Source organism: Fangia hongkongensis FSC776 = DSM 21703 (genome assembly GCF_000379445.1).
Taxonomy (GTDB): Bacteria; Pseudomonadota; Gammaproteobacteria; order Francisellales; family Francisellaceae; genus Fangia; species Fangia hongkongensis.
On sequence record NZ_KB902273.1, the window covers coordinates 57,672 to 155,932 of the forward strand.

The following is a 98,261-nucleotide window of genomic DNA, read 5'->3' on the forward strand; positions in this document are numbered from 1 at the left end:
AAGAAGAATAGCCTGTACCAAAATCATCAATAGAAATACCAAACCCAAGCGCTCTTAGCTTATCAATGGTTTTTTTAATTAATTGATGGTTTTCCATCGCTGTGGTTTCTGTTAGCTCAATGTGAATTTGAAATGCCTCTAGTTGATACTCATCAAGCGCTTTTTCCAACATATTAATAAATCCATCGTGCATTAAATCCAGCACTGAGAAATTAATAGCAACAGGCGGTGGCTTTTTATCATTATCAAGCCATAAGCGTATGGTTTGGCACACAAACTTCAATACCAGTTTACTAATTGATAGAATATGCCCTGAGTTCTCTGCAATCGAAATAAACTCATCCGGTGGGATATGTGCTTTTAGCATCGAGCTATCCCAACGAATAAGTGCTTCTAAATACGCTACTTCATGGGTATTTAAGTCAATAATCGGCTGATAGACCATATAAAACTCTTCAGCCTTAATTGCTAAAGACAATGCTGCCTCAACATCATGGAAGCGCTTTTGTGCATCATCAATGTCTTTTGCATAAAAATTAAACTGATTTTTGCCTCGCTCCTTGGCCTGATAAAGCGCAAGGTCCGCATGTTTCATAATCTCAGCAAATGACATCTCCATTCGATAGTCATAGGCTGCTACCCCCATACTAACTGTAACATGAATCTGCTTCCCTGAGAGTAAATAATCATCCGAAAGTGTCTGAATAATTCTTCTTGCAACAGAAGCGGTTGCAGCAATAGAATCTGGGTCAGTTAACATGATTGCAAACTCATCCCCACCTAAGCGCGCATAAACATCCATGCCTCTCAAGGTTTTTTGCAACCGATTTGCAACCTCTTTTAATAATAAATCACCGACATCATGACCATAAGTATCATTAATGCGCTTAAAATCATCAATATCCAACAATCCAACGTGAAAGCTCTTTTTCAAGCGTTTTGCCCGTGAAATTTGCTTATGAAGTGCATCCTCAAAGTACATCCTATTTGGAATTTGTGTTAAAAAATCATAGTATGATGCCTTTTTCAAAGCTTCAATCGCACGCTCACTTGTCTGAATAGCTGCTGTTTCAGAAATTTCTAAAAAGCCTCCTTCTGTTTCAGGCGCATAAACTGCTTCAATATTTTTTGTTTGCAAATTTTTAAAAAACTGGCGATATTTACGCTCCGAAGTTAACAGTTTAACAAAGGCATCGTGGCGTTTAATCACTTGAAATAGAATAAATTTTAGAATCTCTTTATTTAAATATTTATCATCCAAATAAAGTGATAGCCCTGCATTATAAAGTGCTTGCACCTCATCTTTCGAGATACACTCTTTCACAACTAATAATAAAACGGGAACATGTACCGTGTTTTCAATGTATGATTGTAATGTTCCAAGTGAAAAAGCTGACAGCTCATCAAAACAAAATAAAACGGCACTTGTGCTATTAGCAATCAAATGTCCCATTTCATCAAATGTCTCTGCAAAGTAGCTTTCAAATTGATAAGTGTCTGTTCGAGCTAAGGCTTGCTGCAACTTTTTACGGCAATTTGCCTGATCATAGATCAAAATTTCAAAGGTTTCACTTTCTTTAATCTTTTTCTTATTCGCCATAATGTGTATCCAGTCTTGTCATTAGCACATCGCTACACACAAATTCAAATACCAACATAAAATCTCCATGTAGATTATCAGAGATAACTCTATAAGTTAAAAACACCTCCCAAACCTCCGCCTTTCTTTCACCTTTAGCATATTTTTTAACGTCTTTTTGCAGTTTATGATGGTTAAATGCTTGATTTTCAAGCTTGCTCAATACAGGTGTTTCCGCCAACGAGGAAAGCTTTAGTCTCTTTGTAAGCGCAAAAAGAAAATTGCCAATAAAAATGCTTGCTACCTCCTCAAGGGAAGATTTTGCCAGTGGAGAGAGGGGAGCTTTTAACTCTGGTTTATGAAGCAACTTAGCTGCAAGATTACAAGCTAATGCTTCATCTAACATAAAAAAAGCCTGCCCTTTAAGCTCACCTGTTATTTTCGATTGCATTAAATATAATAAACTAGATGACATATCACGCTCAACTTTCTGCACAGAACTTACATCCAAGGTAACAAGTTGGCCAATAAGACAAGAAAGCTCCTGTGCTACATGATAAGATGCATCACGCACCATCACCATCAAATAACTATGGTCTATTTCATGCATTTCCCCCTCCTTTTCCTACTTCAAGCAGATGACAAATTACTTGTAAAAATGCCTTTTTTTGGTAGGGTTTTTGCAAAAATGCAATCTGTCTATCTTTTAAAAGTGTCTCCATTTCATCAGTTTTGTCATAACCACTTAACAGTAAAATAGGTAGATTTTTTTTAGATTGATGTATTTTTTCTATCACTTCAAGACCTGATAGCTCTGGCATCATAAAATCCGTAATCACAAGATCAATGCTGTTTTTATTAAGTTCAAACGCCTCCATCAGCGCTTTGCCCGTTTTAGCATGTAATATGTTAACCTCAGGCACAGCTTTATTTAGGATATCTGTTGACAAATCTAGTAGTAATTTTTCATCATCAGCAATCAGCACAGTTTTAAGTTTAGCAAGGGGAGTCAAATCTACTTTATCACTTATACTCTCATCTGCTATCTCTACTTTAGCAGGAAGGTAAATATGAAATAAAGTTCCCACACCTGGCTCAGAATAAACACGAATTTCTCCTTGATGGTTTTTAATGATTCCATACACCATGGATAACCCAAGACCTGTACCTTTTCCTACTTCTTTTGTTGTATAAAAAGGCTCAAACATTTTTTGGATCACCTCTTTAGACATCCCAATACCGCTATCGCTAATGCTAATATCAATATAAGCGCCAATAGACAACATCGTATTTACCTGACAAAAGCTCTCATCAGCATAGATATTGCTTGTAGTAAATTGCAGATGTCCACCCTCTGGCATCGCATCTTTCGCATTTACCGCAATATTCATCAACACTTGTGAAATTTGCCCGCTATCTCCTTCAATTGGCCATAAGTCCTCTTGTAGTTTGCAATCAATCTTAATATTTTTATTCAGCACACTTTTTAGAATTAACAAGGTCTCCTCAATCATCGTATTGGCATTTAATACACTGCGTTCATACTGGCCTTTTCGCGCAAAACCAAGAAGCTGTTTTGTTAAACCTGAAGCTTTTTGTGATGAAGATGAAATCGCTTGAACATGTTTTAAAAGCTTTTCATCTTTGAGCTTTAACAACAAAAGATCCGCATGTCCCATAATACCCATAAGAAGATTATTAAAATCATGTGCAACCCCACCTGCAAGCTTACCAATGGACTCTAGCTTTTGTGCCTGCATCAGCTGCTCTTTGGTTTCTTTAAGCTCACTGATATCCTGCGCAGCGCAAATAATAGCAGGGCTAAGGGTGCTTTTGTTTATGGTTGTGCAAGTGAAAAGAACTGAAATATGCTTTTTATCTTTGCTGATAAGCTCAGTTTCAATTGTATGATCTTCAGTACTTAACAGCACTTCTTGTATCTTATCTTTTTGTGTGCCCGCATCTAGTAAACTAAAGATATTTTCACCCACAAGCTCCGTTTCAGAAAAGTTAAGTTTATTGAGCGCCGTTTGATTAATCATCGTCATATTGAGCTCTTTATCAAGCACAAATAAAAAGCTATTCACACTAGAGAAAATGGCTTCCAAAAACTGCTGAGAGCTTAATAATTTCTCTTGTGCTTTCTCAAGTTCAGCGGTCCTTGCTTTAACACGCATATCAAGTGTTTCATTGAGCTTTCTAAGCTCATTTTGTGTATGTTTTTCTGATTTAGCATATCTCTGTAACACCCAAAAAATCACAAACCAAATAAGGATCAGTACAATAAGTCCAATTATCATAATGCTAAGCATCAAATGAAACTGCGACTCTATCTTATCTTGTTTATCCTTTGCTATTGATTGAATTTGGTTTAAAAGCTCCTCCATTCCATCAGCATAAATACGCTTTTGTTTTTGATATTCAGTGCTAAATAAGATTGCTTTGGCTTCATTTAAATTATTATTTTTAACCAATGAAAATGCTTCATTTTCCATTGAAATAAGTGCTTGGTTGGCCTTATCTGTTTCTGAAATAGACTCTTTATCTTTATCTTTATCTTTATCTTTATCTTTATCTTTATCTTTATAAGCTTGCTCTAGCACATAAGATGCCTTTGAAAGCGCACTATCTAACTTTGTTTCATATTCCCTATAACGAGCTTCCCAACTTAAATCTCCAGTAAATGCAGCCATTCTTGCTGAATTGGTCAACACCTCATCATAGGCTAAAATTTCACCTCTTAAGGCAATCAAATCCAAACCTTCTGACTTTCGCTCATTAATACTCTGAATCCATGATAAATAACTATTCATTGATTGGGAATATTCTGCTGAGTGTAAAAGATTAAAGGCCTTAGTTTTATCTCCCTTTTGGGCTAAGTTAATAATTTCATCATACTGCATTAAAGCATGCTTCAGTGCGACTAAAGCCCCTTTTCCTTGTACATATAAATAACGCTCTTTGTTAAATTCTCTTAATAATGCTTCATTCTCTTGAATGAGTTTATTTTTGTATTTTTCAAAACGTAGCTTCCACTTCTCCTCTCCACTTGCTACATAAAGCAAACTAGAGAGATAAACCACTTCATTAAAGTGCTCACTTGCAGAGAGCTTATTTTCAATAGCAGTTTGCTTAGATAAATCCTCTAAATGGTGGCCTTGTTCATCATAGAAATATAATATAAAGCCTAAAAAAGCAATGATCGTTAATAGCACACCAAATAGCAAGCTTCCATAAGATAGCGGCTTTAAACGCCGATTGTAGTTCATATTGCCTCCCTTTGAAAAGCATTTGCCTTTGTAAGCAGCTTTTTGCTATCAATCACTAATGCAAATTCACCAGAGTGCACCATGCTGACACCCGAAAATACACTCGTGTTGACGATAAGCTTATGAAGTGGCTTTACAAGCACTTCGTTAATTGTTAAACACTGCTCTACTACAATTCCAATAAATTGATTATTTATCTTTATAATAACAATAGACCAAAACATCCCATCTTGCTTCCGAGGCATTGAAAATAGATCGCAAAGCAGTAAAAGCGGGATGAATAAGACATCATATTTTGCATAGTATTGATCACCTTTTTTGACAATATCTGTAATGGGAATTTTAGCCAGCTGCCAGATATCTCTAGCAGGAAAAAAATAATATTGATGATTTTGTTTAACCATCAGTACTTTTAACAATGCCATTGTTGTCGGTAAAGTTAAAATAAATTGACAAAATTGACCTTTTTTAAATGCAATTGTCACATTCCCTGCAATAGATTGTATGCTACTTTTGACAATGCCAAGCCCAACACCTCTGCCATGCACTTCATCCACTTTCTCTGCTGTACTCATACGATCAAATAAATGATCAATGAGCTCTTTTTCTGTCAATTTTTCTGTATTTTTGTGGTATTTAGCCTTAAGTTTTTGGATATCAATTCCTTGCCCATCATCAATCACAGCGACTTTTACAGCATCTTGATCATAATATGCTTTAAGTGTGATGAGACCTACTTTATTTTTACCTTGAGATACTCTAGTCTCTGGAGGCTCTATCCCATGAGCAATGGCATTTCTCACAAGATGAACTAAGCATTCACTAATGACATCAAAAAGCATATGATCCACCCGAACCTCACCACCAATAAGCTCAAGCTCAATCTCTTTATTGTATAATTTTGCAAGTTCTCTCACTGTACGCTTAAATGGCAAAAAGACCTCTATAAGCGGCCTCATTCTAAGCTGAAATACACTCTCTCGTAATCTCTTTGCTAAGCCTAGGGTTTCCAAAGAGCCTACATCAGCTTGCAAATTAGCTGAAACACCCTCACTTTCAAGCATGACAAAAAGCTTCTGTGACAGTGCAAGAATGCTATCTAAATCCTTTAGTGAGATAGTAATCTCTTTATGAGAGTCACGTTCTTTTAGCGATTTATTTAAAAGATAATCTCTTGCCTGATCCAGCTTATCGCTATCTTGGCTATCGATTATCTCTAAAAACTGCTTTACATATATTGGTTCTTTTTCATCTCTAATAAGTGATAAATCTTCTTGGAAAAAATCACAAATCAACAGCAGTTTCTCGATTAAAAAGGAGGATGGTAGTTTTTTTGGCTCAAGATTATTAAGATCATCTTCAATCTTGTGAAAGGCTTTTTCAATTGCACGATAGCCCATCATGCTTGAGATACCTTTTAACGTATGAGCATGATGAAATAGCTTATTAATAATATTAGCATCAAATTTTTCCTCAAGCGAAAGTACCAAAGACTCAAATGCACTAATATGCGCCTTTGACTCACGAAGATAGTCTTCTTTATATTTTCGCTGATCGATCATAAACTAAGAGAGATACTTAGTGATTTTTCTCATCACCACCGTTGATTCAAAAGGCTTGATTAAATAATCAGTTGCCCCCTTCTCTCGACACTCTTCAACGATATCTTCCTGACCAATGGAGCTAATCATGATCACAGGGATATCTTCATTATCTTCTCTTACTTTCTCCAAAATAGAAATGCCTGCTAAAATCTCCCCGGGGAAAATAATATCCAAAAGGATCATATCTGGTTGCCCTTCGCGGTACTGAGCGAGTGCTTCACCTGCATTTTCAGCCTCAATTAGGTCATAATTATCACTTAAAATATCACTTAGCACTTTTCTCATAAAAAGAGAGTCATCCACAATGAGAATCTTCCTTTTTTTTGTCATTTTAAATACTCCTTCTTACTTAACACTTGATACAACAAATATTTATCGCTTGAATTAAGTTAATTCTACTCACTTTTCTTATTCTCTTTTCACTTGAAGCGCTTTTAATAGCCTCTCAAGGTTTATTAACTTTATCTTTGTTCTTTGATGGGTGATATATCCATCAATATATTGATGCGCATTAGCAGTGCCATTTCTCCCTTTCTCTGAAGATAAAGAAGAAACATTTATCACTTGTAGCACTTTATCAACGGTAAATGCATAGTATTCATCTGATAGTAAATAAACCAAAGCGTAGTTATTTGGATTTATATTACTATCACGCTTTAATATAAGCTGATAAAGATCAACAACCAAAAGCGCCTCGCCTCTTAACTCAGAAAGCCCAAGAACATAACGCTCGACAAGAGGAATCTTCATCACAAAAGGCAAAGGCATTATCTCTAAAACACGCTTGCTATCTAAGGCAAAAATCTCACTACCTAAACGAAAGATAATTGCTGACAGCTCTTTTTTATTCTCAAAGCCTTTAGCGCGTTTTGTTTGTTTTTCCACGTTCACCTCTATCTTCTTTTAATAGCTCCTGACCGTGATCAGCATTCTCCTTCGCCACCTTATCAATACGCACCATCTCCGTCGCAATGGCTTGTGTGCCTTTTCGTTGTAATTTAATCTCTTTTACCAGTAGTTTTACTTCTTCTGAGACAACTTTTGTATTTTCCGCGGCAAGCTTCACTCGCTTTGAAATATCTTGAGCCACTTTGCCTATCGCATTAGCAGAAGCCTTTGAGCTTTCAGAGAGCTTCCTGACCTCTTCAGCAATCACAGAGAAACCTCGACCAGCCTCACCGGCTCTTGCCGCCTCAATTGCTGCGTTTAGTGCAAGTATATTAGTCTTTTCAGCAATACTCGTTAGGGTATCGACAATATCTGAAATCTTCTCTGTCGCCACATCGGCAGCTTTGGCACTTTTTGCAGTAGAGATTGCCTTCGTGGAAGCAAGTGTAGTTGCGCTAAGCACTCGCTCAAAGCGCACAACCATTTCATCAATTAAAATGAGGGATTTTTCACTGCGTTTAAGCTGTTCTTTAGCACCGGTTGCAAGCAGGCTGGCAAGTCCCTCTAAATGTGTATTTGCTTTTTTCAGTGCAGTAATATCCCTTGCTGCGGCAAATGCACCAATTACTTTCCCTGATTGGTCTCGATACAATGAGGCATTATATATCACCTCTGTCATCTCACCATGCACGCTTTTAATGATTAATGGAAAGTCTTTAATATTCCCTTTTTCAAATACATGACGATAAGCACTTTGTGCTTTTTTAGGCTCGGTAAAATAAAGGGCAAAATTGCTCCCAATCAAATCCTCTCGTGCAACGCCTGTAACTTTTACCATTGCCTGATTGGTATCTGTGATCTTGCCCTGTGGATTGATGGTTAGAAGTGGGTCTAAAGAAGCTTCAATCAAAGAGCGGGCATAATCAGAGCTGTAAAAATATTCCTCTTTCCCACTTAGCTTATCAGTTTTGCCTGATGTAGATTTGGGTGAGTTAATTACAGCCTTTGATTGATCCGATCTAGGTGATTTTCGGTTCATTATTTACCCTGTTACATTGCAATGAATTTTAGATATCTATAAACATAGCACTGCAAGTGGGTTTCTTCCATTTTCTGTGCTATTCGTATCCTCTCATTTGACAACCAGCAGCTTCATTAATAAGATAAACGCATCAATTTACGGGTATTTGAGGGATGATATGCACTTTTTTTCTAAACACTTACATGAGGTGAATGAGAGTTATTTTCAACATCTAAAAGAAGCTGCTTACTGTGGCGGATTAATGATTATTGCAGGTATTGCCTGTACAATTCATGCTATTTTTCCATTTTTATTACAAAAAACTGCCTCTAAAATCCTACAGAAATTACAAACACGCTTTACCAAAAGAAACCGCTTGGATGAGGTATAAAATAATAATCAGCACATTAATCTACTTCAACAAATCGATAACCAACACCTGATTCTGTTGTAATGAGTGGCGCCTTTGTACAAGCTGCCAGCTTTTTACGAAGCTGACCAATGTAAACACGCAAATACTGCACTTCATCAGAGAAGTACTCGCCCCATATAAGCTTTAATAAATGCCTTTGTGTTACAAGCTTCCCTGCATGTTGAACCAACTGGGAAAGTAATAAAAACTCTTTTTTAGACAGATGAATCATCTCATTGTCAATATGAACCCCATGATTGGCAATATCAACCGTCATATTAGCAAATTGATAAATGGTATGTTGATTTATCAATCCCTCTCCCCCAACATGTGCCAGTGAACGCTTTATTCTCGCAACCAGCTCCGGCATATCAAAGGGCTTTTTCACATAATCATTTGCGCCACTTTCAAGTGCTTTAACCACCTCATCTGTATCTGACCTTGCTGAAACAACAATTAGCGGCGTTTGATAGTTTTTACGTAAGTTTTGCAGCCAATTTTGACCATCTTGATCTGGCAATCCTAAATCAAGAATTACAAGATCTGGCTTATACGTTTCAAACATTTGTGTAGCATGTTTTGCATCAACAGCGTCTTCAACATCAAAGCCAAGTACCAGTAATGTTTTTTTGACAAATTTTCTAATTTGTGGCTCATCATCAATTAGTAAGATTTTGTTATTCATGATTTATCCAATTTATTATTCATCGGTAGCAGCACATTAAAAGCAGCACCTTGATTAGCCCCATCACTTTTTGCACTTATCTCACCATTATGCGCTTCAATTATACCTTTACAAATGGCAAGCCCTAGCCCATTGCCCTGTGTATAGCTGTCTTTTTTTTCTATTCGATAAAACACATTAAATACACTTTCCAAGTCTTCTTTTTGAATGCCAACACCTTCATCTTTGACCTGAAAAACACAATGCGTTTCTGTCGTATTCACTGAAACTGTAATTTGTTTTTGTGGATTATCTGAAAATTTAACGGCATTATCGATTAAGTTTAAAAGCACTTGCTGTAATAACATATTATCACATTCTATCATAACGTTTTTTGTCATGGCAAAATTGAATCTCTGTGATTTATATCTTCTCTTAGCGATTATTTCAAGCTCATTAATAAATGCCTCTGTAGAAGTGGCTTTTTTATTCAATACTAATGCTTGTGATTCCAGTTTTAACATCTGCATAATATTATCGATATACCTATCCAAACGCTTGGATTCATCATAGGCAACTGTGAGCATTTCCTCTTTATCTTTCTGGTTAAACATATCTTTGTATTGAATCACACTACTTAGTGAGCCCATAATCGACGCAAGTGGTGTTTTAAAGTCATGCGAAACTGAAGAGAGCATTGATTTTTGTAATTTTTGCTGCTCCGCCAGTGTTTTAAGCTTCTGCTCTTCTGTTTCTAAAAATCGCTTTAACAAAAGCTGCGACACTTGAGAAAACATTGGTTTTATCACCGTATATTGTGATAAAAACCGCTCTTTTTCTTGTTTTATTCTAAGGTGAACCGCAATAATGCCCAACAGTCGCCCTTCAATTAAAAGTGGCTCAAAATACCATGTTAATGCTGAAAAAGTATTGGTTGTTGCACCACAAATGCTCTTGTGTTGCCAGCACCACCTTGCTGCAATCAGCTCTTTTTGATTGAAGTTTGGATGCTGAGGAAAACTCGCTGCATCAAATGTTTCATTACTGGCATTAATAAACACAAAATCATAATTAAAATAACGCTCAAGCTCACTTAAAATCACCTCACGAAAATCTTTATCTGTATTTATTTTTGATAATTGTTTTGAGAAATCATACAGCATAGACAAGCTTTTTTCTCTTTCTCTTAACGCCAATAGTGACATCCTTGAGCTGACTGTCAGCTGGCTAATAATCAAAGCAACAATAATAAAAACACAAAAAGTAACAATTTGTGTAAAAGTGTCAATCGTAAAGTAGAAATTTGGCGTTAAGTACATATACATGTACATCACAAACCCAATAATGGACGATGCAACCGATGCCCGTAATCCATAGAGATAAGCACAAAGCATCAGGACTAACAAAAAAGATAATGATTGAGCCGGCAAGCCCAAAAAACTCATTAAAAAATAAATAAAGGTTCCAGAAAAAAAGGTCAATATGGAAGCATAAATAATTGCCTTAATACCTTTTTTGCCTCTACGCGTTTTCCACTTTTTCCTCCCTTTTATTTTGTTAATTTTTTTCTCTGTTGTAATGACATGAATTTGTTTTTTACTGTTGTCACGAATAACATCATAAACAACAGAACCAAATAGGATATCCATCCATTTAGGGCGTTTTGATTTGCCAATAATAATATCGCTGACACCGTGCTCATCAGCATATTGCAAAATACTTTTAGACAATCTGGCACCTGAAATATGTTCAATATCATAACCAAGTGTATTTGCCAGAACCTTATAGCGTCTGATTTCTCTTAAGGCTGTGCGTGAAAACCGCTTTTTAGGTTTATGGATAAAGACAGCTAATAGCCTCGCCCCCGTTGATTGTGCTAACTGTTTTCCCCTTCTTAGTAAGAGCGGGGTTGATTCACTATAACCACAACACACTAAAACAGAGGGAGAGCTGATCACAATGTTACGATTATGATAAAGCTTTTTATAATGGCGTATATCTTCACCAACATGATTTGCAGCAAGACGAAAAGTATAATCACGGAGGATGCTTAAATTGGTGTATTGAAAGTAGCGTGATAGTGCGCGATTTGCCATCTCTTGCACATAAATTTTTCCTTGCTCAAGCCGTTTGATCAACTCCTCTGGCGTCACATCAACAACCACAAGCTCATCAGCTGATTGAATAAAACTATCTGGAATGGTTTCATTCACCCTTGCCTGAGTAATCTGAGCCACTTCATAGGACAAACTGGCAATATGCTGAATATTCACTGCGGTATAAACATCGATACCAACATCTAAAATCTCTTCAATATCCAAATAGCGTTTTTTATTTCTTGCATGCGTCAAATTGCTATGCGCCAACTCATCAATAATCACAATCTCAGGCTTTCTTTTTTTGATTTGATCTACACCAAGTTCAAAAAATGCTCGTCCTTTGTGTTGAACCTCTTTAAGTGGAATACTCTCTAATAAATGAGATAACGCCAAAGTGTCTTTACGACCATGCGTCACTGCAACGCCAATAACAATATCTTTTCCTTCATTTTTGAGTGTGTGAGCACTATTTAACATCGCATAGGTTTTGCCAACCCCAGGCGCAGAACCAAGAAAAATCTTTAGTTTGCCACGTTCAGTTTGATGCGTTTTATTTGCCAAATGTAATAATGCATCTACTTTTTGCTTTCGATTCATACTCATAGACGACAAGGTTACCTTTTTATCATCATGTTATATACCAACTCAGGCATTAATATAATCAAGCATAGCAAGGATGTCTTTAAAATAACGCTATCACCGACTATTTTAGCTTTGTTGTATAAGCGCTTGTAAGGCAAGATTCAACTTCAGTACATTCACTGTTGGCGGATTAAAAAAATGATAATCTGTATGTGTATCAATAAGTTTCATCACTTTTTTAACAGGAATATGGTGAAAAGTTGCAATATAATCAGCTTGATATCTGGCACTATTAAGTGAGATATCTGGATCAATGCCACTACCGGAGGCAAATACCATATCCTCAGGAATACTTTTTTTACCATAGGTTGCCTGAAGCATTTTAATTCTTTCTTTCACGGCACTTAGCTCTTTAGGGTTATTGACAGCGAACGCTGTTCCGCCTGTTGCCAATGGATTATAGTTATTTGCTGAAGGCCTTGATTGAAATAATCCCGCTGGCATTGCCTGAGAGATTAATAAAGAGCCAATAGGCTTCCCATTTTCCATCACCATTGACCCAGTTGTTTGGTTTTTTGCAACAAGATAACCTGCGCCTAACATTAAAAAAGGATAGGCTAAACCAAGAAGAAGTGTAAAAAACACCATCGACACAAAAGATTGGTATACAACTCGCATAATAAACTCCTAGGAAACAAGGCCAATGGCAGTGATAATTAAATCAATTAACTTAATTCCAACAAATGGAACTAAAAGCCCACCTAGACCATAAATCAATAAATTTTTTCTAAGCAGTGCTTGAGCAGATAAAGCTACATTTTTCACCCCCACTAATGCCATTGGTATCAAAAAAATGATAATAATAGCATTAAAAATAACTGCGGATAATATGGCACTTTCAGGAGAATGTAATCCCATAATATTAAGCGCACCAAGCGATGGAAATGCACTAACAAAAAGTGCAGGGATAATCGCAAAGTATTTGGCAACATCATTGGTAATACTAAAGGTGGTTAGTGCGCCTCTTGTAACCAGAATCTGCTTACCAATTTTCACAATATCAATCACTTTTTTCGGGTCTGAGTCCAAATCGACCATGTTCCCTGCCTCTCTTGCAGCAGAGGTCCCTGTCGCCATAGCAACCCCTACATCTGCTTGTGCTAAAGCTGGAGCATCATTTGTCCCATCTCCACACATAGCAACCGTTTTTCCTTCATTTTGGCATTTTTTAATGTAAGCTAATTTCTCTTCAGGGGAGGCCTGAGCCACAAAATCATCCACACCAGCCTCAGCAGAAATAGCCGCAGCAGTTAAAGGGTTATCCCCTGTAATCATCACTGTCTTAATGCCCATTTTTCTAAGCTCATCAAAGCGCTTTTTAATCCCAGGCTTAATGACATCTTTTAGATAAACCAACCCCAAAAGTTGATTATTTTGGCAAACAGCAAGTGGCGTTCCACCTTGCTCTGAAATACGCTCAACCACTAATTTAAATCCAGATAGGATCTGTGAGTCAATTTTACCTGCTAAGTGCTTTTCAATCGCACTGACGGCACCTTTTCTAACAGAAATTTCACCATGATCAATACCACTCATTCTTGTATATGCTGAAAATGGGATAACTTTGGCATCAGATAAATTGACCTCACTGATATCAAAGGCAAATTGCTTTTCTGCCAATTTAACAATGGATTTGCCTTCAGGCGTTTCATCTGATAAAGAAGACAGCCATGCAGCATAAGCGAGCGTTTTTGCCTCCACACTACTGACTGGCAGAAACTCTGTTGCAAAGCGATTTCCTAAAGTAATTGTCCCTGTTTTATCCAATAATAGTGTATCAATATTCCCGGCAGCCTCAACTGCTCGCCCAGAAAGTGCAACAATGTTCGCTTTTAATAACCGATCCATGCCTGAGATCCCAATCGCCGATAATAAACCTGCAATTGTAGTTGGAATCAAAGTCACAAATAATGCAATTAATACAACAATTGACAAACTCACACCATGAAAAAGCGACATTCCATAAAGTGAGCATACTGCAAAGATGAAAATTAAGGTTAAGCCTGATAATAAGATACTTAATGCGATTTCATTCGGTGTTTTTAAGCGTTTAGCATTCTCGACTAATGAGATCATCTTATCTAAAAAGCTCTCACCTGGATTTGAGCTCACTCGCACTTTGATTTCATCTGAGATCACTTTGGTCCCTGCAGTGACTGCTGAGTTATCAGAACCAGCTTCTTTAACCACCGGCTCTGATTCACCTGTAATCGCAGATTCATCAATGGTTGCCATGCCTTCGATGACATCCCCATCAGCTGGCATAAAATCACCTGTTTTAACAAACACAATATCACCAACTCGTAATAACTCAGCTCCAATTTCTTCTATAGTATCACCATTAATCCACCGTGCTTTTAATTGTGATTTAGTTGCCTTTAAGCTCTCAGCCTGCGCCTTACCTTTCCCCTCAGCAATACTCTCGGCAAAGTTAGCAAATAAAATCGTAAACCAAAGCCAAATAACAACCTGAAGCGTAAAGGCGATTTGTCCTCCTGTAAAGCTATCTTCAATCAAATAAACTGTGCACAAAAGTGTGACAATTAACACGCAAAACATCACGGGGTTTTTAATCATCACCCTTGGGTTACACTTCATAAACGCCTGCTTCATTGCAGGCAGCATTAACTCTTTTGACAATAAAGACATTGTTTGTTTCTTTGACATCTCTGTCCCCTTATAGCGCTGTGGCTAACATTAAATGATCTAGGATTGGACCAATTGCCAGCGCTGGAAATATTGTCAGCCCGCCAACAATTAAAATGGTAAATATCACAAGTGCACCAAACACAACGCTCGTGGTCGCTAAAGAAGTATAACTTGAACCCTCTGAGGCACGTTTTTTCATTACCAGTGAGCCAGATAACATAATCACGGCAAAAATGGTAACAAAACGCCCCAAGAGCATAGCAATGCCTAAGGTTACATTTAAAAATGGTGTATTGGCATTTAGCCCTGCAAATGCACTGCCATTATTATTCGCTGCGGAAATATAGGCATATAAAATTTCACTGAAACCATGAGCGCCTGAATTAGTAAGTGATGCTTTTATATCAGGGTAAACAAAGGCGATTGCAGAGAACATCAACACACAACAAGGTGAAATCAATAATGTCAACATAACCCATTTCATTTCAGTGCCTTGAATACGTTTACCTAAAAAACTTGGAATGCGCCCAATCATTAATGAAGCAATAAACACACTTAGCATCATAAACATTAAAAAGCCATATAATCCAGCCCCAATACCGCCAAAAATCACCTCACCCAGCGCCATATTAATCATAGCCATCATACCGCCAATTGGAGTGTAACTATCAATAACGCTGTTTACGCCACCATCAGAGGCTGCGGTAGACACTGTGTTATAAAGGGTCGAATGAAAAATACCAAATCGAACCTCTTTGCCTTCCATATTTGCCAAATGATGTGTTTGACCATACATATCAGTCAAAGTATGTGCACCATAAAAATTTGGCCCATGAAGTTCTGCCATCGTCATGATGCTAAGAGACACAATAAATAGCACCAGCATAACAACAAAGATAAACCAGCCTTGTTTGGCATTATTGACATATTTACCAAATGTATATGTTAGTGCCACTGGAATCGCAAAAATGCTGATCACTTGCAAGAAGTTTGTTAAAATCGTTGGGTTCTCATATGGATGCGCTGAGTTTGCATTAAAAAAACCACCACCATTTGTGCCTAGCGATTTAATTGCCTCTTGTGAGGCAATAGGACCTTGCGGAATAATCTGCTCTGTTCCGGCTAAAGTATGAATGTGAAAATATGCCAAAATATTTTGTGGCACCCCTTGGAAAATATAAATAAGCGCAATAACAATACAAAATGGCAACAACAGCCAAAATATTGCCTTTGAAATATCATACCAAAAATTACCAATTGTCTTTTCATGATAACGACTAATTCCACGAATAAGGGCAATAACAACAGCAATGCCAACTGCGGCAGAGACAAAGTTTTGCACAGCAAGTGCTGCCATTTGTGCAAAGTAACTTACCCCTGTTTCACCTGCATAACTTTGCCAATTGGTATTGGTTACAAAGCTTGCTGCCGTATTAAAGGCTTGATCCCATGACATATTTGCAATTCCAGCAGGATTAAGTGGTAAAACACCTTGAAAAATCAATATCAAATAGACAAAGGCAAAAGATGCTAAGGAAAATAACAAAAGCGCCGATAGATACGCCTTTGGTGTTTGTTCTTTTGTTAGATTAACGTGCAAAGATTTTGCAAACAAATACTCTAATGGCTTGGCAAAATAATCAAGCCATGTTTTCTCATTATGATACACCTTATAAATGTAGGCACCTAAAGGCTTTCTAATCACTAATAGCACTAAAATAAACAGTGCAAATAAAATAAAGTTACTATACATAATGTGCTCCTAAAACTTCTCAGGAAACACAAGCACAATAATCATATAAACAGCTAAAAAAGCCATTACAATACCAGAGAAAATCGTCATTTATACACTCCCAATTTTGATTATCACACTGTGAATATGTTTATTTTTTAATACAGTGTTAACAAGTGAGATATTGTATTGGGTAAGCGTATAAAAATTCGATATGGTTTTTCAGGTAAAAAATAAAAATTTTATAAAATTATGAAGAGCTCCCCCTATTTGCAAGCGTCTTTATACCAGCAAATAGTCATTTTTATTTTCAAGGCGCGCTTATCCGGAATATCCACTACTGCAACACCACGCTTTATGTTATATTATGGGCAACTTAAATAGCTTTAAATACCAACATGTCTGATAAGATTGACAACGAAGAGTTTGATAGATTCAAACGATTGTGGAAAAAACACGGCGCAAAAGTGCTCGGCATTGTATGTATTATCTTTATCGCCATTATTGCACTACAGTATTGGAATAAGCGTACACTTGAGAACAACCTTGAAGCGGCTAATCTCTATCAAAATCTCGCTGTTGTGATAGAAAGCTCACCAAATAATACCTCAGCGATTACTGCACAAGCAAATAACATCATTAACCTTTATCCTGAAAGTATTTACAGTGATTTTGCACGCTTTATTTTAGCAAAAAACATGATATCTGATAATAAACTTTCTCAGGCTGAGACAGTACTTGCTAAGATTATTACAGATAGCAAAAACAAGAGCTTGGCAGCAATTGCATCGGTGCGTTTAGCAAGAATTCAAATTTCACAAAACAATCCTACAGCTGCCGTTGTGACCCTTAATAATATCAAACTCGCTGGTTTTGAGCTATCCAAAGAGATGATTTTGGGTAATGCTTATTTTGCCTTAAAACAATATGCTGATGCAAAAGTAGCTTGGGAAAAAGCGCTAAAACATGCTGATAAACCAGAGCTAAAAAACATCAATACCTTATTAAAAATGAAACTTGATTCTTTAAATGTATATTTAGCTAATCATAGTGATAAACAGCATTCACAGGAAAAATAATGAAAAAATTTCTCTTTGGTTTTATTTTACCGATTACAGTCACTTTGCTGATTGCTGGCTGTGGGAACAAAAGTAATGCTATTCCGCCAAAGCCACTTGTTGATTTCACCCCGACTGTCCATGCTGAGTACATTTGGGATAGAAATATTGGTAGCGGAACCGATGGAACACTTGATGTCAAACTTGCGCCAAATGTTGATGGCAATGTTATTTATACCTCAAGCTATGATGGTTATATCAGTGCAGTCAATGCACAAACAGGTGAAAATATCTGGTATACCAATACACACCTTAAACTGACTTCATCTCCTGCCATCAGTGGTGATTTTATCGTTGCCGGTTCCTTACATGCGAAATTGATTGCCTTAAATAAAGACAATGGAAAAGTACTATGGACAACCGATATTCCAAGTAGCCTCTTTGCCAAGCCAACCATAGCTGATAACACGATCTATTTACAAACCCATGATGGCAGTATTAGTGCTTATGATCTTAAAACTGGCAAACAAAAATGGAACGAATCAACATCAACACCTGATTTAATGCTTGTTGGTAACAGCTCCCCTGTTGTATTTAAAGGACTTGTGCTTGCTGGCACTTCCTCTGGCAGCCTATGGGGCTTTAATCAAGACACTGGTGCAAAACAATGGGATAACCCAATTGCATTGCCACAAAGTGGCTCACAAGCACAACAAATGGTGGATATTAATGCCACACCACTGATATCAGGAGCTTCCTTATATATAGCCACTTTCCAAGGAAACTTAATGAGTTTTGACACGCAAATGGGCGTGGTTAACTGGCAGAAAAAAGCCTCAGTATTTAACAACTTTGCTATTGATAACAAAGCATTATTTGTTACAGATGCCAGTGGAGATGTCACGGCTTATGCACTTAAAACTGGTGATATTTTATGGAAAAAAGACATCCTTGAAGGCAGAAAGACTTCTGCACCTTTGTATTATCAAGGAAAAGTATTTGTCGGTGACTATGAGGGCTATGTACATATCTTTGATGCAAGTACGGGTAAATATTTAGGTCGCGTTGATATTGGCGGTGATGGCATTCGTGCACAGCCTGCTATTAGCGATGGGAATATTATCGTACAAACAAACGATGGAACATTAGCGGCGATTAAACTATAGAATACTTTGATGTCAAATAAGCTTAAAGCAATTGCTACTCCCTCTTTATTTATCTTGGTGCTGATGATATCAGTCGGACCCTTTGGTGATACGATTTATGCGCCTTCCCTACCCAGTATTGCCAAGGCATTTAATACTGCTTATCACAATGTTCAACTGACGATTACCTTTTATCTATTTGGCTATGCCGTCAGTCAAATTCTCTATGGTCCTTTTTCAGATCGCTATGGCCGAAAACCTATTATGGTAATCGGTGCAGTTGCCTTTTTATTAGGCTCTATTATTTGTTTAATTAGCACAGATATTACGATACTTATTGCTGGGCGTTTTATTCAAGGCTTTGGCGCCTGTGCAGGTGCTGTTATCTCAAGTGCTGCTGTGCGTGATGCCTTCTCTCATAAAGAGCAAGGAAAAGTCTTTGCAAAGATGAACACCGCCTTTGCAATTGCACCAGGAGTTGGTGCGATTGTTGGTACATTTATTACCTGGCAAATGAACTTTAGCATTTTATTTGCTTTGGCAATTATTCTACTGATTGCAGTGATTATTTTATTTCCTGAAACCCTAAAGAAAAAAAATAAAGGCGCCACACGTCCTAGAAAGCTGATCAGTAACTATTTCTCACTCTTTAGAACACAAGGATATTTTGTCTATCTTTGTATTTTAGGCTTAAGCATAGGAATGGTGTATAGTTGCCTAGTTGAAGCACCGGCGCTTGTTATTGATACTTTGCATTTATCCAAACCTTGGTTTATTGTCATCGCTGCTGGCATCGTATTGGCATTTATGGTTGGCTCGCTTATCTGCACAATGTTATGCCATCGCTTAAAGCAAAACTCCATTTTACTGGTTGGCATGGTCATTAGTTTAATTGGTAGTCTACTGCTGCTTATTTTTATGTCATTAGAGATTGTAAATTTAATTAGCCTACTTATCCCTGTCGTGATAGTTTTTACTGGTATTGCGTTTGTAATTCCCATTGCGACCGCACAAGCACTTGCCCCCTTTGAAATGACAGCAGGATCGGCCTCTGCCATGATGGGATTTTTTCAAATGGGAATGGCCTCAGCGATTACAGCCATTGTAACAGCATTACCTCTTAGAGACACCATGACTCTTCCTGTTAGCTTCAGCTTACTGTCATTGGTGAGTATTATTATTTTAGCAAGCTATGTCATTAAACATAAAAGAAAATCGCCTGCAATTTAGTGCTTTAATTCAAAAGAATTAAATCAAAAAAAACCTATTACTAAATGACTTTTTATCACTAAATAAGCAATTAAAGACGAATAGGACTGACAACATATTGACTTTTTGTTGTGTCATCCTTAATCAACAAACTCATCGCTGGCGTATCAAAGTATAGATCAACCTTCTCTGAATCCAATACACTCATGCTATCAAGAAGATACCCTACATTAAAACCAATTTCCATTGCTTGATCGTTATACTGCACTTCAATTTGGTCTTGTGCTTCTTCGTGCTCAGGATTGTTAGCTGAAAAAACAAGCTTATTATGATCCAAATTCAATCTAACTCCGCGGTATTTTTCATTTGATAAAATTGAAGTTCGCATAAGGGCTAGTTTCATTTCCAAACGATTTGCAATTAGAACACGATTGTTATTTTGTGGTATAACACGCGTATAATCAGGGTAGCGCCCATCGATTAATTTGGAGGTAAATTGATAGTTTGGTAATACCAATTTGAAGTAATTTTTACCAATTTGGATTTCAGCTTCTACATCCTCTTGGGCTGAAATGATTTTCTGCAGCTCAGAGATCGCTTTTCTTGGCACAATCATTTGAACTGAGTCTAAATAAGTATCCTCTATTGTTAGCTCAGAGCTTGCCATTCTGTGGCCATCTGTTGCAATGGCTCTGAATGTTTCACCTTGCACTTCCCATAGCATGCCATTTAGAAAATATCTCACATCATTATTTGCCATGGCAAATTGTACACGCTTAATCACCTGAGTTAAGGATAATAACGGCACTTTAAACATTGATTTCGCGCTATCTTCCTTCATAGCAGGAAAGGCACTAGGTGTTTGTGTTGCTAAACTAAATTTGCTTAAATTCGAACGAACAAGCGCCCTTGTCTCACTCTCTTGAGAAATTTCAATTACTGCGCCATCAGGCATATTTCTAATAATATCCATCAACTTTCTTGCAGGCAGTGTAATTTTTCCCCCTTCAGAGGCAGCATTTAGCTCAACTTTTGCCACAATTTCGGTATCTAGATCTGATGCTTTGATCACAAGCGCATTATCAACTATTTCAAATAAGATAAAGCTTAAAATCGGCATTGTGTGCTTCTTATCAGCAATCGCCACAGCTGAGTGTAAAGGCTTTAGGATGTTTTCTTTAGAAAAAGTACACTTAAACATTTTTATTTTCTCTTAACTTTCTTAAATTTAGTGTGCAAGCTTGCGCGATAAGGTCTGATAATCATCCTTAAGATCAACATTACTAGCAACTAACTTCTTAATTGTTCTCACAGCATGTAGCACTGTAGTATGATCTCTACCACCAAAAAATCCACCAATTTCAGGCAATGAGTGATTGGTAAACTCTTTTGCCAACGCCATGGCAACTTGTCTTGGTCTTGCAACATCGCGGCTTTTTTGTTTTGATAATAAATCTGTAATTTTTATTTTATAATAATCAGCAACAACTCGCTGAATATTATCTATTTTCACAATTTTTTCTTGTATTGAAATCACATCTTTCAAACACTCATAAGCAAGCTTCTCATCGATTGATTTCTTATTAAACTGTGCGTAGTTTAAAACCCGACGAAGCGCACCTTCCAACTCTCTGACATTTGAACGAATATGTTTTGCCATAAAAAGCGCCACATTTTGATCGATTGGCCTGCCAAATTGTGTTGATTTATGTAATAAAATAGCGCTTCTTGTTTCTAAATCAGGAATATCTATTGTAACAGTTAAACCATAGCCAAAACGTGATACCAAGCGTTCCTCTAATTTAGGAATTTCTTTGGGATATTTATCACAAGATAAAACAACCTGTTTACCATTTTCAAGTAGCGTGTTAAAGGTATGGAAAAACTCCTCTTGTGAGCCTGACTTTCCTGCTATAAATTGAATATCATCAACCAAAAGAACATCAACAGAGCGATAAAAATTTTGAAATTCATCACCTGAATGCAATCTTACTGCATCAACATAATCTTTAACAAATCGCTCAGAGGTAACATAGAGCACCTTTGCATTTGGCGTATTATGGAGCACATAATTACCAATAGCATGCATTAAATGTGTTTTCCCTAATCCACTTCCTCCGTAGATAAAAAGCGGATTATACGCCAACCCTGGATTGACAGATACTTGCATAGCCGCAGCTCTTGCAACTTCATTGGCTTTTCCAACTACAAAATTATCAAAACTATACTCTTTCTTTAAAGGAGAGCCAAAATCAACATTTTTTCTTCCCTTTGGTAAAGCAAGCGCCTCATCAAAACCATGAAGCTCATTCGACATCCCAATAAGATCCATTTCAACTTCTTGAACATCCTGATAATCATTTGAAGATTGTTGCTGTGCTGTGGATACTATTTTATTACGCGATGCGGTTTGTGTGAATAAATCTGTTTGTGGACCAACCGTTGACAATGAAATCGGTGTTGATTTTGATTCCTTGTTTAAATTATCCACAGATAATTTATCTGTATTAATACTTAACTCATTGGATATGGAAAAATCCACAATTAAATTGTCATTTTTTTTCACTTTTTTAAGAGTATCCACAATTTTGTGTCTATACTTTGATTTTATCCACCCCAAAAAATATTGATTGGGGGCATAGACTGTGAATAAACTTCCTTGATCACTAACTTTTAAAGGTGAAATCCAAATACGAAACTCTTGTTCTGAAACGATGCTTCTTAAATGATCTAAACATTGCTGCCAAAAATTCATCTCTCTCATTTCCCTCTAAAAATCAAGTAGTTACGCGACTTTGCGGACATTTATCACGATTCTCAAGATCAAGTTTAACCATATGCTGACTGATTATATCAGGGGTTTTTCAACATGCAATGACCCTGATAGTAAATCTGTGGATAACTATGTGTATAACTATGTGGACACTATGTTAATTTAGTTGTTGATAACTTTGTTTACAACCTTGTTCACAAGTATGTTAATAAAAATGTGAATAAAAATTTCAATTTATTTTCTCATACTTATCCACAGATATTCCACAAGTTATACACATCTTAACTCACAAACTTATACACATCTGAAACCTTTATTTCATAAGTTTTTCTTATTATTTACCCACAGGATAACGCAAACTAATAACAAAAATATCAAGAAAAAATAAATTTCTTTATCTTTATAAACTTCACTCCTTTTAAAAGATATGTGTGTATAAAATATAAATTAAACAGGGAAAAATTATTTCTCAAAAAATCCTGTATAATTTATCCATAAGATAACGATGAATGATAAAGTAATGTGGATAAAACCTGTGTTTGTTAGAGAGATTCAACAAAAGAGCTTTGTTTGGGTAGGATTGTTCAGAGGGAGTATTGGTTATGCTTGAAATGGTTGATGCCAAAATGGAGTATCTTGTAATGGAGTACTTGATTTTGCAAAGTCTCTTTTTGGCATTCGTTTTGCTTCATAAGCAAGGCGACCTGATATAATGGCCAAAGAAAACGCCTCAGCCATTTTTTGTGGATCATCTGACAAAGCGACCGCGCTATTTAAAATAATCCCATCTACCCCTATTTCCATCGCTTTAACAGCATCTGATGGGGTGCCAATACCAGCATCAACAATAATGCTTGTATCAGAAAAGCGATTAACCAGTAATGCCAATGCTTGCGGATTGACGATGCCTTGACCACTTCCAATGTAAGAAGCATAGGGCATAATAACCCTACAACCCAAGGTGATTAGTTTCTTACAGATAATTAAATCATCGTTGCAATAAGGCAACACTTGAAACCCCTCTTTTAAAAGCGTTTCAGTGGCTTTTAGTAGCTCTAAACTATCAGGCTGTAAAGTATAATCATCACCAATCACTTCAAGCTTAATCAAATTTGTATTAAAGATCTCCCTTGCTGCTCTTGCAATCGTAATAGCTTCATCAGCATTACGACAGCCTGCAGTATTTGGTAGAACTTTAAGTTGATGTGATTTAATAGCATCCCAAAAAAAATTATTCTTCCCAGCATTTAACTCACGCTTTAACGATACCGTAACCATATCAACTTTTGAAGCTTCTATTGCTTGTAACATAAGCTCCATCGTTGGATAAAGGGCTGTACCTAAAATCATTCGACTTCTAAGTAAACTGCCATAAATATCTATCCCCATTTGAATATTAACCTCCTTGCATTGGTGTTAAAATTTCAATAATATCCCCTTCTTTTAATTGATATTCATGATATTTATGCTTAGAGATAATATCTTGGTTAACAGCAATTGCGGCATAACCAAGCTGAATATTTAAGTTATCAAGATATTGTGTGATGGTGGTATTGTCATCTAAATTGGTCTTTTCACCATTAATGGTCACTTCGATCATATTGTTTTCTCCAGTATATGATTGGTTATCACTTGTTTACATAAAACGGGGGATAGTAAATATCCATGGCGGTAAAATCCATTGATAGAAATTATATTATCATGAATTATACTTTTAGGCATACCGGTGTTAAAAGTTGGTCTCACCTGAGCATATGTTTTAACAACACGCGCTTCTAAGAATTGATGAGAAATAACACTTAAAGCACTTAAAAGATCCATCATGCTTTTGAGCGAAATATCAGAATAGTCATCATTTTGGATAATGCTTGCCCCAATATAATAATGATGATTTTTTCTTGGCACGATATAAAGTGGATAACGTGGATGGCAAAGTCTTATAACATTTTGTATATGAACATTTGGTGCATGAATCAAAAGTGCTTCTCCCCTGATACCATAAAGATTAGGTAGATTTTCCTTCGCGCCCATTCCTCGAGTATCGATAACCCAATCATATTGTTGTTTTAATGTATTAATTTCTGCGGAGCAAATATCTCGATTGGTGTAAATTCTCACTTTTTCTTTTGCCATGGCAAAAAAATCGCAGCTTTGTTTAAAGAATAAATCGGTATCAACATATCCTTCACCATCGACTTCAATATAGTGATTTAAAAGGTTATAGTTAAAGGCATTTTTATCAATTTCTTCACGACAAAGCTCCTTTTCTTTTAGAAGCGTGTGATTAATATCAAACCCATAGATCTTTTGTTTAAACGCATTAAACTCATTTTTGTCATATTGGTGTGCCAAAACCCATGTTTTAGATAAAGAAAAAATCTTTTCTTGCAATAATTGATTGAAACACGACCAGATAGGAATGCTTTTTTGACCTAGATGATACAGATCAATATTATTCTCTATTAGCTCACAGATTGGGGCAACCATGCCTGCTGCGGCATGGCCACAACTTGTGTTACCATTAAAATCATTCGATTTTTCATAAAAATCTAATGAGATATTGTTGATCTCAGTTAGTAGCGTCAATCCCATTACTCTACCAACAAGACCACTGCCAATAATTGCGATTTTCATGTTATGGCTCGCTATGATAAATCTCGCTGCCCTTTTGAATAAAGTCGTGACTTTTCTCCTGCATACCAGTACTTAAGGCTTGATCAACTGACAGTGCGTTTTTATCAGCATATTCACGTACCTCTTGAGTGATTTTCATAGAGCAAAACTTAGGGCCACACATCGAGCAAAAGTGTGCAAGTTTATGACCTTCTTTTGGCAAGGTTTGATCGTGAAACTCCTGTGCTTTTTGTGGATCTAAGCTTAAGTTAAATTGATCTTGCCAACGAAACTCAAAACGTGCTTTTGACAGAGCATTGTCACGGATTTGTGCACCTGGAAACCCTTTTGCTAAATCGGCTGCATGAGCTGCTAGCTTATAAGTGACAATCCCTTCGCGGACATCTTCTTTATCAGGAAGCCCTAAGTGCTCTTTAGGTGTAACATAGCAAAGCATAGAAGTCCCATACCAACCAATTTGAGCGGCACCAATGGCTGAAGTGATATGATCATAGCCAGGCGCTGTATCGGTTACAAGTGGACCTAATGTGTAAAAAGGAGCTTCAAAACAATCATGAAGCTCTTTATCCATATTCTCTTTGATCATTTGCATCGGAACATGTCCTGGGCCTTCAATCATTACCTGAACATCGTGCTCCCATGCTCTTTTTGTCAACTCGCCTAAGGTTTCAAGCTCTGCAAATTGTGCTTTATCATTTGCATCTAATATGGAACCCGGTCTCAAGCCATCTCCTAATGAAAAAGAAACATCATAGGCTTTCATAATCTCACAAATCTCATCAAAATGCGTATATAAGAAGCTCTCTTTATGATGAGCGATACACCATTTGGCAATAATCGAGCCACCACGAGAGACGATGCCTGTGAGCCTATTGGCAGTAAGGTGAATGTACTTTAATAACACCCCTGCATGAATGGTAAAATAGCTGACGCCTTGCTCTGCTTGTTCTATTAATGTATCTCTATAGACTTCCCAAGAGAGCTTTTCAGCGCGACCATCGACTTTTTCCAAAGCTTGATAAATAGGAACAGTGCCAATTGGAACTGGAGCATTTCGAATAATCCATTCACGCGTTTGATGAATATGCTTACCGGTTGATAAATCCATTACCGTATCAGCCCCCCATCTTGTGGCAATAACCATTTTCTCAACTTCCTCTGCAATCGATGAGCTCACTGCTGATGTACCAATATTGGCATTGATTTTAACAGAGAAATTGCGACCAATAATCATCGGTTCCATTTCTGGATGATTAATATTACTTGGAATAATCGCACGACCACTGGCAATTTCATCACGAACAAACTCTGGTGTAATGATTTGAGGAATATTTGCACCAAAACTATTTCCAGCATGTTGTTTCAGTAAAACAGGGTCGTTTAAATGTTGATTGGCTTTTTTGATGTTTTCACGCTCTGCAACATAAATCATCTCTTTTGTGATGATTCCTTTTTTAGCATAATGCATTTGCGTGATATTGTGATCTTCTTTTGCCTTTAGTGGGTTTGTACGCTTTGGAAATTTTTTACCTTGTTGTGACTGTGTATAATGCGCACTAAAACCATCAAGCTCTATAATATCATCATTATTTTTAATCCAGCGGTTTCTAAGCTTTGGTAAGCCTGAAGTTAAATCATGCTGATAGTTTTCATCAGTATAAGGTCCCGATGTATCATATACAGCAATAGCAGGATTATTGATGTAACCTTGCTCTGTATAAGTTTGCGTTTGTTTGATATGGCGAAAAGGAATCTGCATGTCATCTTGTTGATGGTAGATTTTTTCAGAAGCTTGGTAGGGTGTTTGTAACTCAGAAGAGAGTTCAATATTCTCTTTTGGCGCTTGTGACATAAATAAATCCTCATTTGATTATGTTACACGCAAGAAGAAGGCAAAAAACAGTTTTTGTGATAAATGACAACTTCCTACGCTAGTATTAACTAGATCAGGTACAAAGGGTTGCTTTCGCTCTCAGCCGTATCACATTATAAGTGTTAGCGGCACCCCTGTTGCAAGTAAACTCTTACAATTTACTTCCAGCACATAATAGCGTAAAAATAGGCTGATCGGAAATAGAAAATCGAAAAGCTTGTTTTCTTTTGCAATAAATCTACATAAATGATATTTTTGTAGGTTGAGGTGGTGTGGATATTGAAACTTTTAATATCAGTTTTTAGATTGTTTTCTGTGTTGTATACACAGAAGCAGATAACCATTTTTGACATTAAATCTCAAAGTAAATAACAGGTTGTATAGTCAATATTGAATGTATACCACTCGCGAATCATTTTGCGGGTGGTATATAGTGTCAGTGATCTTTGCAAAGCTGGATCTATTCTATGAGTGAACTTTTTAGAAGACAGGAGAGATATGAAAATAGATTTAAATTGTGATATGGGAGAGCATTTTGGTGTGTATCGTATTGATGTTAATGAAGATGAGATTATGTCTAAAATAAGCTCAATTAATATTGCTTGTGGTTTTCATGCGGGAGATCCACATATTATGCATCAAACATTAGATAAGGCAATTAAGTACAATTTAAACATAGGCGCTCATCCCGGATTACCTGATTTATTAGGGTTTGGTCGAAGAAAAATGGCAATTACTGAAAAAGAAGCCTATGATTTTACGCTTTATCAGATTGGTGCACTTTTTGGTTTTGTCATGGCAAAAAAAACAAAACTTTCTCATGTTAAACCTCATGGTGCTTTATATAATATGGCTGCTGTAGATAGTAAAATTGCAACAGGCATTGCTAATGCAGTATATGACTTTGATCCTAATCTAACCTTATTTGCCTTAAGCGGTAGTGAATTGGCTAAAGCTGGAAATGCACTTGGATTAAAAGTTGCCAATGAAGTTTTTGCTGATCGCACCTATCAGGAAGATGGAACGCTCACACCACGTTCACAAAAAAACTGTTTTGTTGAGTCCGATGAAAAAGCTGTATCACAAGTATTATCAATGATTCAGCAATCAAAAGTAATGACAGTAACTGGAAAAGAAATAGAGATAAAAGCAGATACCGTTTGCATTCATGGGGACGGTGCTCATGCGCTTGAGTTTGTTCAAGCGCTGAATCAATCACTACTGCAATCATCGATTGAAATTGCAGCAATTAGTTAATGATTCAACTTGGTTATTTGTAAGCTAAGTGTTCTAAGATAAGCAAGTAATATTTGCTTTATAAATAAGGTTTTATGGCTGAAATATAAGAAAGTTAAAGCTGGAGGGGATATGAGTGAGTTAGTACTAGATCGAGCAAGTGACAAAAAGTCAAAAATTAGAAGTTTAATTGGCGCTGCCTTTTTAATGGCAACCTCAGCAATTGGGCCTGGATTTTTAACACAAACCACGGTATTTACCCAAAAGCTTCAAGCTTCTTTGGCTTTTGTTATCGCGATGTCGATTATTATTGATATTATTGTTCAGCTGAATATCTGGCGCATCATTGCAGTGACAGAAAGGCGGGCACAAGATATTGCAAATATGGTTGTGCCCGGTTTAGGATATGTTATATCAGCATTAATTGTGCTAGGTGGTTTTGTTTTTAACATCGGAAATATTGCTGGAGCTGGACTTGGTATACATATTTTATTTCCACAAATCCCGATTGTTGTCGGTGCCCTGATTAGTGCAATTATTGCCGTTTTTATTTTTGTTAGTAAAGATGCATCCAAGCTTATGGATTATTTTATCCTAGTATTAGGAACAATATTAATTCTTTTGATGCTTTATGTTGCTTATCAATCATCTCCCCCTGTTGTATCTGCATTAAAAGCGGTTGTTTTACCTGAATCAATTAGTTTTATGGCGATTGTAACACTTGTTGGCGGTACGGTTGGTGGATATATTACCTACGCTGGAGGACACCGATTATTAGATGTTGGTGTAAAGGGGAAAAGTGCAATAAAAGTCATTAATAAAAGTGCTATTTCAGCAATTAGCATTGCTTCAGTCATACGTGTTTTATTGTTTTTAGCGGCGCTTGGTGTCATCTCTCAAGGCGTTAATTTAAATCCCTCGGATCCAGCGGGCTCTGTTTTTTCGTATGCTGCAGGAGCGATTGGATATAAGTTTTTTGGTTTTGTGCTATGGGCTGCTTCTATTTCTTCGGTTATCGGCGCTGCATATACATCTACCTCATTTGTACAAACCTTTCATCCATGGTGCGAGCGCTATAAAAACACATTAATCATTGCTTTTATTGTCATCTCAACCTTGATTTTTGCATCGATCGGTAAGCCTGTAACAGTGTTGATACTAGCTGGTGCTGTTAATGGTATGATTTTACCTTTAACGCTATTTGTCATGTTGTTAGCAGTGTATAAAAAATCAATAAGGTCACACTATCGACACCCTGTTTGGTTAACAGTAACAGGTCTTTTGGTTGTGATTGTGATGGCTTATATGAGTATTGCGGTTATTGGCAATTTAAGTGGAAGCCTATTTTAGTTTTGTGTTGATTGAATAATAGAGAAAATAAAATGAGAGAGTTTTCAATTTGTAGTCTGTCGGATCAAAGCCTTTTGATTCAGTTGGCTGATGAGATATCAAAAGAGGGCAATACCAAAGTACAGGCAGTGTATCAATACCTCAAAAATAATCCGATAGAAGGTATTAGAAGTATTACACCGGCATTTAGCACGGTGAGCATTCAATATGATGTTTTTGCTGTTAAAAAGCATGCAAAATCGCTTTCAGCTTATGCTTATTTGTACAATAAAATTGAGCATATTTTAGATCAAATTGAAATTAAAACTAAGGAAAACAAAGGCAAAATAATTGAAGTGCCAGTTTGCTACGATGAAGAGTTTGCGCTTGATTTAAATGAGGTGTCTCAAGCAAAATCCATGAGTATTAATGAAGTTATAAAACGTCATAGTGAACAGGAATACTATACATATATGTTAGGCTTCTCACCGGGCTTTCCATTTTTAGGTGGCTTAGATGAAAGTCTTGAAATGCCAAGGAAAAAAACACCCAGAACCCAAATACCCAAAGGCTCAGTGGCGATTGCTGGCAAACAAACTGGTATCTATTCATTATCCAGTCCTGGTGGGTGGCAGATTATTGGCAAAACACCACTTACATTATATGATTTTGAAAAAACACCACCAACGCTGATTCAAATGGGGGATACTGTGCGCTTTATTCCAATAGATAAAAATGAGTTTAATGCATTAATAGGGAAATAAAAATGGGTATTTATGTTAAAAGATCAGGTGCATTAACAACAATTCAGGATTTAGGGCGAGAGGGTTATCAGCAATATGGCGTAATACAAGGCGGAGCCATGGATCCATCGAGTGCTCGGTTAAGCAATATTATTGTTGGTAATGATGAAAATGAGGGGGTACTTGAGCTATGTTTGCTTGGACCAAAGTTAGTCTTTGAAAAAGATTGTTTTATTGCGCTTACAGGTGCTAAGGCTGAGATAAAAATCAATGATATTAAAGCTCCACAGGGAAGATTAATTTATATTGAAAAAGGTGCAACGCTTGATATTGGTGCCTTTCAATCAGGGGTATATGGTTATTTAGCGATAAGAGGCGGTTTTGAGATTAAAAAGGTATTAGGTAGTAAAAGTACCTATCTTCGTGCTGAAGCTGGCGGTTTTTTGGGAAGAGCGCTTAAAGTAGATGACTATTTGAATATACAGGCAACACAAACAGATAAAGCTGGCTTTAATTCTTTAAAAGAGATGATTCAAGCAAAGGGATTCGCTTATAGCAAATGGTCTGTTGCAAGAAGCTTTTTTTACTATCCTCAAAACATTGAGATTATACGTGTTACTAAGGGATCACAATTTGATTGGTTTGATGAGGATGCAAAGAAGCGATTTTTCTCAAATAAGTATCAGGTGTCTTCAAAGTCAGATCGAATGGGTTATCGCTTAGAGGGAGAGATGATTAAAAAACGCGATGCAAACAAAGAACTTATTTCAGAGCCAATTGCACTAGGCTCCATTCAAATACCAAATGATGGCCAACCCATTGTACTTTTAGCTGATAGACAAACCGTAGGAGGTTATCCTAAAATAGCGAGTGTTATTTTTGCGGATATAGGGAAGTTTGTTCAGCTAAAGCCACATAGTTTTGTTCAGTTTGTTCTGATAAACATAGAAGATGCAGAGAAAAGTTATATTCAGGAAATATCTAACTTTAAGCTATTGAAACAGTCTTTAAAATTTATTTAAAAGCGGTAGCCTTTATGAGATATCTAGTAACAGCAGGACCCGTACCACTAATTTACCAAGTTTTTTGATCCATCCACTTATTGATTTGTGATATCACTAAAGCGCTCTGTGGTAGATTGGCATGTGGCACATTATTAATGACAACATTAGAAGGTGTTTTAGGGTTATTGTAATAGGTTTTCCAAAATACACTTTTATAAGCAAGTATATAGCTATTGGCTGAGTAAACCGCAATAAGCCCATCATTTGGTGTATTTCGACAGTCCTTATTTTGCTGATTTTGTGGGTTTCGGCAACTATTAACACAAGACACAATATTCGCAAAAGATGAAAGTACATTTACAGCAGGAGCATAGCAACTATAAATTGCATTTGCCCAAAGTGCTCCTGAATCCTCAGTATGATTTAAATTACTTGCAATGGAGTAGTATTTTAACTTACTTGCATAAGGTGCATCTTTTGGCTCGCTGTTTAATTTATATAAGAACGGATCTACATAATCACTATCTTTGGGTACAGCACTATCACTCACTTGTGGAATAACGCCATAGGAAAGCATTTGAATTATTTGCTGATTGTATGCTCCAACAATACTTTTAATAATGTCATCCGAAATAAGATTATTCCAAATAGGCTTAAGCCAATCTGGAACATCATTTCTTACATAAAATGGAATGCCATTATTCGGCCCACCAATCAAAATGGCATGTTGAATATATGGTGCTATATTTTCAGACAAATTTGGGTTTTCAAGCTCATACCGTGCAATAAGAACCCCCATACTGTGAGCATAGATATCAGTTGAAGTGGCTTGTTTTAAAAGCGGCTGTATTAGCGATGACATTTGCATACCAATGGTTTGCAAGATAGTACCATCTGATGGATAGTCAATACCTAACACCATATCATAACAAGGCGAGGTTTTAAGTTGATTGCATGCATATTTGCTTAAAAGGTGCTCTGCAAGGGTATTAAAGGCTTGAGGGGAGTCTTGGAAACCATGTATGGTGAGAGCAAGATGTTTGCCTTTTACATCTAGGGAGCTTGGATTTGAAACGATGATAAATTGTTTTTGATTGGGATTATATTGATAAAGGGAGATAACACTATTGCCATACGCTGTTGCTGAAATAAAAACACTTATAAGCAGCAAAAAGTGAAAAGCTTGCTTTAGTTTATTCAGATAAATCATCGATAGATAACCTTATTGTATCAAGTCTAGTTTAAACTTAAAATATACCGAGTAAATATGAAATGCCAAGCAGAGTTATGCTAAGTCCCCATATCCAAAAAAAGGCGTATTTAATATATTTTCCCATTTCTATTCCAGCAAGACCAAGTGCTAACCAAAGTGCAGGGGAAAAAGGACTGATGAAAGTTCCAATAATATTACCTATAAGCATAGCATAAGCGGTAGATTCAGGTGCTACACCATAGTGAGAGGTGATTTGTTCAACGATAGGTAAAAGGGCGAAGTAATATGCATCAGTGTTTAATAAGAGCTCAAATGGCGCACCAAAAAAACCTATGATGATGTGTAAGTGCGGAATAATACTTGCCGGTAAAATGCTTACAATACTCGCTGCCAGTGCTTTTAACATTCCAGTACCCTGTAGAATACCTAAAAATACACCGGCGGCTAGAATAATAGATGCCATGATAAGTGCACCAGGTGCGTGTGCTTTAATTCTATCCATTTGTTTTTGCACGCTGTTAAAATTAAGAGGGAGCGCAATACTAAGTGCAATCATGAACGTTAATTCTGTTGGGAATACTCCGGTGACTAAAAAAGCAATCAGCAGAATCGTAAGCATAAAATTCAGCCAGAGCATTAAACGGCTGGAGGTGTGATGAAATGTATTAGTTTTATTTGAATCATCATCTAAGAAGCTCTTCCCAATAAAGCCTTTATCTATGTTATAACCTGTTAGAATACGTTTTTTTTCTCGCTTACCAAGCATAAAGGCAAGGAGGATGAGCACAATCAAAGCAGTAATTTGAAGTGGGATCAGTGGGTGCCATAGTAGTGTTGGATCGGCACCAATGACACTTGCAGCTCTGCCTAATGGTCCTCCCCAAGGAACCATATTCATAATGCTTGCACTGGCACCAACTAATAGTACAAGCAGATAAGGACTCATTTTTAATTGCCTATAGATAGGCAATAGCGCTGGAATAGTGATCAAAAAGGTTGAGGCGCCTGAACCATCAAGGTGTGCAATAGCAGCAATAATAACAGTGCCAATTGCAATCGCGATAACACTACCACTTGAAAGTTTAACAACATATTTTATTAATGGATTAAATAATCCTGCATCTTGCATAATACCAAAATATAAAATAGCAAAAACAAACATCGTAGCGGTAGGCATAACTTTTATAAGACCAGATCGGAAAAACTCGCCAATATCAGTACCTCCAAAGCCAGCAAAGAGTGCGCCAATAATTGGAATAAGTATCAGTGCAACAATTGGAAGAACTCGGTTAGTTAACAATAAAATAACAACAGCTAATACTGTAAAAAGACCTATAACACTTAGCATATTTCTCCCTTTTTGAGTAAAATTAGATGTATAAATACAAACCTTATTACTACCATAAAACTTACATCAACACCAATCACAAATTGTTTAAGTGGTTATTTTACCTTTCAGGCTTGCATGCTTTTAATAGTTAAGCTTTGAGCAATGATTAATAGCAAACTTAAATGCCAAAATATTCCATGAGTGGTATAGTACTATCTATGCTGATATTGATATCTATTTGAAATAATGTCTGAGACTAAAAAAATTGTACTGGTTGATGGTTCTTCTTATCTTTTTCGTGCTTTTCATGCACTGCCTCAACTGACAAACTCTCAAGGTGAGCCAACTGGGGCAATCTTTGGGGTGATTAATATGTTAAAAAAATTGCCAGCTGAGCTTGATACCGAGTATGTGACAGTTGTCTTTGATGCAAAAGGTAAAAACTTCCGCCATGAGTTATATCCTGAATATAAGGCACATAGAAAACCGATGGCTGATGAGCTTCGCACACAAATAGAGCCTTTGTATGAGTTGGTAGAAAAGTTGGGCTTTCCGCTTATTAAAGTTGAGGGTGTAGAGGCTGATGATGTGATAGGGACATTGGCCTGCAACTTGGCTAAAGAGGGTTATAGTGTTGTTATTTCAACTGGTGATAAAGATATGGCGCAGCTTGTAAATGATCAAGTGACGCTCATAGATACAATGAAAAAAGAACACACCGATAAAGAGAACGTTATACGTAAATTTGGCGTTCAACCAAACCAAATTATTGACTATTTGGCGCTGATGGGAGATGTGTCTGATAATATACCTGGTGTGCCAAAAGTAGGGCCAAAAACTGCGGTGAAATGGCTAAGTGAATATCACTCGTTAGAGGGGGTGATGGCTAATGCTGATAAAATCACCGGTAAAGTTGGCGAGAATTTACGTGATTCACTTGAGATACTGCCTTTATCTTATAAACTGGCGACAATTAAATGTGACTTGGACCTTCCTTACACAATTGATGATTTAAAGTGCCGGAAAATGGATTATACCTATGTGGCGGATGCTTTTTCACGATATGATTTTCGGGCATTGTTGAAAAATCTGCAAAAAGCTGAAGCAAATAAAAGTAATGTTGTGCCAATCCATTCAAAGCAAACAGTGCAATATGAAATTATCTTTGACATGGCAAAATTTGATGCGCTTTGTCAGGAGCTTGAACAATCAAAACTAATTGCCTTTGATACGGAAACTAACTCATTAGATACATTTAGTGCTGATATTATTGGTTTATCTTTTTCTCTAAAGCCTCATCATGGTGTTTATATTCCCCTGAGACATGACTATGAGGGGGCGCCAGAACAGCTTGATTTTGATACGGTTATTACAAAAATGAAGCCTATTTTTGAAAATAGCAAAATAGAAAAAATTGCCCAAAATGCCAAGTTTGATATGAAAGTGCTGTCACGCGCGGGTATTGAAGTTAAGGGAGTGAAGTATGATACGATGCTTGAGTCTTATATATATGACGCCCAAGCAACGCGCCATGATATGGACTCACTGGCAAAGAAATATCTTAATATTGATCCTGTATCATTTGAATCACTTGCAGGTAAAGGGAAAAAACAGCTAACATTTAATCAAATAGAGATTGAAAAAGCAGGGTTCTATGCAGCTGAAGATGCAGATATCACCTATCAATTACATCAATATTTTTGGCCTAAAATAGCTGAGATTCCCGCACTTGAAAAGCTTTACTTAGAAGAAGAATTACCCGTTTGTTTTGTAATTGACAAAATGGAGCGCATGGGGGTGAAAATAGACAGTGAGCTTTTAAAGGAACAAAGTAAAATCCTTGGAAAAGAAATAAAAGCTTTAGAGGAAAGTTGTCATGAATTAGCAGAAGAGTCTTTTAATTTATCCTCGCCAAAACAATTAAGAGAGATATTGTTTGATAAAATGGAGCTTCCTGTCATTAAAAAAACACCGGGCGGACAAGCTTCAACTGCCGAGGAGGTGTTACAAGAGCTCTCAGAGGTGTATGAATTGCCACAGCTTTTAATGGAGCATCGCCACTTAACAAAGCTTAAAAGCACTTATACAGATAAACTACCAGAGATGGTGAACCCGATCACAAAAAGGGTGCATACTTCTTATCATCAAGCGGTGGCGTCAACTGGACGATTGTCTTCTTCAGATCCCAACTTACAAAACATTCCTGTTCGTTCAAAAGCAGGCAGAAAAATACGTGAGGCCTTTATTGCTCGAGAAGGCTATAAGGTGGTAGCACTTGATTACTCTCAAGTGGAGCTTAGAATCATGGCGCACTTATCAGAAGATGAGAACTTATTAAAAGCATTTAATCAGGGGTTGGATATTCATCAGGCAACTGCTGCTGAGACTTTGGGAATCAAGCCCGAGGAGGTAAGCTCTGAGCAAAGAAGGCGAGCCAAAGCTATTAATTTTGGGCTTATCTATGGTATGGGTGCTTTTGGGCTAGCAAAACAGTTAAAGATTCCACGTTCAGAGGCACAAGAATATATCGATATTTATTTTTCACGTTATCCGGGTGTGAAACGCTTTATGAATGAAGCGAAGGAGTATGCTGAAAAATATGGCTTTGTTGAGACTATATTTGGTAGACGACTTTATCTGCCAGATATCCGTTCGCGTAATATGGCAAAAAGACGAGGTGCTGAAAGAGTCGCAATTAATGCACCAATGCAGGGTTCAGCTGCTGATATTATCAAACGCGCAATGATTTTAATTGATGATTGGATCACAAAGGGAAAAATTCCTGCCAATATGATTATGCAAGTACATGATGAGCTTGTCTTTGAGGTGAAAGAAAGTGAGCTCGATAACATTAATAATGAGCTTAAAAAATGGATGGAGTCAGCGGCACTTTTAAAAGTGCCTCTTATCGTTGATATTGGCGTTGGAAACAATTGGGAAGAGGCGCATTAATGTTAAAAAAACTAAATAAAATCACTTTATTTGCAGTATTTTCTAGCTTTTTACTATTATCAGGTTGTGCACTTTTTCGTACAAATGCAACACAGGCGCCTAATATTACGATCTTTAAAAATACACAAATCTCCCTTCCATCTCCGAAAGCGTTAGATATTAATATGACGGCAAGTCAGTTATTAACAGCCACCTATAATATAGACAATGAGATAAAATCCTATACAACTGAGGTGCAGGTGGAGTCATCAAGTAACAAGATTACACTTGTTGCTGTCTCTGGCTGGGGTGGGGCTTTGTTTTCACTTGTTTATGATGGTAAAAGCATACAAAGCTCCTCTTTGCCGATGCCGAATGCAAATATGGGTATCAAGCAAACATTGAGTGATTTTATCTTCACTTATGCGAGTGAAAAAGTGTTAAATACCATGCTATTGGGCACTGGAATTCAATTACAGCAAAGTGAAGATAAGCGCATTTTTAGCCAACAAGGGAAGGTGTTAATGGATATCAGTTACACGCCGAATATTCACACAAAAAATGCCGAGGTTTATTTGAGAAATCATCTTTATCATTATCAAATCAAGATTAAAACGATTGAAAGAAATTGAAGTTTAAAAATAAGATTTTAAGTGTAAGGTAAGCGTGCCATGTGCGTCTAACATAAAGGTTATCGAAGGAGGGGAAGGAACACAACTTACCTTACAATTATCAGTATAGTTGATATTTTGAAAAGTACAGAAAATAAATTAATGCGCCTTCAACCTTGCTAGCAATAATATCAAGAATGTGACTTTTATCTCTCATTTTCTACTAGGACATGATATTTGGCTTGAATGGCCTCACGAATGGCCTCACGAATGGTCTTAGTAGCGTCACGATTACGGATTTTATTTATCTCTTCTCGTGTTATTTCCGTAGAAAGTTGTTTAGCAGCATTAATGAGTTTTGGAACATCCTCTTTTAAAGAAAAATATTTTCCAGAGCTCCAGAATGAAAGTGTATCAAATATAGTCCTTCCCATTTCCAGACCTCCAGCATTAAAATAGCCCTTTAATGCATATTTAATATGTGTTCGTTTTCCCATATACATGCTAATCTTTTTATTGGTGTAATTCCGTTCAAGTCGAGCTAGTTTGGCTGGATAATTGTTTATTTTTATGTTCAATCTTTGACTATATTGATTTGCTTTAGCTTTTATATTTTGTATTAACTGGGTAACTGAGTATTTTGTTCTATTATTTTCATTATCTAAGTTTGGTTTCTCTATGTTTATACAGAATCCTGTTATTTTACAGGCATTTAAGAGTTCAATATAATCGAAGAGCACCTCCATCAGACCTTCCAGATCCTCCTTTGGAATTATCAGGTCTTGAGACTTATCAACTTCGGCAAGTATATCGTCACAGGTAGCTATAATTTCTTCGCAACAATTAAGAGCGTCATCATATTCCGGTTTTGTATCTTTTAATATTTGAGGATTTGATTTAGCAAACCGAATTCGTTTTTCTAATATTGTAGCTCTATCTACTTCTTTGTCTGTATAAATATATTTATCTAATATAGTGTTTAACTCTTGTCTATGTTGCCTATACATGTTTAAATCAAAGTCATACTTTTCGTGGAAATCTTTAGTATGAATACTTGTTCCGTAATCATCAGAGTAAACAGATTGTATAGAACCAATAACAAGTAGTTTTTGCTTTGCTGTAAGGTCAGTAAATTGAGTGAGGTTCGTAAGCATGGAATCATTTAAACCCTCTCCATTAGCAGATTGACATGCCACAAAAATAACAGTAATAAATGGGCAGTTTTTACTAAATAGTAGAGAGAGTTCATGACTAATCCTATCAAGAGAGATAGATGATTCCTTATCATTAGATGAAATCTGATCACTGTTTGTAGCGCCATGTCCAACGATAGTTATTTTAAGTTCATTAGATAGTGAGACATTTAGTCTAGAATAAATGTCTATAAGGAAGTTGTTGTTTGCCACATCTACGTTGAGCTTGACCTTGGCTGTTGTTGGGCTGTTTTCTATAACTTTACATGGTGAGAGAATATCTTTTTTCGATGTCAAATATATATGTAACTCATACATAGAGCTTGCACTCATATTGTTGAATATTTATCAAATAAAGTATAAGTAAATCAATTAACATTCAACAAGAGTTATGCTAAAAAAGAATATAATACAATCAGAACAAGCGCTTAAATACACTATACTTAATCTCATATAAATCATTTTTAACAAGGTAGCGTAAAGTAAATGTTGGCCATTATTAACACAATATTGCCAGTCTATATTTTAATTGCAGCAGGGTGGCTGGCAATTCACTTTAAGCTATTTAACCAAGCAGCCAAAAAAGCCTGCGCAAAACTGGTTTCTGATTTTATATTTCCGGCATTATTACTTTTACAAACGCTCACCACGGACATTAACCAAATTTTAGATGTTAGATGGCTTGTTGCATTTTTTTGTGCAATGGCATTGATTTGGCTTTTTGTAATGTTAGTGGGCAAATTCATTTTTAAGCAACCGATTAATAATATTGCTATGGAAGCCATGTTGTGTGCATTTCCTAATATGGGAGGAATGGGAATACCTTTTTTAATTCATATTATAGGCGTAAGTGCTTTAGTATCAGTTGCAAAAGCAAATTTTGTGGTGTCACTAACATTAATTCCTGTCACTGTGATGCTATTGCAGTTACATATGGATCATGGTAGAGGAATATTTCACATAATTATTTCCGCCATTATAAGTTCCATAAAAACCCCTATGTTCCTTGCTGTGATTGTTGGCACATTGATTAATTTGATGGGATTAAGTAAGATCATTCCAGCATTTGCACTAAATACATTACATACCGTTGCCGACTCATGTGTATTTATTTCTTTGTTTACTGTTGGGCTGGCTCTACATGGCGCAAAAATTCACCTGAGTAAACGCTTTATATTTAATTTAATAATGAAAGGCTTTGTCTGTGCGTTTATTGCTTGGATTATAACGCTTATTTTCCATATTGAAGGCAATAGTGCCAAAGAGCTTATTTATTTGTTGGCAATGCCAACTGCAACCATAGCTACTATTTTAGCAATGAAATGGAATGCTGAACCGGTAGAGGCAACAAGTACATATTTAGCAACAACACTATTATCAATTTTCACGCTTCCAGTACTGGTTTATCTACTTGGGTAAGCTCTCTTTATAAAAGCCCTTAGCGATATTTATTTTTATTTGAAGATCGAATAATCCATAGTGGGATGATGAGTGAGAGAATAATACCCACTACAAGCATACTATCAAATATAAGCGTGGAAACACTGACATCATCGGTTGGAATAAAGCCCACAATAATAGCAATAATCGCACCGATAATCCCTAATGCTGAAAGAAATGCCGTTGAAAAAATCCCGCCTTTAATTACAAATTGATTTGGCGTTGTTTTTGTCTGCCTTTTACGAAGCACAACTGCTGCAACAAACATACCAATATAGGCAATAACAGCAAGTTGTGCAGTCAGTGCGCTTAAAAACCAGTAGGCTGAGTTAACACTTGGCATTAAAAGATAAACCATGCAAAAAAGAGAGAAAATCAGCCCTTGTAGCATTAACGTTGTACTCGGTGCACCATATTTATTTGTCATGGCAAAGCGCTTTGATATAAGCTTATCTTCAGCCGCTACACAAAAAGCTCTTGATAACCCCATAATCCAAGCAGAAACTGTCGTAAATGCGCCTAAAATTAAAGTTAAAGCAATAATGCTAGACATCCATGGAATATGAAATTTAGCAAAAAAGTAACTAAATGACGCCATCAGCCCTGTGATTATATCTACATCGTGTGCGTTATTACTACTAATAGCAAAAATAGCGATATTTGACAGGATTAACGAAAGTAATATCACTGTTGCTGAAATCATTAAAGCTTTGGGAAAGTTCTTTCTTGGATTTTTGACATTGCCAGCATGAATGGAGCTCATCTCTAAACCAAATAAGCTGAACATAACGGTTAAAAAAAGTCCCCAAGAGCTTATGTTATTAACACTTGGAATAAAGTCCTCTGCATTTGGGATATTCGCAATTTTTCCGCCAGAGCTCACCCAAAACAGCGCCAAAGCAATAATGATAAACATGGGAATTAAGGTGCCAACTACAGCACCAATTACACTGAGTGTACTTGAAGTTTTAATTCCCCTAAGATTAACAATAGTAGCCAGCCAGAACATCCCTAAACTCATACTAATCATATACCAAGGGTTATTCACCAATACATTTGGGTTTATAGCAAAACTGGGCGCGATGATATAGGCAATAATTCCAGCAAAAAATCCACATATAGAGGGGAACCAAACTAAATTATAAATCCACTGTAACCACAAAATAACAAAACCGAATTTAGCACCAAATGCCTCTTTGGTCCAAAGGTAAATACCACCGTTTTTTGTATATCCTGTGGCCATTTGTGCTGTTAGAAGCGCACAGGGCAGTAAAAAGAAGATGGCAGCAATTACATAAAATGTAACAACAACCCAACCTGCTTGTGCGGTGATGGAGATATTGCGTAAACTATCAACAGCAATGATATTGATCATCACGAGTCGTAAAAGCGTGAGCGATTTGCTTGAGGTAATTTCCATTGGCGTTTTAAATATAAAGAGTGATTGTAAAAATAATGATTAGGATAATAGCATTAAGTGAATAAAAATGCTGATATTTATTTTCTATCCATAGGTTTTAGATTTTGAATCTATAATAATGCAAAGAGGATCAGATCAATAATCAAGATAATAAGGCCGATAGGAATAAGAACCTTACATGCTTTCTTTTTGCCTAATAAGCCAGAAATAGCTCCAGCAAGAAAGACTAATATGCCAACATAAATAATAATAAACAGTACATCAATACTCATCACTTTTCCCTTATACTTCATTCTTTGAGGGCAGTATATACTTATAGTAAAGCATTTTACAGTGTTTCTTTATTGACTTTCAATGAGTCAATATTGAATAAGGGAGTAGTAAATTAAAACTAGATTTAGGTAAGCTTATTGATATATCTAATAATTTGGTAAGTATAATCTTTTTCAATTGATGTAGCATCTTCACTATAACAATAAAAATTTGCTTGCAGATGAAGAAAACTATCTTTGTCTGAGATAAACTTAATTTCCACCTTAGGTAAAGGAACTTTGGGTTGGGTTTTAAGTTTCTTTGATTTACTTTCAGTTTTAGTAATTACATCACTTTGATGATAGTATTCACTATTGAGTTTTTGGTTTAATATGGTTTGAGCTTGATCTGCTATATTTAAAGTATGATGATTAAAGGCAATGGTGCATGTTACTTTGTGCAAAATTAAATTTTGTTCTGATAGTAGTGTGGTGATTGGATTAGTAATAACAAGGGCGTTTGGCAATTTAATTAACTTACCAGTGTAACTGTTGGCACCAAAAGAGCTTGTCTCATTAATATAAAAGTAAAATAGTTTGATCTCTGAAACAACTCCTGCGTAACCTGTGACTTGAATATGTTCTTTTTCAGAAAAAAGCCCCCGCCAGTTGATGATTATCCAGCCAGTAAAGTTCATAATATTTTCTTTATTTGTAATAACTAACCCTGCGCCAATCAAACTCAAAACAGTTAAGAGGTGTGTAAATCCCTCAACCCATATTTTGATTAATACAAGCAAAAATACAACAATAGCAATATAAATAGTCCGAGATTTAAGTCGACTCAGCTGTTTTTTGGTAGCGAATTTTTTAGATAGAAGAATGTAGATAATAATGGCTATAATAAAAATAATAATAGCCGATATAGACGTGCCGATAAGTTGAGTTAGCAGTTTAGGTAGTGCGTTTTGTAACATTTATTGAAGCCTTTGAAGTGGAAATTCACACATATCAGCCCATATTATCTAAGTAATTGTATGGTAAATCAATCTGTTGACTTACATTAAATAAAGATCTTATTGCGATTAAGAAAAAATCGATTCAGCATGAAAAGTAAATTTATTTTGACTTTTATTTAATCTGAATTGATACTATTTATATTCATCAAGTGATGAGTACCTCATGTAAATGGGATGAGGTTTAATATGGAAACTATACAGAGGGACTTATGGATTGGGATCTTTTATACGATGTGCCATTAATTCGGCAAGAATCACATTATACTTGTTGGTATGCAGCATTAATGATGGTGAAAGGTGGTTCAACCCCAAGGGAGAACTGGAAAGCACTTAGAAAGTTAGCCTATCAAAAGCAAAGAGAAGAGGCTGCAAACTCACTGGGTATTCGCCCCAGTTTATCTGACAGAATAAAACTAGGGGAGTTATACTCATCGGCCAATCATCCATATTATTTGCTTCATTGGATACCTTGGGGTGTACAAAAAGTTACGGGAAAAGCACTCAGTGCAAGAGTTGGTTATACAAAAGATCAACGCGTTGGTTTTGATACAGGGAATGGCTTTGATTTAAGAGAACTTCGTTTGAAGTTTGGCATGGCACCATTAAAGATTCCAAACCTTAAAGTATTGGCAAAAAAATACATGAGATCTGCTAATGATTTGCGCGAGCAGCGTATTACTCTCAAGGATCATACTGATTATGCTGAGATTATTTTATCACATGCCTATCAGTTAATGCGAAAAGCATTAGATAACTATGGACCTCTAATGATTAGTGTTGATGCCGGTAGCAGTAGGCATATGATTTGTATTAATGGCGTTGGTAACAATAAACAAGCTCGGGATATTCGTAATAGAAGGGAAAGAAAAGAAAAGTTGATTTCAAAAGCAGAACCTCAGTTTCCTAGAAGAGTCTATAGACAAAATGAATATATTAACACAGTATCAGAGAGTGGTGTTATTGAGAGTAGAGAAGCTCAACCTCTAGGTGGCTATTTACAGTTAAATAGTCCTTATTGGCTACATATTATTGACCCTGAGGCAGGGCGATACCAGGATGAAGAAGGCGAGTATAGGTATGAACTCACCTCAGACACCTCAAGTATTCAAGCAAAATGTTGTCCTATGCCATTAGATCAACTCTTGACAGACATTAGTTCAATAGATGATGTGATCATCTTCTCTAATCTATCACCTAATGAGTCTGCATTATCACAAAACCGCCGCATATCTAAGGAACATAACTGCTGTGCTTTATGGCGATAATGGAGTATGGAAATATATTGGAATGATAATATATGCTTATTATCCTCCATCAAAAAAAGAATCAGAGCTGATACATACTTTTTTGGATTATTTTAAAGAAGGCAATACACCTAAGAAGCAAGTTACTGTACATAACTACTGATAATTCTGGCAAAAACAGATAGCTGGTTTTTATTAATACAGCCCAACTTTTCACAGAGCTGGGCAATATTCCCCTGAACTGAGCGAAAAGATTTATCTAGGTGAATGGCAATTTCTTTAGCAGTGGCACCGGTGGCGATAAAACGAAGATACTCAACATTAAGATCACTTAAATCAAAATCTTTTTTTACTTCCTCTGGTAGCTTTGGCTTATCAATTGCTTTATGGGAGAACTCAGCTGTTTTAAACTGGAATTCATTTTGGAAAAACACAGAGCTCATAAGTAAGTGGATGCTTTCAGTTAAACGCTCATATACCAGCATCTTTTGCTCTAAAGAAAGTCCGTTAAAATAGGCTTTATCAATATCAAATGCAAAGTTATCGGTATATAGATGATAACTTTTTCCAATAAATAGCGTCAAATTTTGGATGTGTTGTTTGATATATCTCTCACTAACGCCCTGAGCAGACATACTCTCATAATCAAACACTTCAAATGCTGTGGTTTGAAGTGGTGTCATTAGTTTATCTTGGCGCCATACACCAGCGTGTAGATAATCTTTTAACTCATTAGAGGATAAATTGGTAATAAACTGAAAAGTTCGCTCATCAATAATTCGTAGCCAAGTAATGCTGGAAATGGTGTCTGTTTTTAACAGGTTAGCAACGTGACTTAACATAAACTCACTTCGGCGACTGTCCAAAAGTAGTTTATTAAAGTCATTCGCGTTAATATTGCTTATTGATTCAATAATGTGTTTATTCATGCAATCAACCTGTTATTTTGCTTTTGTTTATCTACCTAAATACTAGCAAACTTAGTGTAATTCAAGATGCTCTTTTTTGAGTTTCGCTATCAAAAAAGCATCATTTTTACTACTTGCCTGTAGAGCAACCCAGCCTAATATATCTTTATCAGGGTCGCCAATATAGTGCCAGTTACCTATTTGTTTTATTTCGATAAAGTTTACAATGTTATCCTTTGTTAACTCAGATATGATTGTACTACTTTTGCTCATTTTTTGGTAGATTGGCACAGCAAAGCAAAATGAGAGTGTAAAAAGCAGGCTAAGTATAGACGTTGGCAAAAGCTTCATATATAAAAATACAGTGGTAACTAAAATAATTAACTATGCTTAAACTAACATATTTGTTAGCGCGTATAAAGGCAAACTAAAGCAATCATATTGGAGTAATCTTTAGGTGATAACAAAACTTATGGCAAAACTAAACTATGTATGGCGTGTAGTTGCAACGGGCGTTTGTTTTATTAGCTTTTTTCTTGGCAGTATTGTTCTGGCATATTTTGTCATGCTGCCTATTTTATGGTGTGTTAAAAAGCTAAAAGATAAAGAGCACTCACAAAAAACTGCTCAGTGGATGATTTCTGGCGCATTTTCTGTTTTTGTTAAACTGATGCAAATACTGGGCCTTGCCAAATTTGAATTTATTGGCTTTGAGAAACTGCAACAAGATCAAGGCTGTTTGTTCATTGCAAATCATCCGACCTTGATTGATTATGTTGTAATTACTTCTCGTTTAAGCGCTTGTGATAATATTGTTAAATCTGCGATGTGGGAGAGAAAATTCATCAGACATATTATTTCTCAAGCAGGCTACATTCCTAACATTGAGCCGGAGAAAACATTTAAGTGTATTGAGAGGACTTTAGCCAAGGGAAATAACCTTTTGATGTTTCCAGAGGGGACAAGAAGCACACCTAAATCACCGATCCAAATTAAACGTGGTGCAGCACAAATTGCCATTCGAACGGGCGCACCAATTCGTTTGATTCATATTGTTTGCAAACCATCGACACTCGCAAAAAATGATAAATGGTATACAATACCCACAACAAAACCTGTCTTTTCTGTTATTGTTGGTGATAAATTGATATCAAAAGATATCCTAAATGATACCAAAGAGCTGCCTTCATTGGCGGCCAGAAAGCTAACGGTAATATTACAAAAACATATAGATAAAGGATATACCCTAAATGAGTGATCTTGAGTTAAAACTAAAAGCTTTAGTAATTGATACATTGAACCTTGAAGAGGTTACAATTGAAGATATTGATTCAGATGAGGTGTTATTTGGTGGAGAGCTTGGGCTTGATTCTATTGATGCTTTAGAGCTTGGTGTGGCAATTAAAAAACACTTTGATGTAATGCTGGACTCTGATAGTGAGGAGACAAAGGAGCATTTTCGCTCTATTCGAACATTGGCTCAGTTCATTCAATCCCAGCAAGGAGAACGCTAATGTCAGAGAATAAACAAAAAATATTGCATAAGCTTCAGGAAATCTTTCAAGAGCTTTTTGAGCTTGACCCAAAGGATGTCACTTTAGATGCAAGATTATATGAAGATCTGGATTTAGACAGCATTGATGCGGTTGATTTAATTGTACATTTACAGTCTAAAACTAACAAAACCTTTAAGCCTGAGGAGTTTAAGTCGGTCAGAACTGTTGGGGATATTGTTGATTTTATAGAACGTGAATTAAAGCCAGAAGAAGATGCGTAAGCTTATACAACTAGCTGTTTTAGGTGCACTTTTCTTATATCCATTTATTATATATTTTGGTTTTCATTTTTTATCGATTCAAAGTTTAAGCCTAATTGTTATCGTACTGTTAGGCTTTCGATTTATGGCACTTAGAAATAGCGCGCTCACTACAAAATATACCAAAATAGCCTTTATTGCGCTTATTTTTATCGGAATTATTTGCGCGGGAATTAGCTTTTTTATCAGTGATGTTTTCTTTATCAAACTCTATCCAATTTTAATGAATATAGGTTTTTTTATCCTGTTTTCATCCTCGTTGTTTACTGCGGAAAATATTATTTTGCGTGTTGCAAAAAAGACAGCAAAATCTCCATTGCCAAAGGCGGCGGTTGGTTATACAAAAAAAGTTACCATTGTTTGGTGTGTTTTTTTCATCATTAATGCACTTATTTCATTGGTAACGGCGCTCTTTTTTTCAATAACAATATGGACTATTTATAATGGTTTTATCTCTTATCTTCTGATTGCTATTGTAATGCTAACCGAGATTGGTGTCCGCCAACGTGTGAAGAAGGCCAAATAACAATGGTTGGGAAAATGATAGAAAAAGCTTTTACTTATAATCAGCTGGATAATAAAGCATTATTTGTTGATAAATCAGCTAAAGCGATTCTAAAAAAAGCGTTTATAGAGCAGATTTCTGATTATGCACAGAAATTAGAGAAACTGAAAGTGCAGAAAATTGCACTTTTGAATGAGGATGTGTATCAGTTTTGTGTACTATTTTTTGCAATTTTGTCATGTCAAAAAGAGCTTGTGCTATTGCCAAATAAAACCGAAGGGATACTAGAGGAGCTAAGTGATAGTTATGATGTTGTTATCGATGATGATTTTGTGAAAAATCACCTTGAGAAGGATTCGGGTCAAAAAATTGACACATCTAACTTAGCGGAGAATTTGAAAAAAGTAGCAAGCAGACTCTATATTCATTTATACACATCAGGCTCTACAGGAACCCCTGTCAAGGTGAGTAAAACACTGGAGAATCTGTGTAATGAGGCTCAAGCATTGTCACAGAAATTTGGGGTGTGTGAAGACAGCATTAGCTACAGCACTGTATTACATAGCCATATGTATGGCCTGATGTTCCAGATTATTTGGCCGCTATTGGAAGAAAGGCGCATCTTTAAAGATACCATTACCTATCCAGAGGAGCTTTTAAGCTTACTGGAATCTTCTCAAGCGTCTATTGTTGTGACATCACCAGCGTTTCTATCACGGTTAGATTATGTGGGCAAAAATACCAAATCATTACAAAATACATTATGCATCTCTGCTGGCAATTTATTGGAAGATACGATTGCAGGGCGATTGGAAAGCATGTTTTCACTGTACCCATATGAGGTATTAGGCAGCACAGAAACAGGTGTGGTTGCATGGCGGGTGCAGCAAAAAGAGTTTATTTGGCAAAGCTTTAAAGGTGTCAGTATTTCACAAACAGATGATAAGGCGCTTTGTGTGCAATCTGATTTCTTTCCTGCTGAAAAAGAAGTGATGGGCGACAAAATAGCACTGATTGATGCGAAGCATTTTAAACTCTTAGGGAGAGTTGATCGGATTGTTAAAATAGAAGGTCTTCGCTTATCATTAAATGAATTTGAAATGAGAATGAATAAGCACCCTTGGATTGCTCAATGCTACGGGCTCGTAATACAAAAAAATCGCCAATATTTAGCATGTGTTATTCAATTGACAGAACAAGGAGAGAAAGTGCTGACAAAAGAGGGACAGCGCTATTGTAATAACCAACTCAAAAAATATTTGGCAGCATGGTATGATGGCGTTTTGCAGCCAAAGTCATTTCGATATGTGGAGAATATTACCTATAATTCACAAGGGAAAGTGACTTTACACTGGCTGAAATCACTGTTTGAATAACAGATATTAAATCAAAATGATGCCTAATTTTATGATAATGTAGGAGTAGAGATGGATTACCCCAAGACAAAGTTAATTGAAACTTCAAAGCAACAAGCAGAGTTTTCTTGTCTTTTAAAGCTTTACTTTCCAGAGGACTTATCTGTATTTCAAGGACACTTTGAAGGGGCGCCTATTTTGCCAGGGGTTGCACAGTTAGATTTTGCAATTGAATATGCAAGTCAATATCTAGAGGTAGATAAATCCATGATTAATGTGATTAAACAGTTGAAGTTCACACGGATAATTAGACCTAATATAACACTCAGTTTAGCGCTAATAAAAAAGGACAGCACTTTACACTTTCGCTATTTTGACCATGAAGATAATAACTACTCAATCGGGCGTATTGGCTTATGAGTCGCTATTGTGCGGTTATTCCAAGTTATAATCATGTATCAGCATTGCCACGGGTTTTGGCATACCTTCAAAATCTACAGCTGCCTAGTATTATTATTGATGATGGCAGTAGCGCTCAGAATAAAGAAACTATAGAAGCGCTACAAAGCAATTTTTCGCTATCAAGACTATATCGCTTTGAGATAAACCAAGGAAAAGGTCAAGCGGTTATGTATGGCTTAAAAAAAGCCTATGAACTTGGCTTTTCTCACGCACTTCAAATTGATGCAGATGGTCAGCATACACTTGAGGATATTGAACACTTTCTAGCAAAAAGCCAATCTGCTCCAGAAGTGCTTTTTTCAGGCTTTCCCAAATATGATAGTACAGCGCCTTTATCTCGTGTTTATGGGCGAAAAATCACTAATTTCTGGGTGTCTGTTGAAACTTGGAGTACTTGCTTGAAAGAGTCAATGTGCGGATTTCGTATTTATCCTTTGGCAGCTATTTCCACGCTTTTTTCAAAAAGATTATCCAAAAGAATGGGGTTTGATATTGATGTGCTGGTTCGTTTATATTGGCAAGGTGTGCCTATTAGTTATATTGAGACAAAAGTGAACTATCCTGTTCAGAATCATTCCAACTTCAAAATGCTAAGAGATAATCTTGCTATTTCTGGCTTACATACAAAATTATTTTTTTTAATGTTCTATTACATGCCACGTTTGAAATGTATTACAAAAGCTAGAGTGAAGCATGGTCAAAAAAACAAATAAACAATCCAAAGAGGATAAGCAGAATAAGGCCAGTGGGAAAGGCGTAGGGCATTGGTCAAAAATACCAGAGCGTGGAAGTTATATCGGGCTTAAAATTTGTATTTATTGCTATCGGATATGTGGCTATCGCTTAACCTATGGCTTAATGGCTTTTTTAATGGTTTATTTCTATCTATTTGCCAAAAATGCGAAAAAAGCATCAAAGGAATATATTGAGGTACTAAAGCATTATCAAAAAAAACAACATCTTCCCATAAGCAAGTTGACGGTATTCCAGCACTTTAAAGGCTTTGGCACAAGTTTGATTGATAAGCTTGCCGTATGGTGCGGTGATGTTTCTATTGAAGATATTCAGTTTCAAAACAAAACTCTTTTGCTTGAACATATCAAAGCAAAAACAGGTGCAGTTATTTTGACTGCACATTTGGGTAATATGGAGATCGTGCGAGCACTATCACAGGAAGTAAAAGGCCTCAAGGTCAATGCGCTTGTCTTTAATGATAATGCACAGAAATTTAATGCTTCATTAAAAAAAGTGAATGAGAATGTTGATATCAACTTAATTACGGTTCGGGATATTACCCCAGCATTTGCAATTACATTAAAAGATAAAGTTGATCAGGGTGAGTTTGTTGTCATCGCGGCTGATCGCACCTCAATTCACAATCCTGAGCGCAGCATAGAGGCAAGGTTTTTAGATGAAAAAGTGACGCTTCCTCAGGGTGCATTTGTTTTGGCATCTGTCTTAAAAGTACCTGTTTATACGATGCTATGTTTACGTGAAAAGACTAAAAACTATCAGGTGGTTTTGGAGCGTTTTGCTGAAAGAATAGATTTGCCTAGAGACAAAAGAGATATCGCACTTAGCAATTATGCACAGCATTATTGTGACTTTCTGGCGCCATATACTCTAAAATACCCTGAACAGTGGTTTAATTTTTTTGCATTTTGGAAAAAAAAGGATCTTACCGAGAATGAAACAAGTTGAGCATACAACACAGATAAAAATTCCATTTTTTGACGTAGATCGTTTAGATATTGTCTGGCATGGGCATTATGTTAAATACTTTGAAATAGCACGCTGTGCACTATTAGATAAGCTTGGATATAACTATAATACGATGAAAGAAACAGGCTATGCTTGGCCTGTGGTTGAGCTTAAAGTGAAGTTTGTTCGCCCTGCTATTTTTGGTCAGCTGGTTAATGTTCAAGCGATATTGGTTGAGTATGAAAATCGATTAAAAATAAACTACCTTATATCAGATCACAAAAGCGCAGAAAAGCTCACTCAAGGTTCAACAACGCAATTAGCGATAGATATTGAAACCAACGAGCTTCAATTTGTCTCACCCCAGTTATTACAACAAAAGGTTCAGGATTATCCACATGCATAAAATATACCATAAATTTGTCATACTTTTTTTGCTCATGCTATTGGGAGCTACTGGCTATGCCAGCGTGAATAATCATGAGAATAGCAGCATTTACCAGCACCCACTATCAGCCAAGAATATCACTCAGTTTAATCAGGTGCAGACTGAGCAGGCAAAGTTTTATCATATTACAGGCGATTTTGTACAAACGCGTAAAATGGCGCTTTTATCAAAACCGCTTGTGTCGACAGGGACTTTCCAGTTGATTAAAGCAAAGGGACTTATTTGGCAACAGAAAAAGCCATTTGCTTCAAAGCTGGTTGTGACAGATGATAAAATTGAGCAATCGATTGAGAATAATCCGCCTTTTGTACTAACAGCGAAACAGCAGCCGATTGTTTTTGCATTTACACGCGTGTTTTTATCGATCTTTAAAGGTAATACACAGGCAATCAAGGAGTATTTCAATATCTATTTTACAGGGGATACAAAACATTGGCAGCTTGCATTAGTCCCAAAAGGCTCACCGCTTAACAAGGCAATTAAAAGTGTTGAGGTGACAGGTGGCAGATATGCTGACTCTATTGTTATTCATGAGGCAAAAGGCAATGATATGGAAATTAAATTTTCAAAGGTTGTTGTGAAATAACCTAAAAACCTATTTTTATTGTGAATATAAGGTGAAAGCATGATGGAAGAAGTCTTTGATGTAGCAATTATTGGTGGTAGTTTTTCTGGCATAAGTGCAGCGCTTTTTTTGGCAAATGCAATGCGCAAGGTCGTTATTATTGATGATAAACAACCAAGGAATAAAGATGCTGATGTTGCATTTAACTTGCCAACGTATAATCAGAAAGATGCTAGAGTATGGCTTCAATGTGCAAATGAAGAGCTAGATCAATTCCCTAAAGTTAGCCGTGTAGAGGATGAGGTGGTTTCAATTGCAAAGGAGCAAGCATGTTTTACTTTGAGTCTAAAAAGTCATAAGAAGTTGACGAGTAAAAAAATTATATTTGCCACTGGAGTGAAAGATATTCTGCCAAATATTCAGGGAATATCACGTTTTTGGCCACAGAATATATTTCACTGTCCATATTGTATTGCCTATAAGCTTCAAAATGAAGCGCTTGCTATTTATAGTACGATAGAGGAGGCATATCAAATGGCGCTGATTATTTGCAAATGGACAGATAAACTCACAGTGCTCACCGATGGACATAACCCACTGACAACTGATCAATATCAGCATTTACAGTCTTTAGGTATTTCAGTTGTTGATACACCGATTCATTATCTTGATGGCATTGTGGGAGAAAAGATAGAGGTTGATTTCAATAGTGGAGAGAATCAGTCTTTCAGAGGAGTATTCATGCATCTTGATTTTGAATTGAAGGCAAAAACACTTATTCAATCACTAGGCTGCAAGATCACGGAAAATAAGCTTGTTGAGATAAATAGTGAGTATCAAACAACTATAGAGGGTGTGTATGCCATTGGTGATATAACAACAATGGTACAAAAGTTAACAACAGCTATAGCCAGTGGAACCGAGGCTGCCTTTTTTCTTGACCATACTCTATCCTTTGAGTATGGTTAATAATGTAACTAAAGGAAACGTTTATCATCTTAGATCTGAAAAAAACGGAGATGAAAGTGTATAAGACGATGACATGCAAAAAACTACTTACCATGGCTTTTTTGTGTTTAACGGCGCTGTTTTTGATAAGTTGCTCTCAATCGCCTGAAAAACCAGATTTTAAATCCATCACCAATATTAAAGAAAGAAAGCAGGCATTTATTAACTTTATGTTGCCGCTTATTCATCAAGCGCAGGCAAAAGTACTCAATGAGAGACAGGTTTTACTGAACATTAATGCAAAGGTGATTCAGGGCAATAAGCTGTCTAAATCACAGCTTACAGCCTTAGAAGGTTTTGCAAAAAGTTATAAAGTCCCTTTTAATCCATCGTATCCAAATTATGCTATTTTCCCACTTTTAATGCGCGTCAATGTTATTCCAACCAGTATGGTTTTAGCACAGGCTGCGCTTGAATCTGGCTGGGGAACTTCAAGATTTGCCGTTCAGGGGAATAATTATTTTGGTCAGCACTGCTTTAGTAAAGGCTGTGGTATGGTGCCAAAAGACAGAGCAAAAGGTGCAATTAATGAAGTGGCAGTATTTGAGACGCCATTAGCAAGTGTTGATGCTTATTTTAAGCTTTTAAATACCGGAGACAAGTTTAAAGCATTTAGAAGAATGCGTGCTGATTTGCTGGCAAAAGGTAACCCGTTAACTGGAAAGGATCTTATTAGCACATTGGTACATTATTCAGAGCTGAAAGATGGTGAATATGAAAAGCGCTTGCTTGTAACGATGGATTATAATGATCTATACAAATACAACTAATCTTTTGACTGAATGCTGGTCCAGCCACATCTCGGCACACGAATCATTTGTTACCGCTGCTTCCTTCCGGACCTGACGGGGTTCACAAACTATCGTCGCAAGAGGACCAAACCAACGGATGGTATTATTTCTTGTTTGGCTGATAATTTCAAGCTTTAAATTAAAGTTTTACAAGCAACGATTTGTATAACATCAGCTATAATGGGAATAAAGCCACTTTAGGAGGACGCAGCATGGCAAAAAATATCGACTTGGAAGACTATCTCAACACGCAAACTTTACGCGGAAAACTATACTTATCTGTTGAAATGACCGTGGCAATTTTCATTTGCTTTTTATTGGGTTATATAATGACAGCAAGTAATGGCGGTATGCCTGCTATCAGTGCTCTATGGTGTGCTATTTCAGCGATTACGGTACTACATGACACAAGAAAAGAGACTATTCATTCGGGTATCATAAGAGTGATTGGCTCTTTGATAGGCGCCTTGATAAGTGGTATTTTATTGAGTTATTTTTCAGCCGGTTTTTGGGTGTTACTACCGATGATGTTCATTATATCGATTATTTGTAAACTGATTAATTTTGAAGAAGGTTTACGCTTAGCCTTACTAACGGCCGCTGTGGTGTTTGCAGTCAGCTATGCAAGTCCAAGTGTATCTGGCTATGAAAATGCGATATTTAGATTTTTGGAATCACTTGTGGGGACCGCCGTTGCCGTCGCACTTAGGATCGTAGCATTAAAGCTTTTAACTCGGAGTAATGTGTAGAGTAATAAACAACTCACTAATCAATATAGTTTTGGCGGTATAATTTTTATTTATTTTCTCACACAAATTCAAGTACACTAATCTTTCACATGGCAATAAGAGGGAAAAGTTATATGTGGAAGATTATCAAATCATTAATGTTATCAGGATTACTCTGTTCAATGTTATCTCAACTGCTATTTTCAGCAGAGGTATTACAAGAAGGAGATGAGCGATTTTACCCAGTGGAAACATCCTCAGGAGTTGTTGCCTCTCAAGAGGCACTTGCCAGCAAAGCAGGTGCTGAAATTTTACAACAAGGTGGTAATGCGGTTGATGCTGCGGTAGCAACTGGCTTTGCTTTGGCTGTCACCTTGCCAAAGGCTGGGAATTTAGGGGGCGGTGGTTTTATGGTTGTATGGCTTAATAAAGAGAAAAAATCCATTGCAATTAATTATCGCGAAAAAGCCCCGCTTTTAGCCAGTTCAGATATGTATTTAAATGAGAAAAAAGAGGTCGATCGAAATAAAATTTCAGGCACGTACCTTGCCTCTGGTACACCTGGCACAGTTGCAGGGTTGATACTAGCGCAAAAAACCTATGGAAAGCTTTCTTTGGCTCAAGTGATGGCGCCTGCTATTAAACTTGCCAAGGAAGGATTTGTGATGAACTATCCACTTTATCTTTCTTTATTAGAGGCAAAACCATGGTTGAGTAAATCAAAAGCATCGATGGCGATTTTCTTTAAAAAAGACGGTAGTAGCTATTTACCGGGAGAGCGCTTTAAGCAGCCTCAACTTGCTTGGACATTAGAGAGAATTGCAAAGACAAATGGTAAAGACTTTTATCATGGAGAGATTGCTAAGAGGCTTGCTAAAGACTTTAAAGACAACGGTGGGTTGATCACTTTAAAGGACTTAAATAGTTACAAAGCAGAGATTGTAGAGCCTGTTAAAGGTAATTATAAAGGATATACAGTTTATTCTATGCCACCGCCAAGTTCAGGTGGTGTCATCCTTGTTGAGCTCTTGAATATTCTTGAGAATTTTCCACTTAAAGAATACGGTGCTAACAGTGCAAAGGCCATTCATGTCATGACTGAAGCAATGAATTATGCCTATAATGATCGGAACAGTGATCTTGGTGATCCGCATTTTATTAAAATGGATTTATCTGAACTTCTATCTAAGAAGTACGCAGCTTCAATTGCAGCTAAAATAGATCCAAAGGAGCATACCCCAGCATCAGCAATCAGCAAAATAAAGCCAGATGACTTAGAGAGCAATCAAACCACTCAATATTCTGTCGTGGATAAAGAGGGAAATATGGTATCAAATACCTACACATTGAACTATTCCTACGGTAGTGGCATCAGTGCAAATGGACTTGGGTTTTTGCTGAATAATGAAATGGATGACTTTACTGCCAAAGTTGGTGTGGCAAATGCTTATGGATTGATTCAAGGTGAGGCAAATAATATTGCTCCCGGGAAACAACCATTAAGCTCAATGACACCAACTATCGTGCTGAATAAAGAAGGTGAGCCGTATTTTGCAACAGGTTCTCCCGGTGGTAGCCGTATTATCACAACGACGTTACAGGTTATTCTTAATGTGCTTGAGTACGGCTATAACTTACAAACTGCAGTGAGTTTGCCGCGAGTACACAGCCAGCTGTGGCCAGATGAGATTAGGATAGAGCAAGGTATTAGCCCTGATACAATTGAGCTTCTTAAGAAAATGGGACATAAAGTCAGCTTACTTCCAGCAATGGGGGCAGCTGAGTCAGTTATGTTGAAAAATGGACATTTTTATGGCGCTGCTGACCCAAGGCGATCTGGGGCGTTAGCCGCATAGATACGTTATAAAGAGGCAAGGCGTTTGTTAGATATACACTGATAAATCAAGCGTCACTTCATTTGATACCAAGTTTGAATAGGTAATCATTCTGCCATACTCTAAACCAACTAATACATTGTCAGTGAAAAATGGCCTTTGCATACTTGCTGTATAAAGCTCTCTCACCCCCATGATATTATAGCCATCTTTGGCATCACCACCTAACTGAACGGCAAGGTTTTGTGTGTTATAGGCGCGGTTATAAGAGATGGAAAAAGCCGTTTCACGGTTGAATATTGGGGTAGAGTAAGTGCCTTGTAAATACCATGCGCTTGCTCTGGCATTATTCGTATAAGCTTTTGAGAAGGTTGTTGTTGCATAGCCGCCTGAAAGCCCATAATTGTTATAGCCTAATTTTCCATCAAAATTAATTACAGAGTTTCTGTCATTTTCTGGAATTTTATTGCTGCCTGTTACACTGCTTGACTGGTTCAGTGCGCCCATGTCAGTGCCTTGCCAGTTATAAACATAACCTACAATACCCGAGTATTCAAATTTACCGATGTTATTGCCATATGCCATGCTATACAGTGCATTTGTACTGGTATCAGATCCACCATTAAAGAGCGATAAATTAGCAACAAAATTGTCTTTAGCATAGCCAAGTGTCACATTGGATTCATAACCAGGTCGAAATAGCATTTGCGTTAGACCACCGACCCACGGAGCACCACCATTAAAGGTACCCAAAGACATCCGTGTTTTACCCACTGTGGCATAAAAAGGAGTAGTAGCTAAGTTACCAAAGGTCACAAAGGCTTCTTTAACAAAAACATCAGTACTTTGTGAGCCTTCTAGGGTTAAGTTTGCTTGCACATATTTACCTAAGTTTGAAACAGCATACATTCTACCTGTTGTGATATAAGTGCCATATCCTGATTTATAGCTGACTTTATTAAGAGTATCTGTACCTTCATAAGCAGGCATATCATCTCCCCACCAACCCTGTGTGTCAGATTCAATATAGCCACCAAAGATAAGCGCATTGTCTCCATAATCGTTACGCGCTTGCAAGAGCGCAAGCGGATATTGTGATGAGGGCATCAAGCCAAAAGGAACGCTGCCCTTTGCATTATCTAGCTCCAACAGACTTAAGGATCCTTGTTGTGTCACACCCTTTTGATCAGGGTTTTTCTCTTTGACCGTTGTTTGTCCAGATGATAGTGATTGCTGGTTTTTCTCAAGTGTAGCAATTTGTGCTTTTAACTCGGCAATTTGCGCTTGAACGGATGTATTTTCATTAGCATCGGTAACATTGTCGTTATTGGTATCAGCAGCATAGCTCGTATAAGTAGAGGCAATGCTTAAAGCTAAAATAGAGGTTGTAATAGATTTTATTTTCATGATTAAGCGTTAAATTCTCAATGTTAGGTTTATATTATCAACAAATGCTACCACTGTAATCAGGGATTATGCTGATGATATATCTTATGTTAATAAAAGTGGCAGAATCATACCAAGTTCAATCCAAATGTACATATAGAGATGGAAAGCTTTATGAAAGTTTTACACTTCTTAAGAAGTCTTACATTGATAAAACCACCATTTTTTGGCTATGCTACTGTTATACCACCCGCAAACCATTTCACCCTATTTCTGCCATTGAATTTCTTGTTCTTTTGAGTCATCAGATATTGCTAATAGTCCGAGCTATTACCTGCAACCCAATGACTCAAAACTATCAAAAACTGCTTCAACATTAAACACCGCAAAATGATTCGCGAGTGGTATAGACTTCCTAATATTCCACAATTATACACTTGTTCCCTTTTATGTTCCCAATGCATAATGCCGATGAGCAGGGGGTGTGCTGAACTACAAGGTTAGCAAAAAATCACCGATTCACTTTCTTAATGCCTGTTCGTGTATAGCTAAGCGAGCTTTATATGCTAGTATTGCTTGGCTGTTAATAGAATAAAGGAAGTGAGATGAGAAAATTTGCAATCGTAACAGGTGGAAGTAGGGGTATTGGATTCGCTGTTGCCAAATATTTAGCAAAATCAGGCTATGATTTAGCATTGATTGCAAGAGATCAAGCCAAATTAACAGAGGCAAAATTAGCGATAGAAATAGAGTCCCCGGATGCTGAGGTGAGTATATATGCATCTGATATTGGTGATGCAGAAAAATCCTATCAGCTGACTCAGAAAATTTGTCAAAGTACAAAGCAAGTTGATGTTTTGTTTAATAATGCTGGGGTTGCATTAGCTGGAACAGATGAGCTTTCTATCAGTGATATGCAAAGCATGTTAAATATCAATGTGATGGGTGTGTTTGCTGTTGCAAAAGCAGTTCTAGAGAAAATGGCTGAGCAAAAATCAGGCTATATTATGAACCTATCTTCTATGTCAGGTAGAAGGTCTTTGCCTAGAATGGGCGGATATGGTGCCAGCAAATTCGCAGTCAGTGGTTTAACCGAGGCTTTATTTGCAAAGTATGTCCCACAAGGCATTCAAGTGACAGCAATTTGTCCAGGTGTGATTGATACGGATATGACCAGAGGTGTAAGTTTGGAAAATGCCGATAAAATCCAGCTTACAGATATTGTTGCGACAGTTGATTATCTATTAACTGTTGGAAGGCAGACTGCCATTCCATTTATTGAGATGAGAAATAGTGCTTTGGTTGGCAAAGATGGGAGCTTATCCAATGCTAAAAAGGCTGATCAGCCTCTAGAAAACGCTTAGAGATCAATGCGCTCTAGTGTTGCAATTTTTGTGACAACGGCTAAGACTTCTGTCGCGCGCTTGATTTCATCAACTGATGGCAAGGAAGGTGCAATACGAATATTTGCGTCACTTGGGTCTATTCCATAAGGGAAAGTTGCTCCTGCTTTTGTGAGCTTAACTCCCGCTTCAGCTGCCATATTAACGACTTTTTTGGCTAAGTTGTTTTGGGTGTTAAAGCTAATAAAATACCCGCCTTCAGGCTTAATCCACGTGGCATATTCACCCAAGTTGCCAAGCTCTTTTGTTAAAATCTCATCAACGGCATCAAATTTAGGTTTAAGTATCTCAGCATGTGCTTTCATATGAGAAAGAAAAGCATCTTTTGATGGTAAAAGCTTGAGGTGTCTTAGCTGATTTATTTTGTCATAGCCTATGCTTTGGAAGCTAAGTTGCTTTTGAAACCAAGCGATATTTGCCTCATTCGCAGCAATGATTGCCACTCCAGCACCGGCATAGGTGATTTTAGAAGTTGATGCATACATAAATACACGATCTGGGTTGCCCGCATCTTTAGCTGCTTTTAATATGTTTTTAACATATTTGTTTTCAGAGCTGAAATCCAAATGGTGCATTGCATAGGCATTATCCCAGAAAATTCTAAAGTCGCTAGCTGCCGTTTTCATGCGAGCTAAGCGCAATACAGTTTCATCACTATAGATTTCACCAGTTGGATTACTATATTGTGGCACACACCACATTCCTTTAATTTGTGGATCATCTAATAGCAATTTTTCTACATAGTCCATGTCAGGACCATGACCGGTTAAAGGAACATTAATCATTTCAATACCAAGTGCCTCACAAATGCCAAAATGTCGATCATATCCAGGCGTTGGGCATAGGAACTTGATTTTTCCTTGTTCAGACCAGCTTTTTGATGCTTGAGGAAGCTTTATCAACAGGGCACGGATGATGGTGTCATACATCAAGCTTAAAGAGGAATTACCACCAATGATAATATTCTCTTGTGGAATTGACAGTACATCAGAGAAGAGTTTTTTTGCCTCTGGGAGCCCAGTTAAAAACTGGGGTGTGCTGTAGTTCCTATAATCAGGTGCTTCTCTAGCCTCTTCAGCGCTTATGTTTGTGAGAATGTCATCAGAGAGAGAAAGCTGTTCCTTTGAAGGTTTTCCGCGTGTTAAATCAAGGGAAAGATTCTGTGCTTTAAGGTTTTGATAACGCTCATACAAGGCTTTTAATAGCAGCTCGTTTTCAGTAGAAGTGCTTGCAATCATCTTTTATTAACTCCAAGAAACCAGTAGATAAATATAAATTCCAACATATAACAACATAAAGATAAATGGCATATAGGTTTCAAGGCGCTTAAGTGGCGCGAAGGATCCTTTTTGCTCTGCGGTTACACGCTCAGCCGAAAAAATAGGGCTTGAGGGCAATCGTTTTTCCAGCGCACCAATTACCTGCTCTTTAATATTAACAGTATGGCGATAAAAGCGAACCACACGCCACCAGCAATAGCAAATAGCAAGAAGCCCCAAAAGAGGCAGTACTAAAAGACCAAGTGACAGCTCTGTGCTGGAGCGACTAATGCCAAGTGCCATGATTCCCACAACAAGGATGTTAACAATTAGGAAAAACAAGTTGATAGAAACACGGCGAAAGCTTGCTCTGTCAGCCATTTCGACATAAATTTTATATTGCTCGATCAAAAGAGAGTAATACTGCTCATTACTGAAATTGTCCTGCTCTTCATTCCATAGCTTATCTATATTGGCGTCATTATAACGACTCATAGGGCGTAAACTCCATTATTAAAATCATCGAATTTAATTTGTTTTTATAGCCTTATGGTAATCGGAATTGTAGCAAATATCCAGTTATTCAATCGACACCGACCTAAAATACTGAAATCATAAGAATGGTAACGGAGTGTAATTTTATGAAGCTTTAGTCACTTTACTTTTCTTTAAGGAATAAACACAGGAAAATAAACATAGCCTATTTCATTTTTGTGGGGGAAAAATGTATTTGGAAAATGAAAAATCAGGAAAGTCTCTTTTTATTTATTTCTCAGGGACAGGAGATTTTAATAGAGTACAGTTTAGCAATTATAGTGCCTTAAAATACTATATTGGTAGTGACAGAAAATTAGATGGGTATGTAGTTACGGGCTGCGGTCATAACACATTAGATTTTATTTTTCCTAAACTTGAGCTAACAGCTAAGATATTAGCAGATAAACTTAGAAACCCTAGCGACTTGCACAGTAGATATAACAATAGGATAAGTGAAAACAGAAAAAAGGGGAGGGGTAACGATAGTCCAAGGCTATTAAGAAGGTTTTTTTCCCCGATTGGGACGACAACAGAATTGGTCCACAATGAATCCCACTACGATAACATTATATTAAGTGGCTTTAGTAGAGGTTGTTTTTCTGCAGTTTTTTTAGCCAAGCAGCTTTCTAAGTTTATGAATCCAAAAAAAATATGCCTATTTTGCTTTGATCCTGTACCTGGCAATATGTCCAGTTATTTTCCTCGATCAATATCTTCACAAGCAGATTGCTTACAAAGTGAAAAACTCCGATTTGTGTTTTTTGGAGTTGGCAATTATTTAAATAAGATTCCGAGCATGGAAAGATATGTTCCAAAAATATCGCCTTTCACAGAGGTGGATATAGCTTTGCTAGAGGCCAAAAATCATGTCGAATCTCTTGATGATCGAGATGAAATTATTTTGTTCTATTTGAAGCAATTTCGCATTATTGGGGATTTACACATGTTGTCAAATGTCCCTGAAGAGGCGTCAATAAGATATGGCTTAGGTGCTTTTGGTCTACACCGAGTGTGGGGAAATATAAAGCAAAAGGTTGCAGGGTTTCCAATTACAAATAGCGAGTCTGTATTTACTATTAGGAGGACTCAAAAATATATGGAGATAGTATATTTATTGCATATTTTGAAAATAATTGAAGTTTCATTTAAGCTTGAAAAATTAGATAGTTTATCGTTTAGGTCACAGATCCAGCAATATCAAGCACAGCTTAAACGATCGTTAGTTAATCAAACGCCTATTGTTGTACCTTCATATATCAAATCAATCAGCAATCTTATTTATTTTCATATTCCACAGATGATTACAAGGAAAAAGTATATTGATGAATATATCAGTCCAAATATTTATCATTCCTATTTTGCTGATTTAGCATCTGCTTTAGAAAATACAGTGCCACAAAAAGAGTTTAGCAATCCAGTCTTTAGGCGGGGTGACCCTCTAAGGCAAGCATTGAGAAGATAATTTGGCATTATATTAAATTTTAAGTGCATCACCCTTAAAGGCCACGCCAGACATTAGTAGACCATTTTCACACACATAAGTGGTGTTACTGTTATTTGCAATGCCTTGCCAGTTTGACTGGATGTTTCCAACCGCATTACCTCCGAGTTTCTGTGCTTGAATTTTCATATCAATCAGTGCCGAATAAAAAACCCAATTACAAGAAATAACAGGCTCCTTGGCAACAGCATTAGTGCGATTACTGGTTGAGATGGGCCCTAATTTTTTCGAGAAATAAGGCGCTGAGTTTTGACCAAAATAGTATTTAAAGTCATCTGTTTTTGCCTTTACATCTGAGGGCATTTTTTCAAATGCCTGATTTATATTATATTGATGATAGCCTGTATTTGATGTGCACCCTGCAATGAGAGCGAGTGTAGAAAAGGCAAAAAGCGCAGTCGCTAGCTTTTTTGTAAACACGATATTCATGGGTGATAATCCTAGCTATAAACGAATGTAAGCTCGCCTTTTTTATTTGCAGTCAACTCAGCGCGCCCACCGGAAGATAGTTTACCAAATAAAATCTCCTCGGCCAGTTGTTTTTTGATTTGCTCTTGGATTAATCGTGACATAGGACGAGCCCCCATTTTTTCATCATAACCGTGTTCGGCTAGCCAGTCTTTTGCTTTTTCATCCACCTCAAGTGATACCCCTCGTTGATCAAGCTGCCCTTGAAGCTGTGCCAAGAACTTATCAACAACTGATTTCACATCATCTTTAGATAAAGACTCAAATTGAATCACAGCATCTAAGCGATTACGAAATTCAGGGGTGAAAACACGTTTAAGTGCTTCCATACTATCTGGGCGATTATCCTGCTCTGCAAAGCCCATCACATTTTTCTGTGATTCAAAGGCGCCAGCATTGGTCGTCATAATCAAGATGATATTTCTAAAGTCAGCTTTTCGGCCATTGTTATCTGTTAAGGTGCCGTGATCCATTACCTGTAATAATAGGTTATAAATATCTGGGTGTGCTTTTTCTATTTCATCCAGAAGCACGACAGCATAAGGGTGCTTCATCACAGCTTCAGTGAGAAGCCCACCTTCTTCATAGCCAACATAGCCAGGAGGTGAGCCAATCAACCTTGAGACGGTGTGGCGCTCCATATATTCAGACATGTCAAAACGCAATAGCTCAACACCCAGTAAATTAGCAAGCTGTTGTGTTACCTCGGTTTTACCCACCCCAGTTGGGCCGGCAAATAAAAATGATCCCCACGGCTTATCTGGATCTCTGAGTCCTGCTCTGGCAAGTTTAATGGTGTCAACCATAGCTTCAATAGCATTATCTTGACCATAAACCAGCATTTTTAAATCTTTGCCTAAAGAAGCCATAGAGTCTTTGTCGGAGCTAGAGACGGTTTTGGCAGGAATACGTGCAAGACGTGCCACCATGTTTTCAACATCGGTAACGTTGATGAGCTTTTTCCTTTTGGCAGTCGTAGTTTGCTGGAATGCACCCAGCTCATCAATGACATCAATCGCCTTATCCGGTAGAAATCGCTCTGCAATGTATTTAGCCGAAAGCTCTGCTGCTGCATGCAGTGCAGGGAGTGTATATTTGATATTGTGATGGTCTTCAAAGTAAGGCTTAAGACCTTTTAAAATTTCATAGGTTTGCTCAATAGTTGGTTCTTCAACATCAACTTTTTGAAAGCGTCTTGCCAAAGCATGGTCTTTTTCAAAGATGGTGCGATATTCTTGATAAGTCGTGGAACCAATACATTTCAAATCACCTGAGGCAAGCGCAGGTTTAATTAAATTTGATGCGTCCATAACGCCACCGGAGGCAGCGCCAGCGCCTACAATTGTATGGATTTCATCAATAAATAAAATAGCACCTTCTTGCTCTTGAAGTTGTTTTAGTACTTCCTTAAAACGCTTTTCAAAATCACCACGATATTTCGTTCCAGCAAGCAATGTGCCCATATCTAGCGAATAAATAACGCCGTTTGATAATACTTTTGGCACTTGTGCATCAACAATTTTCTTCGCAAGCCCCTCAGCAATAGCCGTTTTACCAACACCAGCCTCGCCAACAAGAAGTGGGTTATTTTTACGCCGGCGACAAAGCACTTGAACGACACGTTCAACCTCATAGTCTCTGCCAATTAAACGATCAATTTTACCTGCTTTGGCACGCTCATTTAAATTAACTGCATACAGCTCAAGCGGTGTTTTTTCTCTTTGTTCTTCAGAGGGCGCTGAGACTGTTTGCTGTGCTTGTTGTGATGAACTTGATGAGTTTGAAACGCCATGCGATAAATAGTTGACGACATCCAAGCGTGTAACATTTTCTTGTTTCAGTAAACTGACTGCTTGAGAGTCTTGTTCACTAAAAATTGCCACAAGAACATTTGACCCTTGCACCTCGCTTCGACCAGAAGATTGTACATGAAACACAGCACGCTGTAGCACACGTTGAAACCCAAGTGTTGGCTGTGTGTCTTTACCTTCTTCAACAATTTTTGGGGTCGATTGATCAATAAAGCTATTGAGTGCTCCTCGTAGTCTTGCAATGTCAGCACCGCAAGCCTTGAGTACCTTTTTTGCATCTGCATTATCAAGGAGTGCGCTTAGCAAGTGCTCAACAGTCAAATATTCATGCTTAAGGTCTCTGGCATATTGAAACGCCTGATTTAACGTTAACTCTAATTCCTTACTTAGCATATGACACCTGCAACTGTTCGTGATCCTTATCTTTATCATAGACCAATTGCTGGTACAAAAAAACTTGAATATGAAAAACTCTTGCCCTTTTGTAGTAATTTAACGAGAAGAGATTTTATTGGAGGTTATTTATTTGCAGTTAAAAATAAAAGTGGATGTCCTTTCGCCCTTGCAATATCCATTGCAGTATAAGCCATCGTCTCTGCAATATCCTTTGGAAATTCACCGCACAACGCTTTGCCATCAAAGTGTGCTTTCATTGTCGTACGTTCAGAGGTTCTCTCGTCCATTTTAAATACGCGTTCTAGTACATCAACAACAAATTCCATTGGCGTAAAGTTATCATTATATACATATACTTTACGGCTAAATGATTCACTGTGATAGGCGCATGAATGCTCAACACTTTTGCTGATAGGCGACTCAATACTCAAGCTTGTCATTTCACTCAACTCCCATAAAGTAGGTTACGTTTTAACCAAGTGGCTGTATTACACCAAATTTGTATTACAAAATCAAGAATTTATAGTAAATATTCATCTTTTTTGTATTGAGGGAGTTGATAAAAAAATAAGTTAAGTTTACCGGAGGTATCTATAGGTATGCTTTAAAGTGTGTTGTTAAAGAAAAAACAATTGGTGGCTAAGTTGGCTATTTATTTCGCAGTTGCAGTATTTAAAAAATTATGATTTGGTTGTAAATATTCAAAAATGCCGTGATTGCTATTGTTTTTTCCATTTACAATTAGCAGAATGCTTTTTTGGGCTGACAAATTTGGAGTAGTAGCATGGAAAAGAAGCCACAATCAATAGCAAGTAGTGAAAAAATGTATCATGTTGGTTTATCTAAAGAGATGCTTAAGGGCGCGCGTTATGCTATTTTGCCTGGGGATCCAGGGCGTGTCGCATCGATTGCAAATCAGATTGATGACAATTGTATCTCACTTGCACAAAATCGGGAGTATACCTCTTATCTCGCTTATATTGATAATGAGCCCGTGCTTGTATGTTCTACTGGAATGGGTGGCCCATCGGTTTCCATCGCAGTTGAGGAGCTCGCGTGTCTTGGAATTACACACTACATTCGTATTGGAACCACTGGTGCGATACAAAAAAATATCTCACTTGGAAGTTTGATTGTATCTACAGCGTCGGTAAGGCTTGATGGGACATCATTTCATTATGCGCCAGAAGGCTACCCTGCGGTGGCTGATTTTGAATTAACACAAAGCTTAATTAAACAGTCGCGCCTCCATAAAGAAGAAACACATTTTGGGATTACAGCTTCTTCAGACACATTCTATCCGGGGCAAGAGCGGTATGATAGCTTTAGTGGTTATGTCAGAAAACAATTTCAAGACTCACTGCAGGAGTGGCAGAAGTTGAATGTGCTGAACTTCGAAATGGAGTCTTCTGCACTTTTTGTTGTGTGTAGTGCACTTAAGCTTCATGCGGCAGCAATTTATACAGTAATGGCAAATCGCACTCAGTCTGAAGCATTAAACCATACGGTATACAAAAAGGGTGTTAATAGTTGTGTTGAAGTGATCAAATCGGCAATTTCTGAGAGTCTATCTGAGAAGCAGCTTAAAGCGCCCAGCCATAAAGAGCTAGAGGATGCTTAATTTTGTGTTATTAACTGGGAATGGAAAAAAGCTTTTTTTCAATCCAGCGTAATAGCCCAAAGAAGCTTTCTTGAAAGGGACGTCTTTTAAAATTACTAAAGGGTTTGGTAATCAAAATGGGATACGCACCTGCTAGAATACAAGCTAAACATCCAGTTAGTAAGCGATCATCGACTAAAGCGATTTCATAACTTTTGCATTTAGCAAGTGTTTGAATTTGTTGTAATCCATCTGGGTAGGGCTTTTTGCGCACATTATCAATGAAACGGATCTTTGGGAAGTATTTTTCAAAATATGACTTCCTCTCTAGAGTAGGCTTATTTGAGAGGATGAAAATATGCTCCTGAGGAAATCGCTCGCAAAAAGTGCTGAGCCAATTTTTAATGGACTCACTTGGAAGCGGTTGACCATGTGCTGCTAAAACACCATCAAAATCGAGTGCTAAATACTGAACATTCGCCTTTTGCAGTAATAGAGGACTAAGCGATGTCACGCTTGTGAGCCTATGTTTTTTTTGCCTGATTGCCTTTAGCTTCTTTTTGGCTTTAAAGCTCTCTTTTAAGGTAAAATATAACTTTCCCATCTACTTATCATGTGCCTCAAGCGCGAGCGCCTTTTTATATAAACTATTCTTCTTTAACCCTGTAATATCAGCTGCAAGCTTCACCGCTTGTTTCAAAGGCAGCTCACGTAGTAATACAGATAATACATGTTCGCTATTAATAGAAGTGTCATCAGTATTATGCGTTTGCTGTTCGCCTTGAATCAAAATAACAAACTCCCCCTTACATAACAATGGATCATCGTTAAATTTCTGTTGTATCTCAGCTGCATTGCCGATAAAAAAATGCTCATATTGTTTGGTGAGTTCTTTGGCAACAACAATGCATCGATCAGCAAGTACGTTATTTATTGACTCAAGTGTCGAGGTAATTCTGTGTGTTGACTCGTAAAAAATATGCGTCATGTGAAGTGGCTTTATTGAATTTAGCAGGTTAAGCCGAGCAGTACTCTTTACAGGAAAAAACCCATGAAACTGAAATGCATCTGAAGGAAGTCCTGATGCTGATAGTGCGGTAATAAGTGCACTCACACCCGGAATGGGAACAATTTTATAGCCCTTTTCACGTAGGTTTTGACAGATAATAAAACCGGGGTCAGAAATAAGCGGGGTTCCTGCATCACTGACAAGAACGACAACCTCATTATTATCAAGCGCTGTGATTATTTGTGAAATGCGTTCTTTTTCATTGTGTTCATGGCAAGAAAGCATCTTAGGCGGTGTGATGGCATATTTTTGTAATAACTGCCTAGAGACTCTGGTGTCTTCAGCAAAAATAATGCTGGCTTCTTTTAGTATATCAAGTGCACGTAAAGTAATGTCTTTCAAGTTCCCAATAGGTGTGGAAACGATATACAATACGCCAGATTCAACTTTGTTTTTCAAATCCATGTATTCACCAGTTTTGCAATATCGCCAGCCCCTTGCAGCAATACAATATCATTTTCTTCAATCACATTGTTTAATTGACAATGTACAGAGTTAAAATCGCCAGTATAGTAGCAATTTTTTTGTGTGCTTGCTAAGTGTGTTGCTATCTCTTTTGCAGTAATTTTCTCGATAGGCTTTTCACCCGCTGCGTATATATCCATTAGTAAAAGGATATCAGGTTTTTTTAATACAGTAATAAACTCATTAAATAAATCATGTGTGCGTGAATAGCGGTGCGGTTGAAAAATATGAATAATACGCCTTTTAGGAAAACGAAGTTTAATGGCTTCTAGAGTCACCGCAATTTCCTTTGGATGATGTCCGTAATCATCGATTAAAGTAATGGATTTATTCGCAATAGAAGTTTGGTAGCAATCAAAGCGTCTTTTAACACCTTTAAAGTTAGCAATTGCTTTTTGGATAGCGTTAACATCAATGCCAAGCTTTAACATCAGCCCAATCACAGAAAGGGCATTCAGCACATTATGTTTTCCGGGTAAATAAAGCTCAAACCCTTTTACTATTGTGCCAAAATAATCAACATCAAAGTATGATACACCCTCTTGTTGCTGATAGTTTAGCGCCTTGATTTTCGCACTCTCTGCAAAGCCATATGAGATATAGTTTCTTTTAATAATTGTTGTTAAATTTTGTATGCCACTGTCATCAATGCCAAGAAATAGTACTCCCTCAGAGGCTAAATTATCAGTAAATTGTGAAAATAGGGCGAGTAGTTTTTGATCTTGATGTTCAAAAGTCGCCATATGGTCTTTATCAATATTGGTGATTACACCAAATGAGGGTTTAAAACAGGACAAAGAAGCATCGCTTTCATCAGCTTCATAGATAAAATAATCATTACTTGTTTGGCTGTGATGACCGTGATTTTTGAGTGTATGCACTTCTCCTCCAAGCACATAACTTGGCTCTAAGGATAGCTCACTCATTGTGTGGGCAAAAAGCGATGATACAGTGGTTTTACCATGTGTGCCTGTGATGGCAATTTTGTGATGATAAGACATGCTTAGCTCTTCTAATAGCTCAGCACGGTGACAAAGGGTGATTTGTTGTGTTTTGGCACTTTTGTATTCAGGGTTATCAGGATGTATAGCAGATGAGTAAATCACTTTATCAATATGACTAGCATTTAATTCTTTGTGTTCAAAGTGAATCTCTGCGCCAGCTTGAATCAGTTTGTCAGTCAGTATACTTGAATTCAAATCAGAACCTGTAACTTTGATGCCTTTTTCAAGAGATAAAAGTGCTAAAGCAGACATACCAATGCCGCCAATGCCAATGAAGTGATAATGTAGAGTGCGCTGTTTATTTATCATAGGGTTATATACAAAAAAATGCTGCAACACATCATAATACAAATAACAATAAAAGCCCAATTGATTTGCTTTTTGTTCGTCCATAGTACACTAAAAGTACTTTGAGAGATTTTTCTTGCTATTAATAAAATAAATAAGCTACGCTCGTCACATACAAAGATCAAAATTAACTTAGCTCATACCCATCATCAACGATTTTTTGTGGGTATTGTGATAGGAGAATATAGCCATGCTGATTAAAAACAAACCGGTTACCTTGACATTTTTTATCACCTTGTTTCAGACGATGAGTACAGGGGTGATGTTCAGCTTAACGGTGCTGTATCTCACCTTGTCTTTAAAAGTTACTGAGCAAGAAGCCTACGCGCTAAATGCAGCACTGTTTTCACTTTTTTACTGTTTGCCACTTGTTGCCGGGATTGTGTCAGATCGTCTTTTAGATGCGAAACGTACCTTAATTATTGGGCAGCTGTTTAGCATCGTTGGTTTTTTTAGTTTGGCGGCACTTGGTAGTGAAATACTGGTTGCCAGTTTAAGTTGTATCGCTATTGGTGGAGCTTTTTATCTGCCAAGCATGTGGAAGCTTTTAAATAGCTGTTTTCAAGGACATGTTAAGAAGCGATCATATTATTTTACCGTTGCTTATATTAGCTTGGCAACAGGTGGTGTTATTTCAACCTTTAGCTCAGGATATATTGCTGAATATCTAGGCTATCATAGCGCCTTTTATATCGGTGGCATTTACAATGTTATTGCGCTTGTCCTATTTATACTATTTCACCGCATTTACCCAACTTCAAACTATCAAAGATCTTATCGTAAAGTAAGCTTCAGTGCAGCGGCATTTGCCATTACATTTATTATTGTATATTACCTAATCCAGCAGCCATATATCTCAAGTATTGTGATCTATATTGCAGGTGTCTTATTGGTCATTTATTTTAGTTATCTTGCGCTTCAGGCAAAAACAGTTATTGAAAGAAAAAACATTTTCCTATTTTTGCTGTTTTGTTTTATTGCTTGTGCTTATTGGAGTATTGCCACACTGGCGCAAAGCAATATTACACTATTTGCCAAATACAATCTAAATAGACATATATTTAACTTTGAATATCCGGCAGGTTCAGTCATTAGCTTTTGGTATATCAGCATGTTTATATGTGCCATTTTGGTTTGTGTATTTTGGTATCGAAAGTTGCAGCATAATGCCTTTAATCAGAAGTTTTTTATTGGCTTGATTGTCACCACACTTGCAAGTATTACTATTCCTGCTGCTATTTTAATGTCAGAAACAGGTGCACAAGTGGCATTTTTTTGGATCGTGATATTTTTCTTCTTTTTGGGATTAGGGGAGATTTTGATTCAACCAAATGGCAATGCCGCCGCGGGTGAATGCATTCCTGAAAAACATCGAGGGTTTGCGCTTGGCGCATGGCAGTTTGCAGGTGGGTTAGGAGTTGCTATTTCAGGGCAACTTTCAATGTTAACGATTACAAAAGACCACACTGCAAATAATTTAGCGCTCAGTAACCAAATGTACAGTCAGGTTTTTTTCTATATCGCAATTGTGTGTTTAATTTTTGCAGTTATTGCCTATTTAGTAGGCTTAAAGTTGCATGCAGCAAGGAATACCCCCTAAATTTGCGGTATTACAATCAATCATCAAATCGCATATCATTACCTTGTCTATACAGACAGTGAACTTTAGGTGATAAACTTTAAGTTTATGTGGGGGCTGAAGTCCAGCGCTTCTGAGGGTGGGGTATCCCTCAGAAGATGCCTGTATCAAAGTAAGTTCGAATCCACTTTATTCCATCAGTTTAATTTTGATATTTAAAGCGCAAAACGCTTGTCAGATAGTTATGATAAATATTTTAATGTTGAATTTAGGTTCCACTAACAAAAAGCATCATTAAGATGGTATAATTTCGCTATATATTATGCTTTAAGTAAAAATCGTTTCATGTCTATTAAATCACGCCAGCAAGCGCTTATTGAAGATTTTGAATTTTTTGATGACTGGTCAGATAAATATGCTTACTTGATTAGTTTAGGGAAAACATTGCCTGCTTTTCCAGAGGATAAAAAAAATCAGGCACATATGGTCAAAGGCTGTCAGTCTCAGGTATGGTTTGATGTTGAGATCAAAGAAGGGAAGCTTATCTTCTATGGTATAAGTGATGCTGCAATTGTCTCTGGATTAATTGGACTTTTGCTTAAAGTGTATAGTGATAGTGATGCAGATGAAATACTTGCATCCGATACAAGTTTTATGGATGAAATTGGTCTTTCTCAGCACTTGAGCCCAACTAGGAATAATGGTCTTTCTGCAATGATTAATTACATATATAAGGCGGCAAAAGACTATGCCGATGCGCAAGAAGCTTGATGTGATCGTTTGCCGTTCGGGGAAAAAAGGGCAAACATTAGCAGAAGATTTGATAGATAAAGGCATTTGTAGTGTGCATCTGCCAACTTTTATGATTCAGTCAAAATCATTTGTGAGTCATCTTGATAGGTGTGAAATTACAGATATTATCTTTATTAGTGTTAATGCGGTGATACACTTTATCTCCAAGCTTGATGATCATGAAAAAGCAATATTGCAAACCGCAAAAATATGGTGTGTTGGCGAGGGTACAGCTAAAGTACTCAAACAATATGGCTTACTGGCGCATTATCCTAAAAAAGCAAATTCAGAGTCGCTTTTAGATTTGATTGAGAATGATATAAGACAAACTCAGCGCTTTTTTTTACTGGTCAAAGGAGAAGGTGGCAGGGATTTTTTGGAAACAGAATTAAAGCGCCACTATGCGTGTTTTACAGTCGCTTGCTATAGCCGCCAATATTGCTCTAAAGAGCACTTATTAAATATATTATCAGAACAAGGATATCAAATCTCTGATAGCTTGTTTCCGGAGTTAATACTCTTTAGCAGTTTTGATGGGTTAAAAGCTGCAATGCCAGTATTTGATTTTTATCCCAGTTGGAAGCAAAATAGTACTATTACCGTGACAAATGCGCGGATGCATGAGTGGGCAAAAGCGCAAGGGTTTGCGAAGTTAATCTTAATAGATAGTTATGACAATACAGCACTGATTGCACTGAGTGAAAAGATATTAGCAAAAGGAAAAATTTGATGGCAAATGATTCAAATGATGGCAAAGCGAAAAATGCAGAGGCTTCTGATAAAACCGCTATCGATGCACAGAAAAAGTATGAACAAAAAAATGCCACTGATAAAACGCATCAATCCGTGAAAGCTAAAAACAAGGCTCAAGGTAAAACTTTGGGTTTTGGCGTTATCTGGTCGATTATCGTTACCATTATCGCCCTTATTGCTATCTTGCTCTCTGGCTTTATGTGGTATAAAAATCATAATAGCGTTTTGCAGGCAAATAATGAAAAATTAGTTGCAACAACAGCATCCAACAATGAAAAAGTGTTGATGGCAGATGTTGATGCGCTTAAAAAAATGCAAGCTGAAACCAGCAAGCAAGTTGCAGCTCAGCTTCAAACCATCCAAAAACTAGCACAGCAAAACCATGAACTTAAGTCGTATATTGATGCCGAAGTATCAGGCGTGAATGCGAATCAAGCAGAGAATAATCAAAAACTAGCACAATTATCCAGAACCTATTTACAGCCAACAACCGAGCTCTCAAAACAAATCACCTTGCTTCACAAGCAAAGTGCACTCAATAACCTTTCATTAGGAAAAACAGCTTGGCAACTGTTAAAGGATAAAACGGCAACTTTATATTTCTTATCAAGCACTAAAAAATCGCTAGAGGGCATGCCAAATACAACAGCGCTTACCCTTGAGCTTGATAGATTAGCGCTTGCAATTAATAATGCACCGGATATTAACAACTCCCTTACTGCAATCAATGCGCTGAATGGATTAGTTGATGCGCTTTCACTCAAAGCGCCAATGGCTGAGAAATCTACAGCTAAAGTTAAAAGTAATGCGCCAGAGGGTTACCAAAGTGCACTGGCAAACTCATGGAAGGAAATTAAGTCGCTTATTAGTGTTCATCAAATAAGTGATGAAGACAAGGTAATGAATAGTTATCAGGCAAGGTTGAAAGTACAAGAGATTCTCTATCAGGAGCTAACACAGTTAAAAGAAGCTTTAATTTTGGGTGAAAGCGCTTCATTTAGTACGGCAAAATCATCGCTTAATCAGTTATTAGTCAAGTATTTTCAAAAAGATAACCAATGGGAAAACTGGCAAAAGACACTCTCTGAAGTTCAGTTTGTCGATGCAAATCAATTTGCGACACAGTTCACGCAGTTAACCAAAGCGATAACACAGAAAAATGCCTCTTCTGTTAGTTTGCAGCCAAAGAAAGTGAAAGTAGATGCATCTAAAGAGCAAGGACGTGTACAATGAGAAAGATACTATGGCTTATTTTCATTTGTGCACTTGCCGCTGTTATTGCACTTTGGGTGATTTTAAATCCAGCAGTAATTGGCATTTTTGCGCATGGTTATTTAATTAAACTGCCACTTTGGTTATTTATTATCGCAATTATTTTTGCACTTTTTGTTTTATGGGTGCTGCTTGGTTTTTGTAAAGCATTGATACTAACACCTAAAAATATGAAGCACTTTTTCAAACGATCAGGCGAAAAAAAGCAAAAAAAAGCGCTTTTACGACTAAGCGCAGCAAGTGTTGTTAAAGATGGTCAATATTTGTTGCAAAACTATCAAAGCGCATATGGGCAATCAGAGTTTGTGAGTGAGATAGCTCAGAGCATGCTCTTTAACGAGCTCTATACTAGGCAAGATTTCAAGATGATAGAGCAAAAGCTCAAAGAGGTTCGATCGCCTAAAGACAGCTTCTCTTATCATTTTTATCATGCGCTAATATTAACAAAGCTACATAAAAAGCACACTGAAGCATTGGCTATTTTTAAATCGCTTGTTAAATCCTATCCTGCAAGTGCGCTTTTACAAGAGCAAATCATTGAAATCATGCTGATAAAAAGAGATTTATCTGCTGCACTTAAGTTTGTCGTGGGTCATAAAAATAGCTTTGCAGATGAGCAATATAAAAAGGTGCTGTTAGAGATAGTTCTTTCTATTAGCAGTGAAAGCGAGCTTGTGGATGTGTGGAAAGAGCTTTCCAAAAAGGACAAAGAATCTCCCAAACTTATTGCTGCATATATGTTGAAGATGGCAAAAATAAAAGGGAAAGAAAAGGCGCTTGTGAGTCTTAAAAAATCACTGCAAAAAGTGTTTCATATTGAGCTTGTGAAGCTTTATTTAACACTTGACTCACAGAAAGAAAGCTATGATTTTATCAAACATGAATGGCAGAGACATCATACACATCAACCAAATCTGCTGTTATTGATTTTGCCATATGCACTTCAATATCAAGACTGGCAGTTCATTGATAAGTACTTATTATCTATTAATATTGAAAAGCTTGATGCCGTTGAAAAGGCAAGAATGACGCTAATCAATGCAGCATTAAGTGAGCATAAGTCGATGCATACACAGGCGATGCGACTCAAGGCGCAAGCTGAGAAACTATTATTAAATATCAAAGAGACAAGCTAATGCATGAACATATCTATATTAAACGTTGGTTTTTAAATAACCCACTTAGGAACTACAACTATCTTATTGTGAACCCTGAAAATAAACACTGCCTTATTGTTGATCCAACGATGGTGGAGCACTACACGCAGTATATTGATCAACATCAATTGATTCCTGAGGCGATTTTATTAACACATCATCATACTGATCATATTGCAGGTGTTGATAAGTTAGTTGAGAGATATAACTGTCCAAGCTATGGTAATTTTGATCACACACGAAAAGGGCAAATAACCCATAAAGTTCAAAACCATGAGAAGCTCCATTTTCAAACTGTTTCAGAGATTGAAGTAATCTTCTCTCCAGGACATATCAGTTCACATGTGTGCTTTTATCTACCAAAGGAAAAGGCGCTTTTTTGTGGGGATACTATATTTACAGCTGGTATTGGGCATGTGAATGACCCTAGTGCTGATATTGATGTGTTTTATCAGAGCATCCAGTACCTTAAAACCCTTCCGGGTGATACTAAACTGTATACAGCACATGACTATTTTGAGAAAAATCTTTCATTTGCAATGAGTATTGATCCTGATAATGCTAACTACCGAAAGTGGCACGATAAAGTAAAAGGCGTTTTAGCTGAGGATAAACCTGTTACAAGCATTCAAGATGAGCATGAAATGAATATATTTTTTCATGCAGACTCATCAGCGCTTAAAAATAGATTGAGCGAAAAGCAGAAACATCTCACCTCATCAGAGGCCGTTTTTTGCTATCTAAGAGCACAGAAAGATGTCTTCTAGTCGTGATACTGCCATTAGAGAATTATCCCAAAAATCGCACTATAATATCAGTGATTTATTAGCGATTATGCGCTGCATGCGTGATAAAGAGTCAGGCTGTGCTTGGACGCAGGGGCAAAGCTTTGACTCTTTAACAGTGCATACGCTGGAGGAGGCCTATGAGCTTGTCAATAGCATTGAGAATAAAGATTATGATGAGCTAAAAGGTGAACTTGGAGATTTATTAAACCAGATTATATTTTATGCTGAGATTGCTAAGGAAAATAAGCTATTTGATTTTGCGGATATTGTTGATTTTCTCAGTAAAAAGCTCATTGCAAGGCATCCTGATGTTTTTGCAGATGGAAAAGTAGATGATTATGATGCCCTTGAGAAACAGTGGCAGCTTCTTAAAAGAAAAGAGCGTGAAAAAAAAGCCCAAAAAAAGGCGAATGCGTCTTTAGATAATATGAGCATTCTAGAGGATATTGCCGAGAATTTACCAAGCTTGTCCTATGCGCAAAAGCTGCAAACAAGGGCACAAAGTGTTGGTTTTGATTGGAAAAATACAGCTGATGTCCTTCAGGTGTTAAAAGCTGAAATAACAGAGCTTGAAGAGGCGATTCAAGCAGGTAGTATAAAAGAGATGCATGAAGAGCTGGGTGATGTGATGTTTAGTTGTGTTAATCTATCACGTCACCTTAAAGCAGATGCAGAGCAGCTTCTTCGCCAAGCAAATGGCAAATTTAAACGCCGATTTATGGGCGTGGAGCGTGCCTTAAAAGAAAAAGGTATTGCAGTTGAAACAGCAGAGCCTGATCTGATGGAAGCACTGTGGGAATTACAAAAAGAGCATGAACGCCAAACAAAGGTTGAGTCATAGCGATGGAAAATCTGAACTATTTTACCTTTTTGAATAATCGACTTTCCATTCAGAAGTTTTTGAGTATTTGCCTTATCTTATTAATCACCTGCTCGATTTGTATCTTGGGGGTGTTTAACTACTATCAGATGAAGCGTCAAAATGAAGACTTGTTCCAAATGCAGATGGTAAATAGTGCCAATGCGCTCGATGCGCTTTTGGCTGCAGCGGTGAAAGACAGCTCACAAAAACAGCTTACAAATCTGCTACAGTCGAACTCCTTTGTGATGTTAGAGAACATTCGTGATAATCTAAAGCCTAAGGTTGCGCAATTTGATAATGTGTATAAAGACTCCTTTGCCTTTCAGGTGTATGACCGCACAACAGGAAATCTTCTGTTGCACTCTTCTGGCTCACCACGGCTTTTATATAGCAGGCTTGATAAAGATGATACATTTCAAAATATTACTATAAAGACTAAACATGGGGCAAAAACTTGGAATACCTTTAGTATTACAAGTCACTATAAGCCTTATCAAATTGTGGTGATGGTCAGCTCTGATTTCAAGCACCAGATGTTTTTAAATCTTTTTAGAAGTGCGCTTTGGGATTTGATTATTCTCTATATTTTCTTATTGCTTTCAATGTTTATTGTTGTGCAATTGGCCTTAAGGCCGCTTTCAGATATGCGCCGAGCGATCGCTGAGAAAAATCCAAGAAAGCTCGAACCCATTGCCGTTAAAACAGCACCTCCTGAGATTATTCCGCTTCTTAATCAGTTAAATATCTTATTTCGCAAATTTAATGATGTCTTAGAGCGAGAAAAGCGCTTTGCCGGTGATGCTGCACATGAGCTCAAAACACCGCTTGCAGCGCTAAAGACACAGGCTGAAATTGCACTTAATATGAGTGATATTGATGAGATTAAAGGCAAAATACGTAATATTATCGGTGGTGCAGATCGTTATTTTTATATTATTGATCAGCTATTAACATTAAGCCGCTTGGAGCCACAGCAAAATTTGCCCGATAGAAAATTCCTTAATATTAATACAGTTGCAGAAGATCAGCTTGCCAATTTAGCGATGCTTGCAATTGATAAGGAGATTGAACTTATCTTTATGCCAAGCAAGGAAGAGGCAAGCATTAATGGCAGTGAAGCGCTGTTAAGTGTGTTATTTCGTAACTTAATTGATAATGCCATTCGTTATACACCAAATGGTGGCAAGGTTAGTATTTATAGCTATGTTTCAGCAAAAGAGGTGATTGTTGAGGTGGTGGACACAGGCTCTGGTGTTGATGAAGATAAACTCAAGCGTATTTTCGATCGCTTCTATCGTCAAGCAGGATCTGGGCAATCAGGTAGTGGTCTTGGCTTATCTATCGTAAAGGAAATTGTGCGCTTGCATGATGGCTCTGTTGTTGCGCACAGGCCACAAAAACACTCAGGGCTTAGTGTTAAGTTGGTTTTTCCAAAAGTAGATTGATTGGAGTCTAATATTGCTCAGATCAATGACTTCCAATACATTGATAAACTCAAAGGTAGGCTAGATTTCCTTATTATCAAGACCAATATACAACTGATAATTGGCTTTGCCTTTTTCTTTTGCCTTGTACATTGCTTTATCTGCACGCTGTAAAAGATGATCAAGATCATCCCCTTCTCTGGCAAAAGCAATCCCAATGCTCACTGAAATACTGCGTGCCTCTTTGACTAGATCAATGGGCGTTTGCATGGCGGTTAAGAGATCTTCTGCTATCGTGATGACTTCATTATTTTCTTTACCGGTCAATAAAGCTGCAAATTCATCGCCACCTAAACGGGCAAAAAAGCCTCGACTACTCAAAAGAGAGGTATAGCGTCTACTTAACTCTTTTAGCACCATATCACCTGCTAAATGCCCCAATGTATCATTAATCATCTTGAAATTATCAATATCAATCATCAAAAGCGAGAGACGGGTACTTTTTTCAAAGGCATTGTTTAATATTTTTTCCCCTTCTTTTTCAAAGGCATGTCGATTGGGAAGAGCCGTTAAATAGTCTGTAAATGCCGCTTTTTTAAGTGCCTCATCCTGCTCTTTGATTTTACGTTTTAATTTTGCCTTTTCAAATGCATTAATAATAGCACGGGTAAGTGCTGCTTCACTCAATGAATCTTTAACAAGATAGTCAAGCGCACCAAGCTTGAGTGCTGTGACTGCAATTTTCTCATTGCCTTCTCCTGTAACCATAATAACCGTTGGTATACTACTACTACTACTTAATTGTTTCAGCACCTCAATGCCGTCAATATCTGGAAGCAGATAATCTAGTAAAATACAGTCACTTTTTTGGAGGATATCACTTTGAAGTGCGGCATTTCCACTGTCAAAATAATGAATTTCAATATTATCAAAGCTTTTTTTTAAAAATCGTTTTATGGTGAGATAGTCTTCATAGCTATCATCAATAACAGTAAGCTTATGGAGCATATTTAACCCTCTTTAGGCAGAATAATAATTTCAAACCAATACTCACGAAAGCGTTTCAATGCATCAATGAAGTGCTCTAAACTGACTGGTTTTTGCATATAGCTATTTGCCCCTAGCTGATAGCACATATCAATATCTTTTGGATCTGATGAGCTGGTTAAAACAACGACGGGAATTTTTTTAAGCTTATCATCAGATTTGATTTTTTTTAACACTTCCGTGCCATCTATTTTTGGCAGATTTAAATCGAGTAAAATCACATTGGGTGTCGGGTGAACACCCTCATTATCAAAAGGCGCTTCAGAGAAAAGATAGGCAAGCGCTTCAGCACCATCTTTAACACGGTGTAACTCATTGGCAAGTCCAGCTTTACTAAAAGCACGCTTGGTGGTGTAGTAGTCTTCTTCACTATCCTCTACTAGTAGGATAATAGGTTTTTTTTCATTTTGTTCCATTTAGCTTTCCTTGTTATCCACTGTGTCAAAAGTCTTCGCAATAGAAAAATAAAATATACTTCCTTTACCGGGCTTGGATGTTAGCCAAATCTCACCGCCATGGCGTTTGATGATTTTATCACTTATCGTCATCCCAGCACCCGTACCGCCGCCGTAGGCATCTTTAGCATGAAGGCGTTTAAAAATAGAGAATATTCTTTTGAAATCCTCCTTTTTAATGCCAATACCATTGTCTTCTACTGAGAAGGTGTAGCTATTGCTTGTTTCAGTATAGTCAATAGTAATGATCTTTTGATCATTATCGTTATACTTAATGCCATTGGTGATAAAATTCTGGAAGACCTCGCCAATTCTGACTTTATCACAATTAAGTATAGGCAGTGGCTTTTTAATAATGACCTTTGCTTGGTTTTCCTCTAAAAACGGCTGTAAAAGCACAAGTTTATCATTGAGAATTTGATTGAGATCATATAGCTGCATTGCAAAATCAACACGTCCCACCCTTGAGAAGCTTAAAAGATCATTAATTAAAGCTTCCATTCGTTTGGCAAGCTTGCTTAGGGTCTTAAGCTGCATTTTGCCCTCGTTATCAAGCTTATCTTCATAATCCTCTAATAAGAAGCTTGAGAAGTTGGCAATGCCGCGAAGTGGCTCTTTTAAATCATGCGAGGCGATATAAGCGAAATCATCCAACTCTTTGTTGGATTGCTCTAGTGATTGATTCAATTTTCGAAGGTGTTTGTTTTGCTTTAAAGAGTGTTGCCAGCTTAATATTGTGACAAGAATTAAAATAATGATAAGCATGCCAATGCTGAAATATAGTAGTGATAAAAAGAGTCCAAAGTGTATAGAGGGTGCTTTATCAAACAGAGTTACCTCAAAAGGTTGATCCAATAGCACCGCGCTTTGTGTATAGTTTAACTGATCTTTAAAGGCTATAAGCCTAGGACTTTTATAGATAGTATTTTGCAGTGAGGTGATAGAAGCATAATAAGAAGAAAAAAGATTGCCTTCAAAGATGTTTTGCATCATGGGCTTGGTATTAAATATAGCAAGTGCTTGGGTATGAGTGTCCTGTATGCATAATAAGGCACCACTAAAAGCAATTTTAGTATCACTTGAGCCCCTTTTGAGTTGAAGTGCATCAAGACAGTTGGCAATAGGCTTGTTTAGGCTTTGTTGTGTGATTTTTTGCTGTGGATTTATATAGTTACTCAGAGTACTATTTGTGATGTTGGGTGTGCTGATAAGCTGTAAATTTTTATAATCAGTAAAATACTGCTCAATATCTTTCTCTAAAATACCGGGGCTGTTAGTAAGCAGCTTTAAGCGCACAAAAAAGCGCTTTGTCGCTTTGATATCTGAGCCTAAAAGGATGTTCATTTCATTTGCTGCATAGTATGCATTTTTTTGCATTGTCTTATAGTGTAGCTGCTGCTGGTTGATATAGATTATTTGCCATGTAAGCCCAAGTAGCACGAGCAATATCGAGGTAATCAAAGCAGGAATATGCGCTGATTGTAAGGAAAAAACGGCTTTTTTTGATATAAAATAACTAAGATTCTGTAAGCTCAATAATAATAGAATGATGGCCAGTGGCAAAAAGAAAATGCCGTTATTAAACTGGTATAATCTATTGACATCAAATATAACCCCAATGATTGCAAGGAGTGAGACAATAAAAACACTATAAAGCAGGATTAGTTGAATGATGTTAAAAAGAGTGTGCTTAAAGGCGCGTTTTAGTATAAAAAAGAGCCCCATAAAGAGACAAGCGATCTTTGCGCTAATAGAAAGCATGGTTTCATGAGTTGTGGAGAGCTCAAATACGTTATCAAACAAAAAATGAAAGTAGTGCTCTTGCAGAAAAAGTGCCACCGAGAAAAGCACTAAGAGCGCTCCAAGTAGTGCCGTGATATTTTTATAGTGCCTTGAGAAGATCATAAGCAGGCTTAGTACAACACCCAAAATAGCAATGTCAAAATGAAAGTGTTCAAGACCAAGTGCAATAGTGAAAAAAATTGAATGACTCAGCCAAGCAATAATTGCAACGAGGCTATATACTAGCGCTATGATGCCTAAAAAAATAAAGGCACTTTGAAGCTTGTTTTTCCCTTGTGTCATAGTGAGGCCTTTAAAAGTATTACTTTATCAGTATAGCGACTACATTAACTTTTGTTAGATGACTTTAATAAAGCAAGGTGTATCAATAGAGATGATACAAAATTTTCTTAGCTATACTTATGGAAAAGAGACCAAAGTGAATAGCCTAAAGGTGAGAGTATGCAGGGAAGAGGGATGAAAAAAATAAAAAGACTTTATTTATACACTTCATTATTCTTCATGTTATCACTTATTTGTGTTTATTTTGTCTTATTTATTCCTACATATACTGAGATAAAAGCGCAAAAATCAAAAGCGCTGAATTATACTCTACAGAGCACATCGCTTATTTTAAAGCATTATCTTAGCAGTATTACCAGCACATCAGCACAAATTGCCTCAAGAACAAAAGCCAAGGATTTAACAGAGAGTTATATAACACAGAAAAAGAGCATCAATGAGATAACGCCAATGCTAGAGAAAATTCTAACGGCAGCCTTAGATAGCAGTGAATCACTAAAAGGCATTACGCGTATTTCACAATCTGGACAACGTATTGTATCTGTCGGGCAAGCGATTCCCAACTTAAATCATTGGTATAAAAAGAGCAAAAATTTAGAGCACTCAAAAGTGCTGTCAGTCATCTATATGAGTGGAAAACGCTATTTACTGTTATATATGCCAATAAAAAATACGGCTTTTTCTCAGATAATGTCTAGCGATTTAGCGTTGTTTTCAGTTAGTCAGCTCTATGCTGAGCTAAAAAATATTGCCATACAAAGAGAAAGTACAATTGGTATTTATATGTCTAACGGAAAGATGAGCAGGTTGTATTCAACAGATGATAAGCTGTTTAATATTAAAGCGCCTAATATTAAACAGGGACGCCAAGGTGAAATAGAGAGCCAAGTCATTATGTTGGATAATCAAAGTTATATTTTAAGTCATCTTGCAATTAAAAATACGCCGTGGGTTTTAGTGACCCTTGTCTCATCAAGTACTATGTATGGTGAGCTGCAATGGATTTTTTATTTTAACGTTGTTGTTTTGATTGCTATCTTTTTGCTTTTTATCGCTGGGCTTTATGTGTTGTTTATTAAGGTAAATAAATAAAATGTAGTTATATAACTACATTGATGCTATAATCGATTATACGTAGAGCTTCACATAATTAGGTGTTGAGATGAGTATTACAACATTTACCAGTAGGGAGTTTAATCAAAGCCCAAATAAGGTGAAAAATGCAGCGCAAAATGGCGCAGTATTTATTACTGAAAGAGGGACAGTTTCACATGTTCTACTTACCTTAGAAGAGTATAATAAAATACATACAGATGAGCGCTCTATTGTCGATATGTTGACGATGCATGATGGATCTGAAATTGATTTTGAGCCACCCAAACTCTCTAAAGCTTTATTCCACCGAGATGAGTTGTAAGCATGTATGTTGTTGATACTAATGTTATCTCTGAACTTCGAAAGGCTGCTGTCAAAAAAGCAGATATAAACGTAGTAAAGTGGGCTAGTTCCGTGTCAGCCTCTGAGCTATTTGTTTCATCCATTAGTATTTTAGAGCTGGAAATTGGAATATTATCCAAACAAAGAAAAGATAAGCCTCAAGGCGATATTTTAAGAGCATGGATGGATAGTCATGTGATGCCAGCTTTTGCAGATCGCATATTGGCGTTTGATGCAAATGTAGCAAAAAAATGTGCAAGATTACACATTCCAGATCCAAAGTCAGATCGTGATGCTATGATAGGGGCAACAGCATTATTGCACGGCATGACATTGGTCACACGTGATATTGCAGATTTCAAGTGGATGAAACTCTCATGTATTAACCCGTGGGATGAACAGTAAAATAGTGATATACTCAGCGGATACACCCTAGTAATAACATTGTGATGAAAATATCAGGCTTTACTTTTTTACGAAACGCAGAAGAGCTTTGCTTTCCCTATATCCAGTCGATTAAATCCATTATTGATATATGTGATGAATTTATCATCGCGCTTGGTCAGTCACAAGATGATACAAAAGAAAAACTTCTCTCTTTAGCGCAAGAATATCCGCAAATTAAAATCATTTATACCATATGGAATGAGCATATGCAGGTAAAAGGCTATACCTATGCGCAGCAAAAGATGATTGCGCAGTTTGCCTGCACGGGCGATTGGCTATTTTACTTGGAAGGTGATGAGATGGTGCATGAAAAGGACTTAGCTAATATTAAAAAGGCGATGATTCAATATAAAGATGACCCTGAGGTAGAAGCGCTCGCTTTTCACTATTATCATTTTTATGGCAATACCAATACTTATTTGTCTTCTCCCACTTGGTATCGCTACGCACCAAGAGTTATTAAAGCAAGTGTAAGAAGTTATGCGCCAGATGGACTGTATTGGTTGGTGTTGGATCCGAAAAAGTCCAACCGTATTGCACGCTATCCCAAAGCGAAGCTTTTAGATTGCTATATGTATCATTACGGGTGGGTGAGACCTGAGTCAGCGATGAGTAAAAAAATCTCACAGGTCAATAAGCACTGGGGCAAAAAGGAAGGCTTTGATCAAAGCTATCGAGATATTGATGAGCGGATTCTAACCGAGTTTACGGGCGTCCACCCCAAGTTGATTGACGGCTTTTTCCCAAATGAAAAAGGGGTGTTTAAAGCAAATCCAGTGCATAAACTCACAAAAAAAGAAAAACGTCAGCGTTTTAAAATGAAGCTTGAGAAAGCCTTTGGTGTTGATTTAAGCCGCAGGCATTTCACTAAAGTTCGCTAGCTATCTTGCTGCTTTTCGCTTACACTTTGTCACATTAATCTTGTTCAATGATAAAAAGATGATAACTGAATTAGATTTAGGACAATATAGTAATTTTCGTGGTGTTGAAAGAGAAGCGCTAAGAGTGACTCAAGATGGTCAGATTGCAACTACGATGCACCCAAAATCGCTTGGCTCTAAGCTTGCGAATGATACCATTACCGTTGATTTTTCTGAAAGTCTTTTAGAGCTCATTACAAAGCCACATAATAGTATTGATAAGGCGCTCGATGAGCTTAAAAGTATTTCTGCCTTTTGTGCGCAAAATATTGCTAAAGATGAATATTTGTTAAATGCGAGTATGCCTGTCCCTACAGTGGAAAATGACATCAACATTGCTTATTTTGGCACTTCAAACTCAGGAAAGATGAAAGAGATCTATAGGCGTGGACTGGCTGTAAGATATGGCAAGATCATGCAGGCAATTGCCGGTGTGCATTATAATTTTTCCTTTGATACAAGCCTGTTAAATCTATTAGGCACACAAACTGGGCTAAATCAGAACCAACTTTATTTCTCAGTCATTAATCACTACTTTGAAGCCATGTGGCTTATTCCATACCTATTTGGCGCCTCACCTATTTGTGCTAAAAGTTCAGTTAAGGAAAAGCCTGCGTATTTACAAGATTTTGATGCAGAACATTATATTGGTGAATATGCGACCAGTCTTAGAATGAGTGATTTAGGCTATCAAAGCCCAGCGCAAAGTGATCTATATATCTCATATAAAGATGTCTCAAGCTATGTGCATGGTTTGATTCAAGCAACAGATACACCGTATCAGGCTTTTGTTGATTTAGGTCTTTATAATGTAAAAGGTGATCTACAGCAGCTTAATACCAGTATCTTGCAAATCGAAAATGAGTATTACAGCAGTATCAGGCCAAAGCAGATTGCCAAAAGGGGGCAAAGACCTGCCTGTGCGCTTTTGCAAAGTGGGGTGCGATATTTGGAAGTGCGCCTTATTGATATTAATCCATTTACACCTCTAGGTGTTGATAAAAATACAGCAGTCTTTATAGAGCTTATGTTAATGAGTGCACTACTAAAGCCTGTGAAAGTGTATCATCGTGATGCTACTTTAAGGTATCAAAATAATCTTCGCCAAGTGATTCAATTTGGTCGGAAGCCTGGTCTTCAACTATTGGATGAGGATGTGCGTAATATCACACTTAAAAGCTATGGCTATCGTTTGTTGGATGAGATGCAAAAGACGGCACTTTTCATGGGTGAAAATTATACAAATGCTTTGGAAGATGCTTATAAGAAGCTTGATAATATTGATAAAACACCCTCTAGTCAAATGATTGAGACCTCTCAAAGTAGAGGATATCTTACAAGTATTTTAGATTTGTCTAAAAAACACCACCTTGAAATGCTAAACCATACGCTTGATCAAGCCGAGCAAACTAAGTTTACTAAGCAGGTAGAGGCGTCTTTAAAAAACCAAAGTATACTTGAGCATAGTGATACTTGTGATATTCAATCGTATATTCAGGCGTATTACAACTCTGCAGGTTGCGATAGTAAATAGGATATTTACAATTTCTTGCTGATCCTACTTGAATTTAAAAGCAAATAAGCGATGATAATGAGCTAATATATTTACAAATATCAGGTGATTATCATGCAAAATTTTGAGTATTATAACCCAACTCGCATTTACTTTGGCACAGGTGAAATTGCAAAATTAGAAAATGCAGTACCGAAAGACAAACGTGTTCTTATTATTTACGGTGGCGGTAGTATTAAGAATAATGGTGTCTATGATGAAGTGTTGTCGGCGCTATCAAATCATGATACACATGACTTTTCAGGGATTGAGCCAAATCCTGAATATGAAACGTGCATGAAGGCAGTTAAGTACATTCAAGCAAACAATATTGATTTTGTGGTTGCTGTGGGTGGTGGTTCAGTGATTGATGCGACAAAATTCATTGTTGCAGCAGCTTATTTTGAGGGTGAGCCTTGGGATATTTTGACAAAAGGAGCTGAAATCAAAAAAGCTTTGCCATTTGGCTGCGTTTTAACATTGCCAGCAACAGGTTCAGAAATGAATATCAACTCAGTTATTTCAAGACGAGAGTTTAATAAAAAGCTTCCGTTTGCTAACGAAAAAGTATTCCCACAGTTTTCAATTCTTGATCCAGAAACAACCTATACACTTCCATCAAGACAGGTTGCAAATGGTGTGGTGGATGCATTTGTTCATGTGATTGAGCAGTATCTAACCTATCCGCAAGATGCGCCACTTCAAGATCGATTTGCAGAGGGTATTTTGCAAACGCTTATTGAAGAAGGAGAGAAAGTCTTAGCAAAGCCTGATGATTATAATGTACGTGCAAATATTATGTGGTGCGCAACTTTGGCATTAAATACGCTTATCTCAAAAGGAGTTAAAAGTGATTGGGCTACGCATATGATTGGTCATGAATTAACGGCAATTTTTGGCCTTGATCATGCACAGACTTTAGCAATTATTCTGCCAAGCGTGATGAATTATAAGCGCGATAAGAAGGCCAAAAAGCTTTCTCAATATGCCGAGCGTGTATGGCAGGCGGATAAAAACCTATCACAAGATGAGAAAATTGACTTCGCAATTGCGAAAACACGTCAGTTTTTTGAAACGATGGGCAATCATACTTATTTAAAAGCCTATGATATTGATCAATCCAAGTTGCCACTTGTGCTTGAAAACTTACAAGATAACAATATGGTTTCACTGGGTGAACACCAAGATATTACATTAGAAGACAGCCAAAAAATTATTGAAATGAGCTATGATCATTAGTTGATAATTGATTGATTACTTTATGCTAAACTGGAAGGCGGTTAAGGTTACTGCCAGTTATTTTATACTGTATGTGATCATTGCATCTTTGGCTGCATGGGTGCCTTTTATGTTGTTTGGTATTATATTTGGCGGCATATCCATCATTCTGGCGGCAATGACTATGGCGGTTTTAAGAGCAATTGATTTTATCAATGATCAAAAGAAAAAAATTGGCATTAAAAAGTTTCTTATTGCCATGATCCTACTGTTATGTATCGATGTTGTATGGTTTTTCTTGTATGGACTATGGGCTTAATTCTTTTTTATGTAGAGCGCTTATGCTTATAAAGTTGTAATACTAATCACTTTCGTGATTGGATTAAATGTTTAAAAGGTATTGAAAATAATAATAGTTATCATTATTATAACTAGCCTTGTTATCAATCTTTATCTTAAATATGTTTAAAATAAAAACGATTTTCATAGCGGCATTTTTTTGCCTTTTTAGTATTTATCATGCAGTAGCACTAGAAACTCAACATCAAAATTTAGCACATAAACGTGTTGTTGTGTTAGAGTTTGGTCTTCTAGATAGCTTGATGATATTAGGAATTAAGCCTGTGGCGATTGCTGGCAATCATGTGGGTGAGGGCACTATTCCCGGTTATTTAAAAGATGTTGTAGCCAAAAGCCAAAGTGTTGGCACAAGACAAAATCCAAGTTTAACTGCGATTGCGGCTTTAAAGCCAGATGTTATTCTAGCAGATACAACCTTTCATAGCGGAGTGATTCCTGAGCTTAAAAAAATTGCGCCTGTCATCGCTTTAAATAGCATGATGGCAACACCAAAAGAGCAAATGGAAAACCTAATGGTGCTGGCAAAGTATTTCCATCAAGAGGGCAAAGCCAAAATAGCAATTGAACAATTTAATCAAGAATATCAAGAGCTTGTGATCAAAGGCAAAGCGCATAAAGCAACTGTTCTTATGGGTTATGTCACGCCAACAGGAATGTTCCGTGCTTTGTCGCACAACTCTGTTGCAACGGTTATTCTCAAAGAAATATCAAAAGAAAATTTGATTTTACAAAGCTCTTCCCACCAGCGTGTTGAAATGACACCAGAGGCTGTGCTTGCTAAAAACCCACAAGCGATTGTTATTCTTGTCACTGATGGGGATTATAAAACCCTTAAAAAACTCACCAATAATCCACTTTGGAAAAATCTTCAGGCAGTAAAAAATAATAAAGTATATTTTATGTCTCGTGATATTTGGGCGCAAACACATGGATTACAGGCCGATAAATTAGCACTAGAGCAAGCAAAAGATAGTGGGTTTTTAACTTTGTCGACTCCTGTGAAATTAAGCCAAAAAAGCATCATGATGTAATTTTGTCATGACAAAAATAAGCTTTCTAATACAAGTTCTAAAGTATTTTGAAATAAATACTTCCTGTGCTTATAAGTGCATTGAACATGCATAAAATTCAGTTAAGCAAAACAGGTTATTTGGCCTCTTTTGGCGCTATGTTGCTAGTGGTTCTTTTCATTTATTCGCTAAAATTAGGTGCAATTAATATATCACTTATGCCGTTATTTCAAGGCGTGCACTTAAGTGATTTGCAACGGATTATTTTGTTTGATGTCCATATGCCACGAGTGATTTCAGCGGCTATTATTGGTGCAGCATTAGCGATCAGCGGTCTTTTGGTACAAGTGGTGCTTAAAAATGACTTGGCAAGTCCAAGTTTGCTTGGGATCAGTCAAGGGGTGGCGTTAACAGATGTTATTTTATGGCTTTTTTTCTCGCACCTTGGTCAGTTTTATTATTTTGTGTTTTCTGTGTTAGGCGGACTTATAACAGCATTTTTGATATTTGGATTGACTGCAAAAGGCGTGATGTCAAAAACCAAACTGATCCTTGCAGGAATCGCAGTTAATACACTTTTATACGCACTGTCACACTTGTTGATTTTGCTTTTTCCGGATGAAGCACAAAGTGTCCTGTTTAATATTAACGGCTCTTTAATGGCAACCAACTGGCAAAGTGTGTTATATCTTCTTTCAGGTGTAACGCCTGTGATGATTATCTTAGTGTTTTTAACACATAAGCTTAATATTTTAAGCCTTTCTGATGAGGTGCAAAGTGCCCTTGGGGAGAATATACGCTTTTTGAAAGTAATTTTTATTCTCTTTGCAGTTATATTAAATGCCGTAGCTGTTAGTGTTTCAGGTCCAATATTTTTCTTTGGACTTCTTATCCCGCAAGGCTTGAGACTTATGGGGGTCCATTTGATAAAGGCAAGGTTTTACTTATGTTTGATTTTTGGTCCTATTGTCTTGATTGCAGCAGATAGTATTATTCGTTACTTTTTTAGCACAGATGAAGTGCCGATTGGGATTATTATCGGAATGATTTCAGCCCCTTTATTTATTCTTTTAGCACGAGTGTCAGCGAGGTGATAGATGAAAGAGAATAGAGCCTTTTTTTTGTTGCTTTTGTTTTTTATCGCGCTTCTTGGATTTGGTGTGTTCTTTTGGCTTTATTATATTTATAGTACAGTCCCTTTGTATTCACGCGCGCTTATTATCTATCAGTTTAATCTGCCTCGAATCCTTCTTGATATACTATGTGGTTCCCTATTTGCCTTAGCAGGCACTTTTTTGCAGGCGTGTATTAAAAACCCCTTGGGTTCACCAGAGGTGATGGGCATTTCAACAGCCTCTGTTTTATCCATTGCAATTGCGCTGTCGTTTGGATTTTCTCAGACACCAATTATTTTGATGTTATGTGCGTTTTTGGGTGCGTTAATAGCGATATTATGTGTGTTTTTATTTTCATATAAAAATGGCCATATTACGATTTTGCAATTGATTTTGATGGGTTCTGGCGTTGCTCTTTTTACCAAGGCAGTTTTACACTTTCTCACGCTAAATATGCCACCTGCAGTGACTTCGTTATTAACTATTATTGCCGGGTCAAGCTATGGTGCAAACTGGCATCTTTTGCATTATTTGTTGCCGATAGGCATTGTAAGCTTGATTATTGGCATTTGTTTTTCGTATAAAATAAAGTATCTGTATTTAGGGGATGTGTTATGCAAAAGCTTAGGAATTAACATCTTACGACTTCGCATTAGTTTATTATTATTGGTTGTGCTGTTAACTGCGCTTGCAAGTGCAGGTACGGGTAATTTAGGTTTTGTGGGTTTGGTTGCACCGAATATTGCAAGACTTTTGACTAAAAGGCAAATGCAGTGGATTTTACTATATGCCATTGTGTTAGGTGCGCTATTTGTACTTTTTGCTGATGCACTTAATGTGTTTGTTTTCTCGCCAACTGAAATTCCTGTTGGCCTTATTACCATTATTATTGGTACACCTTATTTTATTTGGTTATTAAGAAGAAGTGATACATAGATGATTCATATTCAAAATTTAGCATATGCTTATGGCAAAAAATTAATACTCCAAGACATTAGTGTTGAAATACCGGCAAATAAAATCACGGCCATCATTGGCACAAATGGATGTGGGAAATCAACGCTACTTAAAAATATTGCTAAGATACTCTCTTATCAAAAAGGCTGTATTCAGATTGATGGTGAGAAACTCACTGCAATGAGTCGAAAGCGCTTAGCAAAGAAAGTTGCCTTTTTACCGCAAAATCCCGAGGCGCCAGAAGGGCTTACGGTGCGAGAAATCGTTGAGTTGGGGCGCCACCCTTATCAAAGCTTCCTTTCGGGTAAAAGTGTCTCAGATGCCATGAAGGTGGAGCAGGCGCTTAAAGAAGTTAGTTTAACGGAGGAGCAAGATAAGCTTTTAAGTGCGCTATCAGGCGGACAAAAACAACGTGCTTGGCTTGCTATGACGCTGGCGCAAGATACGCCTATTTTGCTTCTAGATGAGCCAACGACCTTTTTGGATATCCAACACCAAAAACAATTGTTAGAGCTTCTTCACAGGTTGAATCAGAAATTAAATAAAACCATTGTTATGGTGCTTCATGACTTAAATCAGGTGAATCAGTTTGCTGATTATATTGTTGCGCTTAAGGCAGGAAAGCTCGTAACACAAGGGTATAAAGCAGATGTGATGAATAAAAGCACCATTTTACAGGTGTTTAATATCGAAGTGGATTTTTTGCATAATGCACAGGGAAAGTGTGATTATATTGCTGTGTGAAAAATAAAATGACGTGGTAGCTACGAGTGGACTTGAACCACCGACCCCAGCATTATGAATGCTGTGCTCTAACCAGCTGAGCTACGTAGCCACGACAGCTGTGAATTATCTTAGAGAGAGGAAATTTTGTCAATAGCTTTTTTAAAGCTTTCTGCAAGAATCATAGATTTTCATCAGCCAGTTGTGCAATAAATGCTGATTTTTGCGGTTATTGTGTCTATAATGTCGAGCTTATTGCTAAGGTGATGTTGCTCGGTTAGTAATAATGCTGATTTTGATGTGGTTAATGTCAAGATCGGATAGATGAATTTTAATTATAAAAGGTAATATAGGAATATCGTAATGTCTGACGGTAGAGATAAATTAAATGATTTTTCACTGTTAAAATCATTGGTAGGTGGAAAAAGCATTAAAGAGAAAACTGAGCGTATGCGAAAGGCGCATGCTGAGGCAAAAGAGCGTAATGCAAAAGCACCGCACGCCAAAAGAGCGAAAGCTGAGTCAACTGAGCAAAATGCTAAGCCTGCTACTCGACGTCATTCAAAGCACACGAAATCTACAAGACAAGAGCGTGTTAACCAGCAGCGGACACCTTTTCGTATGCCGCAATTTGGCCAAAAACAGCATGATGAGTTGGTGGTCGAATTGCCAGAAGAAGCTGCTGAAGCTGTGGTTATTAGCATTAACCCAGAAAAACAGCAATTTAAAGAAGAACAAAGACTTTTTAAATGGCTATGTCAACGATTTCCAAAGTGCTTTAATCCAAAAGATAAACGTCCACTTAAAATTGGCATAAGCCAAGATATTGAAGTGATTTACCAAAATGAGCACTTTGCTCCGGTGGATCAGTATATATTGCGCAATGTTTTAAAGCGTTATGTTGGGGATACACGCTATCAACGTGCGGTATTAGAACATAAAATGCGTTTTAATTTGCAAGGCATGCCCGTTGAGGACTATGCAGAGGAGCACATCTCTTATGCCAAACAGCGCTTAGAAGAAATTGCTGAAAAGGCTGAACTTAGGGCGCAAGGCATTGATATTAAAGAATATTATCAGAAAAAACGCGAGCAAGAGCGTTTAGAGAAAGAGGCCGAGCTTAAGTCAAAAGAAGAAGGCGATGACAATACTTCAAAGACGAGTGAGTCAACTGACACAACAAGCGAAGAGAAAGCTCTGGATGTTACAAATACAACGAGTGATGCTTCTATTGATGATAAGGCTGATAAAGCGGATAAGGAATAATCCATGTCACTTGAAAGTCATATTAATAAGCGAAAAACATTCGCTATTATTTCTCACCCAGATGCTGGAAAGACAACCATCACAGAGAAAATGCTTCTTTTTGGGAATCTAATTCAGTTGGCTGGAACCGTAAAGGGTAAAAAATCAGGTAGGCATGCTACTTCTGATTGGATGGAGATGGAAAAGCAGCGCGGTATCTCCATTACAACCTCTGTAATGCAGTTCCCTTATGGGGGGAATGTTATCAACCTTTTAGATACCCCAGGACACGAGGATTTCTCAGAAGATACCTATCGCACACTAACAGCAGTGGATTCAGCCTTAATGGTGATCGATGGTGTGAAAGGGGTCGAGCAAAGAACCATTAAGTTAATGGAGGTTTGCCGCCTTAGAACAACGCCAATTTTAACCTTTATCAATAAGTTTGATCGTGACACACGTGATCCAATGGAGCTTATGGATGAAGTTGAAGAGGTCTTAAACATAAAATGTGCGCCAATGACTTGGCCGATCGCCTCTGGAAAGTCCTTTAAAGGTGTATATCATCTCTATGAAGATAAAACTATTTTATTTGAAACCGGTCATGGTCACCATATTCACGATTATGAAGTGATCGAAGGTTTGGGCAACCCAGTATTGGATGAGAAAATTGGCTACCTTGCTGAGGAGCTTCGCGAGGAAGTGGAGCTTGTGAAAGGGGCAAGTCATGAGTTTGATTTAGAGGCGTATAACAAAGGAGAGTTGACGCCTGTCTTTTTTGGTACGGCGCTCAGTAATTTTGGTATTAAAGAAATGCTCGATGCATTTGCTAAATACGCTCCAGCGCCACAAGCACGTGAGACCAAAGAGAGAATGGTCGAACCAAATGAGAATAATTTAACAGGCTTTGTGTTTAAAATTCAGGCAAATATGGATCCGCAACATCGTGATCGTATTGCCTTTTTTCGATTGTGCTCAGGTGAGTATAAAAAGGGAATGAAGCTTTATCATGTGCGCTCAGGTAAGCAAATGCAAGTTTCTAATGCGCTGATGTTCAAAGCTGGAGAGCGCGAGCATTTGGAAGAGGCTTACTCTGGTGATATCATTGGGCTTCACAATCACGGCACAATCCAGATAGGTGATGTGTTTACACTTGGAGAAAAGCTTAAATACACAGGTATTCCAAATTTTGCGCCAGAGCTTTTTAAACGTGTCCGTCTACAGGATCCGCTTAAAATGAAAGCACTCTTAAAAGGGCTTATTCAGCTATCAGAAGAAGGTGCAACGCAAGTTTTCAGGCCACTTAATAGTAATGATTTAATTCTAGGGGCAATTGGGGTGCTACAGTTTGATGTTGTGGCGCAGCGTCTAGAGACAGAATACGGCGTGAAATGCTCTTATGAAGCAGTTAATGTAGTCGCCTCAAGATGGGTTGAGTGTGATGACAAGAAAAAGCTTGAGCTATTTAGCAAAAAATACCATGACAACCTTGCCTTAGATGGCGGGGATCATCTAACTTATCTAGCGGCAACACGGGTGAACTTGCAATTAGCAGAGGAGCGAAACCCTGATATTCGCTTTCTCGCGACCAGAGAGCACTAAATCCTACCCAACCTACCAGCATCCGCTCGGTGTTTTAGTAATGCTTGCATTATTTGACACAAGCACAAGTGGTGTGCAGGCGCTATCTGCTGTTTGTGTGCCAGTGGCAGTTGCCGTGATTTGAAATCCGGTGGCATTGGCAGGATTCGTTGTGACGCTACCACCAGTATCCAACATGACCAAAGTTAAAGTGTAAAACCCTTCTTGTGAGGCGGTTCCATTATCCCAGACATTAGATAAAGTATTGGTATAAGCGCCATTATTAAGCATATATTCTTCTTCATTAAGCGCGATTGTACTGGCAGCTTGAATACCGTCTGCGCGGTGAGCACGCAAGATATAAGACTGATAAGTCGGAATTGCAATTGCCGTGACAATTGCAATAACAGCGATAACAATCAACAGCTCAATAAGAGAAAAGCCAAGCTGTTTGAATAGCGATCGGTTTCTTTTTTGTGGATTTAACATCAGCTGTTTTCTAATCAGTGCCGGTTTGTTTATAGTATAGTGAGGATGTCTGCAATTGACATAGAGAAATTTACTGTGCGCCGTACCCATTTGCCAAAGGGATTGTTACAATAGCGCAAAGTTTTCGGGTTGGATTCATAAAGAGGTTAGAAATGGATAGAAATTTGGCATTGGAAAGTGTGCGTGTTACAGAGGCTGCGGCATTATCTGCTTGGCTGCAAATGGGGCGAGGTGATGAGAAGGCGGCTGATCAGGTGGCAGTTGATGCAATGAGAAAAGCATTAAATGCTCTGAACATTGAGGGCACTGTTGTTATCGGTGAAGGTGAGCGCGATGAAGCGCCAATGCTATATATCGGTGAGAAAGTGGGCAAAGGTGGTCCAAAGGTTGATATTGCACTTGATCCACTTGAAGGCACAACCATCACCGCAAAAGGTGGTCCAAATGCATTGGCTGTTATTGCAATGGCGGAAGATGGTGGATTTTTAAATGCTCCAGATGTTTATATGGAAAAAATTGCTGTTGGTGGGCACGGGATTCCAGAGGGAATTCTTAATATCAATGATCCAGTGGAAGCGAATTTAGCTCGCCTTGCTGCGCATAAAGGTGTGCCGGTTGAAGCTTTGGTTGTATGCATTTTAGATCGACCTCGCCATGAAGATATTATTAAAGCTGTGAGAAAGGCAGGGGCAAGAATTGCGCTTATTGGTGATGGTGATGTCTCTGCAGTGATTGCAACCGCGCAAGAAGACTCAGGTATTGATATGTATATTGGTACAGGTGGTGCACCGGAGGGTGTGCTCGCTGCTGCTGCCCTTCGTTGTCTTGGTGGCCAGATGCAAGGCAGGCTAATTTTTAGAAATGATGCTGAAAAAGCGCGTGCTAAAAAATGGGGTATCGATGATTTAAATAAGGTCTATCATCTAAAAGATCTAGCCAGTGGTAATGTGCTATTTGCAGCAACAGGAGTGACAGATGGGCAAATGCTAAAGGGCGTTAAACGCTCAGGGAAGTTTGCAAAAACACACAGTATGGTGATGCGTTCCATTTCAGGCACAGTAAGGCATATTGAAGCGGAACATAATTTCAACTTTAAAAGTGGCTTTGAATATCTAGGATAAATCCACTTCTATACCACTCGCTAATCATTTTGCGGTGTTTAATGTTGAAGAAGTTTTTGATAGTTTTGAGTCATTGGGTTGCAGGTAATAGCTCGGACTATTAGCAATATCTGATGACTCAAAAGAACAAGAAATTCAATGGCAGAAATGGGGTAAAATGGTTTGCGGGTGGTATATATTATTTGTCTATAGCAAAATTAAGGTTATACTCAGCGCTGTATATTAAATGGCCTTGGAGAGTATGGTTGGTTTTGCGTGTTAGCTCTTTTTTCATCTTTGTTTATTTACTGTTGTTTGCAGCTGCCGCTCAAAGTGCAGCGAATCAGCAAGCCTTTAATTTTAATCATTTAGATTTACTGAAAGCGCCATCTCAATCTGTAAGTGAGCTTACAATGACCGTAACAAAAAAGAAAGCTCAGCTCATAGTCACCTGGGAAATTCCAAAGGGGCAGTATCTATATCGTGATAAGATCTTTGTAAAAGGAGTTGATGCACCTGATTTGACAGTAGGAGATATTGTTTTTCCTCCAGCACTTGCCCACCCTGTTGATAATGAGGCGGTGTATCAAAATATACTGCAAATTACGGTGCCATTAAGTGGTACACTTCTAGAGGAAAGCAAACTTCAAATTGGTTATCAAGGGTGCACGAATAACATTTGCTTTTTACCGCAAGTTAAAACAGTTTCCTTAGATGAAAGTGTTCTACCTGTTAGCGGTCTGCCTTTTAATTGGCTTGGCATTTTAGCCTTATTGGGTATTGGGATTTTGCTTGCATTTACACCTTGCGTGCTACCAATGGTGCCTATCATTACTGCTATTGTAATGGGGAAAAGCACATCGAGAACACATGGCGTTTTGTTGGCAATAAGCTATGTGCTGGGCATGGCTCTTATGTATTCACTTTTGGGTGTTATTATTAGTACCGTTGGACTTTCTTTTCAGCTGTTCTTTCAACAAGGCTGGGTGATTTATTTAATGGCCTTAGTTTTTATACTCCTTGCATTATCAATGTTTGGCCTTTTTCAGCTGGCGCTGCCAAGTGGGATAACTCAGAAGCTACATTATCTGCAATCTAAATTACAAACAGGCTCCGTTGTCGCAAGCTTCTTAATGGGGGTGCTTGCAAGTTTGGTTTTATCACCTTGTACCTCTGCACCACTTATTGCCGTTTTGGGGACAATGGCACAAACAGGCGATGTGCTTTATGGTGCACTGTCGTTATTTGCGTTAGGTATTGGCATGGGGGTCCCGCTTATTTTTATTGCGCTTGGGCTTAATCGTTTTGTGCCAAGATCAGGCGCATGGATGAATGAGGTAAAAGTATTTTTTGGCATGGCAATGCTTGCAATGGCAATTTATATTCTCTCAAGAGTGATTCTCTCATCTACTGTTATCTATATTCTATCACTAATCCTAATTGCCGCTTATATTCTATATTTTGTTTTGCTATCAACTTTGTCAGACAAATTAAAACGTGCTCATAAGCTTTATTTAATTCTTATTACTTTGATTCTTTTTATAGCTGCAATGAGCGTCTTATTAACAAAATCGCTTACAGATAATCATGCTCAGAGTTTAAATGCGGGTAATATTACAACGGTGTACAGTATTAGTGAGCTAGATAAAGCAAAGTTATATGCCCAAAAGAAGCATCAATATATCCTTGTTGATTACTATGCAAGCTGGTGTACAAATTGCGTTGCATTAAAGGAAGTTCTAACAAGCAGGGAAATGACAGCTTTTTTTGCAAATAAGAATATTAAAGTCATTGAGGTGAATGTGACAGATTATGATGAGCAAAGTAAAGCGCTCCTAAATAAGGCAAAAGTTTTAGGTCTGCCAACACTAAGGCTTATTTCCAGTAAAGATAATGCTGAGTTAGTACGCCTCTCAGGAAAGCTAGCTAAAGATGAGCTTAAGGGGAAGATTACTGCTCATATGAAGTAATATTGCCTTATTTGTGAACATAGTTGTAGCGAGAATGTTCTATTTAAAATAATTTCTAAAAAAGTTGTTTAAAGGGGTTGCTGAGTTGGGATTGATGTGTATAATAGCCCCTCGTTGCCAGCGAGAATGGTTGCTGGGATAAGATGTTTAAAGAGATAGAAATTGTAGATACTTGAATACTTTGAGGATTAAGTAATTGCGAGGTTATGTTAGTTTATGCTGATATAATCTTAAGGATATAAACTGAAGAGTTTGATCCTGGCTCAGATTGAACGCTGGTGGTATGCTTAACACATGCAAGTCGAACGGACTTGTTAACCTGCTTGCAGGTTAACGGTT

General features: G+C 37.3%; 91 protein-coding genes, 1 tRNA gene, 1 rRNA gene, 1 other RNA gene and 1 riboswitch (1 of these 95 only partly in view). Of the genes, 53 read left to right on the forward strand and 41 right to left on the reverse strand.

Annotation, left to right across the window (positions count from 1 at the left end):
• From A37Q_RS15985 to A37Q_RS0112565, 7 genes are all read right to left on the reverse strand, one after another.
• Window positions 1–1,600, reverse strand: the 5' portion of a protein-coding gene (locus tag A37Q_RS15985) for a putative bifunctional diguanylate cyclase/phosphodiesterase (protein WP_018300631.1). It extends 767 nt beyond the left edge of the window; only the first 1,600 of its 2,367 coding nucleotides appear in the window; its start codon is at window positions 1,598–1,600; the stop codon falls past the left edge of the window.
• Window positions 1,590–2,189: a hypothetical protein gene (locus A37Q_RS0112540; RefSeq protein ID WP_018300632.1), complete on the reverse strand. Its 600-nt coding sequence runs from the start codon at window positions 2,187–2,189 to the stop codon at window positions 1,590–1,592. Before A37Q_RS0112540 ends, A37Q_RS15985 begins: the two co-directional genes overlap by 11 nt.
• A complete protein-coding gene (locus A37Q_RS0112545) occupies window positions 2,182–4,848 on the reverse strand; it encodes a hybrid sensor histidine kinase/response regulator (protein WP_018300633.1) in 2,667 nt (888 codons plus the stop codon). The genes A37Q_RS0112540 and A37Q_RS0112545 overlap by 8 nt, the downstream gene beginning before the upstream one ends.
• Complete coding sequence (locus A37Q_RS0112550; RefSeq protein WP_018300634.1) at window positions 4,845–6,410, reverse strand: chemotaxis protein CheA; 1,566 nt, start codon at window positions 6,408–6,410, stop codon at window positions 4,845–4,847. Before A37Q_RS0112550 ends, A37Q_RS0112545 begins: the two co-directional genes overlap by 4 nt.
• A gap of 3 nt (window positions 6,411–6,413) precedes the next feature.
• Window positions 6,414–6,782 (reverse strand): response regulator, encoded by a 369-nt coding sequence (locus tag A37Q_RS0112555; RefSeq protein WP_018300635.1) that lies wholly within the window; start codon window positions 6,780–6,782, stop codon window positions 6,414–6,416.
• A gap of 78 nt (window positions 6,783–6,860) precedes the next feature.
• Complete coding sequence (locus A37Q_RS0112560) at window positions 6,861–7,337, reverse strand: chemotaxis protein CheW (RefSeq protein ID WP_018300636.1); 477 nt, start codon at window positions 7,335–7,337, stop codon at window positions 6,861–6,863.
• Complete coding sequence (locus tag A37Q_RS0112565; protein WP_018300637.1) at window positions 7,312–8,379, reverse strand: methyl-accepting chemotaxis protein; 1,068 nt, start codon at window positions 8,377–8,379, stop codon at window positions 7,312–7,314. The genes A37Q_RS0112560 and A37Q_RS0112565 overlap by 26 nt, the downstream gene beginning before the upstream one ends.
• A gap of 160 nt (window positions 8,380–8,539) precedes the next feature.
• Here A37Q_RS0112565 and A37Q_RS0112570 point away from each other — a divergent pair, with 160 nt between their 5' ends.
• A complete protein-coding gene (locus A37Q_RS0112570; RefSeq protein ID WP_018300638.1) occupies window positions 8,540–8,752 on the forward strand; it encodes a DUF6356 family protein in 213 nt (70 codons plus the stop codon).
• Between the two features lie 16 nt (window positions 8,753–8,768).
• Here the strand turns inward: A37Q_RS0112570 and A37Q_RS0112575 are convergent, their stop codons facing one another.
• The 5 genes from A37Q_RS0112575 to kdpA all read right to left on the reverse strand — a co-directional run bounded on the left by A37Q_RS0112575 (window position 8,769) and on the right by kdpA (window position 16,580).
• A complete protein-coding gene (locus A37Q_RS0112575) occupies window positions 8,769–9,458 on the reverse strand; it encodes a response regulator (RefSeq protein ID WP_018300639.1) in 690 nt (229 codons plus the stop codon).
• Complete coding sequence (locus A37Q_RS0112580) at window positions 9,455–12,133, reverse strand: ATP-binding protein (protein ID WP_018300640.1); 2,679 nt, start codon at window positions 12,131–12,133, stop codon at window positions 9,455–9,457. The genes A37Q_RS0112575 and A37Q_RS0112580 overlap by 4 nt, the downstream gene beginning before the upstream one ends.
• A gap of 111 nt (window positions 12,134–12,244) precedes the next feature.
• Complete coding sequence (locus tag A37Q_RS0112585) at window positions 12,245–12,796, reverse strand: potassium-transporting ATPase subunit C (RefSeq protein WP_018300641.1); 552 nt, start codon at window positions 12,794–12,796, stop codon at window positions 12,245–12,247.
• 9 nt (window positions 12,797–12,805) lie between these two features.
• Window positions 12,806–14,845, reverse strand: coding sequence for a potassium-transporting ATPase subunit KdpB (kdpB, locus tag A37Q_RS0112590; RefSeq protein WP_018300642.1), 2,040 nt, complete (start codon window positions 14,843–14,845; stop codon window positions 12,806–12,808).
• A gap of 10 nt (window positions 14,846–14,855) precedes the next feature.
• Complete coding sequence (gene kdpA, locus A37Q_RS0112595; protein WP_018300643.1) at window positions 14,856–16,580, reverse strand: potassium-transporting ATPase subunit KdpA; 1,725 nt, start codon at window positions 16,578–16,580, stop codon at window positions 14,856–14,858.
• Window positions 16,581–16,957: 377 nt separating this feature from the next.
• Between kdpA and A37Q_RS0112605 the strand changes: the two genes are divergently transcribed.
• Genes A37Q_RS0112605 through A37Q_RS15485 form a run of 3 tightly spaced genes read left to right on the forward strand, consistent with a single transcriptional unit; the run spans window position 16,958 to window position 19,992 of the window.
• Window positions 16,958–17,638 (forward strand): YfgM family protein, encoded by a 681-nt coding sequence (locus tag A37Q_RS0112605; protein ID WP_018300644.1) that lies wholly within the window; start codon window positions 16,958–16,960, stop codon window positions 17,636–17,638.
• Window positions 17,638–18,783, forward strand: coding sequence for an outer membrane protein assembly factor BamB (bamB, locus tag A37Q_RS0112610; protein WP_018300645.1), 1,146 nt, complete (start codon window positions 17,638–17,640; stop codon window positions 18,781–18,783). Before A37Q_RS0112605 ends, bamB begins: the two co-directional genes overlap by 1 nt.
• 9 nt (window positions 18,784–18,792) lie before the next feature.
• Complete coding sequence (locus A37Q_RS15485) at window positions 18,793–19,992, forward strand: multidrug effflux MFS transporter (protein WP_018300646.1); 1,200 nt, start codon at window positions 18,793–18,795, stop codon at window positions 19,990–19,992.
• Window positions 19,993–20,062: 70 nt separating this feature from the next.
• On the opposite strand, the gene dnaN is transcribed toward A37Q_RS15485, so the two are convergent.
• From dnaN to thiC, 6 genes are all read right to left on the reverse strand, one after another.
• Entirely contained in the window at window positions 20,063–21,172 is a 1,110-nt protein-coding gene (gene dnaN, locus A37Q_RS0112620) for a DNA polymerase III subunit beta (RefSeq protein WP_018300647.1), read from the reverse strand.
• A gap of 27 nt (window positions 21,173–21,199) precedes the next feature.
• A complete protein-coding gene (gene dnaA / locus A37Q_RS0112625) occupies window positions 21,200–22,726 on the reverse strand; it encodes a chromosomal replication initiator protein DnaA (protein ID WP_018300648.1) in 1,527 nt (508 codons plus the stop codon).
• Window positions 22,727–23,344: 618 nt separating this feature from the next.
• The gene (locus tag A37Q_RS0112635; protein ID WP_018300650.1) at window positions 23,345–24,133 is read right to left on the reverse strand and encodes a thiazole synthase; all 789 of its coding nucleotides are present in this window, start codon (window positions 24,131–24,133) and stop codon (window positions 23,345–23,347) included.
• A 7-nt stretch (window positions 24,134–24,140) separates the two neighbouring features.
• Window positions 24,141–24,344, reverse strand: coding sequence for a sulfur carrier protein ThiS (gene thiS, locus A37Q_RS0112640; RefSeq protein WP_018300651.1), 204 nt, complete (start codon window positions 24,342–24,344; stop codon window positions 24,141–24,143).
• Window positions 24,341–25,378, reverse strand: coding sequence for an FAD-dependent oxidoreductase (locus A37Q_RS0112645; protein WP_018300652.1), 1,038 nt, complete (start codon window positions 25,376–25,378; stop codon window positions 24,341–24,343). Before A37Q_RS0112645 ends, thiS begins: the two co-directional genes overlap by 4 nt.
• A gap of 1 nt (window position 25,379) precedes the next feature.
• Window positions 25,380–27,230: a phosphomethylpyrimidine synthase ThiC gene (gene thiC, locus A37Q_RS0112650; RefSeq protein WP_018300653.1), complete on the reverse strand. Its 1,851-nt coding sequence runs from the start codon at window positions 27,228–27,230 to the stop codon at window positions 25,380–25,382.
• 54 nt (window positions 27,231–27,284) lie between these two features.
• Window positions 27,285–27,397: riboswitch (TPP riboswitch) on the reverse strand.
• Window positions 27,398–27,749: 352 nt separating this feature from the next.
• Here thiC and A37Q_RS0112655 point away from each other — a divergent pair.
• From A37Q_RS0112655 to A37Q_RS0112670, 4 genes are all read left to right on the forward strand, one after another.
• A complete protein-coding gene (locus A37Q_RS0112655) occupies window positions 27,750–28,508 on the forward strand; it encodes a LamB/YcsF family protein (RefSeq protein ID WP_018300654.1) in 759 nt (252 codons plus the stop codon).
• A 111-nt stretch (window positions 28,509–28,619) separates the two neighbouring features.
• Entirely contained in the window at window positions 28,620–29,837 is a 1,218-nt protein-coding gene (locus A37Q_RS0112660; protein WP_018300655.1) for an NRAMP family divalent metal transporter, read from the forward strand.
• 32 nt (window positions 29,838–29,869) lie between these two features.
• Window positions 29,870–30,580 carry a 5-oxoprolinase subunit PxpB gene (gene pxpB, locus A37Q_RS0112665; RefSeq protein ID WP_018300656.1) on the forward strand — a complete coding sequence of 237 codons (711 nt, stop codon included), beginning with the start codon at window positions 29,870–29,872 and terminating at the stop codon, window positions 30,578–30,580.
• 2 nt (window positions 30,581–30,582) lie between these two features.
• Window positions 30,583–31,581: a 5-oxoprolinase subunit C family protein gene (locus tag A37Q_RS0112670; protein WP_018300657.1), complete on the forward strand. Its 999-nt coding sequence runs from the start codon at window positions 30,583–30,585 to the stop codon at window positions 31,579–31,581.
• A gap of 52 nt (window positions 31,582–31,633) precedes the next feature.
• On the opposite strand, the gene A37Q_RS0112675 is transcribed toward A37Q_RS0112670, so the two are convergent.
• Window positions 31,634–32,773 (reverse strand): esterase/lipase family protein, encoded by a 1,140-nt coding sequence (locus A37Q_RS0112675; protein WP_018300658.1) that lies wholly within the window; start codon window positions 32,771–32,773, stop codon window positions 31,634–31,636.
• A 37-nt stretch (window positions 32,774–32,810) separates the two neighbouring features.
• Complete coding sequence (locus A37Q_RS0112680; RefSeq protein WP_018300659.1) at window positions 32,811–34,124, reverse strand: CitMHS family transporter; 1,314 nt, start codon at window positions 34,122–34,124, stop codon at window positions 32,811–32,813.
• 228 nt (window positions 34,125–34,352) lie between these two features.
• Here A37Q_RS0112680 and polA point away from each other — a divergent pair, with 228 nt between their 5' ends.
• Both polA and A37Q_RS0112690 read left to right on the forward strand, forming a co-directional pair.
• Entirely contained in the window at window positions 34,353–37,058 is a 2,706-nt protein-coding gene (gene polA, locus A37Q_RS0112685) for a DNA polymerase I (RefSeq protein WP_018300660.1), read from the forward strand.
• Window positions 37,058–37,669: a DUF3261 domain-containing protein gene (locus A37Q_RS0112690; RefSeq protein ID WP_018300661.1), complete on the forward strand. Its 612-nt coding sequence runs from the start codon at window positions 37,058–37,060 to the stop codon at window positions 37,667–37,669. Before polA ends, A37Q_RS0112690 begins: the two co-directional genes overlap by 1 nt.
• Window positions 37,670–37,854: 185 nt before the next feature.
• On the opposite strand, the gene A37Q_RS0112695 is transcribed toward A37Q_RS0112690, so the two are convergent.
• Window positions 37,855–39,159, reverse strand: a complete 1,305-nt coding sequence (locus A37Q_RS0112695) for a hypothetical protein (RefSeq protein WP_018300662.1) — start codon at window positions 39,157–39,159, stop codon at window positions 37,855–37,857.
• Window positions 39,160–39,327: 168 nt separating this feature from the next.
• On the opposite strand from A37Q_RS0112695, the gene A37Q_RS0112700 reads away from it, so the two are divergent.
• The gene (locus A37Q_RS0112700) at window positions 39,328–40,260 is read left to right on the forward strand and encodes an AEC family transporter (protein WP_018300663.1); all 933 of its coding nucleotides are present in this window, start codon (window positions 39,328–39,330) and stop codon (window positions 40,258–40,260) included.
• Between the two features lie 19 nt (window positions 40,261–40,279).
• On the opposite strand, the gene A37Q_RS0112705 is transcribed toward A37Q_RS0112700, so the two are convergent.
• The 3 genes from A37Q_RS0112705 to A37Q_RS0112715 form a co-directional block, all read right to left on the reverse strand.
• Window positions 40,280–41,701, reverse strand: coding sequence for an APC family permease (locus A37Q_RS0112705; protein ID WP_026196701.1), 1,422 nt, complete (start codon window positions 41,699–41,701; stop codon window positions 40,280–40,282).
• Between the two features lie 110 nt (window positions 41,702–41,811).
• On the reverse strand, window positions 41,812–41,973 hold the full coding sequence (locus tag A37Q_RS16320; protein WP_018300666.1) for a hypothetical protein: 162 nt from the start codon (window positions 41,971–41,973) through the stop codon (window positions 41,812–41,814).
• A 125-nt stretch (window positions 41,974–42,098) separates the two neighbouring features.
• Window positions 42,099–42,929 (reverse strand): mechanosensitive ion channel family protein, encoded by an 831-nt coding sequence (locus A37Q_RS0112715; protein ID WP_018300667.1) that lies wholly within the window; start codon window positions 42,927–42,929, stop codon window positions 42,099–42,101.
• Window positions 42,930–43,180: 251 nt separating this feature from the next.
• Between A37Q_RS0112715 and A37Q_RS0112720 the strand changes: the two genes are divergently transcribed.
• Window positions 43,181–44,236, forward strand: coding sequence for a hypothetical protein (locus tag A37Q_RS0112720; RefSeq protein ID WP_018300668.1), 1,056 nt, complete (start codon window positions 43,181–43,183; stop codon window positions 44,234–44,236).
• A 122-nt stretch (window positions 44,237–44,358) separates the two neighbouring features.
• On the opposite strand, the gene A37Q_RS0112730 is transcribed toward A37Q_RS0112720, so the two are convergent.
• Together A37Q_RS0112730 and A37Q_RS0112735 are read right to left on the reverse strand one after the other, a co-directional pair.
• Entirely contained in the window at window positions 44,359–45,144 is a 786-nt protein-coding gene (locus tag A37Q_RS0112730) for a helix-turn-helix transcriptional regulator (RefSeq protein ID WP_018300669.1), read from the reverse strand.
• A gap of 51 nt (window positions 45,145–45,195) precedes the next feature.
• Window positions 45,196–45,396 (reverse strand): hypothetical protein, encoded by a 201-nt coding sequence (locus tag A37Q_RS0112735; protein WP_154648702.1) that lies wholly within the window; start codon window positions 45,394–45,396, stop codon window positions 45,196–45,198.
• Window positions 45,397–45,595: 199 nt separating this feature from the next.
• Here A37Q_RS0112735 and A37Q_RS0112740 point away from each other — a divergent pair, with 199 nt between their 5' ends.
• Genes A37Q_RS0112740 through A37Q_RS15505 form a run of 12 tightly spaced genes read left to right on the forward strand, consistent with a single transcriptional unit; the run spans window position 45,596 to window position 53,753 of the window.
• Window positions 45,596–46,381, forward strand: a complete 786-nt coding sequence (locus A37Q_RS0112740; RefSeq protein WP_018300671.1) for a lysophospholipid acyltransferase family protein — start codon at window positions 45,596–45,598, stop codon at window positions 46,379–46,381.
• Window positions 46,374–46,637, forward strand: a complete 264-nt coding sequence (locus A37Q_RS0112745) for a phosphopantetheine-binding protein (RefSeq protein WP_018300672.1) — start codon at window positions 46,374–46,376, stop codon at window positions 46,635–46,637. The genes A37Q_RS0112740 and A37Q_RS0112745 overlap by 8 nt, the downstream gene beginning before the upstream one ends.
• A complete protein-coding gene (locus tag A37Q_RS0112750; RefSeq protein ID WP_018300673.1) occupies window positions 46,637–46,900 on the forward strand; it encodes an acyl carrier protein in 264 nt (87 codons plus the stop codon). Before A37Q_RS0112745 ends, A37Q_RS0112750 begins: the two co-directional genes overlap by 1 nt.
• Window positions 46,893–47,465 (forward strand): COG4648 family protein, encoded by a 573-nt coding sequence (locus tag A37Q_RS0112755; RefSeq protein ID WP_018300674.1) that lies wholly within the window; start codon window positions 46,893–46,895, stop codon window positions 47,463–47,465. The genes A37Q_RS0112750 and A37Q_RS0112755 overlap by 8 nt, the downstream gene beginning before the upstream one ends.
• Before the next feature lie 14 nt (window positions 47,466–47,479).
• Complete coding sequence (locus tag A37Q_RS0112760; RefSeq protein ID WP_169710319.1) at window positions 47,480–48,820, forward strand: class I adenylate-forming enzyme family protein; 1,341 nt, start codon at window positions 47,480–47,482, stop codon at window positions 48,818–48,820.
• Window positions 48,821–48,871: 51 nt separating this feature from the next.
• Window positions 48,872–49,219: an ApeI family dehydratase gene (locus tag A37Q_RS15490; protein WP_018300676.1), complete on the forward strand. Its 348-nt coding sequence runs from the start codon at window positions 48,872–48,874 to the stop codon at window positions 49,217–49,219.
• Window positions 49,216–49,974, forward strand: a complete 759-nt coding sequence (locus A37Q_RS15990; protein ID WP_018300677.1) for a glycosyltransferase family 2 protein — start codon at window positions 49,216–49,218, stop codon at window positions 49,972–49,974. Before A37Q_RS15490 ends, A37Q_RS15990 begins: the two co-directional genes overlap by 4 nt.
• On the forward strand, window positions 49,955–50,962 hold the full coding sequence (locus A37Q_RS15995) for an LpxL/LpxP family acyltransferase (protein WP_018300678.1): 1,008 nt from the start codon (window positions 49,955–49,957) through the stop codon (window positions 50,960–50,962). The genes A37Q_RS15990 and A37Q_RS15995 overlap by 20 nt, the downstream gene beginning before the upstream one ends.
• On the forward strand, window positions 50,949–51,368 hold the full coding sequence (locus A37Q_RS0112780; protein ID WP_018300679.1) for an acyl-CoA thioesterase: 420 nt from the start codon (window positions 50,949–50,951) through the stop codon (window positions 51,366–51,368). Before A37Q_RS15995 ends, A37Q_RS0112780 begins: the two co-directional genes overlap by 14 nt.
• A complete protein-coding gene (locus A37Q_RS15500; protein ID WP_018300680.1) occupies window positions 51,361–51,996 on the forward strand; it encodes a LolA family protein in 636 nt (211 codons plus the stop codon). Before A37Q_RS0112780 ends, A37Q_RS15500 begins: the two co-directional genes overlap by 8 nt.
• A gap of 39 nt (window positions 51,997–52,035) precedes the next feature.
• The gene (locus A37Q_RS0112790; protein ID WP_026196704.1) at window positions 52,036–52,944 is read left to right on the forward strand and encodes an NAD(P)/FAD-dependent oxidoreductase; all 909 of its coding nucleotides are present in this window, start codon (window positions 52,036–52,038) and stop codon (window positions 52,942–52,944) included.
• A gap of 56 nt (window positions 52,945–53,000) precedes the next feature.
• Entirely contained in the window at window positions 53,001–53,753 is a 753-nt protein-coding gene (locus tag A37Q_RS15505; RefSeq protein WP_169710322.1) for a glucosaminidase domain-containing protein, read from the forward strand.
• A 15-nt stretch (window positions 53,754–53,768) separates the two neighbouring features.
• On the opposite strand, the gene ffs is transcribed toward A37Q_RS15505, so the two are convergent.
• An RNA gene (gene ffs / locus A37Q_RS16155) (signal recognition particle sRNA small type) lies at window positions 53,769–53,865 on the reverse strand.
• 121 nt (window positions 53,866–53,986) lie between these two features.
• On the opposite strand from ffs, the gene A37Q_RS16000 reads away from it, so the two are divergent.
• Window positions 53,987–54,523 carry an FUSC family protein gene (locus A37Q_RS16000; protein ID WP_018300683.1) on the forward strand — a complete coding sequence of 179 codons (537 nt, stop codon included), beginning with the start codon at window positions 53,987–53,989 and terminating at the stop codon, window positions 54,521–54,523.
• A gap of 137 nt (window positions 54,524–54,660) precedes the next feature.
• The gene (ggt, locus tag A37Q_RS0112805; RefSeq protein WP_154648705.1) at window positions 54,661–56,358 is read left to right on the forward strand and encodes a gamma-glutamyltransferase; all 1,698 of its coding nucleotides are present in this window, start codon (window positions 54,661–54,663) and stop codon (window positions 56,356–56,358) included.
• A gap of 27 nt (window positions 56,359–56,385) precedes the next feature.
• On the opposite strand, the gene A37Q_RS0112810 is transcribed toward ggt, so the two are convergent.
• A complete protein-coding gene (locus tag A37Q_RS0112810; RefSeq protein WP_018300685.1) occupies window positions 56,386–57,744 on the reverse strand; it encodes a DUF3573 domain-containing protein in 1,359 nt (452 codons plus the stop codon).
• Between the two features lie 584 nt (window positions 57,745–58,328).
• On the opposite strand from A37Q_RS0112810, the gene A37Q_RS0112820 reads away from it, so the two are divergent.
• On the forward strand, window positions 58,329–59,087 hold the full coding sequence (locus A37Q_RS0112820; RefSeq protein WP_018300687.1) for an SDR family NAD(P)-dependent oxidoreductase: 759 nt from the start codon (window positions 58,329–58,331) through the stop codon (window positions 59,085–59,087).
• Here the strand turns inward: A37Q_RS0112820 and A37Q_RS0112825 are convergent.
• Together A37Q_RS0112825 and A37Q_RS0112830 are read right to left on the reverse strand one after the other, a co-directional pair.
• Window positions 59,084–60,364: an aspartate aminotransferase type Ic gene (locus tag A37Q_RS0112825; protein ID WP_018300688.1), complete on the reverse strand. Its 1,281-nt coding sequence runs from the start codon at window positions 60,362–60,364 to the stop codon at window positions 59,084–59,086. The two genes, A37Q_RS0112820 and A37Q_RS0112825, sit on opposite strands and share 4 nt — an antisense overlap.
• 6 nt (window positions 60,365–60,370) lie before the next feature.
• Window positions 60,371–60,880, reverse strand: a complete 510-nt coding sequence (locus A37Q_RS0112830) for a RipA family octameric membrane protein (RefSeq protein ID WP_018300689.1) — start codon at window positions 60,878–60,880, stop codon at window positions 60,371–60,373.
• A 229-nt stretch (window positions 60,881–61,109) separates the two neighbouring features.
• Between A37Q_RS0112830 and A37Q_RS0112835 the strand changes: the two genes are divergently transcribed.
• Window positions 61,110–62,384, forward strand: a complete 1,275-nt coding sequence (locus tag A37Q_RS0112835; RefSeq protein ID WP_018300690.1) for a hypothetical protein — start codon at window positions 61,110–61,112, stop codon at window positions 62,382–62,384.
• A 12-nt stretch (window positions 62,385–62,396) separates the two neighbouring features.
• On the opposite strand, the gene A37Q_RS15515 is transcribed toward A37Q_RS0112835, so the two are convergent.
• From A37Q_RS15515 to A37Q_RS0112850, 3 genes are all read right to left on the reverse strand, one after another.
• Window positions 62,397–62,852, reverse strand: a complete 456-nt coding sequence (locus A37Q_RS15515) for a hypothetical protein (RefSeq protein ID WP_018300691.1) — start codon at window positions 62,850–62,852, stop codon at window positions 62,397–62,399.
• 11 nt (window positions 62,853–62,863) lie between these two features.
• Window positions 62,864–65,095, reverse strand: coding sequence for an ATP-dependent Clp protease ATP-binding subunit ClpA (clpA, locus tag A37Q_RS0112845; RefSeq protein ID WP_018300692.1), 2,232 nt, complete (start codon window positions 65,093–65,095; stop codon window positions 62,864–62,866).
• 125 nt (window positions 65,096–65,220) lie between these two features.
• The gene (locus A37Q_RS0112850) at window positions 65,221–65,538 is read right to left on the reverse strand and encodes an ATP-dependent Clp protease adaptor ClpS (protein ID WP_018300693.1); all 318 of its coding nucleotides are present in this window, start codon (window positions 65,536–65,538) and stop codon (window positions 65,221–65,223) included.
• A gap of 344 nt (window positions 65,539–65,882) precedes the next feature.
• Between A37Q_RS0112850 and udp the strand changes: the two genes are divergently transcribed.
• Window positions 65,883–66,719 (forward strand): uridine phosphorylase, encoded by an 837-nt coding sequence (gene udp, locus A37Q_RS15520; protein WP_018300694.1) that lies wholly within the window; start codon window positions 65,883–65,885, stop codon window positions 66,717–66,719.
• 10 nt (window positions 66,720–66,729) lie between these two features.
• On the opposite strand, the gene A37Q_RS0112860 is transcribed toward udp, so the two are convergent.
• The 3 genes from A37Q_RS0112860 to murC are packed head-to-tail and all read right to left on the reverse strand — an operon-like array spanning window position 66,730 to window position 69,629.
• Window positions 66,730–67,302 carry a YqeG family HAD IIIA-type phosphatase gene (locus tag A37Q_RS0112860; protein ID WP_018300695.1) on the reverse strand — a complete coding sequence of 191 codons (573 nt, stop codon included), beginning with the start codon at window positions 67,300–67,302 and terminating at the stop codon, window positions 66,730–66,732.
• A complete protein-coding gene (gene rsmI, locus A37Q_RS0112865) occupies window positions 67,303–68,172 on the reverse strand; it encodes a 16S rRNA (cytidine(1402)-2'-O)-methyltransferase (RefSeq protein WP_018300696.1) in 870 nt (289 codons plus the stop codon). It lies immediately after the preceding gene.
• The gene (gene murC / locus A37Q_RS0112870) at window positions 68,163–69,629 is read right to left on the reverse strand and encodes a UDP-N-acetylmuramate--L-alanine ligase (protein WP_018300697.1); all 1,467 of its coding nucleotides are present in this window, start codon (window positions 69,627–69,629) and stop codon (window positions 68,163–68,165) included. The genes rsmI and murC overlap by 10 nt, the downstream gene beginning before the upstream one ends.
• A gap of 145 nt (window positions 69,630–69,774) precedes the next feature.
• Between murC and A37Q_RS0112875 the strand changes: the two genes are divergently transcribed.
• The 8 genes from A37Q_RS0112875 (at window position 69,775) to A37Q_RS0112910 (ending at window position 78,232) form a co-directional block, all read left to right on the forward strand.
• Window positions 69,775–71,184 (forward strand): MFS transporter, encoded by a 1,410-nt coding sequence (locus tag A37Q_RS0112875; RefSeq protein WP_018300698.1) that lies wholly within the window; start codon window positions 69,775–69,777, stop codon window positions 71,182–71,184.
• Window positions 71,185–71,508: 324 nt separating this feature from the next.
• A complete protein-coding gene (locus tag A37Q_RS0112880; protein WP_018300699.1) occupies window positions 71,509–71,934 on the forward strand; it encodes a SufE family protein in 426 nt (141 codons plus the stop codon).
• Window positions 71,912–72,685 carry a uroporphyrinogen-III synthase gene (locus A37Q_RS16005; RefSeq protein WP_083907070.1) on the forward strand — a complete coding sequence of 258 codons (774 nt, stop codon included), beginning with the start codon at window positions 71,912–71,914 and terminating at the stop codon, window positions 72,683–72,685. Before A37Q_RS0112880 ends, A37Q_RS16005 begins: the two co-directional genes overlap by 23 nt.
• Window positions 72,685–73,941, forward strand: coding sequence for a hypothetical protein (locus A37Q_RS0112890; RefSeq protein WP_018300701.1), 1,257 nt, complete (start codon window positions 72,685–72,687; stop codon window positions 73,939–73,941). Before A37Q_RS16005 ends, A37Q_RS0112890 begins: the two co-directional genes overlap by 1 nt.
• Window positions 73,938–75,116 carry a heme biosynthesis HemY N-terminal domain-containing protein gene (locus A37Q_RS0112895; protein ID WP_018300702.1) on the forward strand — a complete coding sequence of 393 codons (1,179 nt, stop codon included), beginning with the start codon at window positions 73,938–73,940 and terminating at the stop codon, window positions 75,114–75,116. Before A37Q_RS0112890 ends, A37Q_RS0112895 begins: the two co-directional genes overlap by 4 nt.
• A complete protein-coding gene (gloB, locus tag A37Q_RS15530) occupies window positions 75,116–75,904 on the forward strand; it encodes a hydroxyacylglutathione hydrolase (protein WP_018300703.1) in 789 nt (262 codons plus the stop codon). Before A37Q_RS0112895 ends, gloB begins: the two co-directional genes overlap by 1 nt.
• Window positions 75,894–76,766, forward strand: a complete 873-nt coding sequence (gene mazG, locus A37Q_RS0112905; RefSeq protein WP_018300704.1) for a nucleoside triphosphate pyrophosphohydrolase — start codon at window positions 75,894–75,896, stop codon at window positions 76,764–76,766. Before gloB ends, mazG begins: the two co-directional genes overlap by 11 nt.
• Before the next feature lie 2 nt (window positions 76,767–76,768).
• On the forward strand, window positions 76,769–78,232 hold the full coding sequence (locus A37Q_RS0112910; protein WP_018300705.1) for an ATP-binding protein: 1,464 nt from the start codon (window positions 76,769–76,771) through the stop codon (window positions 78,230–78,232).
• A gap of 60 nt (window positions 78,233–78,292) precedes the next feature.
• Here A37Q_RS0112910 and A37Q_RS16010 read toward each other — a convergent pair whose 3' ends face one another.
• The 3 genes from A37Q_RS16010 to A37Q_RS0112925 are packed head-to-tail and all read right to left on the reverse strand — an operon-like array spanning window position 78,293 to window position 81,798.
• Window positions 78,293–79,219 (reverse strand): GGDEF domain-containing response regulator, encoded by a 927-nt coding sequence (locus tag A37Q_RS16010; RefSeq protein WP_018300706.1) that lies wholly within the window; start codon window positions 79,217–79,219, stop codon window positions 78,293–78,295.
• 2 nt (window positions 79,220–79,221) lie between these two features.
• Window positions 79,222–79,674 (reverse strand): response regulator, encoded by a 453-nt coding sequence (locus A37Q_RS0112920; RefSeq protein ID WP_018300707.1) that lies wholly within the window; start codon window positions 79,672–79,674, stop codon window positions 79,222–79,224.
• A complete protein-coding gene (locus A37Q_RS0112925; RefSeq protein WP_018300708.1) occupies window positions 79,675–81,798 on the reverse strand; it encodes a sensor histidine kinase in 2,124 nt (707 codons plus the stop codon).
• 174 nt (window positions 81,799–81,972) lie between these two features.
• Between A37Q_RS0112925 and A37Q_RS0112930 the strand changes: the two genes are divergently transcribed.
• From A37Q_RS0112930 to A37Q_RS0112980, 11 genes are all read left to right on the forward strand, one after another.
• Window positions 81,973–82,890 (forward strand): cache domain-containing protein, encoded by a 918-nt coding sequence (locus A37Q_RS0112930; protein ID WP_154648703.1) that lies wholly within the window; start codon window positions 81,973–81,975, stop codon window positions 82,888–82,890.
• Window positions 82,891–82,960: 70 nt separating this feature from the next.
• Window positions 82,961–83,215 carry a type II toxin-antitoxin system Phd/YefM family antitoxin gene (locus tag A37Q_RS0112935; RefSeq protein WP_018300710.1) on the forward strand — a complete coding sequence of 85 codons (255 nt, stop codon included), beginning with the start codon at window positions 82,961–82,963 and terminating at the stop codon, window positions 83,213–83,215.
• A gap of 2 nt (window positions 83,216–83,217) precedes the next feature.
• The gene (locus A37Q_RS0112940) at window positions 83,218–83,640 is read left to right on the forward strand and encodes a type II toxin-antitoxin system VapC family toxin (RefSeq protein ID WP_018300711.1); all 423 of its coding nucleotides are present in this window, start codon (window positions 83,218–83,220) and stop codon (window positions 83,638–83,640) included.
• 44 nt (window positions 83,641–83,684) lie between these two features.
• Window positions 83,685–84,563, forward strand: a complete 879-nt coding sequence (locus A37Q_RS0112945; RefSeq protein ID WP_018300712.1) for a glycosyltransferase family 2 protein — start codon at window positions 83,685–83,687, stop codon at window positions 84,561–84,563.
• 58 nt (window positions 84,564–84,621) lie between these two features.
• Complete coding sequence (gene gshA, locus A37Q_RS0112950; RefSeq protein ID WP_018300713.1) at window positions 84,622–86,136, forward strand: glutamate--cysteine ligase; 1,515 nt, start codon at window positions 84,622–84,624, stop codon at window positions 86,134–86,136.
• 93 nt (window positions 86,137–86,229) lie between these two features.
• Window positions 86,230–87,393 (forward strand): iron-containing alcohol dehydrogenase, encoded by a 1,164-nt coding sequence (locus tag A37Q_RS0112955; protein WP_018300714.1) that lies wholly within the window; start codon window positions 86,230–86,232, stop codon window positions 87,391–87,393.
• Window positions 87,394–87,415: 22 nt separating this feature from the next.
• Window positions 87,416–87,691, forward strand: coding sequence for a hypothetical protein (locus A37Q_RS0112960; protein WP_018300715.1), 276 nt, complete (start codon window positions 87,416–87,418; stop codon window positions 87,689–87,691).
• Window positions 87,692–87,833: 142 nt separating this feature from the next.
• The gene (locus A37Q_RS0112965; RefSeq protein ID WP_018300716.1) at window positions 87,834–88,763 is read left to right on the forward strand and encodes an ABC transporter substrate-binding protein; all 930 of its coding nucleotides are present in this window, start codon (window positions 87,834–87,836) and stop codon (window positions 88,761–88,763) included.
• Window positions 88,764–88,849: 86 nt separating this feature from the next.
• Window positions 88,850–89,836 carry a FecCD family ABC transporter permease gene (locus A37Q_RS0112970; RefSeq protein ID WP_018300717.1) on the forward strand — a complete coding sequence of 329 codons (987 nt, stop codon included), beginning with the start codon at window positions 88,850–88,852 and terminating at the stop codon, window positions 89,834–89,836.
• Window positions 89,837–89,839: 3 nt separating this feature from the next.
• Window positions 89,840–90,793 (forward strand): FecCD family ABC transporter permease, encoded by a 954-nt coding sequence (locus A37Q_RS0112975; RefSeq protein WP_018300718.1) that lies wholly within the window; start codon window positions 89,840–89,842, stop codon window positions 90,791–90,793.
• Window positions 90,794–91,558, forward strand: coding sequence for an ABC transporter ATP-binding protein (locus tag A37Q_RS0112980; RefSeq protein WP_018300719.1), 765 nt, complete (start codon window positions 90,794–90,796; stop codon window positions 91,556–91,558).
• Between the two features lie 14 nt (window positions 91,559–91,572).
• Here A37Q_RS0112980 and A37Q_RS0112985 read toward each other — a convergent pair.
• Window positions 91,573–91,649, reverse strand: a tRNA-Met gene (locus A37Q_RS0112985).
• Between the two features lie 251 nt (window positions 91,650–91,900).
• Between A37Q_RS0112985 and A37Q_RS15540 the strand changes: the two genes are divergently transcribed.
• Window positions 91,901–92,803 carry a ProQ/FINO family protein gene (locus A37Q_RS15540; protein WP_018300720.1) on the forward strand — a complete coding sequence of 301 codons (903 nt, stop codon included), beginning with the start codon at window positions 91,901–91,903 and terminating at the stop codon, window positions 92,801–92,803.
• 3 nt (window positions 92,804–92,806) lie between these two features.
• The gene (locus A37Q_RS0112995) at window positions 92,807–94,384 is read left to right on the forward strand and encodes a peptide chain release factor 3 (protein WP_018300721.1); all 1,578 of its coding nucleotides are present in this window, start codon (window positions 92,807–92,809) and stop codon (window positions 94,382–94,384) included.
• Window positions 94,385–94,396: 12 nt separating this feature from the next.
• Here A37Q_RS0112995 and A37Q_RS0113000 read toward each other — a convergent pair whose 3' ends face one another.
• Window positions 94,397–94,852 carry a type IV pilin protein gene (locus A37Q_RS0113000; protein WP_018300722.1) on the reverse strand — a complete coding sequence of 152 codons (456 nt, stop codon included), beginning with the start codon at window positions 94,850–94,852 and terminating at the stop codon, window positions 94,397–94,399.
• 152 nt (window positions 94,853–95,004) lie between these two features.
• Here A37Q_RS0113000 and glpX point away from each other — a divergent pair, with 152 nt between their 5' ends.
• From glpX to A37Q_RS0113015, 3 genes are all read left to right on the forward strand, one after another.
• Window positions 95,005–95,973: a class II fructose-bisphosphatase gene (gene glpX, locus A37Q_RS0113005; RefSeq protein ID WP_018300723.1), complete on the forward strand. Its 969-nt coding sequence runs from the start codon at window positions 95,005–95,007 to the stop codon at window positions 95,971–95,973.
• Between the two features lie 113 nt (window positions 95,974–96,086).
• Window positions 96,087–97,922: a protein-disulfide reductase DsbD gene (dsbD, locus tag A37Q_RS0113010; protein ID WP_018300724.1), complete on the forward strand. Its 1,836-nt coding sequence runs from the start codon at window positions 96,087–96,089 to the stop codon at window positions 97,920–97,922.
• 240 nt (window positions 97,923–98,162) lie between these two features.
• Window positions 98,163–98,261, forward strand: a 16S ribosomal RNA gene (locus A37Q_RS0113015); the annotation flags it as partial.

Excerpts from the sequence above, each read along its gene's own strand:
- A37Q_RS0112540 (WP_018300632.1), bottom strand. The coding sequence starts at position 2,189 with ATGCATGAAATAGACCATAGTTATTTGATGGTGATGGTGCGTGATGCA.
- A37Q_RS0112545 (WP_018300633.1), bottom strand. The coding sequence starts at position 4,848 with ATGAACTACAATCGGCGTTTAAAGCCGCTATCTTATGGAAGCTTGCTA.
- A37Q_RS0112550 (WP_018300634.1), bottom strand. The coding sequence starts at position 6,410 with ATGATCGATCAGCGAAAATATAAAGAAGACTATCTTCGTGAGTCAAAG.
- A37Q_RS0112555 (WP_018300635.1), bottom strand. The coding sequence starts at position 6,782 with ATGACAAAAAAAAGGAAGATTCTCATTGTGGATGACTCTCTTTTTATG.
- A37Q_RS0112565 (WP_018300637.1), bottom strand. The coding sequence starts at position 8,379 with ATGAACCGAAAATCACCTAGATCGGATCAATCAAAGGCTGTAATTAAC.
- A37Q_RS0112570 (WP_018300638.1), top strand. The coding sequence starts at position 8,540 with ATGCACTTTTTTTCTAAACACTTACATGAGGTGAATGAGAGTTATTTT.
- A37Q_RS0112575 (WP_018300639.1), bottom strand. The coding sequence starts at position 9,458 with ATGAATAACAAAATCTTACTAATTGATGATGAGCCACAAATTAGAAAA.
- A37Q_RS0112580 (WP_018300640.1), bottom strand. The coding sequence starts at position 12,133 with ATGAATCGAAAGCAAAAAGTAGATGCATTATTACATTTGGCAAATAAA.
- A37Q_RS0112585 (WP_018300641.1), bottom strand. The coding sequence starts at position 12,796 with ATGCGAGTTGTATACCAATCTTTTGTGTCGATGGTGTTTTTTACACTT.
- kdpB (WP_018300642.1), bottom strand. The coding sequence starts at position 14,845 with ATGTCAAAGAAACAAACAATGTCTTTATTGTCAAAAGAGTTAATGCTG.
- kdpA (WP_018300643.1), bottom strand. The coding sequence starts at position 16,580 with ATGTATAGTAACTTTATTTTATTTGCACTGTTTATTTTAGTGCTATTA.
- A37Q_RS0112605 (WP_018300644.1), top strand. The coding sequence starts at position 16,958 with ATGTCTGATAAGATTGACAACGAAGAGTTTGATAGATTCAAACGATTG.
- bamB (WP_018300645.1), top strand. The coding sequence starts at position 17,638 with ATGAAAAAATTTCTCTTTGGTTTTATTTTACCGATTACAGTCACTTTG.
- A37Q_RS15485 (WP_018300646.1), top strand. The coding sequence starts at position 18,793 with ATGTCAAATAAGCTTAAAGCAATTGCTACTCCCTCTTTATTTATCTTG.
- dnaN (WP_018300647.1), bottom strand. The coding sequence starts at position 21,172 with ATGTTTAAGTGTACTTTTTCTAAAGAAAACATCCTAAAGCCTTTACAC.
- dnaA (WP_018300648.1), bottom strand. The coding sequence starts at position 22,726 with ATGAATTTTTGGCAGCAATGTTTAGATCATTTAAGAAGCATCGTTTCA.
- A37Q_RS0112635 (WP_018300650.1), bottom strand. The coding sequence starts at position 24,133 with ATGGGGATAGATATTTATGGCAGTTTACTTAGAAGTCGAATGATTTTA.
- thiS (WP_018300651.1), bottom strand. The coding sequence starts at position 24,344 with ATGATCGAAGTGACCATTAATGGTGAAAAGACCAATTTAGATGACAAT.
- A37Q_RS0112645 (WP_018300652.1), bottom strand. The coding sequence starts at position 25,378 with ATGAAAATCGCAATTATTGGCAGTGGTCTTGTTGGTAGAGTAATGGGA.
- thiC (WP_018300653.1), bottom strand. The coding sequence starts at position 27,230 with ATGTCACAAGCGCCAAAAGAGAATATTGAACTCTCTTCTGAGTTACAA.
- A37Q_RS0112655 (WP_018300654.1), top strand. The coding sequence starts at position 27,750 with ATGAAAATAGATTTAAATTGTGATATGGGAGAGCATTTTGGTGTGTAT.
- A37Q_RS0112660 (WP_018300655.1), top strand. The coding sequence starts at position 28,620 with ATGAGTGAGTTAGTACTAGATCGAGCAAGTGACAAAAAGTCAAAAATT.
- pxpB (WP_018300656.1), top strand. The coding sequence starts at position 29,870 with ATGAGAGAGTTTTCAATTTGTAGTCTGTCGGATCAAAGCCTTTTGATT.
- A37Q_RS0112670 (WP_018300657.1), top strand. The coding sequence starts at position 30,583 with ATGGGTATTTATGTTAAAAGATCAGGTGCATTAACAACAATTCAGGAT.
- A37Q_RS0112675 (WP_018300658.1), bottom strand. The coding sequence starts at position 32,773 with ATGATTTATCTGAATAAACTAAAGCAAGCTTTTCACTTTTTGCTGCTT.
- A37Q_RS0112680 (WP_018300659.1), bottom strand. The coding sequence starts at position 34,124 with ATGCTAAGTGTTATAGGTCTTTTTACAGTATTAGCTGTTGTTATTTTA.
- polA (WP_018300660.1), top strand. The coding sequence starts at position 34,353 with ATGTCTGAGACTAAAAAAATTGTACTGGTTGATGGTTCTTCTTATCTT.
- A37Q_RS0112690 (WP_018300661.1), top strand. The coding sequence starts at position 37,058 with ATGTTAAAAAAACTAAATAAAATCACTTTATTTGCAGTATTTTCTAGC.
- A37Q_RS0112695 (WP_018300662.1), bottom strand. The coding sequence starts at position 39,159 with ATGTATGAGTTACATATATATTTGACATCGAAAAAAGATATTCTCTCA.
- A37Q_RS0112700 (WP_018300663.1), top strand. The coding sequence starts at position 39,328 with ATGTTGGCCATTATTAACACAATATTGCCAGTCTATATTTTAATTGCA.
- A37Q_RS0112705 (WP_026196701.1), bottom strand. The coding sequence starts at position 41,701 with ATGGAAATTACCTCAAGCAAATCGCTCACGCTTTTACGACTCGTGATG.
- A37Q_RS16320 (WP_018300666.1), bottom strand. The coding sequence starts at position 41,973 with ATGAGTATTGATGTACTGTTTATTATTATTTATGTTGGCATATTAGTC.
- A37Q_RS0112715 (WP_018300667.1), bottom strand. The coding sequence starts at position 42,929 with ATGTTACAAAACGCACTACCTAAACTGCTAACTCAACTTATCGGCACG.
- A37Q_RS0112720 (WP_018300668.1), top strand. The coding sequence starts at position 43,181 with ATGGATTGGGATCTTTTATACGATGTGCCATTAATTCGGCAAGAATCA.
- A37Q_RS0112730 (WP_018300669.1), bottom strand. The coding sequence starts at position 45,144 with ATGAATAAACACATTATTGAATCAATAAGCAATATTAACGCGAATGAC.
- A37Q_RS0112735 (WP_154648702.1), bottom strand. The coding sequence starts at position 45,396 with ATGAGCAAAAGTAGTACAATCATATCTGAGTTAACAAAGGATAACATT.
- A37Q_RS0112740 (WP_018300671.1), top strand. The coding sequence starts at position 45,596 with ATGGCAAAACTAAACTATGTATGGCGTGTAGTTGCAACGGGCGTTTGT.
- A37Q_RS0112745 (WP_018300672.1), top strand. The coding sequence starts at position 46,374 with ATGAGTGATCTTGAGTTAAAACTAAAAGCTTTAGTAATTGATACATTG.
- A37Q_RS0112750 (WP_018300673.1), top strand. The coding sequence starts at position 46,637 with ATGTCAGAGAATAAACAAAAAATATTGCATAAGCTTCAGGAAATCTTT.
- A37Q_RS0112755 (WP_018300674.1), top strand. The coding sequence starts at position 46,893 with ATGCGTAAGCTTATACAACTAGCTGTTTTAGGTGCACTTTTCTTATAT.
- A37Q_RS0112760 (WP_169710319.1), top strand. The coding sequence starts at position 47,480 with ATGATAGAAAAAGCTTTTACTTATAATCAGCTGGATAATAAAGCATTA.
- A37Q_RS15490 (WP_018300676.1), top strand. The coding sequence starts at position 48,872 with ATGGATTACCCCAAGACAAAGTTAATTGAAACTTCAAAGCAACAAGCA.
- A37Q_RS15990 (WP_018300677.1), top strand. The coding sequence starts at position 49,216 with ATGAGTCGCTATTGTGCGGTTATTCCAAGTTATAATCATGTATCAGCA.
- A37Q_RS15995 (WP_018300678.1), top strand. The coding sequence starts at position 49,955 with ATGGTCAAAAAAACAAATAAACAATCCAAAGAGGATAAGCAGAATAAG.
- A37Q_RS0112780 (WP_018300679.1), top strand. The coding sequence starts at position 50,949 with ATGAAACAAGTTGAGCATACAACACAGATAAAAATTCCATTTTTTGAC.
- A37Q_RS15500 (WP_018300680.1), top strand. The coding sequence starts at position 51,361 with ATGCATAAAATATACCATAAATTTGTCATACTTTTTTTGCTCATGCTA.
- A37Q_RS0112790 (WP_026196704.1), top strand. The coding sequence starts at position 52,036 with ATGATGGAAGAAGTCTTTGATGTAGCAATTATTGGTGGTAGTTTTTCT.
- A37Q_RS16000 (WP_018300683.1), top strand. The coding sequence starts at position 53,987 with ATGGCAAAAAATATCGACTTGGAAGACTATCTCAACACGCAAACTTTA.
- ggt (WP_154648705.1), top strand. The coding sequence starts at position 54,661 with ATGTTATCAGGATTACTCTGTTCAATGTTATCTCAACTGCTATTTTCA.
- A37Q_RS0112810 (WP_018300685.1), bottom strand. The coding sequence starts at position 57,744 with ATGAAAATAAAATCTATTACAACCTCTATTTTAGCTTTAAGCATTGCC.
- A37Q_RS0112820 (WP_018300687.1), top strand. The coding sequence starts at position 58,329 with ATGAGAAAATTTGCAATCGTAACAGGTGGAAGTAGGGGTATTGGATTC.
- A37Q_RS0112825 (WP_018300688.1), bottom strand. The coding sequence starts at position 60,364 with ATGATTGCAAGCACTTCTACTGAAAACGAGCTGCTATTAAAAGCCTTG.
- A37Q_RS0112830 (WP_018300689.1), bottom strand. The coding sequence starts at position 60,880 with ATGAGTCGTTATAATGACGCCAATATAGATAAGCTATGGAATGAAGAG.
- A37Q_RS0112835 (WP_018300690.1), top strand. The coding sequence starts at position 61,110 with ATGTATTTGGAAAATGAAAAATCAGGAAAGTCTCTTTTTATTTATTTC.
- A37Q_RS15515 (WP_018300691.1), bottom strand. The coding sequence starts at position 62,852 with ATGAATATCGTGTTTACAAAAAAGCTAGCGACTGCGCTTTTTGCCTTT.
- clpA (WP_018300692.1), bottom strand. The coding sequence starts at position 65,095 with ATGCTAAGTAAGGAATTAGAGTTAACGTTAAATCAGGCGTTTCAATAT.
- A37Q_RS0112850 (WP_018300693.1), bottom strand. The coding sequence starts at position 65,538 with ATGACAAGCTTGAGTATTGAGTCGCCTATCAGCAAAAGTGTTGAGCAT.
- udp (WP_018300694.1), top strand. The coding sequence starts at position 65,883 with ATGGAAAAGAAGCCACAATCAATAGCAAGTAGTGAAAAAATGTATCAT.
- A37Q_RS0112860 (WP_018300695.1), bottom strand. The coding sequence starts at position 67,302 with ATGGGAAAGTTATATTTTACCTTAAAAGAGAGCTTTAAAGCCAAAAAG.
- rsmI (WP_018300696.1), bottom strand. The coding sequence starts at position 68,172 with ATGGATTTGAAAAACAAAGTTGAATCTGGCGTATTGTATATCGTTTCC.
- murC (WP_018300697.1), bottom strand. The coding sequence starts at position 69,629 with ATGGACGAACAAAAAGCAAATCAATTGGGCTTTTATTGTTATTTGTAT.
- A37Q_RS0112875 (WP_018300698.1), top strand. The coding sequence starts at position 69,775 with ATGCTGATTAAAAACAAACCGGTTACCTTGACATTTTTTATCACCTTG.
- A37Q_RS0112880 (WP_018300699.1), top strand. The coding sequence starts at position 71,509 with ATGTCTATTAAATCACGCCAGCAAGCGCTTATTGAAGATTTTGAATTT.
- A37Q_RS16005 (WP_083907070.1), top strand. The coding sequence starts at position 71,912 with ATGCCGATGCGCAAGAAGCTTGATGTGATCGTTTGCCGTTCGGGGAAA.
- A37Q_RS0112890 (WP_018300701.1), top strand. The coding sequence starts at position 72,685 with ATGGCAAATGATTCAAATGATGGCAAAGCGAAAAATGCAGAGGCTTCT.
- A37Q_RS0112895 (WP_018300702.1), top strand. The coding sequence starts at position 73,938 with ATGAGAAAGATACTATGGCTTATTTTCATTTGTGCACTTGCCGCTGTT.
- gloB (WP_018300703.1), top strand. The coding sequence starts at position 75,116 with ATGCATGAACATATCTATATTAAACGTTGGTTTTTAAATAACCCACTT.
- mazG (WP_018300704.1), top strand. The coding sequence starts at position 75,894 with ATGTCTTCTAGTCGTGATACTGCCATTAGAGAATTATCCCAAAAATCG.
- A37Q_RS0112910 (WP_018300705.1), top strand. The coding sequence starts at position 76,769 with ATGGAAAATCTGAACTATTTTACCTTTTTGAATAATCGACTTTCCATT.
- A37Q_RS16010 (WP_018300706.1), bottom strand. The coding sequence starts at position 79,219 with ATGCTCCATAAGCTTACTGTTATTGATGATAGCTATGAAGACTATCTC.
- A37Q_RS0112920 (WP_018300707.1), bottom strand. The coding sequence starts at position 79,674 with ATGGAACAAAATGAAAAAAAACCTATTATCCTACTAGTAGAGGATAGT.
- A37Q_RS0112925 (WP_018300708.1), bottom strand. The coding sequence starts at position 81,798 with ATGACACAAGGGAAAAACAAGCTTCAAAGTGCCTTTATTTTTTTAGGC.
- A37Q_RS0112930 (WP_154648703.1), top strand. The coding sequence starts at position 81,973 with ATGAAAAAAATAAAAAGACTTTATTTATACACTTCATTATTCTTCATG.
- A37Q_RS0112935 (WP_018300710.1), top strand. The coding sequence starts at position 82,961 with ATGAGTATTACAACATTTACCAGTAGGGAGTTTAATCAAAGCCCAAAT.
- A37Q_RS0112940 (WP_018300711.1), top strand. The coding sequence starts at position 83,218 with ATGTATGTTGTTGATACTAATGTTATCTCTGAACTTCGAAAGGCTGCT.
- A37Q_RS0112945 (WP_018300712.1), top strand. The coding sequence starts at position 83,685 with ATGAAAATATCAGGCTTTACTTTTTTACGAAACGCAGAAGAGCTTTGC.
- gshA (WP_018300713.1), top strand. The coding sequence starts at position 84,622 with ATGATAACTGAATTAGATTTAGGACAATATAGTAATTTTCGTGGTGTT.
- A37Q_RS0112955 (WP_018300714.1), top strand. The coding sequence starts at position 86,230 with ATGCAAAATTTTGAGTATTATAACCCAACTCGCATTTACTTTGGCACA.
- A37Q_RS0112960 (WP_018300715.1), top strand. The coding sequence starts at position 87,416 with ATGCTAAACTGGAAGGCGGTTAAGGTTACTGCCAGTTATTTTATACTG.
- A37Q_RS0112965 (WP_018300716.1), top strand. The coding sequence starts at position 87,834 with ATGTTTAAAATAAAAACGATTTTCATAGCGGCATTTTTTTGCCTTTTT.
- A37Q_RS0112970 (WP_018300717.1), top strand. The coding sequence starts at position 88,850 with ATGCATAAAATTCAGTTAAGCAAAACAGGTTATTTGGCCTCTTTTGGC.
- A37Q_RS0112975 (WP_018300718.1), top strand. The coding sequence starts at position 89,840 with ATGAAAGAGAATAGAGCCTTTTTTTTGTTGCTTTTGTTTTTTATCGCG.
- A37Q_RS0112980 (WP_018300719.1), top strand. The coding sequence starts at position 90,794 with ATGATTCATATTCAAAATTTAGCATATGCTTATGGCAAAAAATTAATA.
- A37Q_RS15540 (WP_018300720.1), top strand. The coding sequence starts at position 91,901 with ATGTCTGACGGTAGAGATAAATTAAATGATTTTTCACTGTTAAAATCA.
- A37Q_RS0112995 (WP_018300721.1), top strand. The coding sequence starts at position 92,807 with ATGTCACTTGAAAGTCATATTAATAAGCGAAAAACATTCGCTATTATT.
- A37Q_RS0113000 (WP_018300722.1), bottom strand. The coding sequence starts at position 94,852 with ATGTTAAATCCACAAAAAAGAAACCGATCGCTATTCAAACAGCTTGGC.
- glpX (WP_018300723.1), top strand. The coding sequence starts at position 95,005 with ATGGATAGAAATTTGGCATTGGAAAGTGTGCGTGTTACAGAGGCTGCG.
- dsbD (WP_018300724.1), top strand. The coding sequence starts at position 96,087 with ATGACTCAAAAGAACAAGAAATTCAATGGCAGAAATGGGGTAAAATGG.